Below are 115,343 nucleotides of genomic sequence, written 5' to 3'. Positions count from 1 at the left end.
AGTGAAAGCTTGATGGCAGCATCTGCACACTCTTCGGCGAGTTGCACGTCGTGCTGAAACTGTCCCAGTATCGACGCAGCGGACAGGGTGAAGGCCAAGCTAAATGGGTGGGAAATCTTCTTGTCTAGAGCAAGGGCATCCCTGCTGCGCGTGCTTGCCTGATTGGGAAAACCCAAGTACCAAAGGCTCCAGGCCGAAAATGTCAGGGCATAACCCGGATCCATGCCGTACGTAATGGCATGTGTGCGATGACGGTCTGGGATGTAGAGGGCACGCGCCCGCTCCTGATGTTCATGGGCATTGCGCAGATCACCCTGGAAAAACAATGTCGCCCCGAGTGCAGCGTGAGCGTCCACGAGCAAGTCCGGATCTTGCGCAGATTGCGCAACACTGAGCAATCGTTCACCCAGTTCGCATGCAGTTGAGTATTGCGCACGCAACTCGTAATAAGTCCGCAGCCCCAGCAGAGCAGGGAAGAGCACTGAGTCGTCGCTGACTTGTGTGCACAGCTCCAATGCACGGGTGTAGGTAGTCGCCACCTCGGGCGCACTATAGCCTCGCACAGCCATCAAGGCCGGCCCCAAAGAGAGTAGTAACGTCAGTTCCTGATGAGTCCGCGCGGGCGTGTCGGGCAAATGCATGAGCAATTCAAGCGCGGTGTCGAGATGACGTATTGCATCGAGTTGGGCAGAGTGCTGGAGGGCCTGTTGCCCGGTACGTTGTAGGTATTCCACAGCCTTCGGGACATTGCCGCTCAGCCTGTAGTGGTGCGCCAGTTCGCTGCAGTAATCCGCAATGCGAGTGGGAAACAGCGCCTCGATGGCCTGCGCCGTGCGCTCGTGGAGCGCGCTACGCCGCTCCGTTAATAGCGAGCGTCCAGCGACCTCTTGGGTCAGCGCATGCTTGAACGAATACTCCACCTCCGGAAATGCGGGCCGTTGGTAAATGAAGTCTGCGGCCTCCAGTCGGGCGAGCAGATTGCACAAATCGTTGTCTATCCGAACGTCCTGACCATCCCAGATGCACTGGATGAGACTGGACGGAAACTCCTTGCCGATAACGGCGAGGGTCTGCAGCAATTCCTTCTCCGCAACGGGAAGCCGGTCGATACGGGCGGCGAGTACCCCCTGCACGGTGGTGGGAATATGCAGCGCAGCCGGAGTTTGCTCGATCCGATATTGACCGGGCTCACCAAGAAGCAGTTTCTCCTCGACCAGCGTTTGCACCACTTCCTCCATGAAGAACGGGTTGCCCTCCGTCTTATCCATGACAAGCTGTTTGAGGGGAACAAGGGAGGGATCGTCCCCAAGCAGGGTCGCCAGCAGCGCCTGTGCTTCCACCGGGCCCAGCGGTTCGAGCCGCAGTTGGCTGCAATGGCCCGCGCGCATCCAAACAGGCTGATACTCGGGCCGGTAGTTCACGAGGAGCAGGATCGGGGTGCTCGCCAAGTGGTCGATCACGTACGCGAGGAATGCTTCGGTCTCGCAGTCCAGCCATTGCAAATCCTCGAACAGCAGCTCGATCGGTTGATCGCGGCTCTCGCGCGCCAGCAGTTGAGTGATCGCATCGAAGGTGCGATCGCGCCGGATCTGAGGATCCATTTCCGCGAGCACTGAACTGCGTTCCCCGATACCCAGCAGATAGAGCAGGTAGGGCACGAGATCCTCGAAGCTTCGCTCGAGCGTAAGCGTCTTGCCCATAACCTTTTCCCGGCACCGGCGCTCGTCGTCCTGGGCGGTAATCTGAAAATAGTTGTTCAGCAGCTCGATGAGCGGGAAATAGGCAAAGGCCTTGCCGTGCGACACCGAGAACGTCTCCAGCACCAAACAGCCACGCCGCGAGAGCACCTTGAACTCATGAAACAGCCGTGACTTCCCGACTCCGGCCTCGCCTACCACCGCGACGACCTTACTGTGGCCCGCTTTGGACTGTTCGAGCGCCTGATGCAGGTGGTCGAGCTCGATCTGGCGACCGACGAACCTAGCCAGCCCGCGATGTGCCGAAAGTTGCAGGCGCGTGCGCAACGCGCCGAGCCCCTGCAGCTCGTACACAACGAGGGGCTGGGGAATGCCTTTGACCTGGGCGGCCCCCAGGGCCTTGAATTCGAAATAACCCTCCGCCAGTTTGTAGGTGGGCTCGCTCACCAGGATTGACGAGGGTGCGGCGATTCCCTCCATTCGGGATGCAATGTGGATCGTGTTCCCAACCGGATCGTAATCAGTGTGCAAATTGTCCTTGCGGATCGAATGTACGACGACCTCTCCGGTATGGATGCCGACGCGGATTTGCAGCGAAATACCTTTCTCCAGCCGAATGCGATCGCTATGTCGGCGCATCGCCTGCTGCATGCGCAGTGCCGCAAACAGTGCCCGCTGCGGATGATCTTCATGTGCGATGGGGGCTCCGAACAGCGCGAGTATGCCATCGCCCAGCGTTTTGGCTACGTAGCCTTCGTAGTGGTGGACGGCTTCCATCATCAGCGCGACGATTGGCTCGATTAGGCGGTGTGCCTCTTCCGGATCAAGGTCGTGAATCAATGCCGTGGAGCCGGCCATGTCGGCAAACAGTGCTGTGACGGTCTTACGCTCACCGGCAGTCTCGCCCCGGGCTTCCATGGCTGCCTGCTCGGCGCGGATGCGCTCGGCAAGATGGTGGGGCGTGTAATGAATGGGGGCTGGAGATGGCCCTGGAACGGGCCAGGGGGGCAGTGATGGTACAGCAGGCGCATCGGTCATCGGCGCGCCGCATTCACTGCAGAATTTGGCGCTAAGGCCCGCCTCATGACCACAGCGCGGACAGCTGCGAGACAGCCTGGCGTTGCACGCTTCACAGAAGTTGGCCCCGGAGGGATTCTCGAATCCGCAGTTTATGCAGCGCATACGATCTCTTCCCATTTGCACGCGTTCAAGAAGACCGCTCAAAAGACGGGAAAGCGTGACATCAATCTTACGAAAGACAGACTGAAGCCACTGAACCCGCAGATTCAGAGAGTCTTTAACTCTCCGTTTCAAAGATACGTTTGTATCGTTGTATCGAGAAGTAAAATTCGCTTACTGATGTAGACAACCCGATAGGTCTGGAGGACTGGAAAACTCTGGGCGTGCCATGGGAGAGCAATCGCAATTAAGGCAAAGACAAACCCCGGAGGTTGGCCCTGCCGGGGTTTATGTTCTCCCTGTCTCCCTGTCTCCCTGTCTCCCTGTCTCCCTGTCTCCCTGCTGGGAAGAGAACATCATGAAATGGTATCAGAGCGGTGCTCCTAGTTCATGTCGATGCACGACACTTTAGCGGGCACCGGGACGGTGCCACGACATCAAAGGTTGAGGGTTATGGGCATCGCCGCCACCCATTTTGATGATTGTGCTGATCACTTTACTGATCAACAGACGGCATATTGTGATGGGCGCCGCACTGGCTCCCTACCTACAACATCTGCCAAAACGAAAAATCATACCCGCGCTGTTTTTCATGGCTGATGAGGGATGGGCCATCAGCTACGCCGACACATTGCGGTGCTCCTTGAACAAACATCAGCCCGCATTCAGTTGGCACTACTACTGTGGAGCCTGTTTTTTCTTCTACCCGGTCTGGGTGGGCTTTGCGATGGCATTTCCGGTGGTCTTCATCGTGTTGCTTAGGGGGATGTGGAAGAGTGTTCGTTTCGCTCGCCCATGGCTGGTCAGTCTCATCGTCGCGGCGGCGGTATACCTATTTATGCCAGGCGCCTGGTTCGTCCTGGCTGGCACGCTGGCCGGGATGATTGCCTCGTACCTGTGGGCGGTGGCCGAATGAACATTACGGCATCATTACTCACGATCCTTGGTATGGCTCTGGCGACATACGTAACGCGGGTGTCGACATACGTAACGCGGGTGTCCGGTTTTTTATTACTGAGAAATCGCAAGTTGAGTGCACGGGCCAGGGCCGTGATGGACGCGGTACCCGGTTGCGTATTCATTTCCGCCATTGCACCGCACTTCGTTTCACCTCATCCCGAGGAGCTGATCGCGCTGTTTCTCACGATTCTGGCTTCATGGAAGTTGCCCATGCTGTTAACAGTCGCGGTGGGGTGTCTTCGTTGGCCACACTCAAGTATCTATTTACCGCCTAGCCTCAAAATGCGCTGCTGTGCTACATGGCAAATACCAGCGGTTCGAGCCGGCCCAGGAGGTGCAAAGCGTTGAGAGTTTCAGGATGGTTGGGTGCACTGCATCAAGTCAGAGCGACGGGGCATCACTCACCATCGAAATTATTCTGATTCTTAAAAGTCCTTGCCTGCGAATATCGTAGGTAACCCCGAAGCGGCATCAATGCAGACGACTGTGAGTAGGTCGATTAGCATTTTTAACGACCTGGCCGATAGCTGCCTTCTCTGATGGACAGCTATCGACCCAGGCTGTGTGAAAACGTTTTTGAGCAGGTTTGACAGCCTTTTTGATATTGGCTGTCAAATCATGGGGCTTGATGGTTTAGGCCTGTTGACGCAGATCTGCATCTCGAGGGGCAGCTTTAAGTCTGGCAAGGAATTTCCGATACGCCTCGAGAGCTTCAGATTTTCACTTTTCGGTACATAGCACCCTTTACGCTTTGCCTACGATAGATAATTTCCGTCTGCTTCCGTCAGATCGGAGGAATGTTGCCAAGCTCGCTAAGTGTCTTGATTCAATCCGCTGGAAAGCCTGCGTTGGTCATCTTATGGATGTCAAAGTCTGAAGCGTAAATGGAGATATTGAGAAACTCGAGATTTGCCAGTTGAGCGAATTCCTGCGCCGCCTGGAAGACATCACGCCGTACAAGAATGCCGGCGGTGCGCATCTGAATCTGAAGATTGCCAGTACGTGACGCGATGTCTGGTGTCGCGATCTAGTTGACGATCCGCCGAATCAGCTCAGGTGTGGAATTGACCGCGTATTTGCGAAGCAGGCTGGCGCGGTGGATGTCTACGGTCCTGGGGCTGATGCCCAGGCTTTTCGCAGCTTCCTTGCTGGTCAAGCCGTCTACCAGAAGCGCGGCCACTTCCCGCTCGCGTGAGGTAAGGCTCACTTTCTCCCTCAATCCCTCGTGTTCCGAGGTATCCACTTCGGTGAACACCCAGGCGGCCAGTTCATACGGATTACTTTGGTTGAAGCCGTAACCGCGAACGGTCACCCAGAAATGCGTGCCGTCCAAGCGGCGCATCAAGCGGTCCTCATGAAAATCGGCATGTCGCGAGAGCAGGGGGCCGAAGTGTTCCGCTGCGGTTTCGAAGTCTTTTTGTTTGGGGTACAGCATCGCGAACGACGCCCCAGTGAGTTGTACATCGCTGGCGCGGAACATTGTCAGCGCCAGGGCATTGCAGTTCAGGATCACTCGATTGCGGGCAATGATCACGGCGACCGGTAAATGATGAAGAAGATATTCGGGATTCAGGCAATCTTCTTCGCGCATAACGACCGTTTCTCTCGCAACTTGATGAATGCAATAACGCCGATTACCTAGGTGATCAGGAAGTCTGGTCGCTCAGGGGCCGCGTGCATATGATTGCATCAAGCTTATCACCACGAGCACTCGTCTGCAGGTCGGTGATGGCTGTTTGCAGTAGCGCAACAAGTAACACCACAACAAGAACGCTGCACATATTGGTTCCAAATTCTTGGCTGCCCATCTTATTTAATTAGAATAATCAAGGAGAGCACCACAATGAGCGAAACAGTCAATGTGTCGCCGGCTACTCTGCGCAAGGTCATCGCTGCCGCCGCAGTGGGTAACTTCGTCGAGTGGTTCGATTTCGCGGTTTACGGATTTCTCGCCACCACCATCGCCAAACAGTTCTTTTCCAGCGCAGACCCCAACGCCGCCTTGCTGCAGACCTTCGCCGTTTTCGCGGTTGCCTTTGCCTTGCGGCCACTGGGTGGCATCGTGTTCGGTACGCTCGGTGATCGTGTGGGACGCAAACGCGTACTGTCGGCCACTGTACTGATGATGGCCGGTGCCACCACGGTGATCGGCCTGTTGCCGACTTACGCGAGCATCGGTCTGATGGCGCCCGTGCTGCTTACGCTCACACGCTGTGTCCAGGGTTTTTCCGCTGGTGGCGAGTACGCCGGTGCCTGCGCTTATCTGATGGAGCATGCGCCGAATCACAAACGTGCCTGGTATGGCAGCTTTATTCCCGTCTCGACCTTTTCGGCCTTCGCTTGTGCGGCAGTGCTGTCCTATCTGTTGGAGGCCAGTCTGTCGGCCGAAGCGATGGACACATGGGGCTGGCGCGTGCCGTTTCTGGTGGCTGCACCGCTGGGTTTGGTGGGCCTATACCTGCGTTGGAAAATGGAGGAAACCCCGGCTTTCCGCCACGCCATGGCCGAAGACAAACCTCACGCCCATTCGCCGCTTCGCGAAACATTGCGCCAGCAGAAGGGCTCGATCCTGCGGCTTGGTGCGTTCATTTCGCTGACTGCGTTATCTTTCTACATGTTCACCACCTACTTCGCCACATACCTGCAGGTGGTGGGGCATCTGAGCCGTGCGCAGTCACTGATGGTCTCTACGGTGGCGCTGCTGTTCGCTGCCGGTGTGTGCCCGGCGGCGGGGGCTTTCTCGGATCGCTTCGGCCGGCGCTGGACAGTCGCCACGACCTGCCTGTGGGTGATCCTGACGGTGTTCCCGGCTTACTGGCTGGCCAGTTCCGGACAAGTGCCGGCCGCAATTTTCGGAGTGATGTTACTCGCGGTGGGCGCGGTGCTATCGGGCGTGGTCACCGCCGCGCTGCTTTCCGAAACCTTCCCCACCCGGTCCCGTTACACCGCTTCGGCGATCACCTACAACCTGGCCTACACGCTGTTCGGCGGTACCGCACCGCTGGTGGCCACATGGCTGATCAACCAGACCGGCAGTAGCCTGGCACCGGCCTTCTATCTCGTGGTCATCGCCTTGCTGGCACTTGCGGGAGGGCTAGCGTTGCCAGAAACCTCGCGTATTTCCCTGCACGACGAGCCAGGTGCGCAGACGTCGGGTGGTTTAAACGATGCCCGCTATCCGGGTTGATGCTTGATAAGCGATGCGTGGGGTTGGCCCACGCATTCATTGAAAAGGGAGACGTGGCATGAATGCGCGCGAAATACACGACGACAGCATTGTGATCGATGGTCTGGTCATCGCTAAATGGAACCGTGAGTTGTTTGAGGATATGCGTAAGGGCGGTCTGACCACCGCCAATTGCACCGTTTCGGTTTGGGAAGGCTTCCAGAAGACAATGGACACTATTGCGGCCAGCCAGAAGCTGATCCGCGAAAACAGTGACCTGGTCATGCAGGTGCGTACCACTGCCGACATTCGCAAGGCCAAGGAACTCGGCAAAACCGGCATCCTCTTCGGCTTCCAGAACGCCCATGCCTTTGAGGATCAGATTGCTTACGTGGAGCTCTTCAAGCAGTTGGGCGTGGGCATCGTGCAACTTTGCTACAACACGCAGAACCTGGTCGGTACGGGTAGCTACGAGCGTGATGGCGGATTGTCGGGTTTCGGCCGAGAGATCGTGGCTGAGATGAACCGCGTCGGCGTCATGTGCGATTTGTCCCACGTCGGCTCGCGTACCAGTGAGGAGGTGATCCTGGCTTCGACCAAGCCGGTGACCTATTCGCACTGCCTACCCATGGGACTTAAGGAGCATCCGCGCAACAAAACTGACGCTGAGTTGAAGTTCATCGCCGACCATGGCGGATTCGTCGGCGTGACCATGTTCACTCCGTTCCTGGCCAAGGGCGTGGATGCAACCATCGACGATTTCGCAGAAGCCATCGAATACATCATGAACATCGTCGGTGAGGATGCCATTGGTATCGGTACCGACTTCACTCAAGGGCACGGCCAGGAGTTCTTCGAGTATTTGACCCACGACAAGGGTTACGCACGACGCTTGACTCGCTTCGGCGAGATCATCAATCCACTAGGCATCCGTACTGTCGGCGAGTTCCCCAACCTCACCGAGACCTTGCTCAGGCGCGGCCATCCCGAGCGGATGGTGCGCAAGATCATGGGGGAGAACTGGGTGCGGGTTTTTAAGGACGTGTGGGATGAATGATTGCGCCTGGAGCTTGCCATCATGAGTACAGTGGTGCAGCCAATGAGTGAAGCAGGGCGGGCGAAGGGAACACGTATTGGCATCATGCTGTGCCTGCTGTCGATGTTCATCTTCGCGGCGCAGGACGGGATCACCAAAATATTGGTCAAGGACCTGCCGGTAGCGCAACTGGTCATGGTGCGCTACTTGGTGTTCCTCGTGTTCGCGGTGTGTTTTGTGCGGATGAAGGGCGGAGTGGGCAATGCTCGGAAAGCCGCCCATCCCTGGCTGCAGCTAGCCCGCTCGCTGTTCGGGGTGTTCGAGATTTTCGTGTTCGGCATGGCGCTGCGCTATTTGGGATTGGCCGAGACCCATGCGATCTACGCCGTCTTTCCTCTGCTGACCATGGCCATGGCTACCTTGGCATTGCGTGAACAGCTCAGCCTCCGACAGTGCCTGGCGGCGGTGATCGGTTTTGCCGGCACGCTAATCATCCTCAAGCCCGGCATGGGCGTGTTCAGCCCCGCGTCGCTGATTCCCTTGGTCGCGGCCTTGATGTTTGCCTGCTTCAACGTGCTCACACGCAAGATCAGCAGCGCCGATAGCTTCGGCACCAACATGTTGTATATGGGCTTCTGGGGTGCGGTCGCTTCGACAGTGATCGGTCTGCCGCAGTGGGTGATGCCTACGCCGCTGGAAGCGGTGCTGATGCTGGTGCTGTCGATTACCGGCGTGATGGCCCAGTTATTGCTGTTGCAGGCATTGAAATACACGGCAGCGGTAACTCTGCAGCCGTTCAATTATTCCCTCCTGGTGTTCGCTTCGGTGTTGGGCGTAGTGTGGTTCGGCGAAGCGCTGGAGACCACTCTGGTGGTGGGAGCGCTGCTGGTGGTGCTGGGGGGGCTGTATTCGCTCAGGCGCTGAGGCGGCTAAGTCCGGCGTGTTTTCATGCCGGCCTTGGATCCTGGTATTAAACCCAGATGTCGCCGATGGTGAAGCCTTCGGTAAACGGATCATCGTTACTGACTTGATCCGTCGCGATGTCGCGCAGATCATTTTTCCGAACTCCCTAGCTCACTTGAACTGAGCGATCAGCCAATCCTTAAAGCGGCGACACGCCGGATCCTCGGCCTTTTTTTCATTGATCATCAAATACTGAACCGCCTCACTGACCGTCATTTCCTCCGTTACAGGTCGAACCAGGCGCCCCTCCTGCACCAGATGTCTTACCAGATGATCCCAGCCCAAAGCGAGGCCTTGATCATCCAGTGCCATTTGCACAAGAAGGCTGTAGTCATTGCTGCTGAAGTACTGCGGGCTTTCTGAGGCCGGGATCTGTAGATCAAGGGACTGGAAAGCGAACCACACATTCCAGTCGAGCTGCTCTGACAGCTGGGAACGGCCATACGGGTTCAGGTCCAGCAATACGCTGTTGCGCATGCCCTCCAAGGTGCTCAGCTCTGGGTGAGCCTCCAGATAGCGAGGAGTGCAGACGGGATAGACGACCTCATGGAACAAGGGGATTCGCAGGTAGCCGGGGCGTAGATCACTCGTCTGGGTTATGAAAATGTCGGGATTAATCCCAGGCTCGATGACCAGAAAATGCTGAGTGGTGATGACATTCAGGTCGATATCAGGATTGGCGCTGAAAAAGTCTTTCAATCTGTGGGATAGCCAAAGTGCCGATAGGGCGGGTGAGCAGCATAGGGTCAGGGTTCGTTTATCGCTTTTCTCCCGCCGGATTCTCTCAGTCGCTTGAAATATGTTGAGCATGGACAGTCGTGCAGCATCGAAGAGTGCTGTGCCCGAGGCTGTCAGCCTGACCTCCCGCCCTGTACGTTTGAACAACTCGCTCCCCAAATAGAGTTCAAGTTCGCGGATCTGACGGCTGATAGCCGCCTGGGTGACGCACAGAGCTTCGGCAGCCCGGGTGAAGTTCTGATACTTGGCGGCGGCAACAAAGGATCTCATAGCCTTGAATGACGGCATTGAGAGCAGGGCCTGATCAGGTTGGGAGTTTTTAGCCATAACAAAAAGTACCTGTTTGCTCGAAAAAAAAGTCGGTTATACCCATCGGGTTCTGGGCCCACACTCTACAGCACGATGCTTTGCGGACCACTGGCAAGCCAAAGGGTGGTGAACGTCTGCGCAGGTGCGTGGAATAGCCCTAGCTTATCCGGAATCAAGTATCAGACAGGCCGAAGATCCCGATCGAACGAACCGGTTCGCGAACAAAACAGCAAGGAGTCGAAATGCCTTACCGAACAGGAAGGGAAGCGTTCATGCAAGGTGTGCGGGCGCTCATTCCATTGAGTCCCGGTGTTGTTCCATTCGGCATGCTGACGGGGGTCATGGCGATCAATTTGGGCATGTCGCCTGGCACGACCATTGGTATGACGCTGCTGTTCTACTCAGGATCCGCTCAGATGGTCGCACTGCAATTGCTCCATACGGGTGTGGTGCCGTTGGCGATTGCTGTCACGGCGCTGGTCATCAACTTGCGCTTCATCATGTACAGCGCGTCACTGGCCCCCCATCTGCACCATTTACCCCGGCGCTGGACGTGGCCGGTGTGCTACTTGCTTTCTGACCAGTCCTACGCGCTGTGCAGTCTCAAACTGTCCTCTGGCGAGCTTGGACAATTCGCACACCACTACTATGCCGGCACCGCCATTGCTATGTGGGTGTCATGGCAATTGTCGGTATTGGCGGGCGTCTATCTGGGCGCAAGTATCCCCGAGACCTGGTCTTTAAGCTTTGCCATACCACTTTCATTTCTGGCGCTTCTGGTTCCCGGCATACGGAACGCGGCGAGTCTGGGCGCCGCAATGGTCGGCGGCCTACTTGCCGTGTTCGCAGTCGATATGCCCTACAACCTTGGGCTGATAACAGCTTCCATTGGCGGTGTCATGGCGGGTCTGCTGATCGAGAGTGTTCGCAAAAGCCCATCGAGTGATGAGCTGAACCATGACGTCGAGAGGGAAACGCGATGAGCGATTTAGCCTTGTGGGGGCTTTTTCTGGCGGTCGGTCTGGGAACGTTCGCCATGCGTCTCTCATTTGTCGAACTGTATGGCCGGTTGCGAATCCCGGCGCTGCTGAGTCGGGCCTTGCTTTACGTACCGGCGAGTGTGCTGGCCGCCCTCGTTCTGCCCACTGTGGTGTACCCCAATGGACAGGATGAGTTCGTGTTGAATAACCCCCAGATACCCGCCGCCATTATTGCTGCCTGGGTCGCTTGGAAGACTCGAAATACGGTTCTGACGTTGGGAGTTGGGATGGGGGCGCTGTTGCTATTCAAGTTTCTGGCTTTGTAGCGCGTCTGTGTGCAGTCACTACAAACGGCCCAACATTGTTCTGTGATGCAGTGGCGTCGCTGGATGGCTTTTAAGGGAAACTTTGTTACGCCGAAAAAAGGCCGACACTCTCGTCTGCCTGATTGACACCTTCGAAGAGGCTTCGACCGATGGACAATAAAACGCTGGGAATAATTGGAGGAACGGGCTGGTTGGGGGGCGCGATCGCGCAGGCCGTACTGGCGAAGGCGTTGGTGCCGATTGGCAACCTTCTCATCTCAAACCGTTCCGGCATCCATCCGCTGGCACAACAAGGCGCTTGCTTGATCTCGGATAACCAAGCATTGGTGAATCGCAGCGACGTAGTCATCATCGCGGTTAGACCCGAGCATTTTGCCAACCTGAATATCAATGCGACTGGAAAAACCGTTGTTTCTCTGATGGCCGGTATTACAGCGCAGGCGATTGCTGTGCAGACATCTGCTGCCGAGGTCGTGCGTGCGATGCCAAATGCCGCGGTAGAAATCCAGCAGTCTTTTACTCCCTGGTATTGCCTGGGAGAAATGGAAACCGCGACGAAGAACCTGGTGCAGCGTCTTTTCGAATGCGTGGGCACTGCTGCGCAGGTTCAGCAAGAGGATTTTATCGATTATCTCTCGGTACTCTCGGGAACCGGACCGGCCTTTCCAGCATTATTGATGACGGCGCTGGCCAATCAGGCGATGGTCGCAGGCTTGCCTGCGGAAATTGCACAGCTTGCAGCGAAAAATGTTGTAGTCAACAGCAGCCAGATGCTCGCCAGCCACGACGCGCAGCAAATGATCGACGCACTAGTTGCCTATCGAGGGGTGACAGCCGCCGCATTGCAAGAGATGGCGCAGGGACACTTCGAGGAGCTGATCGGCAGGGCGTTGCAAGCCGGTGCCGCCGTAGCGCGAAGAGGGCTTCACGCCTGAAAACCGAAACTCTGTCGCGGGGCTCCGGTCAGGGTCGTTCACGGCGTCTGGAAGTTTGTTCCGTAGCGCGCTGCGGATGCGCAGCTCCTGACGGGTTACAGCCTTACTCCGGACGGTGGACAAAACATCGACAGCGCACGGTGACGGTCACGTCCTGCGAGCGTATCGTCCACCGAAACCGCAAGACATGCCTTGGCGTGTCTTTTTGCGGTGATTTCAAGCAATGCTTACCGATGCAACAGGCTCCCGCGATGCTGCACGTGCAGCCAGGAAGGCAAGAACGGCCGCCACGCCTAGCAACGTGGCGCTCAATTCGAAGGTCGCTCGATAGCCACTCAAGTCGAAGACCAGCCCGCCAACGGTTGCGCCAGACGCAATAGCGAGTTGGATAATCGCCACCATTAAACCGCCTCCCGCTTCAGCAGAGTCTGGCAACGTTCTCGCTAGCCATGTCCACCATCCCACGGGCGCTGCAGTCGCAACCAGTCCCCATGCGCCAAGCAGGACGGTCGTGGTGGCAGCAGAGCTACCGAATGAAACAAGCGCCAGTGCAATCATCGCCATAATGATCGGGATGACGATGAGGGTTCGATACAGGCCATTTTTCAAAAATGTTTCAATCAGGAAGGTTCCTGCGAGGCCCGCGAGGCCCACGACGAGCAACATCAACGACAGCATGGAAACACTGACGTGCGTGACCGTTTCAAGAAACGGGCGCAGATATGTAAACAGCATGAACTGGCCCATGAAAAACACACTGACCGCCACCATGCCTAACGCGACCGGTACGCTTTTCATCAACCTGAAGACGTTTCCAGTGCCTGAACCGCTCTGCGATTTCATCGGTGGAAGGCTTACGGACAGCCATATACAAGCGACTATCGCGACTGGGATGACGCACAAGAATGCACCGCGCCAGCCAATCAAGGCGCCGAGGAAACTGCCCAGTGGTGCTGCAATCACAGTCGCCAAAGCGTTGCCGCCGTTGACGATTGCCATGGCGCGTGTGACCTGGTCATCCGGCACAAGGCGCATGGCGGTTGCCGCCGACAGTGACCAGAAGCCACCAATCGCAACACCAATCAGTGCGCGCCCGATCATGAATACCCCGTAGTTCGGTGCGAACGCGACCACTGTTCCGGAAAGGATCATCAACAGCGTCAGTGAAAGAAGTAGCGGTTTACGTTCAACCCGCGCCGCCACCAGCGGGATAAGAAGGCTGGTGAATAAGGCAAACAGCCCCGAAACGGAAATGCCCTGACCGGCTTGTCCTTCGGTGATATGCAGATCGGCGGCGATGGGTGTCAGCAGGCTGACGGGCATGAACTCCGATGCCACCAGCACGAAGGCTGCGAGCGACATGGCGAATACGGCACCCCATGATTTATAGGGCGCTGGGATGATGTGTTCAGTCATTGTTTGAATCCTGTATTGCGCGAAGCGTCGTAGCCCCGAGGACGAGGCTACGAGAGAAACGATGCCCGGCCAGGGCACCGAACGGGCTACTTCAGGTTGCTTTTGAAGAACGTGGCCAACTTGGCGAATGGAATGAGGCTGAATCCCGGACGCTCAACCCACCAAGGTGGCGTTGTCGATCACGAAGCGATACTTGACGTCACCCTTGAGCATTCGCTCGTAGGATTCATTTATCTGATCTGCTCGAACCAGTTCGATGTCGGCGACGATGCTGTGCTTGGCACAGAAATCCAGCATCTCCTGTGTTTCCGGGATGCCACCGATCATCGAGCCGGCAATCGTTCGGCGTTTCATGATCAGGTTGAAGACGTTGGGTGACGGATGCGGCGAGGCCGGTGCCCCGACCAGCGTCAGCGCACCATCACGCTTGAGCAGCACAAGAAAAGCATCAAGATCGTGGGGGGCTGCGACGGTGTTGAGAATGAAGTCGAAACTCTTGGTATGTGCAGCCATTTCTTCAGCGTTGCGCGATACGACGACCTCATCGGCGCCTAACGCCTTTGCCGCCTCGCGCTTGGATTCAGAGGTGGTGAAAGCCACGACGTGGGCGCCCATCGCGTGAGCCAACTTGATACCCATGTGACCCAGACCACCGATGCCGACCACACCTATTTTCTTGCCAGGGCCGGCGTTCCAGTGACGCAGAGGCGAGTAGGTAGTTATGCCCGCGCACAGCAGCGGGGCGACGGCAGCTAGTTGCGCCTCGGGATGGCGGATGCGTAACACGTAGCGCTCATGCACGACGATGTTTTGCGAGTAGCCGCCCAACGTCCAGCCAGGGGCATCCGGTGTCGGGAAGTTGTAGGTGCCGACCATCTCGTCGCAGTAGTTTTCCAGACCTGTGTCACAGTCGTCGCAGTGTTTGCAGCTGTCGACGACGCAGCCGACACCGACCAGATCGCCGACTTTGAAATCCGCTACATGTGCGCCCACCGCCGATACACGACCGACAATTTCGTGCCCAGGTACACAAGGAAATTGCGTGCCTGCCCATTCGGCGCGCACTTGATGCAAATCTGAATGGCAGATGCCACAGAAGGCGATATCGATCAGAACATCATGGGCTGCCGGCTCGCGACGATTGATCTGCATCGGCTCAAGGGGTTTATCGCCAGCGTGAGCGCCATAGGCTTGTACAAGCATGGGAGAGACCTCAAAGGATTTGTCGGATGGACATTTTCCCGGTCTGCCTAGGCTCTCTGTAGTGCATTCCTCTGGATTGCTTGCCTGATTCTATGAGTCTCTGTTTTTTTGCAGGACGGTCGGGAGCTGACGAGTTAGAGTTCGGTGAAGAGGTACAAGACCGCATATGACGAACAAAACCAGCACCGACTCTCAACAGACATTGCCACAAGAAAAGCTTGCGCAGATCATCGGCGGGCAGATCTTGAAACCAGGTGATTATGCAACGTCGATTACAGGCCTCGGCTTCTTCAGGCGCGAACATCCAGCACCGCCCATTGTCTGCATGGTTGAGCCAAGCATCATCCTCGTTGCCCGAGGTGAGAAACAGCTCTGGGTAGGTGGCGAGGGCTACCCTTATGACACGTCGCGATTTCTGATCACTTCATTGGACTTGCCTGCCAATTCAGAAGTGCTAGCGGCAAGCCCGGAACAACCATGCCTGGGGCTAACGTTGAAACTCGATCTGCGCATGCTGGCTGAATTGATAGCGCAAAGTGACCTGCCGCCAACCCGTGATCGATCAGTTGCGAAGGGGGTGGGGATTGGTTTAGTGACCCCTGCGATGCTGGCGTCATTCGAGCGTTTATTGGCACTGCTCGATGAGCCGGAGTCCATCGCGGTTCTTGCACCCTTGATCCAGCGCGAGATTCACTACCGTCTCTTGCAGAGTGATCAGGCGAGCCGGCTGCGACAAATTACGTCTGTCGATGGCCAAGGTTATCGGATTGCGAAAGCCATCGATTGGCTGAAGTTGAATTACACCTCGGCGCTTCGCGTCGATGACCTTGCGGCCCGTGTGCAGATGAGCACGCCGACCTTTCACCACCACTTCCGCCAACTCACCGCAATGAGCCCCTTGCAGTACCAAAAATGGCTGCGACTGAATGAAGCAAGACGGTTGATGCTCAATGAACACAAAGACGTTTCCAGTGCAGCTTTCAAGGTGGGATATGAAAGCCCGTCTCAGTTCAGCCGTGAATACAGCCGTCTTTTCGGCGTACCCCCCAAGCGGGATATTTTGGTGTTGAGAGGGCAGAGTTAGCAAATTCAATGCGTACATGAGATGCCGTTAATGATGGGTTTGCTTGTCGTTGCCTCCAGGTCTGGATTCGGTAGCGGCTTGTGCCAGACCCAGTCGTATGCACAGGCAAACAGCGTTTCGAGCACGGTCATCTGACCACTCAACGGACCATTCGACGCGAACAGTAATTCCGCAGTCCATTGACAACCCACGAACCACCGAGTGCCAGGAACAGGCAAACCCACAGCAAAGCTATCCAGCGGCTGTTTTCAATCTGAGCGGGTACCAGGTTCGGGAACAGTATCAAGACAGCGATGCCAAACGCGATCGTCATGATGCCCGACAGCGTCGACCATTCCCGCAAAATGCGATAAAAAAGTCGGCCACCCATTCCCATTCGAATGTAGTGTGGCAGTCACCTGCTCAGGAGAATCCTCATTAACCGTTACCTGCGCACCTTGCCCCCATTGGAAACCCTGATCACATTTGAGGCGGTGGGGCGGCACGCCAGTTTCACGGGTGCTGCAGGCGAGCTGTTTCTTACCCAGAGCGCCGTGAGCAAACAGATGCGCCAACTGGAGGACTACATGGGCGTCCCGCTCTTCGAGCGCAAACCGAGGGGTGTCAAGTTGACCGGCGCAGGCGATGAGCTGCTGATGACGGTCAACGTGCTCCTCACCACGATATACCAAAGCGTCACGCGAATTCGCAATGTCCATCAGTCCAACGCCGTCTCGGTGCTGGCGACTCACGCCCTCGCTCAGTACTGGCTGTTCCCGAAGCTGATCGAATTCAACAAGACATACCCGGATATCGCCGTGCACGTTCGCGCGATCAACGAGTTCGATGAGGCCAGCCTCAATGATTTCGACGTGGGCATTCTGTATGGTTCTGGCGAATGGCCCTCGCTGGACAGCGATTTCCTGCTGCCGGAAATCGTCTATGCCGTGGCCCATCCTTCACTGGAGGTTTCGCGGATCAAGACCCTGGAACAACTGGCGCAGGCCAACCTGGTGCAGATCGACACGTGCGCCTGGCAATGCCTGGACTGGCATCAATGGTTCGGCCACTTTGGCATCGACTACATACCGCCGGACCAAGCCCCGGTCTTCAACCAGCTGACGTTGGCGTATCGGGCTGTTCAGCAAGGCATGGGCATCGGCCTGGCCTGGACGTTCATGGCTGATGAGGCGCTGGCCCGGGGAGAATTGCAGCGGGTTACGACTTTCGAGTGCGTGACGGGTAATGGCGAATTCCTGGTATCCCTCAAGCATCGCAAGCGTTCTGCCACTGCCGAGATATTTCGACAGTGGCTCCTGGGATCAATGGGCGACTGACCAGCCCACCGTATCCAACCAATGCGACATCAACCGGGCGAGCTTTTCAGGCTGCTCCAAGAATCATGAGGCCTGATTCGGCTCCTGGGATTGCGTCACGCAGCTCATGTGCCTCTTCAGGCAGTCTCAGTTTGTCCTGTGCACCGACAATGATCAGGGTCGAGCACTGGATATCGCATGGCGCAATGTCGTCCCTGACCAACAGGGATCGTCTGGCAAATACTTCGTGGCCAATTTGCTCAAAAATTTCACGAATACGGCCGATCAACACTTTGTCGTTTGCCCGTTGTGGGCGCACCGATTGGGTAATCGAGACCGAACTCAATCCACGATTCTCAGTGGCTACGATCGCTGCCCATTCGAAGGACTGGATCAAACCTTGTTAGTCAGCGTGAGAATGAAATTCAACACAACAGCGCGAATCTTAGCGCTTCGGAGGCCGATAGGCCCTCGGTTTAAGTCCCGCGGGCCAGTCTTTCCGGTCATTCATCCCGCTCGCGGAGATCTGACGCTATCGTTAAAGTGATACGTCTGTATTCCTGTCTCAGATATCTTTCCGATCAAGGCGGCGAGGAGGGCGTTTTCACCGTTGGCCCAGGTATCCGGTCGGAGTCTATTGAGTCTGACCCTTGCTCCATCTTGTTACCCCCCTCGCTTCGCAGACCAACTTGAATATCGGTGGGCGCGAGTGGCAAGAGTGCGCTCCAACTCGCACGGTTGGTACCTTTATCAATGATTAATATTGAGCCATCCCTGGCTGATCGACCTTGCGACGCTAGTATTTAAAGCGTCCGACCAGTTCCTTGAGCTGAGCGGAAATATCCGTCAGGTGACCGGACCCCATCTGAGCAGTGTGCGCGAACTTCACTACCAACTGAGCATCGGCGTGGATCTGTGTAATGTGGCGGTTTATATCTTCGGCAACCTGATGCTGTTCCTCCGCTGCCGTGGCGATTTGAGCGTTCTGATCGCGAATCGAATCCACCGAAGTGCGGATCTTGTCGAAACTGTCGCGCGCCTGCTGAATTCTCTCAACGCTAGTATGTGAAATCTGCAAACTGCCCCGCATCTGTTGGGTCACCTCCTGAGTGCGGCGCGCAAGGTTACCCAGCAGGTTGTCGATTTCGCCCGTAGAGTCTGCGGTGCGTCGTGCCAGGGCGCGAACTTCGTCAGCCACCACCGCAAAACCTCGGCCCTGGTCGCCGGCACGAGCGGCTTCGATGGCGGCGTTCAGTGCAAGCAAGTTAGTCTGCTCGGCGATCGAACGAATGGTATCCAGGATGGTGTTGATGTTTTGGCTGTCTTGTTCCAACGCCAGCATTGTCTGTGTTGACTGTTCCAGGTCTGCGCTCAGTTTGAGCACGCTCCCCGTGGCTTCGCCTATGTGTAGTTGCCCGTTATGCACATCGCGGTAACCCGCATCTGCACTGTACGCGGCCTCACTGCAGGAGCGTGCGACTTCGTTGGCCGTGGCAACCATCTCATTGAATGCGGTGCTCACCAACTCAACGGCTTCGCGTTGACGCCCGGCAGCCTGGTTCATATTTTTGGCAACCTCGCTGGTGTCAGCGGCCGCAGCTTGCAGGTCAGACGAGGCGCTGCCGATGCGTTGTACCAACTGGGCAATCACAGCGAGAAATTGGTTGAACCAGCCCGCTAAACTAGCGGTTTCATCCTTACCCTGCACTTTGAGTTGGCGAGTGAGGTCGCCTTCACCTTCTGCAATCTCTTGCAAACCATCCGCTACGCCGCGAATCGGTCGCACCATCACACTGGCGAAGCTTGCCCCGACGACGGCGAAGATGACGGCAAGCGCAGCTGCGATGGCGACGATCAGCCAAGTGAGACTCGAGGCCTCGGCCATAACTTCGTCGCGTTTGATCAAGCCAATAAAACGCCAACCCAGGCCTTGGGAGCTGACAACATTGGCCATGTAAGGCACGCCATCGATCTCGATCTGCGCCGCGCCGTCGCCATGCTTGGCCAGTTCTGCGTAATTGGGACCGAGGTCGACCAGCGGCTTGAAGTTGTGCTTAGCATCGCTGGCGTCCACCAATACGTTTCCATTGGCTTCAACCAGCAACAAGTAGCCGCTATCACCCAGCTTGATGTTCTTGACCAGCTCGGTTAGTTGCTTGAGCGATACGTCCAGGCCGATGACTCCTACTGGAGTGCCATTGGTATCTGAAACAGTGCGCACGGTGCCAATCAACGACACATCGTCCTGCGCCCAGTAATAGGCTTCTGTCCGTACTGTGGAGCCCGGCGCGGCCATGGCAGCCTTGTACCAGGGGCGAACACGAGGGTCGTACTTCGCCATTTTAGGGTCGTCAGGCCAGCTAGCATAACCTCCATCGTTCAGACCCAGTGAAAGATAGGCGGTGGTCGGATGGCTTATGGCAAATCTCTCGAAGATCCCCAACAGCTGTTGATTGATTTCGGGGAAGGGGATTTGTGCGGCTTCGACACCGGAGTAATTTTTCAATCCCGTGGCCGTGACAATCCGAGGGTCTTTGGCGAAGTATTCAACGCTCTGGCTGATGCTATCGAAGAATTGTCTTATTCCATTGTCGATCTGGCGAACTTCACGGCCGCTGCTATCCAGGAAATTGGCCAGCGCCGCGCTCCGTAGATTTAGCACGACGAGTACCGCCACCAAGATAACTGGGAGGCAGGCGATAGTCGCAAAAGCCAAAGTTAGTTTCTGTTTGATATTCATGACATCTTCCGTTGGTGTTTTTATAAATGGAAGTTTGGCCCAAGCAGGATTGACCCGTATGGGTAGGTTATTACGCTTACTTGACGCTCCCCCTCAATATATTCTAGGAAGCTGAATCGGAATCTTGTTGCATGGCGCTGATCAAGGTATCGACTAAGCACTTACGGGTGAAACAGTGCTGATCACTCATCATTAACGAAGGGGGATTTTGGAGTGGTAATCTTTCCAATGAAAATGTCACGAGCAATTCGCTCAATAAGGCCATGCCAAATTCCCTCTTGGCTTTCAATTCATTGAGTTCAATGTATTTAAGTAGGCTTCAACCGGTTGCCATATGCCATCGACGATTATTCAGTGCTCACATGTTTTTTTGCCGCAGCGAACACCTCGCAGCAGCCATTTCACGCGCTACAGACGCACCTCTCCCATATTCGATAGCAAATGCCGAGGAGCCATCCACAGGTTCGACAACGCTAACAGCATCTCCATCTGCGCGGTGTTCTTGACCAAGCCCCGGAACCGCACCTTGGTATAACCAAACTGGCGCTTGATCACCCGCAAGGGATGCTCGACCTTGGACCGCATCTATGCTTTGGCTTTTTCGATCTTGCGCATCGCTTTGTAAAAAGCGCTTTTCGGTGTTTCTTGTAGCTGCTGCGCCGTGTAGCGGATGTCGACCTGGTGGGTGACGCCTGCGACATGGGTCGCCGTGACCAAGCGGCGCAAAGCGTACGTTTCATCATGTGTTTGCCAAATATTTCACATGCTCGATCAAAAAAATAGTGTTTTTTTTTTGCTCAGGGATAATGATGGCCGAAATTTTTCGCACAAATATGCTTGAAGGCCAGAGGGAAAGTAAATGCCAACTGATAATGCTGAGTTTGGTAGTGGCGATATTGATTCCACTAGGGATCGCGTTGCGTTGGGCGAAGAAATTCGCAAGTTGCGCAAAGCTCGCTCAAAGACCTTGGCCGAAATTTCCTTGGCTACTGGCCGGTCGATCAGCTTCATTAGTCAGCTTGAACGTGGTCGCGCTGAAATTCCAATTTCCGATCTGAAGCGCATTGCACTTACTCTGGGGGTGCCACTGGATTGGTTCTTTATGGTCAATGAGCAGCCGGCGGCAGAGGCCGGGAGAGTGGTTCGTGCAGGTGGTCGTCGACGATTGGGCTCGATGGCCGGCGGGTTGACGGAAGAATCGTTATCACCCTCTATCGGAGGTGCTTTCGAAATGTTCCTCAGCACGATTGGTTCCGGTGCCACCTTCGAAGCCAAGACTACCCGCGGGACTGAAGAAGAGGGCTTTCTAGTTTCTGGGCAGCTCAATCTGTGGATCGGCGAGCATCCTTTCAGTCTGAGTGCAGGAGATAGTTTCCGCATTGCCGATGAACCGTATCGCTGGGAAAATCCCGGTGAGGTCGATGCCGTTGTCATTTGGGTTATCGCGCCACCAGCTTTCTAACTGGTTGCGTGAGGCAACGCATTTGACAGTATCGCTGCGACATCCTGGTGTTGAAGGGCAGTAATGACGTCAGGCTGCAGCTGTCCAGCGCGTTGATCAACCTCTCCATCCTGCTCTCAGCTCTTCAAGATCCGTCTCAGCGCTCAGCTGTGTCGAGGCAGTACGTTTAAAAACAGCTACCGACAGGTCCCCAAATTGTTCGCCAAAGGGGCTTGGCAATCTCCCGATCCATGTTTGTCACTGATAATGGGCATCTCACGTAGGCGGTTCCGTGGCCCAATCAGCCTGCGTCGGCAACAAAACCCTATCTCCTACATGCCCATTGAACGGCGCTATCGATCAACGTTAGGCGCTAAGAAAAAATTTAGTGCAATAATTTTTTCACAGTGCATAATCGGTATAGAAAATTTTTAAACAGAAAAAATTGTTAAGATTGTTGCGTGGTTGGAGTGAGGATCTGATAGTGAATGACGTCGCTGACATAGGGAGAATGGAGCTCGGGATGGAAATGCCTGGGAACCGCATCGCCTGGGGCAATGAAATTCGCAAGCTCCGCAAAGCGCGGGGCAAGACACTTGTCGAGCTTGCATTGGCAACAGGTCGATCGCCGAGCTTCCTTAGTCAGTTGGAGCGCGGAAACACCGAGATTTCCATTACCGATCTCAAAAAACTTGCAACGGTATTGGGTGTGACCCTTGGTTGGTTTTTTACCGCTGATAGCATGCCGACTGCCGAGATGGGGCGTGTTGTACGTGCCGATAGCCGTCGACGCCTCGGGGGATTTCTCGATGGTATTACTGAAGAACTGCTGTCGCCAGATATAGGTGGGATGTTCGAGATGTTTCTCAGCACCTTTGCGATAGGTGCAACTCGACCGCCAGCTACGCCCCGTAACACAGAGGAAGAACTCTACGTTATCAGTGGGCAATTCGATATCTGGCTGGGCAAGGATAAGTACAGCCTGAAAGCGGGTGATAGTTTCCGAATTGTTCGTGAGTCGTACCGCTGGGTTAATACCGGCGATACGGAAGTTAGGATTCTCTGGGTGATTGCTCCGCCGACCTATTGATCATTCGTCGTGTCAATAAGCTCCCGAGAGAACCATCAATGTTTGAAACGCCCTTTATCAGGGTTGTGAGTTTCTGCATCCAAAATTTGTCAGGCGCAGCCTGAAGCTTAAAACAAAAACAAGAACGGCGCTGAAGTTCTAAGCCTGAAGTAAGGCGCTTATGTGTAAGTGTGTAAAAAGAAAGGCTCTGTGCAGAGTGGGTCTCAATAAAGTCGCCTGCTCGAATCGATAGTTAGATTAAACAGATGCCGATACGACGGTTTTCTTATTTCAGGAGATACATAAGTGGCTTCTTCATCTGATAAACGCATCGAAGTGACACCGCCTCAGGTTGAACCGACCGATTCAGGTTGGTACCTGGCCAGCGGAGTGGAACTGCCGCTCAATCCGCTCACCGCGAATGTGACATGTGACTGCCTCGTGATTGGAGCAGGCTGGATGGGGTTGCATGCCGCTCGACGCTACGCTGAACTTAACCCCAATGCCCAAGTACTATTGGTTGATGCAGGTCGCATTGGTAATAACGCGTCCGGTCGGTGCATGGGCTTTGCCATTGACCTGGCGCACAACCCCCGCAAGCGTGACTTTGTCGAGGATTTGCAAGGCAACCGGGAAGAGCTTCACGTCAACCTCGAAGGCACCGCATACATGAAGAGTGCGGTTGAAGCAGGAGTGGATTGCGACTGGGACCCTCAGGGCAAATATCACAGTGCGGCAACCGAGCAAGGCGTGGCTGACCTCGTGCACTTCTCCAAGGCCCTTGACGTTATGAACCAGAAATACAGTTGGATCGACGCCGAGGGAATGCGCGAGCTGACGGGCAGCAAGCATTACATCAAAGGGCTTCATCACCCTGGTACTGTGCTTCTTCAACCGGCTAAATACCTGATGAATGCGGCGCGCGCGCTTCCAAAAAATATCAAGATTCACGAAAACACCGTTATTACCTCTGCCAAATTTGGCAAACCGCACCATGTGTTCGAAACCCGCAATGCCGTGATCAAAGCGCGGAAAGTGATCATTTGCGCATCGGGCTACCTGACAAACTTCGGTTTTTATAAGAACTCGGCGATCCCGGTCTACACATTCGCCAGTATGACGCGCCAGCTGACCGAGAAGGAACTTGCGGGCTGCGGAGCCGGTGCGTTCGGGCTGATTCCCGCGAATAGCTTTGGCACTACGGTGCGCCGGACGAACGATAACCGGCTGATTTTCCGCAACGTTTATTCGTACGCCAAGAAGTTCAAGACCACGACCGATGATGTGCATCAGGCGAGCCTGCAACAACAAATTTCGTTCGACAGGCGCTATCCAGAACTCGCCTCCATGGGGTTCGAGTCCAGTTGGGGGGGGCTGCTGACCCTGTCCCAAAATGGCGGAATGATCTGGGGTGAGCTGGCGGAAAATGTTTACGGTACGGGTATCTGCAACGGAACGGGAGTGTCCCGCGGCACTGCATTCGGGAAAGCTCTGGCCGAACTGGCCTCAGGCTTGAACTCCACCACCATCGAAATCCTCAAGCGCCGTAAGGCTCCCTCACGAGCCTATCCGGAAATCATTACGTCGTTGGGTGTGAAGTTCGTCACCGGACGTCGATTCAAAGAAGCTGGACAAGAAATCTAAAAACAGGAGAACTTGCAATGGCAAATCTGGCCGGCATCAACCTTGCGATGCAAACCACTTTCAACGACCGCGGCGAAATCGATTACACCGCGTTCGAGAATCTCATCGACCAATATATCGAGGCGGGTGTACATGGTCTTGTACTCGGTGCGGGTACGGGTCAACACCCTTACTTGACCGAAGCCGAATGCAACAAACTGTATGAAGTGGGCATCCAGCGCATCAACGGTCGTGTCAACGTCATCTGCCAGACTTCGGCATTGAACATCGATGAAGTCGTGCGCCGATCCAAACACGCCGAGAGCATAGGCGCGGATGCGCTCATGGTTCTGCCGCCCTACCTGGAAGGTCCAACCGATGAGGATGGTCTGTTCGAGTTTTATCGCGAGATCGACGCAGCCGTAAATATCGACATTATCGGCTACAACATTCCATACGCTACTCAGATTTCGATTTCTCCGCAGCTCCTCAGCCGCCTGCAGCAGTTGAAAAACTTTAACTATATTAAAGATAGCGGCGGCGATTTCACCGTTCAGCAACAGTACCTTCAAAGTGGCGGCGGGGTATTGAACGGCGCCGACACCCTCACTTTGTACGCTTTCCTGGCGGGTACCAAGGGTGCTATCTGGGGCGCTGCCAACTATATGCCGCGTGAATCAGTGGATCTGTACAACCTGGTTCAGGAAAAGCGCTACGACGACGCGTTCGCTCTATGGAACCGCATGTTGCCTTCGTTGCTGCTGGTTCAGACCACAAATTACATTCCGGCTGTCCTGCACGCAGCTCATCTGCGCGGCTTCGGCACTGGTAATTTGCGCAAGCCGCTACGACGCATTACCGAGCAGGAAGCTACGGTTCTCAAAGCCGCTCTTCAGCCGCTGCTCCAAGGCTGATTCGAAGGCTGGAAAACTAGAGATCGGCTCCTTGCAGTCATTCAGATTTCGCTTTTTTGAGTTTTCTAAGGATTGTTTGCAGTACAGATTTTCTACGGTTATTCAGCCTCGTGAGCGCCGATGAGAAGTCAGTAACTTAAGTCGACGCGATGGTCTGGGACGACACCCCAGGCCCTCTCGTTTTCAACAAAGAAACGGGTGATTGATACCTGGTGGAAGGATAAACGGGGAGCTCGCCGGAAAGTGGGCGCAGATGTCAGGCAATAGACTATGCCCGGTTGGCGCAACTGAAGGCGCTCGGCCGAAAAACAATAATCAGCTTCCGGATAGGCCTATGAACATGATTACTCAACCTACTCAAGCAGTCGCAGCCCCAATCGTGGAGTGTCGCGGCGTTTGGAAAATATTCGGCAATCAGAGCCCCGTGGCCATAGACGCCGCGAAGCGCTTTACCGAAGGCAAGGATGCGTTACTGAAGCAACACGGTTCAGTCGTGGCGGTGGCGGATGCGACCTTTACCGTGCAGCAGGGAGAGACTTTTTGCATTATCGGCTTGTCCGGTAGCGGAAAATCGACATTGATTCGGCATTTCAACCGACTGATCGCTCCTACGTGTGGCGAGGTACTGATTCACGGCCAGGACATCTGCAAGATGGCATCTGGCGACCTGAGAGACCTGCGTTCCAGGAAAATGGGAATGGTTTTTCAGAACGTTGCTCTGTTGCCTTATCGCACGGTGCTGGAGAACGTGATGCTGCCACTTGAAGTACAAGGCATCAAAAAGGCCGATGGCGTGCGCAAAAGTCAGGAGGCACTGGACAAGGTTGGCCTGGGCAATTGGGCCAATCGATACCCTCAAGAGCTTTCCGGAGGCATGCAACAGCGTGTAGGCATCGCGCGGGCATTGGTCGCCGATCCTGATGTCTTGCTGATGGATGAGCCGTTCAGTGCGCTCGATCCGTTAATCCGCAAGCAACTGCAGATCGAATTCAAAAAGCTCTCCACTGAGCTTCGCAAGACCACCATTTTCATTACTCATGATATCGACGAAGCCATTCGTATCGGTGATCGCATCGCAATCATGAAAGAGGGCCGGATGATCCAGATCGGTACCCCGGAAGAAGTGGTGCTCAACCCGGCCGACGAGTACGTCGCCAACTTCATGGAAGGTATTTCTCGGCTGAAGCTTCTTAAGGCGCGCTCAATGCTCAAGCGTATCGACAGCCAGGACCTCACTCAGTTTGGTGGGCGTTCGCTGGATGCTCTGGCCAGTGTCGACATTGATGCCGACCTCGAAACCCTGATCGATGTAGCCGTGGATAAATGCGAAGACGTGGTTGCCATCAAGCAGGATGGCCGGATCGTCGGCACGGTGTGCCGTGAAACATTGCTCAGGGCCGTTCGCGGCCTAGATCTGGCTTGAGTCATGAAGCCAGGAACGGGTTATAGGAGGAGAGTATGAATACAATCATCGAGGCATTCGACGCCGTCGTCGATACGTCTCTGGCGTGGCTGATCGACGAGGCGTCTGGGTTTTTCGCAGTGATAAGCACGGGCATGGAAGCTGCCTATGGTGCGTCTAATACGGTGATGATGTTCGCCCCCTGGTGGGTGGTGGTCCTGATCGTGGCTCTGGTCGGCTGGCGAGTGAATGGTGTGTTGTTCGCCATTGCCGCCGCAGCTGGACTTTGGTTGTGCCAAGCCATGGGCTTGTGGACTGAAACCATCGCCACGCTCACGTTGGTGTTCAGCTCAACCTTGCTTGCACTGTTGATCGCTATTCCACTTGGTGTGCTGGTGGGGTTGTCGGCAAAGTGGAAGCACGGTGCCGAGCTTGTACTGGATTTCATCCAAACAATGCCGCCGTACATCTTCTTGTTGCCGGGTATCGCCTTACTTGGATACGGATCCGCGACAGCAATCTGGGCGACTTGCCTGGTGGCGATTCCACCCGCTTTACGTCTTACCGCACATGGCATTTTCATGACGCCGGCGCAGTATTGTGAATTGGGCTCGGCCGTGGGTATGACACCCGTGTCGCAGGTTTTGAAGATTCGTCTGCCATTCGCTATTCCTTCGATCCTGGCGGGGATCAACCAGAGTCTGATGTTGAGCTTTGGCATGGTCGTGATCGCCGGCATCGCGGGGTCTGGCGGGTTGGGGCAGACCATTTATGAGGCTGTGCGAACCCTGAAGATCGATCTGGCTGTCAATGCCGGTATCGCTATCGTGGTGCTGACGATCATTCTCGACCGAATCTCCCAAGCCGTATGCACCACCGAAAAAGGAGCAGTGTGATGGATTTCAGCATCTCTCCCGGTTCCAAGGTCGCGCCATTTCTCAGCTATCTGAACAGCAATTTCCATGACAATTTCATGGCCATTGCGCAGTTCTTTGATGTATTGATTGGTGGCATTGTCACTCTGCTCTCCCTGGGCTCGCCGGAAGTAGTCATTGGCTGCCTTTCCTTAGTCTGCGTGCTGGTCGCGGGGTGGCGGGTAGGGCTGATGACGCTTATTGGTCTTGCCTGTTGCTTTGCGCTGGGGATGTGGGCTCCAGCAGTGCATACGATTGCGCTGATCATTATCGCTGTGGCGTTTTCGCTATCGATCGGCGTCGTTTTGGGTGTGCTGTTGTCACGCAGCGAGCGACTGAAGATTTTCGCGCGACCGATTCTGGACGTCATGCAGACCATGCCGCCGTGGGTCTACCTGGTGCCAGCGGTGGTGCTGTTCGGACTGGGCGCGGTACCAGCCTTGCTGGCCACCATCATCTTCGGTATCCCGCCAATGATTCGCCTGACCATTTTAGCGATGAGCCAGATCCCCGCGAATCGACTTGAGCTTGGTGCCGCGATCGGCGCAAGCCCACGGGAAATCCTGTGGAAGATCGAACTGCCTTCGGCGTTGCCGACCCTGCTGGTCGGAGTCAACCAATGCGTTCTGTTGTCCTTGGGGATGGTTGTGCTGGCGGGACTGGTCGGGGCTGGCGGGCTCGGTTCTGAGGTGACTCGAGGGTTGAGCCGCATGGAGTTTGGCTTGGGCGTGCGCGCAAGTCTCGCCATCGTGATCCTGGCGTTGATCATTGACCGGGTGTGCCGCGGGACAATTCCGACACGTTTTCTCAAACACTGATCAATGCTGGCCCGAAAAACTGTAGCGGTTGTTCATAGACAAGAAAGAGTTGGAGAGAGCATGCGTACTCAATTGTACATCGACGGTCAATGGACCGATCCGGTCAATAAAGGCAGCCTGGACGTCATTAACCCGGCCACCGAGCAAGTCATTCATGCCATCCCCAAAGGCACTGCTGAAGACGTCGACCTGGCCGTCAGTGCAGCTCGTCGAGCATTTGACAAGGACGGCTGGCCGAACACTACAGGCGCCCAGCGTGGCGCCTATTTGCGACGCATCGCTGAACTTATCCGCGAGCGATCCGAAGCGCTGGCGCGTCTTGAGGTTCTGGACAACGGAAAGCCGTTGCCTGAGGCGCGCTGGGACATCGGTGACGCCGCTGGTTGCTTTGAGTATTACGCAGGCCTTGCCGAGCAACTCGACGACACTAGTGTTGCAGATCTTGCTATTTCCGATGACCGCTTCCGGACGAAGGTCCGCAGGGAGGCGGTCGGCGTAGTAGGTGGGATCATCCCGTGGAATTACCCGCTACTGATGGCGTCCTGGAAGGTCGCTCCGGCTTTGGCAGCTGGTTGTACCATCGTGCTCAAACCCGCCGAAAACACCTCACTGACCGCGTTGGAACTGGCTGCAATCGTACAGGAAGCGGAGCTGCCGGCAGGCGTGCTGAACATCGTGACTGGCCTCGGCGGTGAAGCCGGTCAGGCGTTGGTTAGCCATCCACAGGTGGATAAGTTGGCGTTCACGGGGTCAGGCCGCGTCGGGTCTCACATCATGGCCGAGGCTGCGAAGGACATCAAACGTATAAGCCTTGAACTGGGGGGCAAGTCACCTCTGATTGTATTTGACGATGCCGATATTGAGGGTGCCGTCGAATGGATCATGTTCGGCATTTTCTGGAACCAGGGTCAGGTCTGCTCAGCTACTTCGAGAGTGTTGGTGCAGGATGGCGTTTACGACAAGCTGCTGGCGCGCCTGATCGAAGAAGCCAACAAGATCACGATAGGTGATGGCCTAGAGGACGGCATCCTTCTCGGCCCGTTGGTGTCCAAGCAGCAGCATGAACAGGTCATTGCCGCTGTGGCGCGTGCCCAGGAGGATGGGGCGCAACTGGTTGCTGGCGGCCATAGGCCTGAGGAACTACGCCGGGGTTATTTCTTCCAACCGACCATCCTCACCGAGGTACCGCTGGATAGCCATGCCTGGAAGGAAGAGATCTTCGGCCCAGTGGTCTGCGTCCGTCGCTTCTCCACCGAAAGTGAAGCGTTGAGTCTGGCCAACGATAGCCGTTACGGCCTGGCTGCTGCGGTAATGACCATAGATGACGCTCGCGCTGATCGGGTTTCAGCGGCGCTGCGTGCCGGTATCGTCTGGATCAACTGCTCTCAGCCGACCTTCACCGAAGCGCCATGGGGAGGTTACAAGCAATCCGGCATCGGCCGTGAGCTCGGCAAGTGGGGTCTGGATAATTACCTCGAAACCAAGCAGGTCACCTCCTATGTAAGTCGGGATCCTTGGGGTTGGTATATCAAGTAAGTTTTAGCACGCGGTGGTCCTCACGCGGCCATCGCCATTATCCAGGTTGAAAAGCTCGGCGACCGTTGAGCATTAGGAGGTCAGTTTTGGCGAACACATTGGTAGTCGTGGCGCACCCGGACTTGTCCAACTCACGAATCAACGCCACCTGGTGCAATGCCATCAAAAGCCTCACGGGTGTGACCGTGATTGATCTGTATGAGCGATACCCCAGTGGCAAGATCGACATCGTTGCCGAGCAGCGATTGATTGAGGCGCATGATCGCATCGTCTTGCAATTTCCGATGCAATGGTACAACTGCACGCCATTGCTCAAGCAGTGGATCGACGATGTTTTCGCCGCTGGCTGGGCCTATGGCGGCGGCAGGGCTGTTGCGGGCAAGACCTTGTGCATTGCCGTCTCCACTTACTCCAAGGCTTCGGATTATCAAAAAGGCGGCCGCTATGGTCGCACGCTTGATGAGTTGACTAGTCCATTTGAGGTGTTGGCCTTGCGCGTCGAGATGCTCTATCAACCTGGTTTCTTTCTGAGTGGGCTGGAGAGTCTGAGCGATGAAACGCTAGCCGCAAGTACCAAACAATATCGGAATTTCGTCGCTTCCAGCGAATATAAGTACAGCGTCAAACATGCTTAATTCTCCACTTTAAGAAGTGATGTAATCGACACCAATCGGATCTTCGTCACAAATTACGTCTATCTGATCAGTGTTCAACGTGTGGCCTAACTCAAATAATAAAAAGAGCGTGCCCAATGACGATAATGACAAGCTTCATCCTTCCTTTACGTGTGCTTTGCGCAGCCTTGCACGAAACATTTGTCAGGCGCCTGTATTTCGAATTCAGCCAACTCTGGCCTGAACCAAGAAGTGCAGAGACCGAGGGCTGTGGCTTTTCACATTCCTTGCCGATGACCGCGCATGCCCAGCTCGCCTTGGGTGGATTGAATCTTTCTCAGAGAGCGAAATCAGACAGCATCTGAGTCTATTCCATGCGCAAACCGTGATTCTGGCAAGATCGGTTCGACTTGCCAGCTGCCCCGAGTTGTAGGACGGGCAACTACACAGGGACGTGACCCGACCTGGAGCAGGTAGGGACAGCAACGCCGTATCGAAACCAATAGCTGCAGAAGAATCTGCGCTTATATTTCACGCACTAAAGAAGGGTCAAGCTATGCATAAGTTGTTGAAGGTCCTGGCCGTTTCACTGATGTGTCTGTTCGCCGCCTTTAGCCATTCGGCGGAAAAAACAACTATTAAGATTGGTACACTTCCTTGGGAAGATGTTTTGCCAATCTCTGAGATCACCCAAAAATTTTTAGAGAAACAAGGGTTTACTGTCGAGATGACGACCTTTCCGGATTGGGGGATTGGCTTCGCTGCGCTCGCGAGGGGGGATGTCGACTTGATGGTTTCGCACATCAATAACATTACCGCCGACTATTGGAAGAAAAACTACCAGCGTCTCGAAAAGGTCTCGGTTGCTTCCCACGGCTTGCACCAGGGGTTGGTGGTACCCGACTACATGCCGATCAAGTCGATTGAGGAGCTGAACTCCATCAAAGATCAGGTTGGTGGAAAGATCATTGGTATCGAATCGGGTACCGGCATCATGCAGCAAACCGCTGATGCCATTAAACAGTACAACTTGCAATACACCCTGGTCGACGGCAGCACCGCTGCAATGATCGCCCAATTGCAATCAGCCATTGAACGCAAGGCACCCATTGTCACTATGTTGTGGCAGCCGTCTTGGATGGACATGAAATTCAAGGTCCGTTACTTGGAAGATCCAAAAGGTGTGTTCCCTGCGCCGCAAAGCTATTACTGGATCGCCAAGAAAGGCTTTTCCAACGACAATTCTCGCGCCCGGGAGGCTATCGCAAGCGTGTTTGTACCACTCGATGACATCACGGCCATCAACGTGTCAGTTAATGGTGGGATGAACATGGAGCAAGCAGTACAGAAATGGTGGGATGCCAACACCAAGCTGATCAATCAATGGGCCGTCATGTCCGGGAAGTGATAGCGTCTGGCCGTAACCCTGCTTGATGTAGATAATCTGTTCGTGGTTTGTCTTAGCATCGATAGCGGCCTGCGGAGTTCATGCTCAGCTGTGTGATTACCGGCAAGACGAGGTCGTGCGGCCTCGTCTCGGCTCATCGTACGAGAATAGTAAGGTTTGGTGTCCACCTCCCCCGTTCATAATCTGACACCCATCATTTCGTGATCACGCGAATTCAGCGCGCGTGGTTGATGGGCACTTGGCCGGTTCACTCGCCGGAAAAAATTCCTGCCCGCAAATGTGAAATGCCGCGGGACAGCCTCGCCGGGTTGACCCTCATTCATTCAATAACTATGGGTTTTTTATGCCGCAGCAACTTTCGATTGATGATATCGAACCCAATCGGTTCCATCGGCTATTAACTGTTCGTTCCAGCGGTGGCGCTTTTGTCGATGGCTATGTGCTAAGCATCATCGGCATTGCCATGCCTTCCTTCGTGCCAACACTTGGTTTAACGCAATTTTGGGAGGGAATGATCGCTGTTGCAGCGCTCATTGGAATTTTTTTTGGAGGGTTGCTAGGGGGGGCGCTGACTGACAAATACGGTCGAAAGCTGGCTTACTTCATTGGTCCGGCAATTTTTACTGTCTGTTCATTACTGCATTTTTTCGCGGACTCTGCTTATCTGATCTTCCTGTTACGGTTCCTCATTGGTCTCGGTGTAGGCATCGAGTATCCGGTTGCGACCGCGTTTCTGGTGGAGTTTCTTCCCAAGAAAATACGTGGCCCACGACTGGCTGGGCTTACCATCTACTGGTTCATGGGGGCCGCCGCCGCGTATGTAGTGGGGCAACTCATTTTGTCGAGTTTGGGTCCTGATGGATGGAAAGGAGTGCTGGCCAGTACCGCTGTCTTCAGCGCCATACTACTGCTGATCCGCATGGGGACGCCCGAATCGCCCCGCTGGCTGATTAGCAAAGGGCGCGATCAAGAAGCACTGTCAGTTGTACGCTCCGTATTCGGCAATGATTGCACGCTCAAAAATCTTTCCGAACATCGGCATCAGGGCGAACGCCTGTCGCTGCTTACTGCGTTACGTTTGGGTTATGCCAAGCGCATGATTTTCGTCTACACCTTCACTACCTGCACGATCATTCCCGTCTACGCAGTTTATGCGTTTGCCCCCAAGGTCCTTGAAGCCCTTAATTTGCGTGGCAGTTGGAACGCTTACGGTTCGATCAGTATTACCTTGCTGTTCGTACTGGGTAGTATTGGCGCTACCGCTCTTGTCAATGTCATGGGCCGTCGTAAATTGCTGATTTGGAGCCTATTCCTGTCAGGCTGTGCGCTCCTGCTTTTGGGCTATTATGCCTCAGGGGCGGCAGGCCTAATTCTGTTCCTATTTGGCGCTTATGCTTTCCTCAGCGGTGGTGCGCAGGTACTGCAGTGGGTGTACCCCAACGAAATATTTCCAACCGAAATTCGCACCTCTGTGGTAGGGCTGGGGACCTCCATTTCTCGAGTGGGTGCGATCATTGGCACTTACTTGGTGCCCATGGCAATCCAATCTATCGGAATCGGAAACGTGATGACTGTAGCGGCGTGCATTACCTTCATCGGATTTATCGTTTCCTGGCGCTTGGCACCGGAGACGGTCGGCATCAGTTTGAGTGAGGCGGCATCGTTGGAAGGTGATCTCAAGCCCACGGCATCCGATATACGCCGAGTCTCGAACTGATCTGGGCTTTACCTTTCGGGAGGCACCTTTAAGATGCCCACATTACCGACGCTGGCTGATTGCAGGCGTCGGTTTTGTAGAGTATCAGTGGGAGTCAAAATGAATCAGCCGTTGAAAACTCGACAACATAAGGGATATCGCCGGATTATCCCGTCGATGAACGCGCTTGTGGCATTTGAGGCGGTCGCTCGAAACGGCAGTTTCACGATTGCGGCACAGGAGCTGGGCGTAACCCAAGCGGCGGTTAGCAAACACGTAAAGTTTCTTGAAGATTCTTTCGGCGCTCAGCTTTTCTATCGCCTGCACCGTTCCAATCAATTGACAACAGAAGGCATTGCTCTCTACGACGCGATGTCCGAGTCAATGCAGCGTATTGCCGGCGTGTTCGACAAGTATGCGGAAGGGCAAGGTGAAGAGGCTATCGCACTGGCCAGCACCGCTGATTTCTCAAATCTGCGAATCATGCCGCGTTTACATCTTCTGAGAGAGCAATTGCCGAAACTCCGTTTGCGACTCACGACACCCTCGGATCGTGATGCCGACCTATCGGTCCGCTTCGGTCACGGCAAATGGGATGATGGCACAGCAGTTTTGCTGTTCGATGAGGAGATTTTCCCGGTGTGTTCTCCATCGTGGCTGGCTCGGCATCGTCCACAGACCTCACTGGAAGAACTTGCCCACAACCAGCTCATTGACACGGATGCAACGCTGGAGGGTTGGATGACATGGAATACCTGGTTTCGGGCTCTGGGGTATACACCGCCCAAGCTGGAATTCACCCTGCGTTGTGCGATGTACGGCGACGCAATTCTTGCTGCGGTTCAGGGGCACGGTATTGCATTGGGTTGGGGGCGGCTGTTGGAAAACCACCTGGCGTCCGGTCGGCTCGTTCGTGTATCCAGTCATGTCATTGTACCTAGTGATGCTTACTACATTTTTCTCGCTGCTGGACGGCCTAAGACCCCGGTTATTGACCAGTTAATGGATTGCCTGCGCGCCGACGATATCGAGCCTCGCTAGGGGAACCGATGAGTTATAACTTTGACTCATGTTAAGTTGAAAATAAACCGCATTGACCAATGTTTATAGGTGTTTAGATACTGTCACGCATCGTTGGCAATAAAGCCTGCTCGTGAGGTGTCTATGAATAACTTAAAACAAAAAAGCCATCTTGAAGTTGTAAAGGAGCGTGCCCCATGGACCGCTCTGGATGGCGCGGTATTTGGGCGCGAAGACATATTCGAAAATGACCTGGATATATTTTTTCACAAGCACTGGATAGTTGTTGGTGTTACCACCGAAATCCCTGAGCCAGGTGATGTATCCACCGTAGACATTGGAAAGTCATCGATTATTCTTGTTAGAGATGATGACGAGCAGGTCAGGGCATTTCGTAATGTTTGCCGTCATCGCGGCGCTCGCCTCAAGGAGGCTGGGCTTTCTACCGTTGGTATGCTGGTATGCCCTTATCACCAATGGACTTACGACCTCGATGGTTCTCTCAAGCACACGCGTGACATGGGTAAAGACTTTGACCCCGAATGTCGCAGTCTCATCCCGGTAGCCTGCCGTGTCGTGGGTGCACATATCCTGGCCTGCCTCAGCGATGAACCGCCTGCCGACATCGATTATCTGGTCGAGAATATGGCGCCGCGTTTTGCCCCCTACGATTTGAGCAATACGAAAATCGCCTACGAAACGGAGATCATCGAGGAGGGCAATTGGAAGTTGGTGATCGAAAACAACCGTGAGTGCTATCACTGCGCGGCAGGTCATCCAGAGCTCAATGTTTCATTCCTGCCTGAAGACTTTGCCGGCAGCACTGAAGGCATGACCGAGGAATCACTTCGTGTGTTGGAAGCTCACCAGGCGAAAAGCGTAATCGCCAAAGAGAGCTGGGAAAGCGAGGGGCTGGTTTGCGACGCCATCGAGTACCTGGATGAAGACGCTGTCACTCAATTCCGTTCGCAACGTCTGGTGATCTCGGGTCATGGCGAATCACAGACCTTGGACACCCGCGTCGCCTGCAAGAAGCTATTCGGCGAGCTGAACCGTCCCGACCTCGGCGACACGCACTTCTGGACGCATAACTCGTGGACCCACGTAATGAGCGACCATGCCGTCATTTCGTGGCTGATCCCGCTGTCTCCAGGCAAGACTCTGGTGCGATCCAAGTGGTTGGTTCACAAAGACGCAGTCGAGGGCAAGGATTACGACCTGCAACGTTTGACCGAAGTGTGGATCGCGACCAACCAGCAGGATGCCAGTCTGGTCAAAATTACCTACAGTGGTACTCAGGATCCAGCGTACGTGCCGGGCCCGTTTTCACACCTCGTCGAAGCCTACGTTCACCAGTTCACTCGCTGGTACACCGCACGGCTCATTGCGCATAGCGCTTGAATGGGAGATGGTTCGATGAGTACTTATCAGACAGTCCCTGGGCCGACGAAAAAGCGGCGCTTCAACGATGTTGAAGTGTGGTCTGCGTTCGATACCGGTTGGAGCAGTGGTGAGCCGAAAACCCTGACGGTTTGTGATGTAAGGGATGAAACCCATGATGTGAAGACATTCACATTCCAGTGCGGCGACTTCCAGGCACTGGCTTTCGAACCTGGGCAGTTCATCACGATCATGCCCAATATCAACGGGCAAGTAATTTCACGCTGCTACACGCTTTCATCTTCTCCAGCTCGGCCGTTCACCTTTTCGATTACGGTGAAGCGGGTACCTGGTGGATCAGTATCGAACTGGTTGCACGATAACTTGCATTCGGGTGGCCAACTTACGGCGTACGGTCCTGCCGGGGCCTTTACTTCGACCTGCAGCGACGCCCGCAAGCTGCTGTATCTCTCGGCAGGGTCGGGGGTCACACCCTTGATGTCGATGACGCGTGCAAGTCATGATCTTGCGGCGGATGTCGACATTGCCTTCGTCCACAGTGCGCGGTCTCCGGTTGACATCGTCTTCAGGAAAGAGCTGCAGTTACTCGAGTCGCTCAAACCCAACCTTCAGGTGTTTGCTGTCTGCGAAACTACCGAGACCGAACGCGAGTGGAGTGGCCCTGTTGGGCGCCTCACTCTGGAGATCTTGCGACAATCTGTTCCTGACTTTCTGGAGCGCGAGGTCTTCACTTGTGGACCTAAAGGCTACATGGACGCGGTGCAAGCGCTTCTCTCCGGGGCAGGGTTCGATATGGACCATTACCACCAGGAAAGCTTCGATCTGGGTGAGCCATCGAGTCCGGTTGTGGCGCCCATAGATCCTCCGCTGGCAGCGTCAGTAGATGCGTTTACCATCACGCTGGCGAAATCAGGGAAAACCTTTCAGATGAGCGGTGACGACACAATCCTCTCGGCGGCCAAGCGCGCCGGAGCGGTCGTCCCCAGCTCCTGCAGCCAAGGTATTTGTGGTACCTGCAAAACCGCAGTTCTGGAAGGTTCTGTAGATATGAAAGCGAACGGAGGCATTCGACAACGGGAAATTGACAAAGGATTTCGGTTGCTTTGCTGCAGCAGACCCACATCTGACCTTGTTATTGATCTCTGATCACCAAAGCGGTTATCCGCTTACTCAAGGCATTGAGAATGGAGGTCCCCATGGTTTTAGTTGAATCCCGACGGCAAGACGCGTTGCATTTGGATAATGCTAATCAGCTTATGGCCCGCGTAGCCGAAAATCTTGGGTCTTATCGCGGACAAGACTGGGCGCACGAAATTTCCACAAGTCGGCAATCTGTTCAGTCCGCGCAATTATCAATCAGTGCAGATTTCCAGACGCGCATCGAAGATGACAGTTGTATTCGCGGCTGGTTGAAGGAAAGCCTGGCGAAGGCAAAAGAGTCTTTGCTCGTTGATGGCGCACTGCTGGAATGCATCGAGCGGCTGTTACCTGGTGCGGTATGGATCAAGCGACATGCGGCCTCGAATGAAGACGATCACTTCGTGGATATGCACCGGCACGCATTGCTCATTGGCAAAGGAAGCCTTGTTCATTGTGACTCTTTTACGCTGGGACTGATGGTCATGGCACCTGATGTCAGTTATCCCTTTCACAATCATCCTCCCAGAGAGTTTTACCTCGTGCTTTCGGAGGGGGAGTGGTATCAGGAGGGCGCCGGTTGGTTTAGGCCGGGGCTTGGCGGCGTGGTTTACAACCCGCCGTCGATCAGACATGCGGTGAAAGCGGACACGGGACCGCTCCTGGCTTTATGGGGATTGATGCACACCTGAAGCGGACATGATCATTCCGCTTGGCATGTTGCGTAGTCGGTACGCGGGGCCGCAATCCTGACAACTTTCCCAACTCGCTTTCCGCTCTCGAAGCGACCGAATCGATCTGGACGGTGGTGGCTATATGGCCAAGCGCACCGCACCACACCGCACGAGCAATCAAATGCACGTAACAAAGGCCTTAATTGGCGAGTGAGATAAAAACAGCTCACAGGTACCTGTGAGCATAATTTGACGCGGAGTAAAAACATGACTGCGAATAACAGAGGGGTAGTTTACCTGGGCGCTGGCAAGGTCGAGGTGCGAAATATCGACTACCCCAAAATGCAGGACCCACGCGGCAAGAAGATCGAACACGGCGTCATTCTCAAGGTGGTCTCGACCAATATCTGTGGATCTGATCAGCACATGGTCCGTGGGCGAACCACCGCACAGGTCGGTCTGGTTCTCGGTCATGAAATCACCGGTGAAGTGATCGAGAAGGGCAGTGACGTCGAGAACCTGAAAATCGGTGATCTGGTGTCCGTGCCGTTCAACGTCGCTTGCGGACGCTGCCGCTCCTGCAAGGAAATGCACACGGGCGTGTGCTTGAGCGTCAACCCGTCCCGTCCAGGCGGTGCTTATGGTTACGTCGACATGGGCGACTGGACCGGTGGCCAAGCAGAATACGCGATGGTGCCGTACGCGGATTTCAACCTGCTGAAGTTGCCAGATCGCGACCGCGCCATGGAAAAAATCCGTGATCTGACCTGCCTCTCCGATATTCTACCAACCGGTTACCACGGCGCGGTGACGGCCGGCGTTGGTCCAGGCAGCACGGTTTACATCGCGGGTGCCGGCCCTGTCGGTCTGGCTGCCGCCGCTTCTGCGCGCCTTTTGGGGGCGGCGGTGGTTATCATCGGCGACGTCAACACCGTGCGCCTGGCCCACGCCAAGGCTCAGGGTTTCGAAATCGCCGACCTGTCCCTGGACACACCGCTGCACGAGCAAATCGCTGCGTTGCTCGGTGAGCCAGAAGTGGATTGCGCCGTTGACGCAGTAGGCTTCGAAGCCCGCGGTCACGGTCATGACGGCGTGAAGCACGAGGCTCCGGCCACTGTGCTCAACTCGTTGATGGGCGTGGTTCGAGTGGCTGGCAAAATTGGTATTCCAGGGCTTTACGTCACCGAAGATCCAGGTGCGGTTGATGCGGCTGCGAAGATCGGCGCTCTGAGCGTACGCTTTGGCCTCGGCTGGGCTAAGTCCCATAGTTTCCACACCGGCCAGACTCCGGTAATGAAGTACAACCGTGCGCTGATGCAGGCCATCATGTGGGACCGTATCAATATCGCTGAGGTTGTAGGCGTGCAGGTGATCAGTCTGGATCAGGCGCCGGCAGGGTACGGTGAATTTGACGCCGGAGTGCCGAAAAAATTCGTCATCGACCCACATCGCACTTTCAGCTAAGGGATGACTGTCCGGTGCGATGGCGGTTCTGAGAACGGGATCTCGATCGTATCGGGCAACACTGGCTTATCACCAGGGTCTTGTTCGTTGCTTCATGATTGTCACTGATGAAGGGCGCGACTGTCTGCCGTTCAACTCATACCCCTGTTTTTACTAGCCAAGTCGCGATGAGCATCTGCCATCGGCTGTGAACAGAGTGCCAGCGATTTTTTTGGCTATGCCTATTGCAATAGATTTGAATACGCAAGGATGTGCCATTCCTTGCCAAGCCGAAAAAGAAGGCCGCCAGTGTGCAAGCGGCCAGGTCTCTAGCCCGACCAAGACTATCGACGAAAGCTCAGTAATGACGAACTCGAGCCCCTTTCCCAGGGGGGCGAGTCAACCGTAAACCCTCCACGGTGCAAGCAGCGTTTCCATCTTCTTTCCCGACAGAAGAGTTGATGGCACGCTGCTCAAACGCATTACCCCTAGCTGTTGCTAGGGAAAGCAAACTGTGCGGCTTCATGACTGGTGCGCTTTGGCCAGCGTTGAGTGATGGCTTTCTTGCGCGTGTAGAAGCGAACACCATCGGGACCGTAGGCATGCAAGTCGCCAAACAGCGAGCGCTTCCAGCCACCGAAGCTGTGATAGCTGACGGGCACCGGCAGTGGTACGTTGACGCCCACCATGCCCACTTCAATTTCATCGCAGAACAGACGAGCAGCTTCACCATCGCGGGTGAAAATGCAGGTACCGTTTCCATACTCGTGGCTGTTGATCAGCTGCATCGCCGCTTCCAGGCTGCTGACTCGTACGACGCACAGTACCGGGCCGAAGATTTCTTCTTTGTAGATACGCATTTCCGGGGTCACATTATCGAACAGCGTACCACCGAGAAAATACCCATCTTCGTGGCCGGCGACACGATAGCCGCGTCCATCGACCACTAGCTTCGCACCCGAAGTCAAACCATCGTCAATGTAGCTGACCACCTTGTCTCGAGCGGCAGCGGTTACCAGAGGGCCCATGTCAAGTCCACAGGAGGAACCCGCGCCGATCTTCAATGCCTTTATTTGTGGCTCAAGCTTGGCAATAAGCGCATCGGCCACTTGGTCCCCGACGCACACGGCAACAGAGATTGCCATGCAGCGTTCACCACACGAGCCATAGGCTGCACCCATCAGCGCGTTTACCGCGTTATTCAGATCTGCATCGGGCATCAACACGGCGTGGTTTTTTGCGCCACCCAACGCTTGCACGCGTTTGCCACGTTTGGTGCCTTCGGCGTAAATATATTCCGCGATCGGAGTCGAGCCGACGAAGCTCAATGCCTTCACCTCCGGAGCTTCGATAAGTGCATCGACCGCTTCTTTGTCGCCATGGACCACATTGAGTACGCCTTTGGGCAAACCGGCCTCATGCAGTAACTGAGCAATCAATAGCGTAGAACTCGGGTCGCGTTCGGACGGCTTGAGAATGAAGGTATTGCCGCAGGCGATCGCCAGTGGATACATCCATAGTGGCACCATGGCCGGGAAATTGAATGGAGTAATACCGGCGACCACTCCTATGGGTTGCAGATCGCTCCAAGCGTCAATGTTGGGACCGACATTACGGCTGTATTCGCCCTTTAAGATCACCGGCGCCGCCGCGGCAAACTCAACGTTTTCGATACCACGTTTCAGTTCACCCACGGCGTCTTCAATTGTCTTGCCATGCTCCTCGCTGATCAGCAAGGCAATACGTTGCTCGTTGGCTTCGAGCAATTGCTTGAATCGAAACATGACTTGGGCGCGCTTGGCTGGTGGTGTGTTGCGCCAAGCTGGGAATGCAGCCTGAGCCGCATCTATCGCCTGTTGAACCGTGGCGCGGGAAGCCAAGCCAAGTTTGTGAATCGCCTGACCTGTAGCAGGATTGAAAACGTCACTGGTGCGGGCGTTATCGGCGAAAGATTCGCCATTGATGAAATGTTCGATAGTCGTCATCGTCGTTCCTAGAATCAAGTTCAAAGCTGCTTAAAGAGAGAGGCCGAGGCCACTGCACTGCGGGGCAACCGGTCATAAAGTTTTGTTAAACGCTTCGATGCCTGTGCAGTCGTCACATGCCATGCTCTTCAATAGCGGTCGGCCCTTTCGCTTTCGATGGCTTCAGCCGCTACCAGCGTGTTACGCATCAGACATGCCACTGTCATTGGGCCGACGCCACCAGGTACAGGCGTAATGGCCGCTGCGACAGAGCTGACCGACTCGAAATCGACGTCGCCAACAAGTACCGAGCGCCCATCTTTGTCAACACGGTTGATACCCACATCGATCACGATGGCACCCGGCTTAATGGCCTCGGCATTGATAAACTCCGCCTTACCCATGGCAACGATCAAAATATCAGCCTGACGGCATTCGCTATTCAGATCTCGGGTCTTGGAGTGCACGATCGTCACGGTGCAGTTTTCCTGGAGAAGCAAATTGGCCATTGGCTTGCCGACAATGTTCGACCTGCCCACGATGACTGCTTTTTTTCCGCTCAAATCACCCAGTTGGTCCCTTAACATCATCAAACAACCCAGCGGTGTGCATGGAATGAGGGAAGCCTTGCCCTGGCCTAGCAGCCCAACGTTAATCGGGTGAAAACCGTCAACGTCCTTAGCTGGATCGATCGCGGTAATGACTTTGGATTCATCGATATGGGCGGGTAATGGCAACTGCACCAGGATCCCGTGGACGTAGCGATCATTGTTCAATTTGTCTATCAGTTGCAGTAGCTCAGCTTGCGATGTAGTGCTGTCAAGCAAGTGTGGAAATGAGTCGATACCGGACTCCAACGCTTTTTTCATTTTCGTTTTGACATAGACCTGGCTGGCAGGATCATGACCGACCAGCACCACAGCAAGACCCGGCGCTCTGCCGCGTTTTTCACGAAACGCCCGCGCACCTATGGCAACTGATTTGCGCAGCGTTTCGGCGAATCCCTTGCCGTCAATGATGTCGGCCTGGGTGCTTAGGGTTTGATCCAATAGTTGAGTCATCTTCATCTTGTCCTATCCTGTCAGCGGTCAGAAAAAACGGCATTCAAGCCTTCAAGTGTCGCCCTTTGAGTCATACAGGCAGCCACGAATCATCTTTGCCGGATATGGTTCTCTTGATATCTGCACGGCAAGTTCCCTTTCCAGAGCCGCTAGCTCCTCCGTAGAGGCAACCCAATGCCATCCTTCGAGAGGGTGGTTGAAAAACAACTTCGCTGGCGTTCAGGCCGGGTGCGCTGAATGCTAAGGTGGTTGAGTAGTCGCTACAAACGATGTATACGGCCTATATTTATAAGTAGGGCTAATGGGAGATTGTCCATGTCGTTGACCAACCTTCAGTTGAACTGGCTGCGAACATTCGAGTCGGTAGGTCGTCATTTGAGCTTTTCCGCGGCGGCGATCGAGTTGAACATGAGTCAGTCGGCAGTCAGCCAACAGATCAAGTTGCTGGAGCACAAGCTCGGCAAGCCTCTCTTTCAGCGTCAGACCCGTTCGATTCAACTGACCGTATCGGGCCGAGCGTACCTGGCGGTGGTGAGAGAGGGCCTCTGGCACATGCATCAGGGCATGAACAATATCTTCAGCTCGGTGGCGCAGGGCGTTCTTGAGATCAGCGTGAACAACTCCTTCGCGCAGCTCTGGCTGGCACCGCGAATGGAGAGATTTGCCGAGTTATATCCGCAAATCTCGCTGCGCATGTATGGCGTGAACTGGGAAGCCGATGCGCCGCCGAGCAGCGCAGAGCTTGAGATACGCTACGGCTCCGGAAACTGGCAGCAATATGATGTCCAGCAACTGCTTTCCACCGAATTGCGGCCCTACTGTTCACTGGATGTTGCGGCCAAGCTGCGCAGCGCCGGCGGACTGCTAAGCCTGGCGCTTATCGATGTTCTGGGTACGCCCAACGGTTGGAGCGATTGGCTGGCCTCGCATCCACAGGGCGAGGCTGAGAACTATCAGAGGTTCTATGTGGACAGCTATGCCATTGCCGCCAGCATGGCGATCGAGAACGCAGGTGTGTGCCTGCTCAATGAGGAACTGGTCGAGAAGTCCAGGCTTCGCGGGCAACTCGTCTCTCCGCTGGAACAGAGCATCGAGAGCCTGGCGGGGTTCTATTTGCTCAAGCCACTTAGTAAACCGCTGTCGGGAGCAGCACAGGCATTTTGTAACTGGTTGGAGTCTGAACTTCGGTAACGAATTAGCTCCGCTTATTAATCAGCAATGGATACATCGTTTGTTGTGACGTGAGAAGCGCTCGTAGCATGGGCTCCAGAGGCACGATTCAATGCCTGGAGGCTGTGATGCAACGCGATGCAATGGAATTCGATGTAGTCGTAGTGGGTGGCGGACCCGCTGGATTGTCCACCGCGATTCGCCTGCGACAACTGGCGCTGGAAGCAGGGCGTGAGCTATCTGTGTGCCTGGTGGAAAAGGGCGCGGAGATCGGTGCGCACATTTTGTCCGGCGCGGTGTTCGAGCCTTCAGCTCTCAACGAGTTGCTTCCGGAATGGCGCGAGATGGGTGCACCGCTGCAAACGCCAGTGAGTTCGGACGAGATTTATTATCTGTCGTCGTCACGCTTGTCGATCAGGGTGCCGGGTGTCTTGGCTCCCGAGACGATGCACAACGAAGGCAATTACATAGTCAGCTTGGGGAACGTCTGCCGTTGGCTCGGTCAGCAGGCTGAAGCACTGGGAGTGGATGTTTTTGCCGGCTTTCCTGCCTCTGATGTTCTGTATGACGAGCAGGGACGAGTCAAGGGCGTGGTCACTGCTGACATGGGCGTCGATCGATCCGGTAATCCCAAAGGTAGTTTCACCCCAGGTATCGAGTTGATTGGCAAGCAGACGGTGTTTGCCGAAGGTTGCCGAGGTCACTTGGGAAAACAATTGATCCATCAGTACCGGCTGGACGCTGACTCTGATCCTCAGCATTACGGTTTGGGTATCAAGGAGGTCTGGGAGATCCCGGCCGAGCAGCATGTTCCGGGCTTGGTGATTCATAGTACCGGGTGGCCCTTGACCGTGAGTGGTGCCCAAGGCGGAGCCTTCATGTATCACCTGGAGAACTGCCAGGTCGTGATCGGCCAGGTCGTTGACCTCAACTACCGCAATCCCTTCCTCTCTCCTTTCGATGAGCTGCAGCAACTCAAACACCATCCGCTCTATGAGCAATTCCTGCGGGGTGGATCGCGCATCAGCTACGGTGCCCGAGCGATTGCCAAAGGCGGGCTGCAGTCGCTGCCCAAGATGCATTTTCCGGGTGGCTTGCTGATCGGTTGTGACGCAGGCACTTTGAATTTCGCCAAAATCAAAGGTTCGCACACGGCGATGAAATCCGGAATCCTGGCCGCGGAAACAATCTTTGAAGCCCTCATCGTCAATGAGGCGGCTGGTCAGGATCTGGCAAACTATGCGATCCGATTCAAAAACTCCTCCATTCATGAGGAGTTGCACCAGCAACGTAATTTTGGCCCCGCATTGCATCGTTTCGGCAGCCTGATCGGCGCGGCTTATGCTTGGTTCGACTTGAACCTGCTCAAGGGAAAAACACCTTGGACCCTGCGTGACACGCGTGCCGATTATTCGACCATGGTGCGCGCTGATCAAGCGAAGGCCATTGAGTACCCCAAACCGGACAATGTGCTGAGTTTCGACAAGACCTCTTCAGTTTATCTGTCTAACACCAACCACGAAGAAGATCAGCCCTGCCATTTAGTACTCAGGGATGCGCAATTGCCGATCGCTTTTAATTTGACGACTTATGCCGAACCCGCGCAGCGTTATTGTCCGGCCGGAGTGTATGAGGTGGTTGAAGATACGGAGCAAAAGCGTTTCCAGATCAATGCGCAGAATTGCCTGCATTGTAAGACCTGTGACATCAAGGACCCGAGCCAAAATATTAACTGGCGCGTTCCTGAAGGTGGTGGTGGTCCAAATTACACCAGCATGTAAGGAAATCAGGAGCTTGACGACTGAGAAAGAAACACGGTGAGTGCGAGGCGCGAAAAACGAGACGAACATTAACCATTATTGAAAGCCATTTTTGATGTTTAAAGGAGGTGCATAGTGTCCAAATGAAGATGCCCAATTGCTCAAGACAACGAAGTTGGGCATGGAAAACCCGTTAGGGATGGTAAGACCACACCGCAATAATAAAACCTGCCAAAAGTACAACAAGCCAGTACTGAGGAACTTAAAGATGAGTGTGTACCAGAAAATAGTGGCAATCTTTGTAATGCTGTTTGCTTGCGCGATCGCACGGGCGGACGAACCGAAACAAATCAAACTGGGAACGATGGGCTGGGAAGATCTCAACACTATTACCCTCATCGGCAAGCGTATGCTGGAGAAGGAGGGGTATAAAGTAGAGATGACCCAGTTCTCGGAATGGGGTATCGCCTATAGTGCGTTGATTCGCGGTGACATCGACCTGCTGGTGTCAGAAGTCAACTATGTAACAGTTGACTACTGGAAGAAGAGTAAGGAGCGTCTGGAAAAAGTATCTGTGGTCTCGCATGGACTGAGTTCGGGCATCGTTGTGCCGAGTTACATGAAGATCAACTCAATTGAAGAGCTTAACGGCATAAAGGATCAAGTTGAAGGCACGATCGTCGGAATCGAGCCGGGCTCGGGCCTGATGCGTGAACTGCATGAGGCGGTCAAACAGTACGGGTTGGACTATAAGGTGATCGATTCCAGCACCGCAGCAATGACCGCAGAACTGCAATCGTCCCTTGAACTTAAGAAGCCTATCGTCACAGTGCTTTGGGAGCCTTCCTGGATGATGCAGAAGTTCGATGTCAAGTATCTGAAGGATCCGAAGCACGTTTTTGCTCCGCCGCAAAGCTACTACTGGATTGCCAGGAAAGGTTTCTCCGCCAAGAACTCTCACGCCCGCGAAGTACTTGCCAGCGTTTATGTGCCGATTGGCGATGTGACTGCCATGACTACGGATATCAAGAACGGCGCCACGTTCGAGCAGGCCGCGGACAATTGGTGGAACAAAAATACCGATCTTGTCAGTCGCTGGTCTGAGTTATCCAAAGCTGACTGACCCTGCTCAGCAGGCAAGCATATCGCGCTTCCTGCGCGTTCCTGATTACACCAGCACGTTGTTTTTAACCCGGCTTATGCCGGGTTTTTTTTCGATTGGCATCCTTCCTACTTATAAGGTCATCTTATGTATGAGTGCTGGATAGATCGTTTGTAAGAGGTTATTGAGGCTTATAGCATCCCTCTGAAGCAGTCATGGACTTATTCGGAGGTAGATATGAAGGTGCTGGTGGCGGTGAAGCGGGTCCTGGACGCTAACGTCAAGGTCCGGGTCAAGACGGATGAGTCTGACGTGGAGTTGAGCAACGTAAAAATGTCGATCAACCCCTTTTGTGAAATCGCGGTCGAGGCAGCGTTGCAGTTGAAGGAAAGCGGGCAAGCCAGTGAGGTTATAGCAGTATCCGTGGGGCCAGATGTTTGTCAGGAACAGTTACGTACAGCGCTGGCCATGGGGGCGGACCGCGCCGTGCTGATCAAATCGGCGAGCGATCTTGAACCGCTGGCCATCGCCAAGTTGCTCAACGAAGTGGTCAAGCGCGAAGCCCCCAGCCTCGTGCTGTTGGGTAAACAGTCCATCGATGGAGACAACAACCAGACCGGCCAGATGTTGTCCGCTTTAATGGGCAGTTCTCAAGGCGCGTTCGCCTCGGACATCAAGGTGGTCGGGGAATGGGTCAACGTGACCCGTGAGGTCGACGGCGGCCTGGAAACCCGAAGCCTTCGTCTGCCTGCCGTGGTAACTGCTGACCTGCGCTTGAACGAGCCGCGCTACGCATCGCTGCCCAACATCATGAAGGCCAAGAAAAAGCCTCTGGAAGTTATCGAGGCCAATGACCTTGGAATCGACATTGCTCCACGGCTGAAAGTCATCAGGGTGAGTGCACCTCAAGAGCGCCAAGCAGGTGTTCGCGTGAGCAGCGTGGAAGAACTGGTTCAAAAGTTGAAGAACGAAGCGGGGGTGATCTGATGGCTGTTTTGTTGATTGCTGAGCACCAGGATGGAGTGCTCAAGCTGGCAACCTTGAATGCATTGACCGCCGCTGCACGCCTTGACGCGTCGGTTGAAGTGCTGGTCGCCGGGAAGCATGCAGGGCGCGTTGCCGAAGAAATCGCAACCTTCACCGGAGTCAATCAGGTGTTGATCGCTGATGCACCGGCCTACGCTGACCAAGGTGTCGAAAATGTGGCCGCGCTGGTTACTGAGCTGGTGACAACTTCGACCTACAGCCATGTACTGGCCGCTTCTACAGCCTTTGGTAAAAACCTGTTGCCACGCGTAGCGGCGTTGCTCGACGTGGCCCAGATCAGCGACGTGGTGGAAATCATCTCCATCAGTCGTTTTGTGCGCCCGTTTTATGCCGGCAATGCCTTAGCCACCGTTGAAAGTGTTGATCCGGTGAAAGTTCTGACGGTACGCACCACTGCATTTGCGGCAGCAGAAAAATCCGCATCCAGCGCTGCGGTCACGGCGCTCACACTTGCACACGAAACTGGCCTCTCCAGGTTCGTCAGTGCCGACTTCAGCGTGTCGGAGCGGGTCGAGCTGACCTCGGCCAAGATCATCATTGCCGGTGGTCGTGGAATGGGCAGTGGGGCGAATTTCGCCCTGTTGGAAAAAGTTGCCGACAAGCTCGGCGCGGCGGTCGGAGCATCGCGGGCGGCAGTCGATGCCGGGTTTGTTTCCAACGACATGCAGGTCGGCCAGACCGGCAAGATCGTCGCGCCGCAACTGTATATCGCTGTGGGTATCTCGGGTGCCATCCAACATTTGGCGGGCATGAAAGATTCAAAAATCATCGTTGCGATCAACAAGGATGAAGAAGCCCCGATTTTCCGGATCGCCGACTACGGCCTGGTAGCTGATCTGTTTGAAGCCGTCCCCGCGCTTGAAGCTGTACTGTCTTGAGGAGCCTGAAATGAATACAAAGCGTACCTACACCTTCGCATTCGATTGTCCTGACCGTGTAGGGATCATCACCCGCACAGCTGGGCTTTTTGCCAGCCACGGCGGTTGGGTCGAAGAGGCCTCTCAGTTCTCGGATGAAGAAAGTAACCGCTTCTTCAGCCGTATGGTGGTTCGAGCCGATTCGCTGCCCTTTGACATGGAGGTGTTACGCGGCAAGGTTGAACCAGTCGCCCAGGAAATGAACATGAACTGGCGGCTGGTGGACAGTGATCAGCGTAAACGTGTGGTTTTGATGTGCAGCAAGGGCTCGCACTGCATGACTGACTTGTTGGACCGATGGAAGACTGGAGATTTGGTCTGTGACATTGCTTGCGTGATTTCAAACCATGAAGACCTGCGCAGCCTGGTGGAGTGGTACGGCATTCCTTTCGAGTACGTACCGGTGGACAAGGACAACAAGTCAGCAGGTTTTGTCCGGACTGAACGTTTGATCGATGAATACCGTGCCGACTGCATCGTATTAGCGCGGTACATGCAAATTCTTCCTCAAAATCTGTGCGAGAAATACCGGCACAAGGTCATCAACATCCACCACAGCTTTCTGCCGTCATTCATTGGTGCCAAGCCTTATCACCAAGCCTCTCGACGCGGTGTGAAGCTTATCGGTGCTACCTGTCACTACGTCACCGAGGAGCTTGATGAAGGGCCGATTATTGAGCAGGACGTTGCACGGGTCAGTCATGAGCAAACAGTCGATGACCTGGTCAGGCTTGGCAAGGACGTCGAGAAGACAGTACTGGCGCGGGGGCTTCGCAACCATCTTGAAGACCGCGTGCTGGTGTATGGCAATAAAACCGTCGTTTTATAACCCAATCATCGAGTCAGTTGCCCCTTTGGCAACCGGCCTTGGAGTTTCACATGAGCAATAGCATTCCGAGCTCAGCTCGCGTAGTCATCGTCGGTGGTGGGGTCATCGGTTGTAGCGTTGCCTATCACCTGACCAAACTGGGCATCAAAGATGTGGTGTTGCTGGAGCGCAAGACGCTGACCTGCGGCACCACCTGGCATGCGGCTGGCCTGGTGCCGACTTTGCGTGCGACCTACAACATGAGCATGCTGGCCAAATACAGTGCCGGGTTGTACGAGGGTCTTGAGGCAGAAACCGGGCAAGCGACTGGCTTTGTTCGCAATGGTTCGCTGAGCATCGCCACTCATCAGGAGCGTTTCACCGAGCTTAAGCGTGGCGCCTCGATGGCAAAGTTGTGCGGCTTCCCTTGCGAGGTGGTGAATCCGGAGCAAGCGCTGGATCTTTGGCCGCTGCTGAACATCGATGACATCGTCGGTGGTGTTTATTTGCCTCTGGACGGCGTCGTGAACCCGGTGGACGTGACCCAGGCGTTGGCCAAGGGGGCGCGCATGGGCGGTGCGCGGATCATCGAGAACACCCAGGTTCTGGACATCAAGATCAAGGACGGGAAAGCCGCAGGCGTGGTGACCGCTCAAGGCGATATCGACGCCGAGTTCGTCGTCAACTGTGCGGGGATGTGGGCGCGCAATTTTGGCAAGAAGGCCGGGGTCAATATTCCGCTGCACGCGGCGGAGCACTACTATGTAGTGACCGAGCCGATGCCGGAAATCAACGGCATCATGCTGCCCACCTTGCGCGACTTGGACAACTACAACTACTTCAAGACCGATGCCGGCAAACTGTTGGTGGGTACGTTCGAGCCCAACGCCAAACCTTGGGGCCACGAGGGGATTCCCGACAGCTTTTGCTTCGATGAGTTACCTCCTGATCTTGACCACCTTGAACCCTATCTTGAAGCGGCCATCCGCCGTATTCCGGCGATGGAAAAGACTGGCTTGCAAGTCTTCTTCAATGGACCAGAAAGCTTTACCCCGGACGATCGCTACCACTTGGGCGAAGCGCCGGAGCTGCGCAATTACTTTGTTGCCGCCGGTTTCAACTCGGTTGGCATCCAGTCGGCAGGTGGCGCGGGCAAAGTGCTGGCCGAGTGGATCGCCAAAGGCCATGCGCCGATGGATTTGTGGGACGTGGATATCAAGCGCAACCTGCCGTTCCAAGGCAATTCGCAATACTTGTACGACCGCACAACCGAAGGCCTCGGTTTGCTCTATGCGATGCATTGGCCATTCCGTCAGTTTGAAACCGCTCGGAACGCCCGTAAAAGCATTCTCCACGATCGCCTTGTCGCGGCTAATGCCTGCTATGGCGAAGTGGTTGGCTGGGAGCGCGCAAACTTCTTCGCTCCTGAAGGCGTGAAGCCTGAATACGGCTACAGCTGGGGCAAGCAGAACTGGTTCGACTGGTCGGCTGCCGAACACCTGGCAGTGCGCAAGACCGTGGGGTTGTTCGATCAGAGTTCCTTCGCCAAAATTCTGGTGCAAGGACGTGATGCAATGTCGGTGATGAACCGCATCTGCAGTAACAATATCGATGTCGAACCCGGCAAGATCGTTTACACCCAGTGGCTCAATGAGCGCGGTGGCATCGAAGCGGACCTGACCGTAACACGGCTGGAGAAAGATTCTTTCCTGATCGTCACCGGTCCATGGACACAGACCCGTGAATTGAACTGGTTGCGCCGCAATACGCCGGCGGAGGCTAACGTGGTGATCACCGATGTCACTTCGTCCATGGCTGTAATCAGCATCATGGGTCCCAATGCCCGCAACCTGTTGCAACCCCTTACTACCGATGACCTTTCCAATGAAGGCTTCCCGTTCGCCACCTCGCGGGAGATCGAATTGGGATACGCCCGCGTACGCGCCTCGCGGATCACTTACGTCGGTGAACTGGGATGGGAGCTTTACATCCCTACCGAGTTTGCCCCTGATGTGTTCGACCGAATCGTTGCCGCCGGCGAACCTCATGGTCTGAAACTCTGTGGCTACCATGCGTTGAATTCCTTGCGCATCGAGAAGGGCTATCGCCACTTCGGGCATGACGTGATGGAAGAAGACACCCCTCTGGAAGCCGGCCTGTCCTTCGCTTCTGATTTCAACAAGGCGGGCGGTTTTATCGGCAAGGAAGCATTGCTCAAACAGAAAGCCGAGGGCGTTAAAAAACGTATGGTGTTGTTCAAGTTCCTGGACCCTGAGGCCACCAGTTACCACGAGGAGCCGATCTTCCGAAATGGGGAAATCGTTGGCCGCACCACGTCCGGAATGTACGGTCATTTCATCGGCGGCAACGTGGCGATGGGATATGTATGCAGTGATGCAGGCGTAACTGCTGATTGGGTCAAGGAGGGCAAGTACGAAATTGAGATTGCGGCGCAAAAATACGAGGTCGAAGCGAGCCTGCGCGCTTTTTATGATCCAGAGATGACAAACATCAAGTGCTGATGAGCTAGTGCTCACCTGTCCCGGTGAATGGGACAGGTGAGTGTGCCTAGTAGAAAAAACTGGTCGATAAAATCGCAACAGCTGTTTTATGGCCGCTGCGTATCGATGGGCTTAGCCACTGTATAAATGCCTAGGCACGTAAGAGCCGAACCCTCACAGCTACAAGGAAATTCAGTGCCATGTCGACGCTGGTGTATCTGGGGGTGGGCAGTAATTGCGAACGGGAATTGAACCTGCAATGCGCTCTGAATTTTCTATTTGCATTATTGAGTGACGGGCGATGTTCTCCGGTGTATTCCTCCGCGCCGATAGGTGCACGCGGTTGTGATTTTTTCAATCTGGTGATGTGCGGGAAAACCGATCTATCGCTGGAAGAACTCTCTCGAGTGATCAAGCGCTTCGAGTCGAAGTACGTTCGTCGATTTGAGCCATCCCTGGTAATGCCTATTGATATTGACGTGCTTCTTTACGGTAGTTACGTCGGTGAATTCAAGGGAGGCGTTTTGCCGAGGCGTGATCTTGTCGAAAGTCCCTACGTGATGCTGCCGATTTCTATGCTTGCTCCGCACGATACTCACCCCGTTTCTGGGATGACGTTCAGCGGCATCTGGCGGGAGTTTGAGCGTCAGGTAACCAGGAGAAACCGACCAGTGAGGGTGAAGGCATCGAGGCACATCAGGATGGCCTTTCGCGCTGCGAGGGCCACATGCGGGATCATCATTTAAGTCTGGAATTGGAGGTCCTGGCCGCTTTGCTAAGTAGATGTTCAGTACTCACCCGTATATTCCTCCGTGGCTGCCGGCTGCGTGGACGACGTTTTTTTAACGTTGTTCAGCCCAGGTACTGGCGCGAACCCCGTATCCGTTTAAGGTGAATTATGAGACTTAATAACAAAGTCGCAGTAGTGACCGGCGGTGGCCGTGGCATTGGGAAGGGCATCTCGGAAAAGTTGCTTGAGTGCGGCGCGCGCTTGCTAATTGCACAACGCCAGCCGCTTGAAGGTGACTTGTTCGACGACCCTCGCGTTATATGGTTCGGCGTGGATTTGGCCGAACCGGGTGCGCCTGTCGCTATTGCCGAAGCAGTAGAACAGCACCTGGGAGGCGCAGATATTCTGGTCAATAACGCTGGCATCATGTTTGAGCGCTCCCTCGACGAAATGTCAGAGGAAGAATGGGACAAGATGATGGCGATCAACATGCGCGCGCCGGTGTTTCTCGCTAAGGCCCTGCTTGGTCAGATGCGCCGTCGCGGCGGGGGCAGCATTATCAATATTAGCTCCATCGAAGGGATTGGCTCTAATCCGTGGCATGCAGCCTATTGCGCCTCGAAGGCAGGAGTACATGGTTTCACCCGCGCACTGGCGGTCGATCTGGGGCGAGACGGTATTCGCTGCAACGCGATTGCACCGGGCTGGATTAACTCCGATCTCAGCGATTCTTACATCAACAAACAAGCCAATCCGGAACAGGCCCGACGAGGGCTGCTCGGCCTACACCCGGTCGGCCGTACGGGCGAGTCGCAGGATATCGGTGGAGCGGTTGCCTTTCTCGCTAGCGATGATGCGGCGTTCATAACGGGCCAGGTTTTGATAGTCGACGGCGGTCGTACGGCAAAGTTGCCGCTGCCGTTCTGACGTTGCCACTACCAACACCCGGCCTTAGACAGTAAGACGGCCTTAAGAATGAGTGGCATAAAATTGATGTGTTCGCCTAAAAGAAATGCACTCCCTTTAGGCGAGTGAGCCTTCAGCCAACCGTGCAGAACAGTTCCGGAATTTGCGAATCCTGTGCTCAGCTCTTGATCTCTCAAATCGATAGTAATGTGCAGATCAAGGGCGCGTGGCGATGTGGTCGAGAGTCTACGGAGACAGCGTGCAGGGCCGCCACTGTTGAGTGTAGTTGATCGATCTAAGGGCCATTAGATCTCGTCGCGCAGGAAGGAGGTCAAGTTGTCAAGAAGACAGGGCCAATAGTTTCCATTAACTAAAAGACCATAAGAAAGCAAAACTCAAATACTCACCGCAATTAGAGCGAGAGGGAAAGATGCAGATCAGAGGTGAACGTGCAGCCACTGCGTGTGGATTAGTGGCGATAGCTTTGTGGAGCACCGCCGCCGGACTTATCAGGAGCATTAGCGAAATTTTTGGCCCATTGGGCGGTGCGGCGATGATCTTTTCGTTAGGCGCATTCATGCTACTTGGGTTTTTGGGACGACCGCAATTGCATTCGACATCCAGGTTTTATCTCCTGGTGGGAAGCGCCCTTTTTGTTGCGAACGAGATATGCCTTTCACTCGCTCTAGGCTTTGCCAGCAATCGAATACAAGCAATCGAACTGGGTGTGGTGAATTACCTGTGGCCTTGTCTGACCGTCCTGCTTGCCATCATCATGAACGGACAAAAAACACGCTGGATTATCGTTCCTGGTACGCTGCTGGCGCTTTTCGGCATCGTGTGGGTTGTGAGTGGCGATGGGGCATCACTACCTCGCCTCGTTTCCAACGTTGAGTCCAACCCACTCAGTTACAGCCTCGCATTAGCGTGTGCAACTACATTTGCTTTGTACTGCAATGTCACACGAAAGTATGGGGGAGGGCAGAATCTTGTCGTTTTGTTTTTCATTCTGACAGCGGGCGTACTTTGGCTGAAATACGCATTTAGCAGTGAGATGATTTCCGGCTTCTCCCCGGGCAGTGTTTTGCAATTGATCGCCGCTGGCATTGCCATGGCGGGAGGTTATGCTCTGTGGAACGTCGGTATTTTGCGGGGTAATCTCACGTTGCTGGCTACCTCGTCATACTCCGCACCAGTCTTGTCGTCGGCATTCGCGGGTGTTTGGCTGGGGGTCGATTTGAAAGCGCAGTTTTGGCAGGGCGCGCTGCTAGTAACTGCCGGTTCGCTCATATGCTGGCAGGCGACACGGCAACGTACAAATTCAGCTGATTGCTGAAAACTCATACCCTCGGTAGCGGATTCGTTGCATTGCTTCGCGCGTGAAACTCTACCTCTATGGCTAATGCTAGATGCCCGCGAACGCAGGTCTGAGCATTGCATCAATTACGTTTTACGCGCAGCCAACGCAGAGCATAAGTTTGGTATGAGCAAGCGTGTACCTACCATCAGCGTCCTGGACACTGCTGGACAAGTCGCTCACTCCCCGATCACCTATACCGGGCGATGTTCTAAGTAATCATCCCTGCCTGGTGGAGAATATCGCCGGCATCTGTAGGTGTTTGTAAATGGCGAAAAATCTGAGGCCGAAGGTGAAGATCAAAGCGATCCAACCGGCAATCCAGATCGATGGCAACAGATCGCGCAACAGCACATAGAGGCTGCATCCCAGCAAAAGTGGTGTGGCATAAATATCACGGGACATCAGCAGTGAAACTCTCCCGGCTAATACATCACGTGCGATGCCTCCGCCAATACTGGTCAGCACCCCCATCATTACTGCCAAAGGCGCGGCGAGGTGCAATGCCATTACTTTCTCGGTAGCGGACAAGGCGAACAGTGCAGCCGCCAGACCATCGAGATAGAGCAACAGGCGATAACGTCGTTGCAGTCCTTGGGTCAGAAAAAATGCCAGTAGCGCGGCAAACAACGCCACCCAAATGTAATTGAAGTCGGCAATCCAAAAGATCGGCAGATCCAGCAGCAGGTCTCGCAGGGTGCCTCCACCAATAGCGGTGATAATACCGAGCACCATGGCACCGAAGAAATCGACTTCGGCTTTTTTGATAGCCAATACACCGGTGATGGAAAACACCGCAATGCCCAACATTTCCTGGAAATAAAGCATCCAGTATTCCTTTTTAAGCTTGTTCGTCAGTTGAACGATGGCGATGAAAGCATCCTGCGTTATGCCGATCTGCAGGGCATTGTTGTGACGCCACCATAACTGAACTCTTATGGGCAGTCCTTGTTAAATGCTCGGTGTCGTTCACTTTGGCCTGCACACTCTCACTGTGTGGTAATCGGTAACGTTGCTCCTTTGGCGAGGGAAGGGCATTGATAGGGTCGTTTATGAGCGCGTTTGGATCATCGATTGGGCTGCTTGAAAGAGTATCGAGTTGACCATAGGGCGGAAGGCACCATTGGCCCAAATCCATTCCTCGGTGGGTTCTGGGTTCGCGTCTGTTTAAGTTTGAATGAGCTGTGGTTTCAGACGTTATTGCCGACGTACTTTTCGTTGATCAGTACTTGGTGCACGGTACCTCTAGACCATCTTCGGGAGCGGTCATTGAGTACGCCTTGAGCATTCAACCAATCGGCAATCTCGCGCTCGCTTCTGCCTTCCTACACGAACAATCGGTAGATATGCAGCACGATTTCGACCTCGCCCGGTGGACCAGGTACTAAAATCATGCGGTCTGTTTGAATGCTTTTATGTTCACCCAGGTTCAGTTCGTTTTTGATTGAACCGGTGCTGTCTGTCAATTGCCACCAGTCCAAATCCTGCTGGCCCACCCTGACGATAACCGAGTTCGATGAGCCGAGGCGAGCCATTGTTGGTGAACTGCTGCGCACAGTATTGAACGGAGACACCTGCTTGTCGGCACCGCACCTCATAGCTGGCGCTGACGTCTGGGTCCTGGAATCGACCCCAGCGACTGACGTCGTAGACAAGAACTGTTGAGTAATCGGCACGACCGCTTTCTACGTCGAAGAACAATTGCTTCAGTGCATTTCGGCCCGCCAGGCGAAGGCCACTTTTGCGCATGTCCGTGTAGATCTTAACGATCTCAAGTGTGTGGGTAGCCGCATAAATGCGAATGACGTCGAGCTGATTTTCGGTCGAGTACTGCTGGTGCTCAGTGGGCATGCGGACATACGCGGCTGCCAAGGCCGTGCTTGATTCATTGTGAACATCACCCGAGCCAATGAGCGTGTGCATTGACAGCATCCTCAATCTGACCCACAGCCGCTAGGGCGACCTCCAAGCTGTGATCAGTCACTGCGTTTTTCGAAATGGTTTTATAGAAGGTAGAAGACCGGAGAGAGAAAAATGTGCACGAAAACGGGCAACTCTTTTCTGGCTCAGAAACAGTATGCAGCCTAGATCGCTAAAGCTCTTCACACGGAGCTTGGTGAAACTCACCAAGCGACGAAAACACTTATGCATTGGACGAACGCGAATGAGCGGACAGTGAAAAATTTGCTGGCCGGAAGTAATGGCCCACAAGGTGAGCATTTAGTGGCCCTGATCAAGCACTCCGACTTTGCCCTAGCTGCATTTCTCGGTATGGCAGACAGGCCTTATGCATTGACTGCCTCGGAGCTACCGCCGCTCAGGAAGAAACTTCAAGCCGTAATCGAGGGGATTGATTCGTGTCTAAGGCTTAGAGATTGAGCTTTTCACCGCACAGAAGAAAGAAAATTCTCATTACGGAGAACGTCCGCTTTTGGCCGTTCTCTGCCTATCGCGAAGGGCAGTTACCGACCCTAAGCGGACATCCACTAATGTCTGCTAGCCTCCTTATGATCGAAGAGCTTTTACTCGATTGCCACGTGCCTTGACTTCCATTCCATCTGTTTCAACGGTAGATAACTGCCATCATCTATGCCCACTTCCTGGCTGATAAGTGAATTGAGCTTGCCATTCATGGCCATCACCAGTTCGCCGTTGCTTTTCATATCGAGTGCCAAGTTGTGCATTTCCCCTGGATCGTTCTTCAAGTCGAACAGTTCCACATCGTTGTGTTTGAACAGCTCTACCTGTGTTGTGGGGGTGTTGTGCCGGTTCAGTGGGAAGTAGCGCGCGAACTTGTAGCGGCCATCGTTGATGGCGCGAATCGCGGAGCGTTTATTCAGGTCGATGTGCAGTTTGGCCAACGCCGCTTCCTTGTCTTGAGCGGAGAGGTCGCTTCGCGTCCTCACGTTCTGAACCTGTGCCAGATAGTTCGCGTCGGTGTAGAGCATCATGCTGAAGCAATACAAGCTGGACTCCCGCAAGGCATGAGGTGATGCACTTTGTGGTGCGGCCAATAGCACCGACGCATCCTTGCCTTTGCGCTTGCCGAGGATGGGTTCAATGCGCGTTTCGGGCAGTCCGGTCAGACCTAGCAAGGTCGGAACCAGATCAATGTGGCAGGTCATGGCCGAGCACTGCTGTCCACCCGGGTAAGCTGGGTGTTTGATGATCAGCGGCACATGCATTTGCTCGCGGTAAACCGACGAACCTTTGCCGTGCATCTGATGGCTGCCACCGAGCTCCCCATGATCGGAGGTGAATACGATGATGGTCTTATCAGTCAGCCCAAGGTTGTCCAGTTCATCCAGCACGCTGACCAGGTGTGAATCGCAATCGCGGATGCAGTTGAAGTAGTAGTCCTGCAACTTGCGCCAGCGTCGGTCTTCGTCAGTGAATTGCCCCTCCAACGCCGCGCGAGCTTTCTGGTACTCCAAATGCGCGGCGGGCCGACCGGGTTCGTCAAAGGGCTGGTGGCGGCTGACGGGCAGAGGCACGTCGTTCCAAGTCGAGCGATACAGCGTATTTTGTGGCGGTTGCGCCGGGTTCATGCTGATCCCGCCATTGTTGAGCTGACCTTGCCATTGTTGATGTTCGCCTGGCTCATCGGTGTCGATGAACATCACGTCATGGGGATTGACCAGATTGAACGCCAGGAACCACGGTTTTCCGGCTTCGTTCAGTTCCTGCCCAGTGCCGCGTAGCCAGTTGATCGCTTGGCTGGTAGTGATTGCGTCGTATAGATAGCCGCCCTGGGACAGGCCAATGGCATCGCCGATGCCGTGATAATCCTTGAAACCGTAGCTTTCCATGATCTTGTGCAGTTCGGTGGTTGGCTGCAGGCCAATGTCCTGCGGGTTGACCACGTGATCGACCTTGTCGTTGAGGTGCCACTTACCTTTGTAGGCCGAGTAGTAACCGGCTTGGCTGAGCAATGTGCCGAGGGTGCCGAGTGCGGGGTCGAGGCTCAGGCCTTCAGTCCATGGAAGGCCTAGGTTGTCGAACATACGTGTTTGGGGCATGTGCCAGCCGGTGTACATGACCGAGCGCGACGAAGTGCAAACGTTCGAGTTGTTTTCGTGATGGGTAAAGGTTATGCCCTCACGCATCAATCTTTCCCGCCCGGGCACCGGGAACGGGTAGCCTCCCTCGAAAAAACGTTCCTGATCGACGGTGACCAACAGAATGTTGTAGCCCTCGGGCAGCTTTTCAGGTGCAGTAACCTTTGGTCTTTGTGGTGCTGCTAGAGTTTCGCCTGCCGTGCTGGTAGCCAAAGGAGCCAGGGCTCCAGCGCCAGCGGCTACGCCGGCGCTAATCAAAAAACGTCGCCGTGACGTGTTGACTTGCGTATCTACATTCCTGGATTTTGAATGGTCACTATCTTTCATGTTGCTTCCTTGCTGTGATGAGGACGCAACGATAGCTCAAGTTCGATATGTGGCAGGGGGGAAATCTTTGGGGGACTGCTTTTGGCCGATTGTGGCCTATCGCGAAGGGCCTCAGTCGACCGATTGTGTTGAAAAAGTCGGTCCTTCCAGATTGCCCGCATACTGGCTGCTGAAAACGCCTTTTTTGCGCGTCGCTACGCGAAATCTGAGCTCGGAATCCTCTGCACAAAGTAAAGATTTCAATCTCAAGCTCTTACTTTTCTGCCGTGGAAACCATGGCCGACTTTTTCAACAGAATCGACCCATAGCAGACATTCGCGGTCATTTTTCGCAAAAAAACTGCGATGTGATCATAAGGTGCCGAGAATTTCGTGTCCTTTTTTGCACAATAATCGTAGTTATTTAGTCAGAAATGATTGATAAACAGCATTTTTTATTGCTAATTTCAACACGCTTGATGAGCCCTGTTAGACTCCCAGGCGGCCTGTAATCGTGTCATATGATTACTATTGTGAGTTGTACTTACCAGGGACAGGACTCATGAGCAGACATCTTCTTTCGCGAGCTATACTGTTATCAACTTTGGCTCCGCTAGCGGTGTGCGTGCAAGCGGATAGCGCGGATACGGCCAACAAAAGTAACAACCCGCTGAACCTGGCGCCCGGCGTCAACCTTCAGGATTACTACACACCCAAGCTGTTCGATACCAATGTTCACACCAACGATGCGCTGTTGCGTGGCGCACTGCCGATGGCTCCGAATGACTTTATCGGTGTCCCGCAATTACTGCGCGTCACTCTCCCCGTCAGCACCCGTCCTGATCCGCACAACGGCTACAGCACGGGTATCGGCGACCTGAACCTGTTCGATATTTTCCTGCTCAAAACCGAAGGCGTGCAGTTGGGCATCGGCCCGCAAATCACCGCACCGACCGCCGAGCAGAATGAGCTGGGGACAGGCAAGTGGCAGGCAGGCATTTCTGCCATCGCCATCGACACCTCGCCTCGCGGACTACTCGGTGCGTTGGTTCAGTACCAAAGTTCGTTTGCCGGTGATCATGATCGTCCCCACGTGGAGTCTGCAACTTTCCAGCCGTTCATCATCCATAACCTGGACAAAGGCTGGTACCTGCGTTCGACGGGTACTTGGACCTTCGACTTGAAAAACGATACCCACTACATCCCCATCGGGTTAGGTGTGGGCAAGGCGTGGAAATCTGGCAGCAATATTCTTAACGCCTTCGTTGAACCACAATGGACTGTAGAGCGTAAAGGCGATGGTGTACCGCAGTTCACCCTATTCGCCGGGATCAACGTTACCTTCGGAAAATAAGGAAATTTTTATCTTCGCGACAGGACCTGAAGAAAAACGACGATGGTTCGGTAGACTTGTACTTCGGCCCACCGCGCCAACAGTTTTTGAGAGCAGCTGGGTGCAATCCCTGTCGGACAAGCATTAGTTCAGCTACTTCCGCCTGTATGTGTCGACCGAGGCATATTTCGACAAAAGCTGGAAATTGGATGACATCACGGCTGTGCAGTAACGCTTAAGACGCAGTCGGCTCACCGTCACAAGGAGCTACACAATGGGTTCACTTTCAAGACTGGGCAGTTTCAGCGCTGCCACCCTAGCGCTGACACCCATGCTCGGTTTCGCCGACAACGCTCGAGACTGGCAAAACCTGCCAACCGATCTGAACATGGTGTTCGGATATTACAACCGGATTGACACTAACACTCCAATTGACACTTCGCTGCCGCTCGATGGCTTGTCGCTCAATGCCGATCTGTACATCGCCCGTTACGCCCGCTCGTTTGCAGTCGATGGGCGCAATAGTGCGATCCAGATTCTGCAACCCTATGCTGACATCTCCGCCTCTTTCGACAACGCCGAGTTCTTTAAAGGCACCAAGCACAATGGCGGCATGGCCGACACCCAAGTAGTGCTGGTGCATAACATCTTCGGTGGCCCAGCGCTGACCAATGAAGAGTTTGCCAATTGGACTCCGGAAACCTTCCTGACGGGAGCTCTGTGGATTACTGCACCCACGGGCGACTACGATAAAAACCGAGTCATCAATATCGGTTCCAATCGTTGGGCGTTCAAGCCGGAACTGGCCTTCGGTACCCCGATAGGTCCGACCTGGTTGGAGTTCAACTCCTGGGTCTCGCTGTATGGTGACAACGACGATTACCAAGGTAACGGTAAAATCGAACAGAAGCCGCTCTACGCTCTCGAAGGCCACTACAGCTACACCTTTAATCGCGCGTTATGGGCTTCCTTGGATGCGACTTATAATCGAGGCGGTGAGACTAGAGTCAATGGTGACTGGCAAGATAATAAACAGGAAAATGGCCTGCTCGGGGCCAGTCTGGGGTTCATGCTGTCGCCCCAGTTTGGTGGACTGATCGCCTACTCGGATACCGTCTCGGAACGCACCGGCTCTCCGGACGTGAACACTTGGACCCTGCGCCTTCAGTACGCTTGGTAAAGTTGAGTACAGATCGATGCAATCAGCAAGGATGCGATGAAGCTTGACACTCTGCGGTGCGATGCTCAGTGATCTTCTGGCCGATTGCTGTCTCTTACGAGGGATAGCTACCGACCGATTCTGTTGAAAAAGTCCAGCTTGGTTTTCCACGGCAGAAAAGTGCGCGCCTGAGATTGAAATCCTTGCTTTCAGCAGAGGCTTTCGGACTCGGATTTTACGTAGCAGCGTGTAGAAGAGGTGTTTTCACCCGTCAATATTCGAGCATTTTGGGCAAACCGACTTTTTCAACAGAATCGACCCAAACCGGTCAGTCGTGACAGGCAGAAAACGCCCCTGGCTGTGAAAAAACGCGGGCACAGTCTTGAAGACTGCGTTGCTACGTAAAATCTGTCGGCGTTGGTTGATCAGCAGACCAAAAATTTGCGTAGAAACGCGATTTTCGTCCCAAAGCGGACATCATTCAGCCCTTGGGCGAAAGTTACTGGTTCAGGCTCAAGAACCCTTAAAAGGCGGTGCGTGTTGGTGCACCGCTTCCACGGCTCAAGTACTCACTGCTTCTGCATATCGCTGGGTTTCCACGCCTTGTCGAAAAACGCCTTGGTCGGTCCGTAAAGGCGCAGGATCACGAAGAAACCTTTGTCCGGCAGGGTGCGCATCCAGTTCTTGCCTTCACCCGGTGAATTCGGCCCGAAGTGCACGTCTATCGAGCCGTCGGCATTCACCAGTGGCTTGTCCATGGCATTCAACGACGGGAACGGTTGGCCATTGTCCACGCCCGAAGCGGTGATCGAGTCATACACCGTCACCGACCAGAACAACGCCGCCGGTATGCCTTTGGGCAGGTTCAGCGTGTAGGCGTTGCTGCCCGACAGGAACTCGCCCTTGGCGTCGACGAAGGTGGCCGGGTACTTGGCGCCGACGTTCTCCATGTTTACCGCCATACCCGGGCTGGCCGAGTAGGCATTGGTGAAGAAGCCGGTGCGCGGGTCGATGTAGTTGAAGGTGTCGGCGGTGAATGTGGCATTGCCCGGGAAGACGTTCAGCCACTTGCGGTCCGGATACCAGGTGCCATTGGTGACGATGGTTTGTGGTGTGTAAGAAGTGGCATGCCCCATTTTACTCGCGGTTTTCGCAGCCTTGTCGAGCAGGTTGCGGGTCGCTGCATCCGGTTGGAACGGCTTGCCCTTGATGATGCCGAGGGCGGCCAGCATGCCGCGCATCTCCATGTCCTGTGAGTCGACGTACTCGTGGTCGATAAACCGAGACAGCATATTGAAGGCGCTGCCGTCGGTGGGGTAGAGCATGTTGATCGGCGTTTGCGACGCGTTCGGGAACTCCATCTTCTTCGCCGAGGCTTCTTTGCCCAGCGGATAGATACGTGTCTGCTCCATGACCTTGACCGGCGCTTCAAGCTGTTTCGGGTCTTTGAAGAAACCGCGCCAGAACACGAACACGTTGTAGGTGCGCGAACGATAGGTCAGGTACCCGGGCGGTACATCACCTTTGTAATCCGGTGGCAGCACCAGGTATTTTGCGCCCTTGCCTTTGTCCGGGCCGGGCAGGCCGACGTCGCCACACCATTGGCGACCTTCGATCTGGCCTTCGGAGCAGATCGGACGCTGGAAGAAGTCGTCGAGAATGCCCTGCATCCCCGGCGGCACTTCGATCACCATTGGACCGTCCTGCTTCAGGTCCAGGTAGCCCATGGCGTAGATCACGTCGGAGTTGGGCGTGGTCACCAGGGTCTTGGCGTTGAGCCGGTCCTTCCAGATCGGCAGCACGTTGTAGCCGGCGCCGAAGGCTTTCTCCGAGGCCTCTTTCATCGCATACATGTTCAACGCAGGCAGTGCCCAGATATAGGTCTGCACGCCGCGCTGGAACATGAGTTCGTTCTTGAGTTGGGCCACGCCTTCCAGGGTTGGATAACCCCCGGCAAAGGGCAGGTCCGCCAATTGCTCGTAATGCGTAGCAGCCTGGGCGCCGAGGCTGATCGAGACGCCGAGAGCCAGCGCAGTCAGCGTTTTACCCACTGAGTTCATGGTAGAAGTCCTTTTCAATTAGTTTTCACTACAGGTGGAGGTGTCCATTGGCCGTTCAGCGCTGCCTGCTCAGGCCAGTAGGCGCGAAGGTACAGTGAGAACTGCGCGTCTTTCGGCGATGGCAGCCAGTTGCTTTCCTTGTCCTTGCCCGGCGACTCGCTCTGCACATAGATGGTCAGCGAGCCGTCAGGGTTGGTTTGCAGCGATTTGTTCTTGGTGCCGATGGAGTAACGCTTGAGCTCGTTCGGCGAGAAGAAGTGCTGTTCGTTGTACAACGTCAGCGACCAGAAGCCCTTGACCGGAGGCAGCTTGTTCTTGGCGAAAGTCACGGTGTAACCGTTATTGCCTTCGAGGCGAACGCCGTTTTCATCCAGGTCCTGATAGAAGTACTTGGTCTCTTTTTGCGGGTTGACGAAGATGTTCGAGCGGGCCACGGCGGTACGGGTGAAATAGTCAGTGCCGAAGGCCGCGCCGTTGCTGATGGTGCTCCAGTTATTGGGCAGTTGCAGGCCGTAGTTGCGGAACTGCAACAGCGGGTCAATCACTTCACTGTCAGCCTTTTTCGCTTCGTCGATCATCGCTGCTCGCAGCTGCGGGTCAGACTTAGCGATGGCGGCGAGGGCGGCCAACTGCGCGTAGCGGGCTTCTTCACCCGGCAAGGGCTTGGCGTCCTTGAGCAGTGCCGGCAATTCGTCGAAGAATTTCTCCGGGATCACCCACTTGGTTTCGCCCTTGCTGTCCGAGACCTGGGACGGGAATTTTGGCAGCTTGGACCAGTCACGCTTCTTGACCTTGCCGTCGAACTGGGACAGCGGGTACATGTCGATGCCAGCGAGGGTCGACTGAATCGCCTGGCGGTCGGCAGAGGTATCATCCTGGAATACGCGGGGAACCACGAAACCAGTGTTGGTACGCGCACGGAACACCTTGGTGATGCCGGCTGGCACCTTGCCGTTCCAGTCCGGACCGACCAGCATGTAGAAGCCTGGCTGGGTGTTATACATTTTGCCCAGCTCGGCGAAGCTGTCCGAGCGTAGGTCGACCACTTGATAGACCCAGAAGCGACCATTGAAGTCCGGGACTTGCAGCACCACCGGTTCAAGGTCCAGAGCAATACTGCCGTCGCCGTACACCACGTCCTGGTTCGGGCAGGCCACCAGTCGTTCGGCCGGGTCGATGTAGTCGCTGAGCATCGCCAGTCGATTGATCGGTGCGACCGGTACGATGCCGCCCATCAACCCAGGCTCCGGCAAATCCTTGAACGTCTGGCGACGGTTGAAGATGTTGGCCATCGGCCAACCCCAGAAATACGCCTCGCGCGCCATCATGCGTACGTACGGTTCGGTTACTTTGGTGCCGGCTACAGGGCCTGAGACTGGGCTGGCGGTCGGAGCGACAATGGCTTGTGCTGCGTTAACCGGAGTACCCAACAGGGCTGCGGCTGTGAGGGTGCTGGCGAAGGTCAGGGCGAAGAGGGCGTGGCGATGGGGTAGTCGATTCATACAGTATCCTTACTTGATGGCCTTCACCTGATGCAGGTGAGTCGGCTGACAAGATAACCCATCTCCTTCGCGTAATCATGACTCTCTGAAACGACTGTTGTTAGCTGTTAACCACCTCCTGCGAAGGACCGCTTTTGGCCGATTCTGTTGAAAAAGTCGGTTCTTCCAGACTGCCCGCAGACTGACCGCTAAAAACGCCTTTTTTGCGCGTCGCTACGCGAAATCTGAACCCGGAATCCTCTGATCAAAGTAAAGATTTCAATCTCGAGCGCGTACTTTTCTGTCGTGCAAACCATGGCCGACTTTTTCAACAGAATCGGCCGATTTCCGCCCGTCGCGAAGGGCAGTAATCGACCCGTGCGGTCTTTGGCGGGCCTCTAGAGTGAGTCTCTGACTATCCGCTTTTTGGCTGCAGATCACGATTGGCTGTTCTCGAAGCCAAATGGTCCGTAACGGCGACGCGTAAATACTACGGAACTGAATCTGAGCTGCTCAGCTGCGCAAGGGGATGCTGGCTTATTGTGATCTACACTCCCTGAGCGCGTGACTAGGCGCTTCGCCACAAGAAGTATTCAAATTATTTCACCGTGGCCATGAACGCCCACGGTGCCAGCTTGTTCAAAATAACGAGGTAGAAATGAACAGGAAGTTTAACCGGGGCTGGACAATGGCGGCGGCACTCGTCGTAGTGGGTTCAACGCTTTTTGCGGGGTGTGCGAGCAAGAACGATCCGATCACGCAGGCAGATAAGGAGGATGAGGCCAAGGGCGTGCCCGCGCCGAGTCTGGAGCAAACCAAGGCGATCGCCGAGGAAGGCTTTATCTACGGCTTGCCGTTGGTTATGAACTACGCCGTGATGAACGAATTCGCGGTGGACTCCAAGTCCAGCCAGTTTAAGGCCCCCTTCAACCAACTGCACAACGATCATCGGGTCGCGACACCGGCTGACACCGCCATCATTACACCCAACAGCGACACGCCGTACTCGATACTCTGGGCCGACCTGCGTGCAGAGCCGCTCGTGATTACCGTGCCGGCCGTCTCCAAAAAGCGCTACTACTCGGTGCAACTGATCGACGGCAACACCTACAACTACGGCTACATCGGGAGCCGGGCAACTGCCAGCGCGCCCGGGAGCTACATGATTGCAGGCCCCTACTGGAAGGGAGCGACACCTCCAGGCATCGAGAAGGTGTTCAGCTCCACGACTCCCTTTGCACTGACCCTGATCCGGACCCAGTTGTTCAATCCGGCCGACATGCCAAATGTAGAGAAGTTGCAGGCGGGCTACAAGATCCAGTCGCTGTCAGCCTTCCTCCATCAACCTGCGCCGCTCGCTGCGTCGAAGATTGATTTCGTGCCGGCCACCACGGATGGCATCAAGGCCAACTTCTTCGAGTACCTGTCGGCGGCGCTGCAGTATGTGCCAGTATCGGATGACGACAAGGAGATTCGGGCCAGGCTGGCCAGCATCGGCGTAGGCCCTGGGCGGAACTTCGAATTCAAGGACCTCTCGCTCGAGCACAAGGCCGTGGTCCTGCTCGGGATGAAGGCCGGCGACGAGAAGGTCGACAAATTCCTCTCGAGCGGAATGAAGAATATCAACGGCTGGAGTGTTGGCGCGTTCTTCGGCGACCAGGCGTTCTACAAAGGCGACTGGCTGATGCGAGCTGGCGCCGCGAAGGCTGGTCTGTACGGTAATGACGCCGCCGAGGCGATGTACCCCATTACGCGTACCGATGGCAATGGCCAGACGTTGAATACCGGCAAGCACAGCTACACGCTCACCTTCCCCGCCGGCAAATTGCCGCCAGTCAATGCCTTCTGGTCAGTGACCATGTACGACGGCAAAAGCCAACTGCTGATCAAGAATCCGATCAACCGCTACCTGATCAATTCGCCGATGCTGTCGGCCATGAAAAAGAACGCGGATGGTTCACTGACGCTGTACATCCAGAAGGATTCGCCGGGCAAGACCAAGGAGTCCAATTGGTTGCCCGCGCCTGACGACACGGCCTATCTGGTGATGCGCCTCTATTGGCCGAAGGCCACGCCACCTTCGATTCTTCCCGCTGGTGAGGGCAGTTGGCAGCCACCGGCGCTGGTGGTATCGAAGTAGTGCGACTCTTGCGATCCACTGCTGGCACTCGCCGTAGGTCGGTGTAGGCCAGTGCTACCTTTTGGCCAGTAGCAGCCGATCATGAAGGGCTGCTATTGGCCGTTCTCTGCCGGTCGTCACTACGGCGTGTGCTGGTCAAGTCGAATGCAAATGGGTGGTCAAGTCCATGCAATTACGCATATTGGAAAAGCATGTGGCCTACGGGGCGATGAAGCGCCTGTATCTGCGCGAAGGCACACCGGGCGGGCGGTTGTGCCTTGCGTATCCGAATGCGGACCTGATGACGACACCTGCGCGCGACTTCGTCGTATGGTTGCGTTCTTCCGTGCGCAATACCGGCACCAGCGATCATTTCACCTTGGCCGCAGGCTGAGCGCGCCGTTCACGCGCTCAACCCTGCTGGTTGCCAACCTCAGAAATACACCAACGCCTCCACCGTCCCGGTCAACTGATTACGCGCCTCACCCTGGCCAAAAGGACGCGCATCATCATGCCCATCGAACCAGTCGTAACGCAGCTCGGGGCGCAGGGACAGGTATTTGTTGAAGTCGTAGCGCAGCCCCGTGGTCACTGCATTGATGGCGCCGCGAGCGGTGGAAGAGGGGAACAGCACGTAGCCGTCCGGGTCGTCGAAATGCTCGGCCCGCACGGAGAACGACAGGTCCTTGCGTTGCTGGTAGGTCAGCACGACGTTGGCGCCCCACCAGTGCGCGCCGTCGAAGCCGGGGCCGGTGACGATGTCCACGGTCGAGGCTTTGCCGTCGCCCGATTGATGGCCGTAGACCAATTCGCCGCCCATCGACCAGCGTTCGTTGAATTTGTGCCAGCCGTTGAGCGAGTGTTGCTGCTTGAACTGGCCATCCGGGGAGATCACGCGGCCGCGAGGTGTCTGGATGTCGTTGCGGCTGTCGTTTTGTGAATCGCCGACGAGAAACTCATAGTCGATCCAGGTGTTCATGTCCGGGGTGCGCCAGCGCAGGGCGCCGAGCATGCCCTTGCTGTCGTTGTTGTCGCGCAGGTTGCCCTGGCCCTGGATCACGCCAAGTTCGGCACCGAACAACATGCTCGAGTTGTTGACCAGGCGCTTGCCCAGCATGAAGCCGGACACTGCGCCGGACTGGGTGATGAAGGCATAGGAACGGCTGGTAAACGGGTTGCGCGCGGCCCGTATGTTCGGCGGGATTTCATAGCCGAGTGCCGGGCCGAAGATGCCGGCGATGGCGGTAAAGCCACCGGCGTATGGCACATAGGCCGTGGCGGCGATGTTGGGCACGGCGAGGAAGTTCTGTTTGTCGCGGCGGGCCTTGTCCGGGTCGTCGTCGCCGGGCGAGTTGATGCCCCAGTGCATGTCCCAGCCGTAGGTGCGGGCTTGCTGCGCATTGCGCCCGTAGACGGTTTCGAAGGTGAAACCGAACGAGGCTTCCGTAGGGGCCGGGCCGGGCAATGGCGTGACCCGCGGGACGAAATTGGCCTTCAGCGCTTTGTCGGCAAACAGGTGCAGGGAGGCGAGTTCAAAGCCCTCGTCGCCGAAGCCGGCCACCGGGGTATTGGTTTGCCCTGACTCGCGATCGTCATGGGAGGAGTTGTTGTTCAGCGAATACCCGGCATCCAGCAGGCCGGAGACCTTGACGCCGTAGTTGCGCTCCAGGGTATCGCCGAAAATGCTGCGAAACACTGTGCCTTCGCCGACGTCGGCCGGTTGCGCGGCGAGGCAATGACCTGTCGCGAGGGCGAGCAGAACCGCACCAAACGATTTGACGTTGATGTTTTTCATGGACGTTCTCTTGTTCTTGTTTTTCTAGGGGTGGCAGGGGCGGCCATCCGTTGGCCGCAGTGCGGGTTGCTCAGTTGGTCACAGGTATGGCGGTGGTTCGATTCAGGCGCCAGAAACCGATGATGCCGAGGGCGGCGATGCCGGCAGGTATGGCGGCGGCCACCAGCAGGTCACTCGTCGACCACTGCAGGGACAGGAGCAGGGCGCCGATGAAGGGGCCGCAGATGCCGCCCAGGCGACCGACGCCCAGGGTCCAGCCGGTGCCGGTGGCGCGCAGTGCCGTCGGATAGAAGGTAGAGGTCATGGCGTTGAGTGCCGCCTGGCCGCCGAGGATGCCGAAGCCGGCGACGGCGATGCTCAGGTAGGCCAGGTTGATCGAGGTGTAGTAGTGGCTGAACAGGACGATGGCCACCGCCGAGACGATGAAGGTCGGCACCAGCACGGCACCGAAGCCGCGACGGTCTACGAACCAGCCCAGCAACCAGCCGCCTGCCAGGCCGCCCAGCCACATGGACGTACCGGCTAGCACCGCTTGCGACGGTGAGTGACCCGCGCCGCTCATCAGCACTGGGGTCCACGAGGCGAGGAAGTACACGCAAAGCATGTTCATGAAGTTGATCAGCCACAGCAGCAGGGTGCCGCGCAGCCGGCCATCGGCAAACAGGTGCGCGAGGGACAGGCCGTTCTTGCGCGGCTCACCGATCACCAGGGTGGTCTGTTCGCTGATCTGCAGGCCAGGTTCGATGCGCGCAAGAATGGCGCGGACGCGGTCAAGCTGGCGGTTGCGCAACACGCACCATTGCAGGGATTCCGGCAGTGCGAAGAACATCAGCACACCCAGGCACAACGGGGCGATGGCCCCCAGGTAAAACACCGCCTGCCAGCCGTACAGCGGAATCAGCGCGGCCGCAATGGCGCCGCCGACCAGGCCGCCGACAACCATGCCGGACGAGACCAGGGTCAAGAGCATCACGCGGTTGTGCCGGGGGGCGTACTCGGTGACCAGAGTCGCGACGTTGGGCACGATGGCGCCCATGGCGATGCCGGTAAAAAAGCGCAGGGCCAGCAGGCTGTCCACCGTGGTGGCCTTGGCGGCGAAGTACATCAGCACGGCCATGACCAGGGAGGCGATCACCAGTACCGGGCGGCGACCGACGCGGTCAGCCACCGAACCCAAGGCAAGGGAGCCGATCAGCATGCCCAGCATGCTGATGCTGAACACCGGGCCGAGGTTGGCTTTGGCGATGCCCCAATCGGCGATCAGGCTGGGGGCGGCGTAGGCCATGGCCTGGATGTCGAAGCCGTCGACGACCATGCACAGGAAGCATTGGACGAGCACAAGGATCTGAAAGGCGCCCAAGCGACTCCTTTCGACAATCGCAGTGATGTCGAGTTGATTGTTCAAAAGCGTATACCTCTGTTGTAGTTATTTTCGGTAAGGGTGTTGCGCTGCAAGCAAGAACAAAGCGTTGGCCGGGTGCTGGAAATTTCTGTGGTGAAGGTGGGCGAGGGGGGTGATCAGGCGGCGAGCCAGGCACTGGCCTCGGTGCGCATGGCCTGCTCCAGTTCGCTACCGCGGGTGGCGAAAACCCGGTCCAGCGGGAAGCCGCTTTTATCCAGCAGGTAGGCCAGCGGTGCGTATTCGCGCGGGTAGCGCGCCACGGTGTCACGGTCGATTTCGACCAGGCCTTGCGGGAAGGTGAAGCTGCCCATGTCGTAGATGCTCTGGCGCTTAACCAGCTTCCACACGTCCTGGCGTTTCTCGACCAGGTCATAGAAACGGTTGTGCACGCTGCAACCCAGGTTCAGCCGGACGTTATCGGCGACGATCACGGCGTTGGTTTCGACCACTGCTTTGTTGCCGTTGAAAGTGACTACCGGGGTGCCGATCAGGTGCTTGGTGCGCAGGTCGGATTTTCCCATGCGCTTGGAGCCTTCGACGAATTCGGCGAACGGGCCTTCAAACCAGGTGATTTCGATGATCCCGTCCGGATGCGCAAGATTGGCCAGTTGCTCCCATTGACCGAGATCGCGGTGAATCCAGCCATTGATCAGGTCGGTGATTTGAAGACGGTCTTCCAGGTAAGTCTGCATGGGTTCTCCTCGGCAGGTGGGGTGTTGCTGGTTCCAGCATCTGCTGCTGGACAGATAACTTCAAATAGATTGATATGAACGATTGATCATTAAATCTGATGGAGTGCTGCGCCCATGGATCTGCGTCATTTGCGTTATTTCCTCGCCGTGGCCGAGGAGGGTCATTTCGGCCGGGCAGCCCAGCGTTTGCACATTGTTCAGTCGGCGCTGAGCATGCAGATCCGCGCCCTCGAAGAGGAGCTCGGCGGCCCGTTGTTCCTGCGCACCAGCCGTCGCGTGGAGCTCACCGAAGCCGGAATCCTCCTGTGTGCAGAGGCGCAACGTACCCTCGACCAGGCCGCCCATGCCCAGCGCGTGGTGCAGCGTTCCCTGCGTGGCGAGATGGGCACCGTGCGCATCGGCTTCGCCGGTAATGCGGTGTTCAGTGGGCGCCTGATGGCCGACGTGCGGGCCTTTCGCGCGGCTTATCCGGACGCGGAAGTCATCCTTCGCGAGCTGGCGCCGCAGTTGCAGGTCGAGGCCATCCAGAACGGCCAGCTGGACCTGGGATATGCGCCCAGTCATGGCGGTCAGGCCCATGACAGCGAGTTGTTGTTCGAGCGAATCGGCACCTGGCCGCTGGTGGTGGCCCTACCGGAAGATCACCCCCTGGCGAAGGAGAAAACCTTGCGCGTGCCGATGCTCGCCGCCGAATCGCTGATCATCTACGCCGCCCACGGCGCCGATGAATACATGCTGGCCGGGTTGCGCAAGGCGCTGGGGCGCGAGCCCAAGGTCCAGCGCACCACCAGCACCTTGAGCGTGCTGGCGCTGGTGGCGGCCGGCATGGGGGTGGCGATGGTGCCGGCGCCCTTGATGCAGGTGACCATTCCGGGCCTGACCTATCGCACCTTCGACGACGTCGAACCGCACACCGACCTGCTGCTCATCAGTCGCGTCAATGAAATCGGCGGAGCGGTGCGCGCGTTTCTGCGGGTGGCCCATCAAGGCGGTGTACCGGTTGCCGCTTCTCTTTAGTCGAGAAATGGCGAGCGGCTACAAGCCAGAACAGGGATTGCGTGTTTCGAGCAGCCTGGCCCAATTCTCCAGTGGAGCCGGCTCGCCGCAGGGCAACCTTTGTCACGCCGCATTCAGCTTTCCGTATTGGCCTGAGAAGAACAGCAGGGGGCGCGCCTGTTCCGCTTCCACCAGTTCGACCACTTCAGCGATATACAACTGGTGATCGCCGGCGGTATGGATCTGGACCACTCTGGCAACAATGTGCGCCAGGCTGCCCTCGATGATGGGAACGCCCCGGACTTTGTTCATGGCCACGTTCAGCCCCTCCACGGCACGGCCGGCGAAGTGGCCGCTGATATGCTCCTGTTGTTCGGTGAGAAAGTTCACGCCGTAACAATCGCCTTGCCTGATGTGCTTGCAAAAGCGGGATTCGTTCTTGATCGACACTAGGATCAGTTGCGGTTCCAGCGACACTGAAAGGAACGCATTGGCCGTCATCCCCGCGGGTTCATTTTCCCGTTCGTAGGTCACCACGGTGACCCCTGTGGCAAATCGGCCCATTACGCGACGAAACTTGGCTGTGTCGTTGTGTGCATCGTTCATTTTTATTCTCCATTCGTATGCCTGGCGGCCAGTACGCCTGGCCGCGCGAGTGTCGTGCGTTTACACCAGAGGTGTGTTCGCCTCTTTGCCACACAGGATTCGACCGAACAGCTCCAGGTTGGTGGAGGTGCACACCACACCATGCAGATTGGCCACCCTGGCGTCGCGCCACAGGCGGTTGAATGGATTGGCGCTGCCGGCCAGGGAGCCGCCGCTGGCTGTGGCCAGCAGGTCGACACCTTCCCAGATCAATTGGCTGGCATAACCTGTGTCGCGGCGGATGCGCGCCCGTGTTTGCCGGTCCATCGTCATGCCGGCAGCAGCGCAGGCATCGATTTCGTCGACGCAGCGCTCCACCACCAGACGCGCGGCATCGAGTTTGGCCGAGGCTTCTCCGACCTGTAGGTGCGTGACGGCCGCCTCGTCCTGCTGGTTGTACCAGGTGTACTGGATGCCCCGGCCGGGCAGCTTGGCGAGGAAGGTTTCCAGTGCCGCTCTGGCGATGCCCAGGGCGGGGAATACCAGAATGATTGCCAGCAACGGAATGAACGCGCCGCGATACAGCGCTTCACCTTGCAAGTGGGTGGAGGCGTATTCGCCGGCAATGGCCTTGGACACTGACGCAATGCGCTCATCGGGTACGAACAGGTTTTTCACCGACACCGAGGTACTGCCGCTACCCCGCAGGGCCATGGTGTCCCAATCATGCAGCAGCGTGATGTCTTCGATCGCAATGAGCGCCAGGCCCTGGTCCACGGTTTCACCCGCTTCATTGACGATGGGGATCCCCAGCAGGTCCCACTGTGCGTGGTACACGCCGCTGTTGAAACCCCACAGGCCTTCTTCGATCAGGATTCCGCCTGCCACACGCTTGACCTTGGCTTTGCGTGGAGACAGCACGCCACTGCTGCGCACCTTGCCACCGCTGGCGAAGATCGGGTCACTGACCGCCTTGGGATACAGGGTGGCGAGCATCCAGTTGCAGATATTTATCAGGGCGCAGGCCCAGCCAGCCGAACCATCTCCACGGCCTATTTCGCTGACCACTTCCATGTAGGTTCTGACGCTGGTTTGCAGACCGCCGTGCTGGCGTGGAATCATCAGGTCAAAGGCGCCGATGGCGTCCAGGTCGGTCACAGTATTCTCCGGCAAACGGGCCAGTTCATCGACGGCCCGGGTACGAGAGCGCAAGGTGTCGACCAGACCGCTGGCGCGAGCAATCAAATCGCTATCATCGACGTGGGCGTTGACCTTTGCGCTTTGGAGGATGGAGTTCATGGCTTTTCCTGTTATTGAGATTATTGGATGAGCTTCTGACACAGCAATGACGAATTCGTCACGGTGACGAATTCGATACTAATGGAAATATATTTTTTTGATAAATATATAATTCATCTATCCGCCCCGGCGATTCGATGGGAAAAGGCATAACGCAAATGGACAGTACGGCAGCACAGAACAACGAACCGGACGCACCGCTGGATCACCGCAGCGTGACCGCCCAGCGCAAACGCGATGCGATGCGCGCGCGGATACTGGCGGCGACCATGGACTTGCTCGAAGATCCTTCGCGGGTTTCTGTCACCATCGAGGACGTGGCGCGGGTGGCGAAAATTTCCAGGGGGGCGTTTTACAAACATTTCGCTTCGCTGGAGGAAGCAGTGGCCGCTATCGGCCAGGAGGCCACTGACGGCATGACGCTGCACATCCTGCCGGTGTATGACGTGCTGACCCAACCGCTGGAACGCATCAGCACGGCGATGCGCCTGTTTTTGCTGCGCGCGCATACCGACCGTCGTTGGGCGGCGTTTTTCCTCCGGGCGGATCTGGTGCAGAATCAGTCGATTTTGCTGAAGTACGTGATGGCCGACCTGCAGGCGGGGCGTGACGCCAGCCTGCTTGACCTGCCCTCGATGCAGGCAGGTGTCGATGCGTTGATTGGCGCGACCCTGGAAGGGGTTCGGAGCATGAACCAGCGCAAGGTCGACGACCCGCAGGCTTACATAGACGCAGTCATTCTGATGGTGCTGCGCGGTTTTGGCGTGGAGAACGTGCAGGCCCATGAGGCCGTGGCGTTCTCCAGGTCTTACCTGCTGGCGCGAGCTTGATCCAGCGAGCGCTGATGCTCAAGTTTCAATCATGCCAGCAGCGGTACCAGCCGTTTTTCTCGCTGATGTGCAGCGGTGTTTGATAAAGGTCCGACAACCTGTCGCTGGTCAGCAGCTCGGACTTGGGACCGTCAGCAACAATCTGCCCCTGCTTGATCAACACCACGCGGTCGATTTCCGGAATGATCTCGTCCACGTGGTGGGTGGTGATGAGCAAGGCCCGGCCCTCGCTGCAGAAGCTGCGCAGCAGCGTCAGCATGGCCAGGCTCGCGCCCACTTCCAGGCCATTGGCCGGCTCATCGAAAATCAGCGCTTCGGGATGATGCACCAATGCCCGGGCCAGCAGCAGGCGCCTTTTCTGGCCCGTGGAAAGACGCTGGAACATGCAGGATTCTTCCTGCTCCATCCCCAGCCTGACCAACATTTCGCGCGCCTGATCGACCTGAGCTGGCGTGGGTTGCAGGTGTTCGTGGCAGCCAATGGAACCAAAAAACCCTGAAATAACGACGTCCAGCGCGCGGGTGTAGGGCGTGTAATCGTCTTGCAGATCCTGGGAGACGAAACCGATCCTGTCGCGCAGTTGCCACAGGTTCAGGGTTTCGCTGCCAAACAGCTTCAGGTAGCTGCCCTCTTGGGCGACTGGGTAGAGCTCTCTGTTGATCAGTTTCAGCAGGGTGCTTTTGCCTGCGCCGTTGGGGCCGAGAATGGCCACGCGTTCCTGCGTTCCAATCGTTAGCGAAAGCTGGTTCAGCACTCGGGTCTGTTGCTGATAGGCGGTGACTTGGTGGAGTTCGATCATTGAGAAAAACCTGGTAAATGCTGAATGCTCGCGCTAGATGCGAAACCTGTCGATGTGCCCGCGCAGCCCGGAAGCCAGCAGCGAAAGCTCTTCGCTGGTGGAGTGTATCTCTACTGCACTGGCCGAGGTCTGTACCGACAGATCACGAATACTGACCAGGCCGCGGTCGATTTCCCGGGATGCTATGGCCTGCTGTTCCGAGGCGCTGGCGATGACCACGTTCATCTGACTGATCGTCTCCACCGCCACGGTCACCTCCTGTAAGGCAGAGTCCGCTTCCCGGGCAATGTCCAGGGTCGAATGGACACGTTCGGTACTCGTTTGCATGGACGACAATGTGTGTGTCGCCACGCTGCGCAGATCGCTGACCATGTGCTCGATTTCCTCCGTCGATTGCTGCGTCCTGAACGCCAGCGCCCGCACTTCCTCGGCGACGACGGCGAACCCGCGTCCCGCTTCGCCAGCCCGGGCGGCTTCAATGGCGGCGTTGAGGGCCAGCAGGTTGGTCTGCTCGGCGATCGAGCGTATCACCTCGAGCACCCGGTTGATGCCGGACACGCTGCCGGCCAGTTGCTGGACACGATCGGCGGTCACCGAGATGCCCTCGGCCAATATCGACAGCGATTCGAGAGTCTGCATGACCCGGGTTTTTCCGGTTTGCGCCGCAGCGTCGGTGGTGCGTGATGCCTGCGCAGTGGCGGTTGCGTTTCTCGACACTTCATCGACGGCGGCGGTCATTTCATTCACGGCTGTTGCAGCCTGTTCGATTTTCTTGTTTTGTTCCTGAAGCCCGCTCGTGGCGCTGGCGATAACCCCATGAAACTGCCGCGAAGAGAGCGCCAGCTGGGTGGACGAGCCGGTGATGCGCAGGACGGTGTCGTGAAGGTTGTCCTGCATCGCTTTCAACGCCTGGAGCAACAGCGCCGGTTCGTCGTTGCCCTGAACCGGGATGGTGGAGGTCAAATCACCGCGGGCAATAGTCTGCGCGACCTTGAGTGCATCGAGCAGGGGCTGGTTGATGCTGCGGGTGTAGAGCGTTGCCAGGATGATCGTCAACACGGCGGCGAGGACGACGGCGGCAATGACGCCTGTCACGACGTGCTGATGGGTTTGTTGTTCGATTTCGGCACTCTGTTGATATTGCTTGAGATAAAAGTCCTGCAATTGGCCGGAACGTTCTCCGAGTGCCATGGCAAATTTATCGATAGGACCGTCGAGAGTCCCGGTAGCCGCCTGGCGCTGACCTTCTGCTGCGAGCCGGATGACCTCGAGTTGCTCATGGCGGAACGCCGTTGAGGCGTCCAGGTAGCGTTGGAAAATCTCGCGCTCCGCCGGTTGCTGGAGGCGGCTGGCAAATACCTGCTGTTGCTGGTGCAGGCTGTTGAGTACCTGCATCAGCAGGCGCTGATTGTCCGCCAGGGCGGTTGGGTCCTGCAGGACGACCATGCGGAAGGTCATGATCCCGGCGCGGTCCTCGGTCTTGTTCAGCTCCGCCAGGCGGATGATGCCCGGTACCCAGACGTCCCTGATCGCGTCGGCCTGTACACTCATCTGCTTGACCATGGTCAACGAGAACAGGCCAAGCAGGAGCACGACCAGGCCAAACAGGCCAAAGCCGAGAATCGAGCGCGGAGCCAACTTCATTTTTCTGAAAAACAACGGAATTTTCCTCAAAGAAGGGATCTTGGCAGGCATCCCGCAGGCGCACTGTTATGCCGGGCATCAAACGAGTCGGCGCCGGCTTGTGGCCGGCGCCGTTGTTTCAATGAAACGCTTGAGGGAAAGTTCAGCGCCGGACGCTTGTGGCACCCCGCGCTGGCATGCACATCCTGTGCATGACGTGACGTGTTGCTGCAGGCAGGCACGTTGTTGCGATGTCCTGTCGGTGCTGGTCAAACGCTGTCGATGCCCTCGGCAGCGGGCGCAGCTGTTCTGGCCGGCGCGGTTTCGCGCAAGCAGGTCGCCACCAGCAGGCCGACGATCACGGCGCCGAGTGCCAGGTACAGGGTGTTTTCAATCCCGTGATGCTGGGCGATGTAACCCGCGATGGCCGGCGTTACGCCACCGCCAAAAATCTCGCCGATGCCGACTACCAGGCCGGTGGCGGTGGAGGTCAGCGCTGCGGGGACGGACTCGCTGGTGAGCGGGCCGACGGTCATGCAGATCATGCTGAAGTTGAAAAAAATCGTCAGGAACAGCAGGGCGAACAACTTCACCGGTTCGGCGCCGGTGCCCATCAGCAGCCACAGGAACACGCCGGTGGCGACGAACGAGATCAACACCACCGGTTTGCGACCGATGCGGTCGGACACCGCCGGCATGATCAGCTGCCCGAGAAACCCGCCCAGGCCAATGGCTGACATGATGAAGCCCATCTGCTGTACATCCAGGTGCAGATAGTCCATCAGGTAGTTGGGCATCATCACGCTGATCACGAACAGGCAGGTCAGCATGCAGAACATGCCGACGATGTTCAGCCAGACATTGCGAAAGCGCAGGGCGTCCAGCCAGCTCGGGTGGTCGGCGGCGGAGGGCGATGCGGCTTTCTGCGGCGCTGCGGCGCGGGTTTCCCGCAGGTGGCGGTACATCGCTACGGCCAGCAGGAAGCCGGGCAGCGACACGATCACGAACACCCAGCGCCACGAAGGCACCACCAGCAATAACTGGGTGGCGAGGATCGGAGCGAGGCCAAGGCCGAGGATCGGGAAAAACGCCTGCTGGATGCCGATGTTCATGCCGCGCCGGGTCGGGTGCGAAGACTCCGCCGTGGCCGCCAGGGCTGTCGGCGTGAACGCGCCTTCGGAAATGCCCATGATCGCGCGAATGAGCATCAGGCCGCCGATGCCGGTGGCCAGCCCGGAAAGCCCCGCCAGCAGCGAGAACACCAGCACGGCGGGGATCAGCACTTTGCGGCGGCCGATACGGTCGGACAGCCGCCCCATGAAAATCGAAGAAATGCCCCAGGCCAGGCCGAGGATGGCCGTCACATTGCCCAGGTCCTGATAGTTCAGGCCGAGGTCTTTCATCATCACCGGGAACAGCGGCAGGATGATGAAGCGGTCCAGGCCCACCAGGCCGAAGCCCAGGGCCAGCAAGGCCACCGCTTTGAACTCGTAGCGAACATCCCACGCGTGCTTATTGTTGTTCATGGTTGTTACTCGGATGGAGTGGAGGGAGGCAGCCGCATCGCAGCCCGGCTGCCACGGGCTTAGAAATAGATCAGCGCTTCGACCAGGCCACTGAGCTGCGAGCGGTCGCGGCCGTTGCCGAAGGGCTGGTCGTCGTTGTCGCCGTCGAACACGTCGTAACGCACTTCGGGGCGCAGCGAGATGTACTTGTTCAGGTCGTAGCGCAGGCCGGCGGTGAGCGCGTTGAAGTCGCCGCGGGCTGTGGAGACGGGCAGCAGGATGAAGCCGTCAGGGTCGGCAAAATGCTCGGCGCGTACCGACCAGGACAGGTCCGGCCGTTGCTGATAAGTGAGCACGGCGTTGGCGCCCCACCAATGCGCACCGTCGAAGCCGGGGCCGTTAATGATGTCGACGGTGCTGGCTTTGCCATCGCCGTCCTGATGGCCGTAGACCAGTTCCGCGCCCATCGACCACTTCGGGTCGAAGCGGTGCCAGCCGTTGAGCGAGTGCTGTTGCTTGAACTGGCCGTCGGGCGAGACCAGCCGTGAGGTCGGTGCCTGTACATCACTGAAACTGTCGTTCTGTTCATCGCCGACGATGAACTCGTAGTCGATCCAGCTCTGCATGTCGGCGGTGCGCCAGCGCACGGCGCCCATCAGCGACTTGCTGTCGTTGTTGTCGCGCAGGTTGTTCCAGCCCTGGACCACCCCCAGTTCGGTGCCGAGAATCCCTGACTCGCCGTTGTACAGGCGGGTGCCGAGCAACACGCCGCCGACGGTGCCGGGCTCGCTGACGAAGGCGTAGCTCTTGCTGCCAAAGGGATTGCGCGCGGCGCGGATGTTGGGCGGGATTTCGTAGCCCAGTGCCGGGCCGAATACCCCGGCCATGGCGGTGATGCCAGGACCGTAGGGTAAGTAGGCGGTCGCGGCGATGTTCGGCACGGCGAGGAACTTCTGTTTGTCCCGCTGGGCTTTGGCCAGGTCGTCATCGCCGGGGGAGTTGACGTCCCAATGCATGTCCCAGCCCTGGGTGCGAGCGAATTGGGCGTTACGGCCGTAGTTTGCTTCGAAGGTAAAACCGAAGGAGGCTTCAGTCGGTTTCGGGCCGGGCAGGGGTGTGATGCGCGGCACCATGTCGCCTTTGAGTGCCTTGTCGACGAACAGGTGCAGGCTGCCCCATTCCAGGCCTTCATCGGCGAAACCAACCTGGGGCAGATTGCTCAGGCCATCCTGGCGTTCGTCGTGGGTCGAGCGATTGTTGCGTGAGTAAGCCGTGTCGAATAACCCCGAGACCTGAATCCCGTAGTCCTTTTCCAGCGTGTCGCCAAACAGGCTGCGAAACAGCGTGCCTTCGCCTGTCTCGGGGCTTTCGGCGGCGTGGCTATTGAGCGTTGCGAAGGCGGCCAAAACCGCACCAAGCGTTTTCACCTTGATGTTGTGCATTGTCTGTCTCTTGTTTTTGTTGTCAGAGTGCTGAAAGCGGGGGCATCCATGCCCCCGAGAAACCGGTGTCAGACGTGACAGGCCCGGGCGCCACTGGCGACAGGGGCGTTCTGCTGCAATTGCCGGCGCAGGGAGTCGAGCAGTTTCGGCAGGACCGACAGTTGCGCTACTCCACCGAAGCAGTAGTAATCCGGGCGCACGACCAGGACCTTGAGCCCGGCTTCTGCCATGAACTGCAGGTACTTGCCGGAGACGTCGCGGTAGATGCCTTTGGCGCTGTTGGCCTGCGCTGCCAGTCGCACGACCTGCACGCCGTAGGCGCGAATGAAGTCCAGTTGCTGTGCATCGAGCAGTGTCAGCGGATCTTCGTCACCGCTGACCAGCAGGTGGAAACCGCGGTCGATGACGTCGTCGTAGCGGCTGACCTTGCCATCGATCTCGATCGAACCGTGTACCCCGAGAATGCCGCGCAATTGACCTTCCTCCTGCAACAGACCGTCGGTCAAACCCGGGAACGGTGGCAGTGGCGCCACGTTGCCGCTCAGGTACGCCGCGTCACGTTCGGCAGCCTTCACCGGATCGGACACACAGACCACTTTGCCCATGGCCATGGAGGCTTCGATCACGGCGCGGATCTGTGGCTTGCGTTCCAGGGTGTAGCTGTCCAGCAAACTGTTGTCCGCCAGGCCGCGCAGCAGCAGGTCGAGGCGCCAGGACAGGTTCCACGCATCGCGGATCCCCGAGCACATGCCCTGGCCCATGAACGGAGGCATCACGTGGGCGGCATCGCCGGCGAGCATCACCCGGCCGCTGTGCCAGTTCGAGGCAATGCGCGAACGGAACTGATAGACCGCATGGCGCACCAGGTCGGCGGTGTCCGGGGTGACCCAGCGCGACAGAAGCGACCAGACCTTGTCGGTGTCCTGCAGGTCTTCGAGGGTCTCGTGGGGCAGGCGCATGAACTCCCAGCGGCGATAACCGGGACCGCCGGGGACCATGGTGGTCGGACGCTCGGGGTTGCACCATTGGCCGATGTCCGGCACATCCAGTTCCACACCGGGCTTGGGTTTCAGGTCGACCACCAGCCAGTCTTCCTGGAAGCCCAGGTCTTGCCATTCGATGCCCAGGGACTGGCGCACGAAACTGTTGGCGCCGTCGGCACCGATCACATAACGGGCACGCACGCTTTGCTGTTCTTCACCCAGTGAAAACTTGCCGTCTTCACGGATCACGCGGTTGAGCACCATGTCGCAGCCACTGGCGTCCTGCTTGAGCGCGGTGGCTTCCCAGCCCTGATGGATCTGCACGTTGGCGATGCTTTTGGCCTTGCGGTCTAGGGCGGCTTCCAGCGACGGCTGGTTGAACAGGTAGCCGAACGGACCATCGCTGATGGACTCGGCAGACCAGTCGATCTCTACCAGCACTTTCCAGTCGGCGTTGAACCACTGATAGCGCGCCGAAGGCTGGGAGATTTTCGCCAGTTCCTCTTCAAGACCCATGGCGAGGAACACACGGCGGATTTCATGATCGTAGAAAACCGCGCGTGGCAATGGGTAAAGGGCTGGCCAGCGCTCGAAGACGGCGACGGTGTAGCCCATCTGGCCCAACAGAATGGCGAGGGTCTGGCCTACGGGACCGTAACCGGCAATGGCGACATCGACTGTGGTGTGCTGATTCATGACTGTGCCTCGTGTACTGCGCAATGATTTCCGGACATGGCCGGGCCCGTGGCGCGATCACAAGGATGCGCGCCATGCAGGCATGTGAGGTGTGCTGGAGCGGGGCAGGCAGACTCAGGCGGGGGCCGGAGTGTCCGCTTCAGTGTTGAAAATGAAGTTGTCCGGAACCTCCGGGCCCCATAGGTACAGGGAGTTTTCCGGGGGGAAGTCGCCGGCGGGCCATTCGACACCTTCGCCGATGTAGTCCATGTCTGCCGAGTATTCGCAGAAGGAACCCCAGGGGTCCTGCACGTAATGGAAGTAGTTCGAGCCCAGGCAATGTCTGCCGGTACCCCAGCCCTTGGCATGTCCGGCCGCGGCCATCTGCGAGGCGCCGGAGCCGACTTCGTCAATGCTGTCGACTTCCCACGCGGCATGGTGCCAACCCTTGGCACTGCTCTTGGCGAACGCCACCAGATGATGGTCGCAACCGTGCGCGGCGTGGCTGAAGGCGATGATGTCCATCGACTTGTCCGAAAGCTTCAGGCCCAGGGCGTGCTCGTAGAAGTGCAGGGCGCCGAGCACGTCAGGGGTAAACAGCAGCACATGGGACAGGCGGCGCGGTCGGACCCGAGCCATGCCATCGCGGGTGGTTGCGCCACGGCTGTTTGCGGGGGTATCGCTGCTGCGGGGAGCGGTCTTCTGGTCGGGCATGGTTTTTTCGCCGACCTTGACCTGCAACAGATTGCCGTCCGGATCACGGAACCAGATGCCGTCGCCCGGGCGGTCTTCAAAACGGCCGCCTGCGGTTTCGATCTGCTGGCGCAGGGCGGCGAAATCCGCTTCGTAGCAATTGAAACTCAGGTAGGCCAGGGACTTGGAAGCAGCCGGCAGGATTTTCGCCCACACATGCCCGTCCGCTGCGCGCAACAGGAGCTGGTCCGGGCCGCGCTCTACATCAAGGCCGAAGCTTGCGAAGAATTGGCAGGCTTCGTCCAGGGACGGAACGTTCAGCGCGTAATGATCAATTGAATGCACACCATGGGACACGCTCATGATTGCCTCCATTTTAATTATTGTAATTGTAGCGCGCAGGGCTGGGAGCTGGCCCTGCGCGGGCTCGAAGCGCTTTGATCAGGCCTCGTCGACCACCGGGTTGACCAGCTTGCCGATGCCCTCGATGGACACTTCGACCACATCGCCGACCTTGAGGTAGACCTTCGGGTTCATGCCGAAACCGACGCCGGCCGGGGTGCCGCTGACAATCACGTCGCCGGCTTCCAGGGTCACCGCTTCGCTCAGGGTGGAGATGATGGTCGCCACGTCGAAGAGCATGTCATCAGTGTTGGCCGACTGGACGACTTTGCCATTGACGCGGGTCTCGAGCAGCAAACCCTTGCCACCGGCCGGCAGTTCGTCGGCGGTCACCAGGACCGGGCCGAACGCGCCGGTGTCATCGAAATTCTTGCCAACGGTCCACTGCGGCGAGATGAACTGGTAGTCGCGCACCGAGCCCTCGTTGAACAGGGCGTAACCGGCAACGTGGTCCAGCGCATCTTCCTTGCTGATGTGACGGCCACCGCTTTTCAGCACCACCGCCATTTCACCTTCGTAATCGAGGGTATCGGAAATGCGTGGACGAATCAGCGGCTTGTTGTGGGCGGTCAGGCTGGAGTTCCAGCGCGGGAACAGGGTCGGGTAGGTGGGCTGGGCGTACGGCGACTCCTTGGTGTGGTCGGCATAGTTAAGACCCACACAGACGATCTTGGTCGGACGCGCCATCAGTGGCAGGTAGGCGTCTTCGGCGATGTCCACCAGTGCGCCGTTGGCTTCGGCGCCGTGGGTGGTCAGGTCGACGCCGCGGGCTAGCAATGACTCAAGCGACTCGGTACCCAGCACGCGTACGCCTTCGGCAGTGACGACACCCAGTACAGGTTGACCTTGATTGAGGAAGCGAACGTAGCGCATGACGGTTTCTCTTGTTGGATTTGAAAGGGGTCGGCGGTGACAGGCAGCTGACCGCTTAGTCGACCGCATAACCACTAAGCTAAAACCAATAAAATATATCGTCAACAAAAAATATATATTTTTATGGATGTGAGAAATTTTGCCGTCTGTGTATGATTCGTCAGAACAAGGCGTAATAGGACTCGACCGTGAATTCCCCTCTGATCAACTGGCAATCTTCGGAACCCGCCGAAAAGCGCACCATGGCCTCGCAGCTCGAAGCCAGGATTCGCCAGGACATCATCAAAGGGCAACTGGCCCCAGGCAGTCGCCTGCGCCTCAAGGAATTGGCCGAAGCCTACGATGTCGGGGTCATTCCGTTGCGCGAAGCCTTGTCGCGCCTGGCCAGCAGCGGCTTCGTCTCAGCGGCGGATCAGAAAGGCTTCAGTGTTGGGCGAATTTCCGCCGCGGAAATCGCCGATATCACTGCTGCCAGGCTGCATATCGAATGCAAAGCGCTGGCCGACTCCATTCGTCAGGGTGACGTGGAGTGGGAGAGTCGGGTTCTGGCCGCGCATCATCGGCTCGATCGCCTGACGATCGTCGAAGGCCCGGAGCGCCTACTCAAGCCGGAATGGGAAAACGCCCACGAACTGTTCCATCAGGCGCTGATTTCCGGCTGCAATTCGCCGACCCTGCTGCGCTTGTGTTCATCGTTGCGTGATCAGACGGCGCGTTATCGTTTCCTGTCGATGCACTACGCCGACAGCACGGCGCGGGATGTGCCCGACGAACATCGCCAGTTGATGAATGCGGCGTTGGCCAAGGACGTCGACAAGGCCTGCGAATTGTTGGCCAGGCATTATCAGACCACGACCGAATCGGTGCTAAGGCATGCACTACTTGCGTGACGGTCGCGACCGTAGATCTCCCAGGCCACTAAATTCGCGTAGTGTGGAGGCGGCGCACTAACAAAGCGGTCAAACAGACCTAAAAGCCCTGCAGGTTTGCACCCGCAGGGTTTTTTTTCGTTTTCGACGGCCACTCACCCGAGTTTTGATCATTGCACAGTTATCGGTGGCTGGATTTCTTCGCCTCGGGATGGTCGGCCCATCGCCGTTGATCTCAACCAGTGTTGATATAATTGTCGGGGGGACGTAGGCTCCTGAAAAGAGCAGACAAGCAGGCTCCAGACGCCAAAGCGGTCGCTATAACAATAATAAGGACCCAAGACATGAAACGTTGGTCAGTACTCCTAGGCTGCTTTCTGGGGATGAGCATCGCGCCGCCCGCCATTCTCCTGATTCCGCTGGGCCTGTTCATGAAGTCGGTGACCGGCGAGTTCGGTTGGTCGCGCACCGATTTTTCCATCATCATTTCGGTCGCAGCCCTCTGTAATGCCCTGGTGATGCCGCTGGCCGGCTGCCTCGTCGATCGTTTTGGCGCACGCCGGGTCGCGCTGGTGGGCACGGTGCTGGGGTGTGGCAGTTATATGTGCCTGTCGCTCACCCATTCTTTCGGCGCCTTTGTCGCGATCACGGCGTTGAGTGTGGCCTTGGGCAATCTGGCGAGTTACCCGGCTTTCCTGTTCCTGACCCAGCGCTGGTTCGACAAACACCTGGGGCTGGCCTTTGCCATTACCTCGTCGGGCCTTGCGGTGGGCACCGGCGGGTTCTCCTACCTCATTTCGCAAAACATCGTACTGCACGGCTGGCGGGAGGCTTTTGTGGCGGCCGGGGCGATTGCCCTGGTCATTGGCCTGGTCAATCTCGCCGTGTTTGTCCGGGACAACAAGGGGCCGATGCCCGAGGCAGAGCGACGCGGTGAAAAAACGCCCCTGGGCGAGGACGGTCTGAGCCTGCGCAGTGCCATGGCAACGCGGGATTTCTGGTTGTACTCGCTGGCCTTTGTGCTGGTGCTTTTCGGCGCGGTAGGCGCCAGTTTCCATCTGCCGGCGATGCTGTCCGATTGGGGCGTATCCGCCCCTCAGATCGCCGGCATCGTGGCGACGGGTTCTGTCGGGTCACTGGTCGGGCGACTGTTCGGTGGCGCCTTGCTGGATCACCTTCACACCCGCACCGTGGCCGGCATTTTTCTCGCCTGCCAATTCGTCGGCTTCCTGATGCTGATAGACGGACCGAACCGGGCGCTGATCGCCAGCTTTCTGATTGGTGCAAGCCAGGGTGCCGAGATCGATCTTCTGGGTTTTCTGATCGCCCGTCGTTTTGGCCGACTGGCATACGCGCGGATCTTTGGCAGCGCCTTTTCGGTCACTCTGCTCGGGGCCATTATCGGACCCATCGCGCTGGGTATGGTGTTCGATAAAAGCGGTTCCTACAGCCTTGGCTTGATGCTGTTCCCAGTACTGCCGGTTCTGGCGTTCGGCTTGTTGTGCATGTCCGCCAAGTCGCCACAACAGGCGTGGATTTCCACTGCCGCCAAGGTTACATAGACCCGTTCACTTCAGCTTCCAATACAACAAAAATAAAAGGTAATGGTATGCGGCCCAACTCAATCGGGATGAACCGAATCCGTAAGCGTGCGCCTGAATTTATACGGCTGACGCTGGCGGCATCCCTGGCAATATGGGCAGCTCATGGTTTGAATGCTCGTGCTGAAGCAACATCGAATGACCGGAATCTGGTCGTGCAGGTTGCCCCTGAACTGAAACTGCCGGCCGCGGCGCTTGAACCGGCGGCCGAGAAGAAATCGCTGCCCGACAGTCAACTGCTCGGCCATATCATCGAGCGTAAAAAACAGTTCGCGAAAATCGATGCGTTGGCTGAACACGGGCAACTGACCGAGTTGCCACCGCCGTCGGAAAGCATCATCGGTGATGCCGGTGGACTGCGCAGTGACTTGGCTGAGCACGGCATCGGCTTCAACATCCTGAATATGTCCAATTTTACCAATAACTACATGGATCACGATCGGCACAATCCGCAAGCCTACAGCGGCGAGCGTCCCACTTACTCATCGAACCTGGTGGCAGGGATTACCTACGATCTGGGGCAAGTTGGCCTGGAAAATGGGCAGTTTATCTTGGGGGTGGGCAGTTACTACTCCAGCTGGGACGAAGTGAATCCTTCGTCGAAGTTCAGTTACACGCGCATCGCTTACTACCAGAGCCTGTGGGATAAAACCGTCGAGTTCAAATTCGGCGTGTTGCCCAACGACCTGGAGTTCGTCGGCCCGTTCACCGGCGGCACGCTGGTGGGGGGCACCCAGGGTTTGCAGGCGCTTATCCCGTACCAGGTCGGCTTGAGTCACGCGCCTGTTTCCAGTCCTGCAGCCAACGTGACCCTGAACCTTGGCAACTTCTACAACAAGTTCGGCGTTCAGCGCAGTATTAGTCCCGACGGTATGGGGCCGGAAATCGACCGCCACCTGGGGGAGCTTGACCTGCACGTAGACCATGCCGGCGCACTGTACATCGATGAGCTCGGCTTCAAACGCAACCCTACGCCGGGCACGCCCTATGCGTGGCTGCGTGCCGGTTATATCTACAACACATCGGACTACAGCCAGTTCCTGAGCAACGAGCGCAGTGATGACAACTACGCGGGTTACGTTCTAGGCGACTACCAGTTTTACCAGTTCGACAGCGCCATCGCGTCCCGGGGCATTTATGCGGGTTTTACGTGGATGTCTGCGCCCGAAGATCGCAACCTGTTTGATCTGTACTACGGCTTGCGCGTGTTCACCAAAGGGCCTTTAGACTCGCGGCCGTTCGACATGTTGACGCTGGAGTACGGCTTCACCAGCTACAGCGACGACGCCAACACCAAGCTCGATAAAATCCACGTGTCGAATGCCGACGATTCAAAGTCCACGACTCTTGCCTACAACATGCGCCTGGCCGCCGGCACCTATTTGCGTACCGGGCTCAGTTATGTCGAGCATCCGGCATTCAGTCCCGATGTCAAAGATGCACTCAATCTGCAAGTCGGCGTCACTTTGTTCTTTTGATACGTGATTGGCGCCTTGCAAAAAACCAGGCATTGGTCCCCCTCACATCGGCTAAGGGCAACCGGCAAAGACACCCCTGATCAATCGAGCCGCTCGTGCAATGCGGCGGCTCGTTGGGGCAGTCCAGGGCTATCAGCAATTCAGCTAGCTCGCATCATTATTGGCCATTGGCCGAGCCGCAGGCATACGGGATAGGCTCCTAACGCAAGCGACGCACAGCGTCGGAATTCGAAGAACAACAAGAAGATCTCCTATGACCAGCGCACCATGGTGCTCCACGCCATATCCTCTTTGGTTCAGATTCGGCCGCCACGACCTCACTGCGACTTGCACTTGTGCTGCCTCAGGCGAAGGGTCTTTTCGATGATTGCGCGTGTGCTGGGCAACCTGTCAGTAGGCACCAAGTTATCGCTGGGTTTCGGCCTGGTGTTGTTGTCGACATTGGGCGTTGCAGCGACCGGCTTCTATGCCCTGAATGTACTCGAGGCACGGGCCGAGAAGATGAACGACGTCGCTTCCGTTGAGTCGCTGCTGTTGCAGGCGCAGGTCTCGGTCAAGGCGTTCGGCCTGGACCTGGCCGAGGAGGAGGCGAAAAAGGTGGCCAGCCTCACCGGTGAGCTGGTCTCGTTGCTGGAAAAGTCCCGGGCCGGGCAGGGCGATTCCATACAGGCCGCAAAAATCTATCTCGCCCAGTTCGAGCGTTACGCTCAGGCCCAACGCGATGCCCGCGAGGCTCGCCTGCGCATGCAGCAACTGGCCCAGGTGGTGGGCGAGCGGTTCACCGTGGTCATGCTCGATCAGCTGGACGCCGTCAACCTGCTGGCGTCGCGCACGCAGCCGGCTGACTCGGTGCGCATGCTGCAGCTTGAACAAGCCTCTACGCTGCGTGACAAGCTGGCCAACCTGCGTGACAGCGAACTCTACTTCACGCTGCAAGGCAGCACCGAGTTGCGCAACGCCTGGGAAGCGCGGGTGATCGAATTGCGCTCGTACATGGAAAACCTCGAGTTGCGTCTCGAAGGTTCGGAGCGGGAATCGCTGACTCAGGCACGCACGGCGCTGGATGAATACCGCACGGCGTTCAACGGTTATGCCGCGAGTCGTGATCAAGCCGCCGAAAGCCAGGCGGCGATGAATGTCGCCGCTGACAAGGTCAGTGCCTTGCTGGGCGCGGCCCGCGTCGCGCAAGTACAGGCCTCGCAGTCGATGAGCCAATGGGTATCGCGGCTGCTGGGGGGGATCGCGCTGTTGGCGGTCAGCTTCGGCATCGGCGCCAGCCTGTTGATTCGCCATTTGATCCTGCAACCGTTGCGTCAGGCGGTCGAGCTGACCCGGCGCGTGGCATCCGGCGATCTCAGCGCACAGATCGATGCATCCGGACGATGCGACGAGCTGGGCCAGTTGCTCGGCGGTGTCGGGGTCATGCTCGACAGCCTGCGTGGGCTGGTCGGCCGGATTGGCCAGGGCGTCGGGCAGTTGAATCAGGCCGCCGACAGCCTGGTGCAGGTCACCGAGCGTACGCGACAGGGCGTCGACTCGCAGCGCGAAGAAACTGAATTGGCGGCCACCGCCATGCAACAGATGGCCGCCACTGCACAGGATGTTGCGCGTAACACCGGTCTGAGCCGCAGTGCCGTCGAGCAGGCCAGTGGACAGGCGCGCAACGGTGAAGACCTGGTGCGCCAGGCAACGGCAAAGATCGGTCACCTGGCAGAGGAAATGAGCGGATGTTCCGAGGCCATGGGCTCGCTGCTCAACGAGAGTGCGGCCATCGGCAAGGTGCTGGATGTGATCAAGGCCCTGGCCGAACAGACCAATCTGCTGGCCCTGAATGCGGCGATCGAAGCGGCGAGAGCCGGCGAAAACGGTCGTGGCTTCGCGGTGGTGGCGGACGAGGTACGCAACCTGGCCCGGCGCACCCAGGCCTCTACCAATGACATTGCGGCCATCATCCTGCAACTGCGCACTGTCGCCGAACAGGCGGACAGTCGCCTGCAGGGAAGCCAGACGCTGACCCGCGAGAGCGTGGTGCTGGCCGCCCAGGCTTCCCAGGCGCTGCAGGACATCGCCGCAGCAGTATCGACCGTGGAACAGATGAGTCAGCAGATCGCGGCGGCGGCCGAACAGCAGAGTGCGGTGGCAGAACAGGTGGGCGAAAGCATGCAGCGGGTCCGCGCCGTCGCGGGGCAAAGCAGCGCTGCCAGCGAAATGCTCGAGGCGTCCGTGCGTGGGCTGGAACAGGTCGGCGGCGCACTGAATGCGGCGGTCGGCGATTTTCGCACCACCGCTTGAAGCGGGTCCCGAGTGTATGGGTGCAGGTTCGACATTTTTATCTCGATAAACCTGATTCAAGTCAGGTCATGAAGCTTAGTACGGCGGCACGTTCTGTCGGTTCATCTCTAAGCAAACAACAATAAGAGTGGAGGCAGACATGAGTTCGCTAAACGAAAACCCCGGGGCAATGGCGTCTTTGGATATTGACCGGGACGAAACCCGGGAGTGGCTGGAGTCGCTAGAAGCCGTCGTGCGCGATGGCGGTTCGGAGCGCGGCCAGTTCCTGCTCAAACAGTTAGAGCAACACGCAAGAGCACTTGGCATCACCTCGCATGTGCACCCGTACTCGGCCTATCGGAACACAATTCCGATTGAACGGCAGGGTCCCTATCCGGGCGACCTTGCTGTCGAGGAACGGATCACGTCGATCATTCGCTGGAATGCATTGGCCATGGTGGTGCGCGCAAACCAGGCCTACGGAGACTTGGGCGGGCATATCGCAAGTTACGCGTCGGCCGCCGAGATCTTCGAGGTCGGCTTCAACCACTTCTTCCGTGCCCGCGATGAACAGCACGGCGGCGACCTGGTGTTCTACCAGCCGCATTCGGCGCCTGGCGTTTACGCCCGTGCGTTCCTTGAGGGACGCCTGTCGGAAGAACAGTTGGCCAACTATCGCCAGGAAGTGGGCGGCAACGGATTGAGTTCCTATCCGCACCCCTGGTTGATGCCCAATTTCTGGCAATTCCCCACCGGCTCGATGGGCATTGGTCCGATCAGTGCGGTGTATCAGGCGCGTTATATGCGCTACCTGGAGAACCGTAATCTCGCTGACACCGGCGACCGCCATGTCTGGGGCGTATTCGGTGACGGTGAAATGGACGAGCCGGAATCCATTGCCGGCCTGACCCTCGCGGCACGGGAAAAGCTCGACAACCTGACCTTTATCGTCAACTGCAACCTGCAGCGCCTGGACGGGCCGGTGCGTGGCAACGGCCAGGTCATCCAGGAGCTCGAAGCGCTGTTTACCGGTGCCGGCTGGAATGTGGTCAAGGTCATCTGGGGATCGGACTGGGACCCGTTGTTCTCGCGGGACACCAACAACGCCCTGTTGCAACGCTTTGCCCAGACCGTCGATGGCCAGTACCAGACCCTCGGCTCGAAGGACGGCGCCTACAACTTGCTGCACTTCTTCCAGCAGGATCCAGAGGTCAAGGAACTGGTCTCGCACATGTCCGATGCCGAGATCGATGCCCTGAAACGCGGTGGCCACGACTTCCGCAAGCTGCATGCCGCGTTCGCCGCTGCCAAGGCGCACAAGGGCCGTCCGACCGTAATCCTCGCCAAAACCAAGAAAGGTTACGGCATGGGCGGTGCAGGGGAGTCGCGCATGACTTCGCACCAGGCCAAGAAGCTGGATATCGACGCCCTCAAGGCGTTCCGCGATCGCTTCGCGCTGCCCCTGTCAGACGACGATGTCGCACAACTGCGCTTCTATCGCCCGGCCGAAGACAGCCAGGAAATGCGTTACCTGCGTGAGCGCCGGGCGTCGTTGGGCGGCTACATGCCGGCGCGGCAGAAGGGTAACGAACACGTCGCCATTCCAGCCCTGGCTGACTACGCGCGTTTCGCCTTTGAGGCCGATGGCAAGGAAATGTCCACCACCATGGCGGTGGTGCGGATGCTCGGCGGTTTGCTCAAAGACAAGGAGCTGGGGCCACGCATCGTACCTATCGTCGCGGACGAAGCCCGCACCTTCGGCATGGCCAACCTGTTTCGCCAGATCGGTATCTACTCGCCGCTTGGCCAGCTTTACGAGCCGGAAGATGCCGGCTCCATGCTGTATTACCGCGAGGCCCGCGATGGCCAGCTATTGGAAGAGGGCATCACCGAAGCGGGAGCGCTGTCTTCCTGGGTCGCCGCGGCAACCTCTTACAGCGCCCACGGCAAACCGATGCTGCCGTTCTACATCTACTACTCGATGTTCGGTTTCCAGCGCGTCGGTGACTTGATCTGGGCAGCGGCTGACCAACGTGCCCGCGGCTTCTTGCTGGGCGCCACCGCAGGGCGCACGACCCTGGGTGGGGAAGGGCTGCAGCACCAGGATGGCAGCAGCCATGTGGTCGCTGCCACCGTGCCCAATTGCCGTGCCTATGACCCGGCTTTCGCCGGGGAGCTGGCGGTGATTGTCGACCACGGCATGCGCCAGATGATGGAGCGCGATGTCGACGAGTTCTACTACATCACGGTGATGAACGAGAACTACGCCCAGCCTTCGCTGCCGTCCGGCGTTGAAGATCAAATCATTCGCGGCATGTATCGCTACGCAGTGGCCGATGCACCGGCGTCACGGGGTGCGGTGCGGTTGCTGGGCAGCGGGACCATCCTGCGGGAAGTGATCGCGGCGTCCGAGTTGCTGCTGGCTGACTGGCAGGTATCGAGCGAGGTGTGGAGCGTCACCAGTTTCAGCGAGCTGGCTCGTGAAGCGCGTGAAGTCGAGCGACACAATCGCCTGAACCCCGCTGAAACCGAACAGGTCAGCCACCTGTGCGCCTCCCTCGCCGGCGATGCACCGGTCATTGTCGCCTCCGACTACGTTCGCGCCTGGCCGCAACTCATCGCCAGTTACGTCGATGCGCGCTTCATTGCCCTGGGTACCGATGGCTTTGGCCGCAGTGACACCCGTGCCGCCTTGCGCAGTTTCTTCGAGGTGGACCGTCACCAGGTCGTTCTGGCGGCTCTGGACGGACTGGTGCGCGAAGGCAAGCTGCCGCGTCAGGTGCTGGCCGAAGCCATCGAACGCTACGCCCTGGACGGTGATCGTCCAGCGCCCTGGACGCGTTAACGGTTTTCTCTTCGTATGCGCTCGATGAGCGCTCCATCCGTTGCGTGAACGCGCAACGGATCCCTTTCTTGGCGACGGTAAGTCATGAGTGAAATCAGAGAGATTCATGTCCCTGACATCGGGGACTTCAAAGACCTTCCGGTGATCGAAGTGTTGGTCAAACCGGGCGATACGGTAGCGTTCGACGACCCGTTGCTGACCCTCGAATCGGACAAGGCCTCGATGGATGTGCCAAGTCCTGGCGCAGGCATCGTTGTCGCGGTGACGATCAAGGAGGGTGATCGGGTTTCCAGGGGCAGCGCCATCCTTACATTGCAGATGGCGGCCGATGCAGTGCCTGCCGCTGCGCCTGCAGTGAATGGCAATGCGCTGGTTGATGCTGTAAAGGATGTACCTGCGCCGGCACCTGTCGTAGCGCTGCCGGTTGCACCTGTCGCATCTGCCCCTGCGCCAATGGTGATGACGTCCGGCCCGAAACCACATGCCAGTCCTTCGGTCCGCAGTTATGCGCGCAAACTGGGTGTAGACGTCTCGAAAGTGGCGGGCACCGGCAAGGGCGGGCGGATGCTTCGTGACGATATCGAGCGCTTCGTCAAGGACGCCCTGGTTCGCCTCGACAGTCCTGCACCACGTGGCGATCACTCCGGTGGCCTCAACCTGCTGCCCTGGCCGGACGTTGATTTCAGCAAGTTCGGCACCGTCGAGAAGGTCGCGCTCTCACGGATCAAGAAAATCTCCGGCGCAAACCTCTCGCGCAACTGGGTGATGATTCCCCACGTCACCAACAACGAAGAAGCGGATATCACCGGGCTTGAAGCGTTTCGTGTCCAGCTCAACACGGAAGGCGGCAAGGACGCGATCAAGTACACCATGCTCGCGTTCCTGATCAAGGCCGCGGTCGCTACCTTGAAAGTCTTCCCGCAGTTCAACAGTTCGTTGGGCAACGAAGACGGCGAGCCGATCCTGGTCCTCAAGCAGTACTACCACATCGGTTTTGCCGCCGACACGCCGAACGGGCTGGTGGTGCCGGTCATTCGCGACGCCGATCAAAAAGGCATCGGCCAGATCGCCACTGAGTGCGGTGAGTTGGCGAGAAAGGCACGGGATGGCAAGTTGGGCCCGGCGGACATGACCGGTGGAACCTTCACCGTTTCCAGCCTGGGTGGCATCGGCGGCACCGGTTTTACCCCCATCATCAATGCGCCGGAAGTGGCGATCCTCGGCGTTACCCGTGCGCAGACGCGACCGGTGTGGAACGGCAACGGGTTTGCCCCGCGGCTGATTCTACCCCTGGCCCTTTCATGGGATCACCGCGTCGTCGATGGCGCGGCGGCGGCACGTTTCCTCCAGCATCTGGCGGCTCTGTTGGCTGACTTCCGTCGAATTACACTGTGAGGGGGCAGCCCATGAGTCAGGTTATTGAAGTGAAGATGCCAGGCATCGGCGACGCTGCCGCCATGCCGGTGATCGAGGTGTTGGTCAAGGTCGGCGATGTGGTTGCCGTTGATCAAGCCATCTGCGTGCTGGAGTCCGACAAGGCGACCATGGATGTGCCGTCTTCGGGCGCCGGTGTGGTCAAGGAAGTGCTGGTCAAAATCGGCGACAAAGTGGCCGAAGGCGCGGTGTTGTTGACGCTGGAGTCGAATGACGTGGCAGCCCGGCCTGCACCACCTCCTGTCGTAGCGCCATCGCCGACACCCGCGCCCGCAACGGCTTCCAGCCACGCCGGCAGCGCTGATATGGAATGCGACGTGCTCGTCCTGGGTGGCGGCCCCGGCGGTTATTCCGCCGCCTTTCGCTCGGCGGATCTGGGCCGCAAGACCATTGTGGTGGAGCGTTACGCCTCGCTTGGCGGCGTGTGCCTGAACGTTGGCTGCATCCCCTCCAAGGCATTGCTGCACGTCGCCTCGGTGATGGAGGAGACACCGCATCTGGCAGCCCTGGGTATCGACTTCGGTGCGGCCAAGGTGGATATCGACAAATTGCGCACCCACAAGGAGTCGGTGGTCAGCAAGCTGACGGTTGGGCTTGCCGGCATGGCCAAGGGCCGAAAAGTCGACGTGGTGCGTGGCGTCGGGCGCTTCCTCGATCCGCATCATATCGAGGTGGCAGTTTCCTCCGGTTCCGGCCGGACACAGACCGGCGAAACGAAGGTCATTCGCTTCAAACAGTGCGTGATTGCCGCCGGCAGTCAGGCCGTCAAGCTGCCGTTCATGCCGAAGGATCCGCGCATCGTCGACTCCACCGGCGCCCTGGAACTCAAGGCAGTGCCCAAGCGCATGCTGGTGGTCGGCGGCGGGATTATCGGCCTGGAAATGGCCACCGTCTATTCAGCCCTTGGCGCGCGCATCGATGTGGTGGAGATGCTGGACGGCTTGATGCAGGGGCCTGATCGCGACCTGGTCAAGGTCTGGGAGAAGCACAACAGCCACCGTTTCGATCAGGTGATGTTGAAAACCCGCACGGTGAAAGCCGAGGCCGGCGAGCAGGGCATCTGGGTGACCTTCGAAGGTGAAAAAGCCCCCACGGAGCCGCAATGCTATGACCTGGTCCTGGTGGCGGTCGGCCGCAAACCCAATGGCGACCAGATCGGTGCCGACAAGGCGGGTATCAATGTCGGTGAGCGCGGATTCATTGCCGTGGACCAGCAGATGCGCACCAACGTGCCGCACATCTTCGCGATCGGGGACATTGTTGGCCAGCCGATGCTGGCCCACAAGGCCGTCCACGAGGGCCACGTCGCCGCTGAAGTGGCGGCAGGCGAGGCCTCGGACAATCCAGAACAGGCCCGCAGCCGCTTCGATGCATTGCAGATTCCCGGCGTTGCCTACACCAATCCGGAGGTGGCCTGGGCCGGCCTGACTCAGCAGGAAGCCAAGGACAAGGGCGTCAAGGTCGAGGTCGCAGTGTTCCCATGGGCTGCGTCGGGACGGGCGATTGCCAACGGTCGTGATGAAGGCTTCACCAAACTACTCTTTGATGCCGAGACCCGGCGCGTGGTGGGCGGCGGCATTGTTGGCACCGGTGCCGGGGATCTGATCAGTGAGGTTTGCCTGGCCATCGAAATGGGCGCCGACGCCGTGGATATCGGCAAGACCATCCACCCGCATCCGACATTGGGTGAAACGGTAGGAATGGCGGCGGAAGTCGCCCATGGCAGTTGCACCGACCTGCCGCCGGCACGTCGCTGAGACGCCTGATGGGGATGCACTCGAAGTAAACAATAAAAATACATGGGCAGGACGCGTCTTCAGCGCCTCGCCTTGCTATCGACCAGAGTGGGATTAACCTCTATGACCAGTGTTCCAGCCACGATTCTCGTCACATCGGCCAACGGCAATCAGGGTAAGCGGCTGCTGCCCCGTTTGCTCGCCGCAGGACATCACGTACGTGCCTGCGTGCGCAGCAATGCCTCGGCCGAGACCCTGAAAAAACTGGGTGTGCAGGAGGTGCTGGTGGGCGATCTGGCAGATCCGGCGTTCATTCGTGACGCGGTGCGCGGCGTCGCCAGTATCTACCACATCGGCCCGACGCTGCACCCGGCGGAACGGGCGATCGGCTTCGACATCGTCGATGCGGCACGGGAAGCAGGGGTAGGGCACTTCGTCTTCAGCTCGGTGCTGCATGCCATCACCACTGACCTGGTCCAGCATGAAATCAAGCGGGACATCGAGGAGCACCTGCTGTCCTCCAGACTGGAGTTCACCATTCTGCAACCGGCCAACTACATGCTGGCGACACGCATGAAGCCGGTGTTCGAAGAGGGCGTGTTCCGTTTGTCCTGGGCGCTGGATCGTTTCCAATCGATGGTCGATCTGGACGATGTGACCGAGGTCGCTGCCATGGTGCTCGCACAGCCGGCACTCCATGGCGCAGCCACCTATGAGCTGGTGGGGCCAGGCCGGTTCACCGCACACGATATCGGGCAGGTGCTCTCGGATGTGCTCGAGCGCCCGATCCAGGTCGAACGCATTGATATGGCGGCATTCGTCCGTGCCCGGTTCGGCAGTGGCGATCCCGTGACCTTTGCCCATCAGGCCCGGGTCAGCGAGTCGATCGAGAAACGCTACAGCCACCACGATTTCCTCGGTAATCCCAATGTCCTGTCGTGGCTGTTGGGTCGCGCACCGGCCAGCTTCGAGGACTTCGTGCGCAAGGAATATTCAGCCTTCAAGGCGCAGCAATAGTCATGACCAGAGACGGAGAATTCAGATGATCGAAAGAGCGGGTACATTCTCTCTTGGCGGCCGCATCATCAAGCGGCTCGGTTACGGCGCCATGCAACTCGCGGGGCCCGGCGCGTTCGGGCCGTCGCGGGACACGGCCAGCGCGCTCGCCACCTTGCGCGCGGCGGTGGCGGCAGGCGTCAACCACATTGACACCAGCGACTACTATGGCCCTGAGGTCGTCAATCAACTCATTCGCGAAGCGCTGGCACCCTATCCCGAGGACCTGCTGATCGTCACCAAGATCGGCGCACGCCGTGGCACGGACGGGTCATGGATTCGAGCCTGCGAGCCGGATGATCTCGTGCGGGCGGTCGAGGGCAATCTGCGCAACCTCGGCCTGGAAGCCCTCGATGTCGTGAACTTTCGCGTCATGCTCAGCCCCCAGGGGCCGGCGGAAGGCTCCATCGCCGCGCCGCTCCAGGCACTCGCCGAGCTGCAGCGACAAGGGCTCGTGCGCCACATCGGCCTCAGCAACGTGACGGCCACGCAGGTGCAGGAAGGTCGCGACATCGTCGAGATTGCCTGCGTGCAGAACCACTACAACCTGGTGCATCGCGTTGATGACTTGCTCATCGACGCCCTGGCCAAAGACGGCATCGCCTACGTCCCGTTCTTTCCACTGGGCGGATTCAACTCGCTGCAGTCAGCGACGCTGTCCGAAGTCGCCAATGGCCTGGGTGCCACGCCGCTGCAGGTCGCGCTGGCGTGGCTGCTGCAACGCTCACCGAACATCCTGCTGATCCCCGGCACTTCTTCGGTCGCTCATCTGCATGAAAACCTCGCGATCGCATCGCTGGTTCTGCCGGCCGATGCGGTCGCTGCGCTGGACGCTATCTCGGTTCCTCAGGCTGCGGGTCAATAGCCTCGGGATCGACGCCGAGAGACCGACGCCACGGGACATAAAACAAAAACAGGTGACGCAGGAGATAACAATGAACGACTGCAAAGAGGCAACCACGGTTGACTTGAGCCAATGGGTGGGCCGGGGGGAACTGCGTACCGACCGCATCGATCAACGGGTTGCCCAGGCGTTGGCCGCCACGCTCGATCGTGATCCCGAAACCCTGGAAGTGGGTGCCGAACTGCCGCCCTTGTGGCACTGGGTGTATTTCACGCCCAACGCCCGGGCCAGCGAAATCGGCACCGACGGCCATCCCAAACGCGGCGGATTCCTGCCGCCGGTGGACCTGCCCAACCGTATGTGGGCGGGCGGTCGCCTGACGTTCGAGCAGCCGCTGCGGGTCGGCGAGGCCGTCACGCGGATTTCCCGCATTGCGCGCTGCGAGCGCAAGACCGGACGCAATGGCGAGCTGGTGTTCGTGACCGTGGAGCACACGGTTTCAAGCGAGCGTGGCGTGTGTCTGGTGGAGGAGCAGGACATCGTCTACCGCCAGCCAGCCGCGCCGGGTGCGAGCCTCGCCGGTGAACAGGCCCGTGGCAGCGCAGCATTGCGTCAGCGTATTCACCCCGACCCGGTGTTGCTGTTCCGTTACTCGGCGCTGACGTTCAACAGCCACCGCATCCACTACGACCAGGCCTACGCGACGCGCGAAGAGGGCTATCCCGGTCTCGTCGTGCAGGGTCCACTGGCCGCCACGCTGTTGCTCGAAACCTTTCGCGCTGCGCACCCGGCCAAACGCATTCGACGCTTCGTGTTCCGTGCAGTCGGCCCGCTTTTCGATACGGCGGACTTTGATCTGTGCGGCCAGTTCACCGGCCCGGACAGCGCCGACTTGTGGACCGACTGCGACGGGCGCCTAGCGATGAAGGCTGAAGTCACCTTCGACTGATCAGCCAGCCCACTTACCGATTCAAAAGGTGCCTCCGTGAGGGAGCGCCAAGGGCACTGCCGTGCCGCAATTGCCTAATACAGGACAGGAAAATCGCTATGACCATGCTCTATACCCCTGACGAACACCAGGAAATCCGCGACGCCGTACGTGCTCTGTGCAGCGAGTTTCCGGACGAATATTTCCGCAAGATTGACGAGCAGCGTGCCTACCCCGAGGCGTTTGTCGACGCCTTGATAGGTGCCGGCTGGCTCTCGGCGATGATCCCCGAAGAGTACGGCGGCTCGGGCCTGGGCCTGACCGAAGCGTCGGTGATCATGGAAGAGATCAACCGTTCGGGCGGCAACTCCGGCGCCGTTCACGGCCAGATGTACAACATGAGCACGCTGCTGCGTAACGGGAGCCGGGCGCAGAAGGAAAAGTACCTGCCGAAGATCGCTTCGGGCGAATTGCGCATCCAGTCGATGGCGGTCACCGAGCCGACGACCGGCACCGACACCACCAAGATCAAGACCAATGCGGTGAAGAAAGACGGCCGCTATGTAGTGAACGGTCAGAAGGTCTGGATCTCGCGGGTGCAGCACTCCGACCTGATGATTCTGCTGGCGCGCACCACACCGTTGACCGAAGTGAAGCGCAAGTCCGAGGGCATGTCGATCTTCATCGTCGACCTCAAGGACTCGATCGGCAAGGGCCTCACCGTGCAGCCGATCCCCAACATGGTCAACCACGAGACCAACGAACTGTTCTTCGACAGCCTGGAGATTCCCGAGGAGAACTTGATCGGCGAGGAGGGCAAGGGTTTCAAATACATCCTCGACGGGCTCAACGCCGAGCGCACCTTGATTGCCGCCGAATGCATCGGCGACGGCTACTGGTTCATGGAACGCGCCGTGAAATACGCCAATGAGCGCGTGGTGTTCGACCGTCCGATCGGCCAGAACCAGGGCGTGCAATTCCCGATCGCCGACGCCTTCATCGAGATCGAAGCGGCCAACCTGATGCGCTTCAAGGCGTGCCAGCTGTTCGACGCCAACCAACCCTGTGGTGCCCAGGCCAACATGGCCAAGTACCTGGCGGCCAAGGCCTCGTGGGAAGCGGCCAACGTCTGCCTGCAAACCCACGGCGGTTTCGGCTTCGCCAACGAATACGACATCGAGCGCAAGTTCCGCGAGACCCGCCTGTACCAGGTCGCGCCGATCTCCACCAACTTGATCTTCTCCTACGTCGCCGAGCACTTGCTCGGGCTGCCGCGCTCTTTCTGAGGAACCTGACATGGTGACTGGCAAACCGGTACTTCCACTCGAAGGCATCACAGTGGTCTCCCTCGAGCACGCGATTGCCGCGCCCCTGGCGACGCGTCATCTCGCCGACCAGGGGGCCCGTGTGATCAAGGTCGAACGCCCTGGCAGCGGCGACTTTGCCCGCGCCTATGACGATCGCGTCGACGGCCTTGCCTCGCACTTCGTCTGGGTCAACCGCTCGAAAGAAAGCCTCACCCTGGACCTCAAGCAACACGAGGCCCAGGAAATTCTCATGCAGTTGCTGGCCGAGGCCGACGTGCTGGTGCAGAACCTGGCGCCAGGCGCAGCCGCACGCATGGGGCTGTCGTACGAAGCGCTCTCGGAGAAAAATCCACGGCTGATCGTATGTGACATCTCGGGTTATGGAGAGGGCGGTCCGTATACCGAGAAGAAGGCCTATGACTTGTTGATCCAGAGCGAGTCGGGCTTCCTGTCGATCACTGGTACGCCGGAGGATCAGGTCAAGGCCGGTATTTCGATCGCCGACATCTCGGCGGGCATGTACGCCTACACCAACATCCTCGGCGCCCTGATCGAGCGGGGCAAAACCGGGCGTGGCCGGCGCATCGAGATCGCCATGATCGATGCGATGGTCGAGTGGATGGGCTTCCCGATGTACTACGCCTACAAGGATCAGGCGCCACCGCGGCGCACCGGCGCGTCCCACGCGACCATTTATCCTTACGGGCCATTCCGCGCAGGCGACGGCCGCACGGTCATGCTCGGCCTGCAGAACGAGCGTGAGTGGGCGGTGTTCTGCGAAAAACTGTTGGGCGATGCAGCCCTTGCCACCGATGAGCGGTTCGCCACTAACGCACTACGCACCACCAACCGTGATGCCGTCAGCGCACTGATCGAGCAGAGCTTCGCCGGGTTCTCCGCCGAAGAGGTCATGGCTCGCCTCGATGCTGCCGACATTGCCAACGCGAACGTCAGCACCATGAGCGACATCTGGAAGCATCCGCAACTCGAGGCGCGCAAGCGCTGGACCAGCGTAGATACGCCCGCCGGGCCCGTGCCCGCGCTGCAACCGCCGGGCATGGGCGGTGATCATCCCGCCCGCATGGGGCCGGTACCGGCACTGGGTGAGCATACCGCCGCGATCCTGCGCGAACTCGGCTACACAGACCGCGCCGATGATCTGCGCGAAAGGAAGGTGGTGTGATGGCGATCCGACAATTGAACCTGGGTCGTGCGCGAACCTTTCTCTTCGTACCCGCGAACCGTCCGGAACGCATTGCCAAGGCGCTGGCCAGCGGCACCGACGTGGTCGTGGTCGATCTCGAGGATGCGGTGGCGCCAGCCGAAAAGCCGGCCGCGCTACTGGCCTTGCTGACCTGGCTGGAGGCCCACCCTGAAGAGCGGGTCACCGTGCGCATCAATGCCGCGGACACGGTGTGGCATGAGGATGACCTGGCGGCCTGTCGCCACTCCGGCATCGCCGGTGTGATGTTGCCAAAGGCCGACAGCGCTGCGCAGGTCGAACACGCCCATGGCATCAGCGGCAAACCGGTGTTGTGCATTATCGAAACCGGGCAGGGCCTCGAAGCGCTAGCGCAGATCGCCGCGGCGCGGGGCTGCGCGCGCTTGATGTTCGGCAAGCTGGACCTGGCGGTCGAGCTCGACCTGATACCTGACGAGTCAGACCCCGATGAACTGGTGTTCCTGCCCTGGCGCGCCATGCTGGTGCTCGCCAGCCAGCGGGCCCGCTTGCCGGCCCCGGTGGACGGGGTGTACACGGCGATCGGCGACCAGACGGGCCTGGCCAGGTACGCCGCGCGTGCCCGTCGGCACGGCTTCAGTGGCCAGTTGCTGATCCATCCTAGCCAGGTGATCGAGGCCGCTGCCGCCTTCACGCCGTCGGCTCAGGACATCGAATGGGCCAAGGCCGTGTCCCGACTGGCCGAGGCTGCCGGCGGCGGCGTGGTGGTGCTCGATGGTCGCATGATCGATGCGCCGGTCATGGCGCGGGCGGCACGCATTCTTGCATTGGCGGCAGAGTTCGGGCTCTGACGCCGGTTGCTCTTTTCCAATCTGGAACAGCTGTTGGTCCAAATGACAAATTCTTAAAACCTGCGCCTCTCAATACTATCGAGGGGTGGAAACAACAGCTGAATTTTACTTGCGGCGGTCATCCCGCCTCAGGCCAAACGTTACAAATGCAGGAGCAGTACCCATGGAAAATAACGCAAACAAAAAATCAACTGCCATGAGTGGAGCCCGGGTCGGAGTACGCAGCGGGGCTGATTACATCGACTCTCTCAAAGACGGTCGTTCCGTCTGGATCGATGGCGAGCGCATCAAGGATGTGACGGTGGATCGCCGTTTCCGTGGCGCGGTTCAATCCATCGCCGACCTCTATGACATCCAGTGCGAGCCAGCCCTGCAGGACAAAATGACCTTTGTCTCGCCAACCTCCGGCGCCCGTGTCGGTCGCTCGTTCATGCTGCCGCGCTCTGCCGAAGACCTGCGTCTGCGCCGGGAAATGATGAAGACCTGGATGGATGCAGTAGGCGGCATGATGGGGCGCACCCCTGATTTCCTGAACGTCATGGTCAGCGCCCATGCCTCGGCGCACGAACTGTTCGCAGCGGGTGGCGAGCGATTCAGCCAGAACATCCTGAAGTACCACGAATTCATTCGCGAAAACGACCTGGCACTGACCCACTCACTGGTTTCGCCGGACATCGACAAACGCCTGCAGATGTTCGAACAGCCAGGCGACATGGTGATGCGCGTCGTGCGCGAATCCGATGCCGGCATCTACGTGTCCGGCGCGCGTTCGGTGGCCACCCTGGGCCCATTGGCCAACGAAGTGCTGATCATGCCGGCGGCGGCAAAATTCCCCCTGGTGGAAGATGCCGAGGCTTACGCGGTCGGCTTTGCCTGCCCCATCGACACCCCCGGGATGAAGATGATCTGCCGTCCCGCGTTCCCCACCACGGGCCGGTTTGCCAACGACCCGCTCTCGGCGCGGATGGATGAGATGGACGCGGTGCTGTGGTTTGACGAAGCGTTCATTCCGTGGGAACGCGTGTTCATGTACCGCAGCATCAAGGCCGTTGAGTCGGCCATGAAATCGCCTTCCGGCCCCCACGGTTCGCACCAGTCGGCCACGCGCTCGCTGGCCAAGATGGAGTTTCTGCTGGGCATTGCCTACAACCTGACGGAAGTGAACCACAGTCGTTTCCCCAACGTGATGGTGCAACTGTCCGAGCTGGTGGCCTATGTCGAGACCCTGCGCGCCCTGATTCGCGTGGCGGAAATCGACTGCATTCCAGGACCTGGCGGCACCGTGGTGCCTTATGAGCAACCGCTCAATGTGGTGCGCGCGCAGTACCCGGCGATGCATGCCCGCGCCCTGGAAATCCTGCAACTGCTCGGCGCCGGCAACGTGGTCGTGGCGCCGACGGTCGAGGATCTCTACAGCGAAAACGGTCCGGCCATCGAGCGTTATTGCGCCGGTGCCGACATCCCGGCCGAACGCAAGATGCAGCTGTTGCGCCTGGCCTGGGATGCCTCCTGCTCGTCCTTTGCCGGTCGTCAGAACCTGTACGAGAAGTTCTTCTCCGGTGATCCATGGCGCAACGCCCAGATGCGCGGCGAGCGTTACCCGGGCGCCCGCGAGGCGCAAGACCGTGTGTGGGCGTTCCTGGATCGCAATGGCGAATGGGACCGGCGCATCAACGGCCGCTGATCGCAGGGGCCGTAGCCACGCTGCGGCCGCTGACAGACAACAATAATGTGTGGAGTTCTGTATGCCTCGTATTCACCTGCCCACGCCGGACGAAGAGCCGGAAGCCTTCGCGCTGCTGGCGGCCAAGCGTGGTCACGCACCGAACGCGCAGATCTTTCGGACCCTGGCCATCTGCCCGGAGATCCTCGAGGTCTTCATCCCCATGGCCGACGCGGTCCGCGAAGGCTACGATATCGATCCGAAATTGCGCGAGATGGCCATCGTGATGGCGTGCCAGACCATGGGCACCCAATACGAACACGACCCCCACTGGAATCGGGCCATCAAGGAAGGCGTCGCGAAGGAGCAAATGCTCGCGCTGTGGGATTTTGAAAAGAGCCCGCTGTTCTCCGACCTCGAGAAGGCGGTACTGCGCTTGTCCCGCGATGCCACCCGTGCGCCAGCCCAGGTCAGCACCGGGGTCTGGGAAGACGTTTACCACCGTCTCGGCCCGAAGCAGAGCATGGCGCTGCTGTTCAATATTGGTTGGTACAACATGACCGGTCGCTTGACTGGCCCCCTCGAGTTGAGCAACGAGGCCGATTTCACTCGGCTCTGAAAAGACATCAGGAGACTTACCATGCCACTGCCAAAACCGGTCTATTACCCACCATTCAATGTCACCCGTTCGAGCCACGCCGTCATTACCTCCCGCGACCTTGAAGCCAGCCGCGATTTTTACGAGCAGGTCATTGGCCTGGTGCTGACCGAGCGGGATGCCGACACCCTGTATTTCCGCGGTCTGGAAGAGGTGTGCCACCACAGCCTGGTGATTAAGCGCAAGAGCGGCGACCATGAAGCCGAAGCGATCGGCTTCCGGGTCTACACCGAAGAGGAACTGGACAAGGCCGAGCACTTTTACCGCTCCAAAGGCCTGCCGGCACGCTGGATCGAAGTGCCGCACCAGGGCCGCACGCTGCTGGTCAACGACCCGGCCGGCACCCCGGTGCAACTGTGCGCCACCATGTCGACGACGCCCCGTGTGTACACGCAGTTCCAGGACTTCAAGGGCGGCGCCGCCATGCGCTTCGACCACTACCAGATCCAGGTGCCGAATGTGCAGGAACAGACCGATTTCTATGCAGAAATGGGCTTCCGCATTTCCGAATACATGGCCTTGGACGAGAAGCTGATAGCGACCTTCATGTTCCGCAAACCCGGGACCCAGGACATTGTTTTCCTGGAGAATCCGGGCCCGCGCCTGCATCACTTCGCCTACACCGTTTCCGATTCCAGCAGCATCCTGCGCGCCTGCGATATCGCCGGCAACCTGGGCATGGGCGACATCGTGGAGCGCGGGCCCGGCCGACATGGTCCGGCCGGTGTGTTGTTCGTTTACCTGCGCGATCCTGATGGCCATCGGGTGGAGTTGTTCTGCGATCACTATTTGCTGATCGATATCGAAGTTGAGCCTGTTGCGTGGGATGTGCGCAAGCCCGGCCTGTCGCTGCGCTGGGGCCTGCCGCCGCAGGAATGTTGGTTCAACGAAACGACCGCGTTCAGCGGCATTGCGACCAAAGAACTGGACCACGAGCGAGGCCCGTTGGTGACGCTTGAGACCTACCTGGCCGACAAAGCACGCGCCAGAGCCGCCAATAAGTAACGTTGCCGGGGGCCGTTGCGGTGGCCCCCGATGCAGCAGGGCGGTATCGATCTAAAGATTGGAGGCATTGAGAATGACTACGCAGACAACAATCCAGGTAGAACCCGTCAAGGCGAGCTCACGCTTCGACGGCCGCGCCTTGCGCGACGCTTTCGGCTCGTTCGCCACCGGTGTGACCATTGTGACCACGGCCGGGCCGGGCGGTGTGGATATCGGCTTGACCGCCAACAGCTTCTCCTCGGTGTCGCTGGACCCGCCCATGGTGCTCTGGAGCCTGGCGCGGACCTCCTTGAACATGGACGCGTTTCGCAACAGCGGGCATTTCGCCGTGCATATCCTGTCTGCCGATCAGGAGGCGCTGTCTTCGCGCTTTGCCAGCAAGGGCATTGACCGCTTCGAGGGGCTCACGCTTGAGCGCGGGCCCGATGGCGTTCCGTTGCTGGCGGACTGCATGGCTCGTTTCACCTGCAAGCTGGCCTATCAGTACGAGGGCGGGGATCACGTGATCTTCGTCGGCGAGATTGTCGATTTCGGCCACTCGGCGCGCAAGCCCCTGGTGTTCCACGGCGGCCGATACGGCATGCTGCTGCCCAAGCAAACCGTTGCCTCAGTCGAGTCGGCGGACGAGTTCAGCAACCTGTCCTCCGATGATTTGCTGTACCAGGTCTCCAATGCCTACTTGCGCACCCGCCAGAGCGTGATTGAAAAGCTCGAATCCCGGCAGTGGACGGCCGAGGAGTACGCCGTGCTGAGCATCATTGGTCGTGAGGACGGCCTGTGCATGCCCGAGATCGTGGCGCGTAGCGAAAAGGTGCGCGGCCAGGGCATTTCCGCCGCCATCGTGCAGAACCTCATCGAGCGCGGGTTGCTGGAGGAGGTTGACCCAGGCGACGGTCGAGTCGCTGTCAGGTTGACCGCCGCAGGTCGCCTCGCGGTCCTGGAGCTCATCGCCATCCGCAAGTCGAGCGAGGCCGATGTTCAAGGCAAGCTGGACCCGAGCGAAGTGCAACTGCTCAAACACCTGCTGGCAAGGCTCGACCCATGAAAATCGCACGCTACCAATCTGCTGCGGGCCCGGAGCGGCTCGGCATCGTCACCTCTGTATCGGGGCGGGAACTGCTGGTTGATCTCGCCAAGGCGGCCGCTGTCCGGGGTGGCCCGGTCACGCCAGCGTCGGTCATGGCACTGATCGAGGGTGGCGCAGCGGCGATGGACGCCACGCGCGAGTTACTTGCCTGGGCAGCGGAGCGCCAGGACCCGCTATGGATGGATGACCCGAAGACCGTCGAGTGGCTGACGCCGGTGCCGGAAAAATCCATGTTCTGCGCCGGCCGCAACTTTGGCCGGCACAAGCTGGAGTCAATGAAGGGCGATACCGCCAACGCCAGCAAGCTGCACAGTGATTTTCCGACGGGCTTCATCAAACTTGGGCGCACGCTGGTCCCGCACAAGAGTCAGGTGAAGCGGCCCGATGACGTGCTCGCTTTCGACTACGAAGTCGAGATCGCACTGGTGTTGGGCAAGGCGATTGATGCCCGCAGCGACGTCGACCCTGCCAGCGCCATCTTCGGCTACACCATTTTCAATGACCTGTCGGCGCGCGAATGGCAGCTTCGCGAGATGCAGAACGGCATGATCATGCTGGGCAAGAACTTCCCCGGCTTCGGCCCGATCGGCCCTTACATTCTCACTGCCGACGACGTGCCGGACCCCAACGGTCTGGTGCTGTGGCTCAAGGTCAATGGCGAACTGCGCCAGCACTCAGACTGCCGTGATCTGATCTTCGGTTTTGCCGAGATGGTCGCGTTCTGGTCGCGTTTCGGTCTGGTGCCCGGCGACCTGATCAGCACCGGTACGCCCGAAGGCGTGGCCTTGCACCACAAGCCCGATCCGCACCCGTGGTACCTCAAGCCTGGCGACCGGGTGGAAGCGGGCGTGGACGGTATCGGCGTCCTCGAAACCTTCATCGTGTAGCCCCGTGGCGTCGTCATTTCCCCTCATTTATGGAGCGTTTCATGAAACTGTATTTCCTGCCCGGTGCCTGCCAGATCGGCATTCATGCCTTGCTCGCTGAAATCGGCAAACCGTTCGAGATCGAGAAGGCGGCTCGTCCGGGGACGCCGGAGTTCGAGGCGTACACGCAGATCAATCCCAAGGGCAAAGTCCCCGCGCTGATTCGCGATGACGGATCGCTGCTCACGGAGTTCCCGGTGATCGCGCTTTATCTGGCGCGCATGAACCCTGAAAGAGAGCTGATCCCGACCGATGTCGAAGGCGAGATTCGTGTGCTGGAAATGCTCGAATATTTGGTATCTACCGTGCACATGCAAGGCTACACTCGCGCTCGCCGGCCGGAGAAATTCGCGCCGAGCGAATCAGAGCACGCGGCTGTAAAGGCCCATGGCCTGAAAATATTCCAGGCCGGCCTCGACCGGGCAGAACGACAGATCAACGGCAAAGACTGGCTATTCGAAAAAATGACCATCGCGGATTTTGCGCTCTTCTACCTTGAGCACTGGTGTGTGCTCAACAAGATCGGGGCGTTGGGTCCAGGTTGTCAGGCACACCACGACCGCCTCTGGTCGAAGGTCGAAATCCGTCGCGCCGTCGAGTCTGAACTTATCACTTGATCTTGAGCGCTCCACCATGGACATGCTGTTGAAGCTGAAGGCTTTCGTCGTGACCGCCGACACCGGTAACTTCTCATCCGCCGCACGCACCTTGCACACCTCGCCCTCGGTCATCATGAAGCGGGTCGACGAGCTCGAATGGGACTTCAAAACCACCTTCTTCGACCGCTCGACCCGACGCTTGACGCTGACCGACACCGGGCAAAGCTACCTGACCCATGCCCGGCAACTGCTGCGGTCCTACAGCGATATGGTCAGCGGCGCAATCCTCAACCCCGGCAGCATCGAAGGTCCGATCAGGATCAAGGCACCGGCCGTACTCATCCGCCAGGGCCTGGGTGACCTGTTCATCCGCTACCGTGCCGAGCATCCGCTCGTGCAGCTGGAGATCATCGCCTCGGACAGGGGCGGAAACCCGGCGGAGGAGGGCTTTGATATCTCGGTCGGGATGGATCAGATGGCCTATTCAGACGTCATTGAGCAGGTCATCCGGCCCTTTCCGCGATTGCTCTGCGCCGCGCCTGCCTATCTCGCCCGCTGTGATTCGTTGCTGCATCCACGTGACTTGATCCACCACCCGTGCCTGACGTTTTCCCTGGCCGGTTCCATCTGGAGCTTCAACTCGCCAGAGGGCCGCATCGAGGTGGACGTGCGCCCCGTGCTCATTACCAATGACGAAGGCTATCTGTGCGCTGCGGCTCGCGATGGTCACGGCATCGTGCAACTGGCACTGCCGATCGTTGCCGATGCCCTGCAGGCCGGGGAACTGGTTCCGGTGCTGGAGGAGTTTTCCCTGGTCGAGCGCTGGGTAAAAATCATGGTGCCGACGGCCCGACTGGAGTTGACGCGGGTCAAGCTGCTGTTCGACAAAATGGCGATGCATCTGACGGCATGATTCTACGCAGGATCCTGTGGCGAGGGCGCAAGCTCCCTTGCCACAATGCATTCAAATCCCCATCAAATTCCCGGCGCTTTTTTGCCCGTCTGCACGCCTTTACGGCGGGTGCAGCCGTGGGCGTTTGCGCCTTCCCCTGACGAATCGGCAGCCCGGCTTGACCATCAGAAATCTGGCTGCGGTGTAGCCAGTTTTATCATTGTTCATGCCGAAAAGGGCCTGCATATACTCGGTCCAACACAGAAACACAGTCAGGGCTGAGGATAAGAAATCAATCTCAAACCGCGACTCTGTGTTGCCTGCACAACGATTCGTCCGTGCATGAACTCAAGCCGGTGCCACACAACATGGGAGGTATTTCTTGTGGGTCGCTGTGACTGGCCGATGTTCATGCAACGGGCCGATCAGCAACCGGAGTTCATGCGTCACACAATCTCTCTAGGTAGCAATAATGCAAATAATAAAAATAAAATTTGCAGCACCGCACGACGTCTCTTACCACCAAAGCCTTCGGTCCGTGGTGGTTGCGACCAGTCTGCTGGCTGCTGGCTCCTCACTGGCGGCGCCTATTGATCTGGGCAACCCCGACTTCAAGCTGCGCTGGGATAACACGGTCAAGTACTCCGCCGGCATGCGCGTCGAGGGCCAGTCTGACAGGCTCACCCAGTTCGCTCCCCCTCCTGCAGATCGCAGCGGTGGCCCCTCGGCGCTGAACGGCGACGACGGCGACCGTAACTTCAAGAGTGGCCGGCTCATCTCCAACCGCCTCGATCTGCTGTCGGAAATGGACCTGGTCTTCCGCGAAGATTACGGCCTGAGGGTCAGTGGTGCAGCATGGTATGACGACGTCTACAACCACAAGAATGACAACGACTCCCCGGCGACCAACAACTCGTTGTCTGTTCCGTACAACGAATTCACCGATGACACCCGCGACCTGCACGGCCGCAAGGCCGAGATTCTGGATGCGTTCGTGTTTGGCGGCGCGGATGTTGGTACAGCCCGCGTAAGCGGACGCCTGGGTCAGCACACGGTGCTGTGGGGCGAGAGCCTTTTCTTCGGTTCCAACGCCATTGCCGGCACCCAGTCTCCGGTGGATGCGGTCAAGGCATCCTCGGTGCCAGGATCGACCACCAAGGAAATCATCCGCCCGGTGGGCCAGTTCTCGGGCCAGATCCAGTTTTCCCCGGCGCTGACCGTGATGGGTTACTACCAGTACGATTGGGAGGCTACCCGTCTGCCTGCGGCCGGCAGTTACTTCTCGGTGAACGACTTCATCGGCGACGGTGGCGAGCGTATTCGCTTCGCACCCGGTGTGCCAGGCATTGGCTTGTCCCGGGGCGCAGACATCAAGGCCAGCGACGATGGTCAATATGGTCTTGGCTTGCGCAGCCAGTTGGGCGATTGGGAATTTGGTGTCTATGCGATCCGCTACCATGCCAAGACGCCTGTACTGTACTCCCATGCCGGGCGGACCCCGGTCACCGGTGCCGGTTTCGGCACGTACCAGTGGGTGTATCCGGAAGACATCAAAACCTACGGTATCAGTGCCACCACCACCGTGGACACGGTCAACTTCGCCGGTGAGCTGTCGGTGCGTCGAGACACGCCACTGACCAGCCTGCCGCAGGAAGTTGGAACCCAGGAAGCGGACAACAACAACCACGCGTTTTATGCCATCGGCAACACGGCCCACGCCAACGTCTCGATGATCTGGACGATGCCGCGCAACTTCCTCTCCGACGAGCCCTCTTTCAGCATGGAAGTGGCCGTCAACCAGTTGACCAGTTGCACCAGCAACTGCAATGCCCGGGACCCGGAACTGGATAAACGCGCAGCCGCGGTGCGTGGCTTGATCGCGCTGCCGCAACGCAACGTGCTCGATGGTCTGGACCTGACGCCTTCTTTCACGGTCGGCTACAACCATGGCAAGTCGCCCGTGACGATCATGGGGCCTGACGATGGCGGCGACATGACCTTCACCCTGGCAGGCAACTACCTGACTGTCTGGGACTTCTCGATGGCGTACACCCACTACTACGGCGCTGAAAACACCGCCGTGTATTCGTCCACCGATCCCACCGTCAACGGCACGTACACCTTCCAGCAAAGCTTGAAAGATCGTGATTTCGTCTCAGTGTCGCTGCGTCGCACCTTCTAAGGGAAAACAACATGACCATTTTCACTCGCATGACTGTGCTTGCGCTTGCCTGCGCCACGCTGGCGGCGCCGACTGTCCAGGCCGGCGTTTCGGCTGATGAAGCGGCCAAGCTGAAAACTACCCTGACTCCGCTGGGCGCAGAGCGTGCCGGCAACAAGGATGGCAGCATTCCGGCGTGGGACGGCGGCTATCCGGTCGATGCGTCGTACACCTCGCCGGCGATCCCGGACTTGTTCGCCAAGGACAAGGCGCTGCTGACCATCACGCCGCAGAACGCTGCGCAGTATGCCGACAAGCTGACTGAAGGCACCTTGGGCCTGTTGAAAAAGTTCCCGAACTTCAAGGTCGAGGTATTTCCGACCCGCCGTACCGCGGCGGCTCCGCAATGGGTCTATGACAACACCTTCGCGAACGCGACCCGGGCGACCATGGACCCCAGTGGCGAACTGGGTCCTTTCCCCAAGGGCGCCTACGGCGGCATCCCGTTCCCGATCCCGAAAAATGGTGAAGAAGCAATCTGGAACCACCTGCTGAGATGGACCACGCCCAGCTACCAGACGACCCCCAGCCTTGCCCGGGTAACCCCGGAGGGCAAAGTGATTCCGGTGTCGCAGAACGTGGCGAAGAGCTCGTTCCCTTACTACGACCCCAACAGCAACCTGGAAAAATGGCAAGCCGCCGGTTCCAACATCGTGGTACGCCGTGTCGACACCTTCGGCCCGCCGATCCGCGCCGGCGAGATCCTGCTGCAGCGTAACAACATCGATGACATCGAGTCGAAAACCTGGGTGTACCTGACCGGCCAGCGCCGTGTGCGTCGTCTGCCACTGACCTGCTGCGACGTACCGAGCCCGGTGGCCGGCGGCATTCTCAACTTCGACGAGACCGAGGTGTATTCCTCTTCCATCGGCCGCTACGACTGGAAGCTGGTGGGCAAGAAAGAAATGTACGTGCCGTACAACTCCAATAGCTACCACCAGGCGCCGTCGCTCGACCAGCTCATGACCGCACAAACCATCAACCCTGATTTCGTGCGCTTCGAGCAGCATCGGGTCTGGGTGGTCGAAGGCACCCTCAAGGCCGGCCAGCGCCATGTGATTCCGCGCCTGCGGGTTTATCTGGATGAAGACACCTGGATCGCTGTCGCCGGCGAACGCTGGGACGCCCAGGGACAACTGTGGAAGGTGACGTACAACCTGCCGACCGTGTTCCCGGCAGGCCCAGGCACCATCGTCGCGGGCTACATGTCCTACGACCTGATTGGCGGTGGCTACTTCGCGTCTGCCTATTTCCCTCGTGAAAAACAGGTCGACCTCAAGGCTGCGTTGCCGGACCGGATCTTCACCCCCGAGTCGCTCGCTGGAGAAGGCGTCCGTTAGGAAACTGTATCTCGCTTGAACAATGAAACTGATGAGATAACCGGTATGAATAACAATAACAACAACAATGAAGGCGTCGACGGGTCGCGTCGCGGGCTGTTACTGCTCGGGATGGGCCTGGGTCTGCAGGTGCTGCTGGCGCCGTCCATGGCGTCCACAGTCGCAGCGTTCGCCTCGGCAGCCATGTCCGGCCCGCTGAGCGAACCGGCCACCATGACCCCGCGGGCCGCACACGCTGTGCTGACCCGTGTGGTACTGGCCGGTGAGCGGCTGGTGGCGATCGGCGAGCGCGGCATGGTCGTGCTGTCCGACGACGGTGGACGGCAGTGGCGGCAGGCCCACGTGCCGGTCAGCGTGACCCTGACATCGGCGAGTTTCGTCGATGCCCGTCAGGGCTGGATCGCTGGCCACAGTGGTGTTGTGTTGCATACCTCTGACGGAGGCGAAAGCTGGTCGCTGCAGACCGACGGGGTGGCGCTTGCCAAGGCTGCCCTGGAACAGGCCCGGGGCTTGCCTTCCGCCAATGCCGACCGCGATCACCGCATCCAGGACGCCCAGCGTCTGGTGGAGGACGGTGCAGACAAACCATTGCTGTCGATTTGCTTCGCCGACGCCCGGCGCGGAATGGTAGTGGGCGCGTTTGGCCTGGCAGCCGCCACTGACGATGGCGGCAAGACCTGGACGCCTTGCCGCGAGCGCCTGCCCAATCCCATGAGCATGCATCTGTACGCCGTTGCCCGCCATGACAAGACCTGGGTGGTGGCCGGAGAGCAGGGCGTGCTGATGCGCAGCCGCGACGATGGCGCCAGCTTCGAATCACTGGCAGCGCCTTCCGAGCGCACCTTGTTCACCGCGACGGCCACACGCAACGGTGGTTTTGTCTGCGCCGGGTTGTTGGGCGCAGCGTGCCGCATCGATCCCGGCAGCTCGGCCGTCAGTCCGATCGGGTTGTCGGCGCCATTGACGATCCTGTCCAGCGTGGAACTTCGCGATGGCCGGGTGATGCTGCTGGCACAGGGTGGGCGAGTCCTTGCCAGTAGCGACGGTGGTGCCCACTTCACCGAGCAGCCGCTGGCGCGGCGCGATCCTCTGACCTCGCTGGTCGAAGCCGCAGACGGTGGCCTCGTTGCCACCAGCCTGGGCGGAGTCGCCCGGCTTGGCTGACGACCTGCAACTCCCCGATCACGCGATGCGCTATAGAACGAGTCCTACGATATGACCACAGTGAAACCACCCTCGACCGCGGCTTGCCGGCTCGAAGACTTTGATTCGCGATCGGGCTCGCCGCTCGAACGCGCCGTTTTCAACCACCGCATCCTGGTGCTGTTGCTGTGCGTGCTGGCGACGGTTCTGCTGGGCGTCAGCGCCTTGGGCCTGAAGCTCAATGCCAGTTTTGAGAAGACCATTCCGACGGGTCACCCGTACATCACCAACTACCTGGCGCACAAGAAAGAGCTGACCGGCCTGGGCAACTCGGTGCGCATCGCGGTGGAAGCCCGCAAGGGCAACATCTACAACGCGGGCTATCTGGAAACCCTGCGCCAGATCAACGACGCCGTTTTCATGCTGCCGGGTGTGGACCGGGCGTTCATGAAGTCGTTGTGGACACCCAATGTGCGCTGGACCGCAGTGACCGAGGATGGCCTGGATGGCGGTCAGGTGATCCCTGCGCATTATGACGGCTCGCCGGCCAAGCTCGAGGAGTTGCGCATGAACGTGCAGCGCTCCGGCGAAATCGGCCAGTTGGTCGCGGCCAATGGCGGTTCCACCGTTATTCAGATACCGCTGCTGGAGCATGATGCCGCCGGCACGCCACTGGACTACGCGGCCCTGTCCGAACAGCTGGAACAACTGCGTGCCAAGTACAGCAGTGACGAGGTGGCGATTCACATCACCGGCTTTGCAAAGCTGTCCGGCGACCTCATGGATGGCATGCAGGAGGTGATCGGGTTCTTCTTTATTGCCCTGGTGATCTGTGCCGCCATGGTGTTCCTGTACAACCGCGACGTGATCAGCACGGCGCTGGTGGTGATTACCTCGGTGACCGGTGTGCTGTGGCAACTGGGCCTGCTGCCCCTGTTGGGTTACTCGCTGAACCCTTATTCCATGCTGGTGCCGTTCCTGATTTTCGCCATTGGTATCAGCCATGGCGCGCAGAAAATGAACGGCATCCTCCAGGACATCGGGCGTGGCACGCACCGCTATGTCGCGGCGCGCTTCACCTTCAGGCGCCTGTTCCTGGCCGGCCTGACCGCTCTGTTGGCTGACGCCGTGGGCTTTGCGGTGCTGCTGATGGTCGACATCCCGGTCATCCGCGAACTTGCCATCGCCGCGAGCCTGGGTGTGCTGGTGCTGGTGATTTCCAACCTGATTCTGCTGCCCGTGCTCCTGAGCTACGTGGGTGTCAGTCGTAAAGCAGCCGAGCGGGCCGTGCGCCGGGAATCGGCCAACGCAGCGGGGCAGAGCAGTGCTTTCTTTAACTGGCTGATCAGCTTCACCGAGGGACGACGAGCCACGTCGGCAGTAGTGGTGGCGGCTGTTCTGGCGGTGGTGGGGGTTGCCGTCGGCACCCAGCTGAAAGTCGGCGACCTCGACCCCGGGGCTCCGGAGCTGCAAGCCGATTCGCGCTACAACCGCGACGTGAACTACCTGACGAAAAACTACGGTGCGAGCAATGACCTGTTTGCCGTCATGGTCAAGACCTCCGAGGGCAATTGCAGTCAGTCCAATGTGCTGCGCCGGATCGACCAGCTTGAATGGGAATTGATGGATCTTCCCGGCGTGGAGTCCACCCAGTCGATTGCGCGCCTGCAACGGCGCCTGATGGTGGGCATGAACGAGGGCAGCCCGTTGTGGTACGACTTGCCGGGCAACCAGAACATGCTCAACACCATCACCGCACGGGCACCCCGTGAACTGTACAACGAAGAATGCAACCTGCTGACGGTGTACGCCTACCTGCGTGACCACCGCGCTGAAACGC

89 protein-coding genes and 7 pseudogenes (2 of these 96 only partly in view) are annotated in these 115,343 nt (G+C 57.7%); 67 read left to right on the top strand and 29 right to left on the bottom strand.

The annotated features are described in order from the left end of the window. Positions 1-2,735: the 5' portion of an adenylate/guanylate cyclase domain-containing protein gene (locus tag AC3ITY_RS16815; protein ID WP_489310901.1), read on the bottom strand. Its footprint begins 574 nt before the window's first position; only the first 2,735 of its 3,309 coding nucleotides appear in the window; the start codon lies at positions 2,733-2,735; its stop codon lies beyond the left edge, outside the window. A gap of 18 nt (positions 2,736-2,753) precedes the next feature. Beyond that, a pseudogene (locus AC3ITY_RS16810) lies at positions 2,754-2,879 on the bottom strand (double zinc ribbon domain-containing protein); the annotation flags it as partial. A gap of 499 nt (positions 2,880-3,378) precedes the next feature. On the opposite strand from AC3ITY_RS16810, the pseudogene AC3ITY_RS16805 reads away from it, so the two are divergent. Continuing rightward, positions 3,379-3,792 (top strand): annotated as a pseudogene (locus AC3ITY_RS16805) (AzlC family ABC transporter permease); the annotation flags it as partial. Further along, positions 3,789-4,184, top strand: coding sequence for an AzlD family protein (locus AC3ITY_RS16800; RefSeq protein ID WP_489303765.1), 396 nt, complete (start codon positions 3,789-3,791; stop codon positions 4,182-4,184). The pseudogene AC3ITY_RS16805 and the gene AC3ITY_RS16800, both read left to right, overlap by 4 nt. A gap of 679 nt (positions 4,185-4,863) precedes the next feature. Here the strand turns inward: AC3ITY_RS16800 and AC3ITY_RS16795 are convergent. Next, the gene (locus AC3ITY_RS16795; RefSeq protein WP_489303763.1) at positions 4,864-5,427 is read right to left on the bottom strand and encodes a helix-turn-helix transcriptional regulator; all 564 of its coding nucleotides are present in this window, start codon (positions 5,425-5,427) and stop codon (positions 4,864-4,866) included. 252 nt (positions 5,428-5,679) lie between these two features. Here AC3ITY_RS16795 and AC3ITY_RS16790 point away from each other — a divergent pair, with 252 nt between their 5' ends. The 3 genes from AC3ITY_RS16790 to AC3ITY_RS16780 are packed head-to-tail and all read left to right on the top strand — an operon-like array spanning position 5,680 to position 8,962. Next, positions 5,680-7,023, top strand: coding sequence for an MFS transporter (locus AC3ITY_RS16790; protein WP_489303761.1), 1,344 nt, complete (start codon positions 5,680-5,682; stop codon positions 7,021-7,023). Between the two features lie 58 nt (positions 7,024-7,081). Further along, positions 7,082-8,059: a dipeptidase gene (locus AC3ITY_RS16785; protein ID WP_489303759.1), complete on the top strand. Its 978-nt coding sequence runs from the start codon at positions 7,082-7,084 to the stop codon at positions 8,057-8,059. 42 nt (positions 8,060-8,101) lie between these two features. Next, positions 8,102-8,962: a DMT family transporter gene (locus tag AC3ITY_RS16780; RefSeq protein WP_489303757.1), complete on the top strand. Its 861-nt coding sequence runs from the start codon at positions 8,102-8,104 to the stop codon at positions 8,960-8,962. 150 nt (positions 8,963-9,112) lie between these two features. On the opposite strand, the gene AC3ITY_RS16775 is transcribed toward AC3ITY_RS16780, so the two are convergent. Next, the gene (locus AC3ITY_RS16775; RefSeq protein WP_489303755.1) at positions 9,113-10,066 is read right to left on the bottom strand and encodes a LysR family transcriptional regulator; all 954 of its coding nucleotides are present in this window, start codon (positions 10,064-10,066) and stop codon (positions 9,113-9,115) included. Positions 10,067-10,290: 224 nt separating this feature from the next. Between AC3ITY_RS16775 and AC3ITY_RS16770 the strand changes: the two genes are divergently transcribed. The 3 genes from AC3ITY_RS16770 to AC3ITY_RS16760 all read left to right on the top strand — a co-directional run bounded on the left by AC3ITY_RS16770 (position 10,291) and on the right by AC3ITY_RS16760 (position 12,289). Continuing rightward, positions 10,291-11,031 (top strand): AzlC family ABC transporter permease, encoded by a 741-nt coding sequence (locus AC3ITY_RS16770; protein ID WP_489303753.1) that lies wholly within the window; start codon positions 10,291-10,293, stop codon positions 11,029-11,031. Then, complete coding sequence (locus tag AC3ITY_RS16765) at positions 11,028-11,354, top strand: AzlD domain-containing protein (protein ID WP_489303751.1); 327 nt, start codon at positions 11,028-11,030, stop codon at positions 11,352-11,354. The genes AC3ITY_RS16770 and AC3ITY_RS16765 overlap by 4 nt, the downstream gene beginning before the upstream one ends. Positions 11,355-11,503: 149 nt before the next feature. Then, positions 11,504-12,289 carry a pyrroline-5-carboxylate reductase family protein gene (locus AC3ITY_RS16760; RefSeq protein WP_489303749.1) on the top strand — a complete coding sequence of 262 codons (786 nt, stop codon included), beginning with the start codon at positions 11,504-11,506 and terminating at the stop codon, positions 12,287-12,289. Positions 12,290-12,505: 216 nt separating this feature from the next. On the opposite strand, the gene AC3ITY_RS16755 is transcribed toward AC3ITY_RS16760, so the two are convergent. Both AC3ITY_RS16755 and AC3ITY_RS16750 read right to left on the bottom strand, forming a co-directional pair. After that, positions 12,506-13,705: an MFS transporter gene (locus AC3ITY_RS16755; RefSeq protein WP_489303747.1), complete on the bottom strand. Its 1,200-nt coding sequence runs from the start codon at positions 13,703-13,705 to the stop codon at positions 12,506-12,508. Between the two features lie 153 nt (positions 13,706-13,858). Further along, positions 13,859-14,908: an NAD(P)-dependent alcohol dehydrogenase gene (locus tag AC3ITY_RS16750; protein ID WP_489303746.1), complete on the bottom strand. Its 1,050-nt coding sequence runs from the start codon at positions 14,906-14,908 to the stop codon at positions 13,859-13,861. 166 nt (positions 14,909-15,074) lie between these two features. On the opposite strand from AC3ITY_RS16750, the gene AC3ITY_RS16745 reads away from it, so the two are divergent. Both AC3ITY_RS16745 and AC3ITY_RS16740 read left to right on the top strand, forming a co-directional pair. Then, positions 15,075-15,992 (top strand): AraC family transcriptional regulator, encoded by a 918-nt coding sequence (locus AC3ITY_RS16745; RefSeq protein ID WP_489303744.1) that lies wholly within the window; start codon positions 15,075-15,077, stop codon positions 15,990-15,992. A 416-nt stretch (positions 15,993-16,408) separates the two neighbouring features. After that, positions 16,409-17,308 carry a LysR substrate-binding domain-containing protein gene (locus tag AC3ITY_RS16740; protein ID WP_489310899.1) on the top strand — a complete coding sequence of 300 codons (900 nt, stop codon included), beginning with the start codon at positions 16,409-16,411 and terminating at the stop codon, positions 17,306-17,308. Positions 17,309-17,354: 46 nt separating this feature from the next. Here AC3ITY_RS16740 and AC3ITY_RS16735 read toward each other — a convergent pair whose 3' ends face one another. From AC3ITY_RS16735 to AC3ITY_RS16725, 3 genes and pseudogenes are all read right to left on the bottom strand, one after another. Then, positions 17,355-17,684, bottom strand: coding sequence for an alpha/beta fold hydrolase (locus AC3ITY_RS16735; RefSeq protein WP_489303742.1), 330 nt, complete (start codon positions 17,682-17,684; stop codon positions 17,355-17,357). Positions 17,685-18,083: 399 nt separating this feature from the next. Continuing rightward, complete coding sequence (locus tag AC3ITY_RS16730; protein WP_489303740.1) at positions 18,084-20,027, bottom strand: methyl-accepting chemotaxis protein; 1,944 nt, start codon at positions 20,025-20,027, stop codon at positions 18,084-18,086. Between the two features lie 408 nt (positions 20,028-20,435). Beyond that, positions 20,436-20,695, bottom strand: a pseudogene (locus AC3ITY_RS16725) (transposase); the annotation flags it as partial. Positions 20,696-20,886: 191 nt separating this feature from the next. Here AC3ITY_RS16725 and AC3ITY_RS16720 point away from each other — a divergent pair. The 16 genes from AC3ITY_RS16720 (at position 20,887) to fdhA (ending at position 39,158) form a co-directional block, all read left to right on the top strand. Continuing rightward, complete coding sequence (locus AC3ITY_RS16720; RefSeq protein WP_489303738.1) at positions 20,887-21,489, top strand: helix-turn-helix domain-containing protein; 603 nt, start codon at positions 20,887-20,889, stop codon at positions 21,487-21,489. 463 nt (positions 21,490-21,952) lie between these two features. After that, positions 21,953-22,558: a helix-turn-helix domain-containing protein gene (locus AC3ITY_RS16715; RefSeq protein ID WP_489303736.1), complete on the top strand. Its 606-nt coding sequence runs from the start codon at positions 21,953-21,955 to the stop codon at positions 22,556-22,558. 285 nt (positions 22,559-22,843) lie between these two features. Then, complete coding sequence (locus tag AC3ITY_RS16710; protein WP_489303734.1) at positions 22,844-24,181, top strand: NAD(P)/FAD-dependent oxidoreductase; 1,338 nt, start codon at positions 22,844-22,846, stop codon at positions 24,179-24,181. Between the two features lie 17 nt (positions 24,182-24,198). Next, complete coding sequence (locus AC3ITY_RS16705; protein WP_489303732.1) at positions 24,199-25,074, top strand: dihydrodipicolinate synthase family protein; 876 nt, start codon at positions 24,199-24,201, stop codon at positions 25,072-25,074. 334 nt (positions 25,075-25,408) lie between these two features. Next, on the top strand, positions 25,409-26,497 hold the full coding sequence (locus tag AC3ITY_RS16700; protein ID WP_489303730.1) for a quaternary amine ABC transporter ATP-binding protein: 1,089 nt from the start codon (positions 25,409-25,411) through the stop codon (positions 26,495-26,497). A 35-nt stretch (positions 26,498-26,532) separates the two neighbouring features. Next, on the top strand, positions 26,533-27,372 hold the full coding sequence (locus tag AC3ITY_RS16695; RefSeq protein ID WP_489303728.1) for an ABC transporter permease: 840 nt from the start codon (positions 26,533-26,535) through the stop codon (positions 27,370-27,372). Beyond that, on the top strand, positions 27,372-28,208 hold the full coding sequence (locus tag AC3ITY_RS16690) for an ABC transporter permease (RefSeq protein ID WP_489303726.1): 837 nt from the start codon (positions 27,372-27,374) through the stop codon (positions 28,206-28,208). Before AC3ITY_RS16695 ends, AC3ITY_RS16690 begins: the two co-directional genes overlap by 1 nt. 60 nt (positions 28,209-28,268) lie before the next feature. Then, positions 28,269-29,744, top strand: coding sequence for an aldehyde dehydrogenase family protein (locus AC3ITY_RS16685; protein WP_489303724.1), 1,476 nt, complete (start codon positions 28,269-28,271; stop codon positions 29,742-29,744). Between the two features lie 86 nt (positions 29,745-29,830). Next, complete coding sequence (locus AC3ITY_RS16680) at positions 29,831-30,379, top strand: NAD(P)H-dependent oxidoreductase (protein ID WP_489303722.1); 549 nt, start codon at positions 29,831-29,833, stop codon at positions 30,377-30,379. A 535-nt stretch (positions 30,380-30,914) separates the two neighbouring features. Beyond that, a complete protein-coding gene (locus tag AC3ITY_RS16675) occupies positions 30,915-31,766 on the top strand; it encodes a glycine betaine ABC transporter substrate-binding protein (RefSeq protein ID WP_489303720.1) in 852 nt (283 codons plus the stop codon). A gap of 343 nt (positions 31,767-32,109) precedes the next feature. Beyond that, positions 32,110-33,483 carry an MFS transporter gene (locus AC3ITY_RS16670; RefSeq protein WP_489303718.1) on the top strand — a complete coding sequence of 458 codons (1,374 nt, stop codon included), beginning with the start codon at positions 32,110-32,112 and terminating at the stop codon, positions 33,481-33,483. 99 nt (positions 33,484-33,582) lie between these two features. After that, positions 33,583-34,503 (top strand): LysR substrate-binding domain-containing protein, encoded by a 921-nt coding sequence (locus tag AC3ITY_RS16665; RefSeq protein WP_489303716.1) that lies wholly within the window; start codon positions 33,583-33,585, stop codon positions 34,501-34,503. Positions 34,504-34,626: 123 nt separating this feature from the next. After that, positions 34,627-35,883, top strand: a complete 1,257-nt coding sequence (locus AC3ITY_RS16660; protein ID WP_489303714.1) for an aromatic ring-hydroxylating oxygenase subunit alpha — start codon at positions 34,627-34,629, stop codon at positions 35,881-35,883. 15 nt (positions 35,884-35,898) lie between these two features. After that, the gene (locus tag AC3ITY_RS16655) at positions 35,899-37,029 is read left to right on the top strand and encodes an FAD-binding oxidoreductase (protein ID WP_489303712.1); all 1,131 of its coding nucleotides are present in this window, start codon (positions 35,899-35,901) and stop codon (positions 37,027-37,029) included. Between the two features lie 50 nt (positions 37,030-37,079). Next, a complete protein-coding gene (locus AC3ITY_RS16650; RefSeq protein WP_489303710.1) occupies positions 37,080-37,712 on the top strand; it encodes a dimethylsulfonioproprionate lyase family protein in 633 nt (210 codons plus the stop codon). Between the two features lie 249 nt (positions 37,713-37,961). Beyond that, positions 37,962-39,158, top strand: coding sequence for a formaldehyde dehydrogenase, glutathione-independent (gene fdhA, locus AC3ITY_RS16645; protein ID WP_489303708.1), 1,197 nt, complete (start codon positions 37,962-37,964; stop codon positions 39,156-39,158). A gap of 467 nt (positions 39,159-39,625) precedes the next feature. Here fdhA and AC3ITY_RS16640 read toward each other — a convergent pair whose 3' ends face one another. Together AC3ITY_RS16640 and folD are read right to left on the bottom strand one after the other, a co-directional pair. Next, a complete protein-coding gene (locus tag AC3ITY_RS16640) occupies positions 39,626-41,122 on the bottom strand; it encodes a CoA-acylating methylmalonate-semialdehyde dehydrogenase (protein ID WP_489303706.1) in 1,497 nt (498 codons plus the stop codon). Between the two features lie 128 nt (positions 41,123-41,250). After that, a complete protein-coding gene (gene folD, locus AC3ITY_RS16635; protein ID WP_489303704.1) occupies positions 41,251-42,168 on the bottom strand; it encodes a bifunctional methylenetetrahydrofolate dehydrogenase/methenyltetrahydrofolate cyclohydrolase FolD in 918 nt (305 codons plus the stop codon). A 309-nt stretch (positions 42,169-42,477) separates the two neighbouring features. Between folD and AC3ITY_RS16630 the strand changes: the two genes are divergently transcribed. The 10 genes from AC3ITY_RS16630 (at position 42,478) to yddG (ending at position 54,439) form a co-directional block, all read left to right on the top strand. Continuing rightward, on the top strand, positions 42,478-43,353 hold the full coding sequence (locus AC3ITY_RS16630) for a LysR family transcriptional regulator (RefSeq protein WP_489303702.1): 876 nt from the start codon (positions 42,478-42,480) through the stop codon (positions 43,351-43,353). Between the two features lie 107 nt (positions 43,354-43,460). Continuing rightward, complete coding sequence (locus AC3ITY_RS16625) at positions 43,461-45,113, top strand: electron transfer flavoprotein-ubiquinone oxidoreductase (protein ID WP_489303700.1); 1,653 nt, start codon at positions 43,461-43,463, stop codon at positions 45,111-45,113. A 247-nt stretch (positions 45,114-45,360) separates the two neighbouring features. Continuing rightward, a complete protein-coding gene (locus tag AC3ITY_RS16620; RefSeq protein ID WP_489303698.1) occupies positions 45,361-46,215 on the top strand; it encodes a glycine betaine ABC transporter substrate-binding protein in 855 nt (284 codons plus the stop codon). A 216-nt stretch (positions 46,216-46,431) separates the two neighbouring features. Next, positions 46,432-47,181 carry an electron transfer flavoprotein subunit beta/FixA family protein gene (locus AC3ITY_RS16615; protein ID WP_489303696.1) on the top strand — a complete coding sequence of 250 codons (750 nt, stop codon included), beginning with the start codon at positions 46,432-46,434 and terminating at the stop codon, positions 47,179-47,181. Next, the gene (locus AC3ITY_RS16610) at positions 47,181-48,119 is read left to right on the top strand and encodes an electron transfer flavoprotein subunit alpha/FixB family protein (protein ID WP_489303694.1); all 939 of its coding nucleotides are present in this window, start codon (positions 47,181-47,183) and stop codon (positions 48,117-48,119) included. The genes AC3ITY_RS16615 and AC3ITY_RS16610 overlap by 1 nt, the downstream gene beginning before the upstream one ends. Before the next feature lie 10 nt (positions 48,120-48,129). Beyond that, positions 48,130-48,987: a formyltetrahydrofolate deformylase gene (gene purU / locus AC3ITY_RS16605; RefSeq protein WP_489303692.1), complete on the top strand. Its 858-nt coding sequence runs from the start codon at positions 48,130-48,132 to the stop codon at positions 48,985-48,987. Positions 48,988-49,037: 50 nt separating this feature from the next. After that, positions 49,038-51,488, top strand: a complete 2,451-nt coding sequence (locus AC3ITY_RS16600; protein ID WP_489303690.1) for a GcvT family protein — start codon at positions 49,038-49,040, stop codon at positions 51,486-51,488. A 179-nt stretch (positions 51,489-51,667) separates the two neighbouring features. Further along, positions 51,668-52,213, top strand: coding sequence for a 2-amino-4-hydroxy-6-hydroxymethyldihydropteridine diphosphokinase (folK, locus tag AC3ITY_RS16595; protein ID WP_489303688.1), 546 nt, complete (start codon positions 51,668-51,670; stop codon positions 52,211-52,213). A gap of 152 nt (positions 52,214-52,365) precedes the next feature. Further along, a complete protein-coding gene (locus AC3ITY_RS16590; RefSeq protein ID WP_489303686.1) occupies positions 52,366-53,124 on the top strand; it encodes an SDR family NAD(P)-dependent oxidoreductase in 759 nt (252 codons plus the stop codon). Between the two features lie 409 nt (positions 53,125-53,533). After that, positions 53,534-54,439, top strand: a complete 906-nt coding sequence (gene yddG, locus AC3ITY_RS16585; protein WP_489303684.1) for an aromatic amino acid DMT transporter YddG — start codon at positions 53,534-53,536, stop codon at positions 54,437-54,439. Between the two features lie 240 nt (positions 54,440-54,679). Here yddG and AC3ITY_RS16580 read toward each other — a convergent pair whose 3' ends face one another. From AC3ITY_RS16580 to AC3ITY_RS16570, 3 genes and pseudogenes are all read right to left on the bottom strand, one after another. After that, complete coding sequence (locus AC3ITY_RS16580; protein WP_489303682.1) at positions 54,680-55,288, bottom strand: trimeric intracellular cation channel family protein; 609 nt, start codon at positions 55,286-55,288, stop codon at positions 54,680-54,682. Between the two features lie 225 nt (positions 55,289-55,513). Next, positions 55,514-56,383: pseudogene (locus AC3ITY_RS16575) on the bottom strand (recombinase family protein); the annotation flags it as partial. Between the two features lie 599 nt (positions 56,384-56,982). After that, complete coding sequence (locus AC3ITY_RS16570; RefSeq protein WP_489303680.1) at positions 56,983-58,845, bottom strand: sulfatase family protein; 1,863 nt, start codon at positions 58,843-58,845, stop codon at positions 56,983-56,985. 540 nt (positions 58,846-59,385) lie between these two features. Between AC3ITY_RS16570 and AC3ITY_RS16565 the strand changes: the two genes are divergently transcribed. After that, complete coding sequence (locus tag AC3ITY_RS16565; protein WP_489303678.1) at positions 59,386-60,177, top strand: hypothetical protein; 792 nt, start codon at positions 59,386-59,388, stop codon at positions 60,175-60,177. 253 nt (positions 60,178-60,430) lie between these two features. After that, the gene (locus AC3ITY_RS16560; protein WP_489303675.1) at positions 60,431-61,336 is read left to right on the top strand and encodes a transporter; all 906 of its coding nucleotides are present in this window, start codon (positions 60,431-60,433) and stop codon (positions 61,334-61,336) included. A gap of 548 nt (positions 61,337-61,884) precedes the next feature. Here the strand turns inward: AC3ITY_RS16560 and AC3ITY_RS16555 are convergent. Beyond that, on the bottom strand, positions 61,885-63,375 hold the full coding sequence (locus tag AC3ITY_RS16555; protein WP_489303673.1) for a DUF1254 domain-containing protein: 1,491 nt from the start codon (positions 63,373-63,375) through the stop codon (positions 61,885-61,887). Positions 63,376-63,389: 14 nt separating this feature from the next. Next, entirely contained in the window at positions 63,390-64,877 is a 1,488-nt protein-coding gene (locus tag AC3ITY_RS16550) for a DUF1254 domain-containing protein (RefSeq protein WP_489303671.1), read from the bottom strand. A 667-nt stretch (positions 64,878-65,544) separates the two neighbouring features. Here AC3ITY_RS16550 and AC3ITY_RS16545 point away from each other — a divergent pair. After that, entirely contained in the window at positions 65,545-66,996 is a 1,452-nt protein-coding gene (locus tag AC3ITY_RS16545; RefSeq protein ID WP_489310897.1) for a DUF1254 domain-containing protein, read from the top strand. 166 nt (positions 66,997-67,162) lie between these two features. Further along, a complete protein-coding gene (locus AC3ITY_RS16540; RefSeq protein ID WP_489303669.1) occupies positions 67,163-67,369 on the top strand; it encodes a hypothetical protein in 207 nt (68 codons plus the stop codon). Between the two features lie 39 nt (positions 67,370-67,408). Here AC3ITY_RS16540 and AC3ITY_RS16535 read toward each other — a convergent pair whose 3' ends face one another. The 3 genes from AC3ITY_RS16535 to AC3ITY_RS16525 all read right to left on the bottom strand — a co-directional run bounded on the left by AC3ITY_RS16535 (position 67,409) and on the right by AC3ITY_RS16525 (position 70,864). Beyond that, a complete protein-coding gene (locus AC3ITY_RS16535; protein WP_489303667.1) occupies positions 67,409-68,770 on the bottom strand; it encodes an outer membrane beta-barrel protein in 1,362 nt (453 codons plus the stop codon). Positions 68,771-68,840: 70 nt separating this feature from the next. Beyond that, positions 68,841-70,175: an MFS transporter gene (locus AC3ITY_RS16530; protein ID WP_489303665.1), complete on the bottom strand. Its 1,335-nt coding sequence runs from the start codon at positions 70,173-70,175 to the stop codon at positions 68,841-68,843. A 113-nt stretch (positions 70,176-70,288) separates the two neighbouring features. Next, complete coding sequence (locus AC3ITY_RS16525; protein WP_489303663.1) at positions 70,289-70,864, bottom strand: nuclear transport factor 2 family protein; 576 nt, start codon at positions 70,862-70,864, stop codon at positions 70,289-70,291. A gap of 114 nt (positions 70,865-70,978) precedes the next feature. On the opposite strand from AC3ITY_RS16525, the gene AC3ITY_RS16520 reads away from it, so the two are divergent. Then, positions 70,979-71,881: a LysR substrate-binding domain-containing protein gene (locus AC3ITY_RS16520; RefSeq protein ID WP_489303661.1), complete on the top strand. Its 903-nt coding sequence runs from the start codon at positions 70,979-70,981 to the stop codon at positions 71,879-71,881. A gap of 102 nt (positions 71,882-71,983) precedes the next feature. On the opposite strand, the gene AC3ITY_RS16515 is transcribed toward AC3ITY_RS16520, so the two are convergent. Both AC3ITY_RS16515 and AC3ITY_RS16510 read right to left on the bottom strand, forming a co-directional pair. Then, the gene (locus AC3ITY_RS16515) at positions 71,984-72,466 is read right to left on the bottom strand and encodes a flavin reductase family protein (RefSeq protein ID WP_489303659.1); all 483 of its coding nucleotides are present in this window, start codon (positions 72,464-72,466) and stop codon (positions 71,984-71,986) included. A gap of 60 nt (positions 72,467-72,526) precedes the next feature. Then, positions 72,527-73,744, bottom strand: a complete 1,218-nt coding sequence (locus AC3ITY_RS16510) for an acyl-CoA dehydrogenase family protein (protein ID WP_489303657.1) — start codon at positions 73,742-73,744, stop codon at positions 72,527-72,529. A gap of 158 nt (positions 73,745-73,902) precedes the next feature. Here AC3ITY_RS16510 and AC3ITY_RS16505 point away from each other — a divergent pair, with 158 nt between their 5' ends. Next, positions 73,903-74,574: a TetR/AcrR family transcriptional regulator gene (locus AC3ITY_RS16505; RefSeq protein WP_489303655.1), complete on the top strand. Its 672-nt coding sequence runs from the start codon at positions 73,903-73,905 to the stop codon at positions 74,572-74,574. 25 nt (positions 74,575-74,599) lie between these two features. On the opposite strand, the gene AC3ITY_RS16500 is transcribed toward AC3ITY_RS16505, so the two are convergent. The 8 genes and pseudogenes from AC3ITY_RS16500 to AC3ITY_RS16465 form a co-directional block, all read right to left on the bottom strand. After that, on the bottom strand, positions 74,600-75,373 hold the full coding sequence (locus tag AC3ITY_RS16500; protein ID WP_489303653.1) for an ABC transporter ATP-binding protein: 774 nt from the start codon (positions 75,371-75,373) through the stop codon (positions 74,600-74,602). 33 nt (positions 75,374-75,406) lie between these two features. Continuing rightward, positions 75,407-75,922, bottom strand: a pseudogene (locus AC3ITY_RS16495) (methyl-accepting chemotaxis protein); the annotation flags it as partial. Positions 75,923-76,261: 339 nt separating this feature from the next. Next, positions 76,262-77,017 (bottom strand): annotated as a pseudogene (locus tag AC3ITY_RS16490) (MCP four helix bundle domain-containing protein); the annotation flags it as partial. Between the two features lie 248 nt (positions 77,018-77,265). Further along, positions 77,266-78,522, bottom strand: a complete 1,257-nt coding sequence (locus AC3ITY_RS16485; RefSeq protein WP_489303651.1) for an MFS transporter — start codon at positions 78,520-78,522, stop codon at positions 77,266-77,268. A gap of 59 nt (positions 78,523-78,581) precedes the next feature. Next, positions 78,582-79,943, bottom strand: coding sequence for an outer membrane beta-barrel protein (locus AC3ITY_RS16480; RefSeq protein ID WP_489303649.1), 1,362 nt, complete (start codon positions 79,941-79,943; stop codon positions 78,582-78,584). Positions 79,944-80,011: 68 nt separating this feature from the next. Then, positions 80,012-81,622 (bottom strand): bifunctional 3-(3-hydroxy-phenyl)propionate/3-hydroxycinnamic acid hydroxylase MhpA, encoded by a 1,611-nt coding sequence (mhpA, locus tag AC3ITY_RS16475; RefSeq protein ID WP_489303647.1) that lies wholly within the window; start codon positions 81,620-81,622, stop codon positions 80,012-80,014. Positions 81,623-81,736: 114 nt separating this feature from the next. Beyond that, the gene (locus AC3ITY_RS16470) at positions 81,737-82,657 is read right to left on the bottom strand and encodes a VOC family protein (RefSeq protein WP_489303645.1); all 921 of its coding nucleotides are present in this window, start codon (positions 82,655-82,657) and stop codon (positions 81,737-81,739) included. Positions 82,658-82,735: 78 nt separating this feature from the next. After that, positions 82,736-83,569, bottom strand: coding sequence for a fumarylacetoacetate hydrolase family protein (locus AC3ITY_RS16465; RefSeq protein ID WP_489303643.1), 834 nt, complete (start codon positions 83,567-83,569; stop codon positions 82,736-82,738). Between the two features lie 188 nt (positions 83,570-83,757). On the opposite strand from AC3ITY_RS16465, the gene AC3ITY_RS16460 reads away from it, so the two are divergent. From AC3ITY_RS16460 to AC3ITY_RS16340, 25 genes and pseudogenes are all read left to right on the top strand, one after another. Next, a complete protein-coding gene (locus tag AC3ITY_RS16460; RefSeq protein WP_489303641.1) occupies positions 83,758-84,459 on the top strand; it encodes a GntR family transcriptional regulator in 702 nt (233 codons plus the stop codon). A gap of 323 nt (positions 84,460-84,782) precedes the next feature. After that, the gene (locus AC3ITY_RS16455) at positions 84,783-86,000 is read left to right on the top strand and encodes an MFS transporter (protein ID WP_489303639.1); all 1,218 of its coding nucleotides are present in this window, start codon (positions 84,783-84,785) and stop codon (positions 85,998-86,000) included. 194 nt (positions 86,001-86,194) lie between these two features. Then, complete coding sequence (locus AC3ITY_RS16450; protein WP_489303637.1) at positions 86,195-87,517, top strand: carbohydrate porin; 1,323 nt, start codon at positions 86,195-86,197, stop codon at positions 87,515-87,517. A gap of 267 nt (positions 87,518-87,784) precedes the next feature. After that, positions 87,785-88,945: pseudogene (locus tag AC3ITY_RS16445) on the top strand (HAMP domain-containing protein); the annotation flags it as partial. Next, entirely contained in the window at positions 88,940-89,809 is an 870-nt protein-coding gene (locus tag AC3ITY_RS16440) for a methyl-accepting chemotaxis protein (protein WP_489310895.1), read from the top strand. The pseudogene AC3ITY_RS16445 and the gene AC3ITY_RS16440, both read left to right, overlap by 6 nt. 139 nt (positions 89,810-89,948) lie before the next feature. Continuing rightward, on the top strand, positions 89,949-92,633 hold the full coding sequence (gene mdeB, locus AC3ITY_RS16435; RefSeq protein ID WP_489303635.1) for an alpha-ketoglutarate dehydrogenase: 2,685 nt from the start codon (positions 89,949-89,951) through the stop codon (positions 92,631-92,633). An 84-nt stretch (positions 92,634-92,717) separates the two neighbouring features. Then, positions 92,718-94,028 carry a dihydrolipoyllysine-residue acetyltransferase gene (aceF, locus tag AC3ITY_RS16430; RefSeq protein ID WP_489303633.1) on the top strand — a complete coding sequence of 437 codons (1,311 nt, stop codon included), beginning with the start codon at positions 92,718-92,720 and terminating at the stop codon, positions 94,026-94,028. 11 nt (positions 94,029-94,039) lie between these two features. Beyond that, on the top strand, positions 94,040-95,824 hold the full coding sequence (lpdA, locus tag AC3ITY_RS16425) for a dihydrolipoyl dehydrogenase (protein ID WP_489303631.1): 1,785 nt from the start codon (positions 94,040-94,042) through the stop codon (positions 95,822-95,824). 102 nt (positions 95,825-95,926) lie between these two features. Next, positions 95,927-96,820, top strand: a complete 894-nt coding sequence (locus AC3ITY_RS16420; protein ID WP_320394960.1) for an SDR family oxidoreductase — start codon at positions 95,927-95,929, stop codon at positions 96,818-96,820. Positions 96,821-96,845: 25 nt separating this feature from the next. After that, positions 96,846-97,724 (top strand): aldo/keto reductase family oxidoreductase, encoded by an 879-nt coding sequence (locus AC3ITY_RS16415; protein WP_489303629.1) that lies wholly within the window; start codon positions 96,846-96,848, stop codon positions 97,722-97,724. A gap of 70 nt (positions 97,725-97,794) precedes the next feature. Next, positions 97,795-98,652 (top strand): HTD2 family dehydratase, encoded by an 858-nt coding sequence (locus AC3ITY_RS16410; protein ID WP_489303627.1) that lies wholly within the window; start codon positions 97,795-97,797, stop codon positions 98,650-98,652. A 104-nt stretch (positions 98,653-98,756) separates the two neighbouring features. Beyond that, positions 98,757-99,917 (top strand): acyl-CoA dehydrogenase family protein, encoded by a 1,161-nt coding sequence (locus AC3ITY_RS16405; RefSeq protein ID WP_489310893.1) that lies wholly within the window; start codon positions 98,757-98,759, stop codon positions 99,915-99,917. Between the two features lie 10 nt (positions 99,918-99,927). Beyond that, entirely contained in the window at positions 99,928-101,121 is a 1,194-nt protein-coding gene (locus AC3ITY_RS16400) for a CaiB/BaiF CoA transferase family protein (protein WP_489303625.1), read from the top strand. Beyond that, entirely contained in the window at positions 101,121-101,969 is an 849-nt protein-coding gene (locus tag AC3ITY_RS16395; protein WP_489303623.1) for an HpcH/HpaI aldolase/citrate lyase family protein, read from the top strand. Before AC3ITY_RS16400 ends, AC3ITY_RS16395 begins: the two co-directional genes overlap by 1 nt. Before the next feature lie 163 nt (positions 101,970-102,132). Further along, a complete protein-coding gene (locus AC3ITY_RS16390) occupies positions 102,133-103,653 on the top strand; it encodes a 4-hydroxyphenylacetate 3-hydroxylase family protein (RefSeq protein WP_320394965.1) in 1,521 nt (506 codons plus the stop codon). Positions 103,654-103,714: 61 nt separating this feature from the next. Continuing rightward, a complete protein-coding gene (locus AC3ITY_RS16385; protein ID WP_489303621.1) occupies positions 103,715-104,251 on the top strand; it encodes a carboxymuconolactone decarboxylase family protein in 537 nt (178 codons plus the stop codon). A 21-nt stretch (positions 104,252-104,272) separates the two neighbouring features. Then, entirely contained in the window at positions 104,273-105,295 is a 1,023-nt protein-coding gene (locus tag AC3ITY_RS16380) for a VOC family protein (protein WP_489303619.1), read from the top strand. Positions 105,296-105,368: 73 nt separating this feature from the next. Beyond that, complete coding sequence (locus AC3ITY_RS16375; RefSeq protein WP_489303617.1) at positions 105,369-106,340, top strand: flavin reductase; 972 nt, start codon at positions 105,369-105,371, stop codon at positions 106,338-106,340. Next, complete coding sequence (locus AC3ITY_RS16370) at positions 106,337-107,269, top strand: fumarylacetoacetate hydrolase family protein (protein WP_489303615.1); 933 nt, start codon at positions 106,337-106,339, stop codon at positions 107,267-107,269. Before AC3ITY_RS16375 ends, AC3ITY_RS16370 begins: the two co-directional genes overlap by 4 nt. 41 nt (positions 107,270-107,310) lie before the next feature. After that, positions 107,311-107,925, top strand: a complete 615-nt coding sequence (locus AC3ITY_RS16365; RefSeq protein WP_489303613.1) for a glutathione S-transferase family protein — start codon at positions 107,311-107,313, stop codon at positions 107,923-107,925. A gap of 16 nt (positions 107,926-107,941) precedes the next feature. Next, positions 107,942-108,820 (top strand): LysR family transcriptional regulator, encoded by an 879-nt coding sequence (locus AC3ITY_RS16360; RefSeq protein WP_489303611.1) that lies wholly within the window; start codon positions 107,942-107,944, stop codon positions 108,818-108,820. Positions 108,821-109,337: 517 nt separating this feature from the next. Next, positions 109,338-110,981, top strand: a complete 1,644-nt coding sequence (locus AC3ITY_RS16355) for a DUF1302 domain-containing protein (protein WP_489303609.1) — start codon at positions 109,338-109,340, stop codon at positions 110,979-110,981. A gap of 11 nt (positions 110,982-110,992) precedes the next feature. Continuing rightward, the gene (locus AC3ITY_RS16350) at positions 110,993-112,360 is read left to right on the top strand and encodes a DUF1329 domain-containing protein (RefSeq protein WP_489303607.1); all 1,368 of its coding nucleotides are present in this window, start codon (positions 110,993-110,995) and stop codon (positions 112,358-112,360) included. A gap of 45 nt (positions 112,361-112,405) precedes the next feature. Next, positions 112,406-113,524 (top strand): WD40/YVTN/BNR-like repeat-containing protein, encoded by a 1,119-nt coding sequence (locus tag AC3ITY_RS16345; protein ID WP_320394974.1) that lies wholly within the window; start codon positions 112,406-112,408, stop codon positions 113,522-113,524. A 51-nt stretch (positions 113,525-113,575) separates the two neighbouring features. Continuing rightward, positions 113,576-115,343: the 5' portion of an efflux RND transporter permease subunit gene (locus tag AC3ITY_RS16340; protein WP_489303604.1), read on the top strand. The gene runs 707 nt beyond the window's last position; 1,768 of the gene's 2,475 nt are visible here — the first part of the coding sequence; the start codon lies at positions 113,576-113,578; the stop codon falls past the right edge of the window.

Source organism: Pseudomonas sp. GL_091 (genome assembly GCF_057837725.1).
Note: the sequence above shows the minus strand (reverse complement) of the source record. Positions and strands in the feature narration are given on the sequence as shown.

Coding starts and splice junctions, on each gene's coding strand:
- AC3ITY_RS16800 (WP_489303765.1), top strand. CDS start 3,789: ATGAACATTACGGCATCATTACTCACGATCCTTGGTATGGCTCTGGCG.
- AC3ITY_RS16795 (WP_489303763.1), bottom strand. CDS start 5,427: ATGCGCGAAGAAGATTGCCTGAATCCCGAATATCTTCTTCATCATTTA.
- AC3ITY_RS16790 (WP_489303761.1), top strand. CDS start 5,680: ATGAGCGAAACAGTCAATGTGTCGCCGGCTACTCTGCGCAAGGTCATC.
- AC3ITY_RS16785 (WP_489303759.1), top strand. CDS start 7,082: ATGAATGCGCGCGAAATACACGACGACAGCATTGTGATCGATGGTCTG.
- AC3ITY_RS16780 (WP_489303757.1), top strand. CDS start 8,102: ATGAGTGAAGCAGGGCGGGCGAAGGGAACACGTATTGGCATCATGCTG.
- AC3ITY_RS16775 (WP_489303755.1), bottom strand. CDS start 10,066: ATGGCTAAAAACTCCCAACCTGATCAGGCCCTGCTCTCAATGCCGTCA.
- AC3ITY_RS16770 (WP_489303753.1), top strand. CDS start 10,291: ATGCCTTACCGAACAGGAAGGGAAGCGTTCATGCAAGGTGTGCGGGCG.
- AC3ITY_RS16765 (WP_489303751.1), top strand. CDS start 11,028: ATGAGCGATTTAGCCTTGTGGGGGCTTTTTCTGGCGGTCGGTCTGGGA.
- AC3ITY_RS16760 (WP_489303749.1), top strand. CDS start 11,504: ATGGACAATAAAACGCTGGGAATAATTGGAGGAACGGGCTGGTTGGGG.
- AC3ITY_RS16755 (WP_489303747.1), bottom strand. CDS start 13,705: ATGACTGAACACATCATCCCAGCGCCCTATAAATCATGGGGTGCCGTA.
- AC3ITY_RS16750 (WP_489303746.1), bottom strand. CDS start 14,908: ATGCTTGTACAAGCCTATGGCGCTCACGCTGGCGATAAACCCCTTGAG.
- AC3ITY_RS16745 (WP_489303744.1), top strand. CDS start 15,075: ATGACGAACAAAACCAGCACCGACTCTCAACAGACATTGCCACAAGAA.
- AC3ITY_RS16730 (WP_489303740.1), bottom strand. CDS start 20,027: ATGAATATCAAACAGAAACTAACTTTGGCTTTTGCGACTATCGCCTGC.
- AC3ITY_RS16720 (WP_489303738.1), top strand. CDS start 20,887: ATGCCAACTGATAATGCTGAGTTTGGTAGTGGCGATATTGATTCCACT.
- AC3ITY_RS16705 (WP_489303732.1), top strand. CDS start 24,199: ATGGCAAATCTGGCCGGCATCAACCTTGCGATGCAAACCACTTTCAAC.
- AC3ITY_RS16700 (WP_489303730.1), top strand. CDS start 25,409: ATGAACATGATTACTCAACCTACTCAAGCAGTCGCAGCCCCAATCGTG.
- AC3ITY_RS16695 (WP_489303728.1), top strand. CDS start 26,533: ATGAATACAATCATCGAGGCATTCGACGCCGTCGTCGATACGTCTCTG.
- AC3ITY_RS16690 (WP_489303726.1), top strand. CDS start 27,372: ATGGATTTCAGCATCTCTCCCGGTTCCAAGGTCGCGCCATTTCTCAGC.
- AC3ITY_RS16685 (WP_489303724.1), top strand. CDS start 28,269: ATGCGTACTCAATTGTACATCGACGGTCAATGGACCGATCCGGTCAAT.
- AC3ITY_RS16675 (WP_489303720.1), top strand. CDS start 30,915: ATGCATAAGTTGTTGAAGGTCCTGGCCGTTTCACTGATGTGTCTGTTC.
- AC3ITY_RS16670 (WP_489303718.1), top strand. CDS start 32,110: ATGCCGCAGCAACTTTCGATTGATGATATCGAACCCAATCGGTTCCAT.
- AC3ITY_RS16665 (WP_489303716.1), top strand. CDS start 33,583: ATGAATCAGCCGTTGAAAACTCGACAACATAAGGGATATCGCCGGATT.
- AC3ITY_RS16660 (WP_489303714.1), top strand. CDS start 34,627: ATGAATAACTTAAAACAAAAAAGCCATCTTGAAGTTGTAAAGGAGCGT.
- AC3ITY_RS16655 (WP_489303712.1), top strand. CDS start 35,899: ATGAGTACTTATCAGACAGTCCCTGGGCCGACGAAAAAGCGGCGCTTC.
- AC3ITY_RS16650 (WP_489303710.1), top strand. CDS start 37,080: ATGGTTTTAGTTGAATCCCGACGGCAAGACGCGTTGCATTTGGATAAT.
- fdhA (WP_489303708.1), top strand. CDS start 37,962: ATGACTGCGAATAACAGAGGGGTAGTTTACCTGGGCGCTGGCAAGGTC.
- AC3ITY_RS16640 (WP_489303706.1), bottom strand. CDS start 41,122: ATGACGACTATCGAACATTTCATCAATGGCGAATCTTTCGCCGATAAC.
- folD (WP_489303704.1), bottom strand. CDS start 42,168: ATGAAGATGACTCAACTATTGGATCAAACCCTAAGCACCCAGGCCGAC.
- AC3ITY_RS16630 (WP_489303702.1), top strand. CDS start 42,478: ATGTCGTTGACCAACCTTCAGTTGAACTGGCTGCGAACATTCGAGTCG.
- AC3ITY_RS16625 (WP_489303700.1), top strand. CDS start 43,461: ATGCAACGCGATGCAATGGAATTCGATGTAGTCGTAGTGGGTGGCGGA.
- AC3ITY_RS16620 (WP_489303698.1), top strand. CDS start 45,361: ATGAGTGTGTACCAGAAAATAGTGGCAATCTTTGTAATGCTGTTTGCT.
- AC3ITY_RS16615 (WP_489303696.1), top strand. CDS start 46,432: ATGAAGGTGCTGGTGGCGGTGAAGCGGGTCCTGGACGCTAACGTCAAG.
- AC3ITY_RS16610 (WP_489303694.1), top strand. CDS start 47,181: ATGGCTGTTTTGTTGATTGCTGAGCACCAGGATGGAGTGCTCAAGCTG.
- purU (WP_489303692.1), top strand. CDS start 48,130: ATGAATACAAAGCGTACCTACACCTTCGCATTCGATTGTCCTGACCGT.
- AC3ITY_RS16600 (WP_489303690.1), top strand. CDS start 49,038: ATGAGCAATAGCATTCCGAGCTCAGCTCGCGTAGTCATCGTCGGTGGT.
- folK (WP_489303688.1), top strand. CDS start 51,668: ATGTCGACGCTGGTGTATCTGGGGGTGGGCAGTAATTGCGAACGGGAA.
- AC3ITY_RS16590 (WP_489303686.1), top strand. CDS start 52,366: ATGAGACTTAATAACAAAGTCGCAGTAGTGACCGGCGGTGGCCGTGGC.
- yddG (WP_489303684.1), top strand. CDS start 53,534: ATGCAGATCAGAGGTGAACGTGCAGCCACTGCGTGTGGATTAGTGGCG.
- AC3ITY_RS16580 (WP_489303682.1), bottom strand. CDS start 55,288: ATGCTTTATTTCCAGGAAATGTTGGGCATTGCGGTGTTTTCCATCACC.
- AC3ITY_RS16570 (WP_489303680.1), bottom strand. CDS start 58,845: ATGAAAGATAGTGACCATTCAAAATCCAGGAATGTAGATACGCAAGTC.
- AC3ITY_RS16565 (WP_489303678.1), top strand. CDS start 59,386: ATGAGCAGACATCTTCTTTCGCGAGCTATACTGTTATCAACTTTGGCT.
- AC3ITY_RS16560 (WP_489303675.1), top strand. CDS start 60,431: ATGGGTTCACTTTCAAGACTGGGCAGTTTCAGCGCTGCCACCCTAGCG.
- AC3ITY_RS16555 (WP_489303673.1), bottom strand. CDS start 63,375: ATGAACTCAGTGGGTAAAACGCTGACTGCGCTGGCTCTCGGCGTCTCG.
- AC3ITY_RS16550 (WP_489303671.1), bottom strand. CDS start 64,877: ATGAATCGACTACCCCATCGCCACGCCCTCTTCGCCCTGACCTTCGCC.
- AC3ITY_RS16545 (WP_489310897.1), top strand. CDS start 65,545: ATGGCGGCGGCACTCGTCGTAGTGGGTTCAACGCTTTTTGCGGGGTGT.
- AC3ITY_RS16540 (WP_489303669.1), top strand. CDS start 67,163: ATGCAATTACGCATATTGGAAAAGCATGTGGCCTACGGGGCGATGAAG.
- AC3ITY_RS16535 (WP_489303667.1), bottom strand. CDS start 68,770: ATGAAAAACATCAACGTCAAATCGTTTGGTGCGGTTCTGCTCGCCCTC.
- AC3ITY_RS16525 (WP_489303663.1), bottom strand. CDS start 70,864: ATGCAGACTTACCTGGAAGACCGTCTTCAAATCACCGACCTGATCAAT.
- AC3ITY_RS16520 (WP_489303661.1), top strand. CDS start 70,979: ATGGATCTGCGTCATTTGCGTTATTTCCTCGCCGTGGCCGAGGAGGGT.
- AC3ITY_RS16515 (WP_489303659.1), bottom strand. CDS start 72,466: ATGAACGATGCACACAACGACACAGCCAAGTTTCGTCGCGTAATGGGC.
- AC3ITY_RS16510 (WP_489303657.1), bottom strand. CDS start 73,744: ATGAACTCCATCCTCCAAAGCGCAAAGGTCAACGCCCACGTCGATGAT.
- AC3ITY_RS16505 (WP_489303655.1), top strand. CDS start 73,903: ATGGACAGTACGGCAGCACAGAACAACGAACCGGACGCACCGCTGGAT.
- AC3ITY_RS16500 (WP_489303653.1), bottom strand. CDS start 75,373: ATGATCGAACTCCACCAAGTCACCGCCTATCAGCAACAGACCCGAGTG.
- AC3ITY_RS16485 (WP_489303651.1), bottom strand. CDS start 78,522: ATGAACAACAATAAGCACGCGTGGGATGTTCGCTACGAGTTCAAAGCG.
- AC3ITY_RS16480 (WP_489303649.1), bottom strand. CDS start 79,943: ATGCACAACATCAAGGTGAAAACGCTTGGTGCGGTTTTGGCCGCCTTC.
- mhpA (WP_489303647.1), bottom strand. CDS start 81,622: ATGAATCAGCACACCACAGTCGATGTCGCCATTGCCGGTTACGGTCCC.
- AC3ITY_RS16470 (WP_489303645.1), bottom strand. CDS start 82,657: ATGAGCGTGTCCCATGGTGTGCATTCAATTGATCATTACGCGCTGAAC.
- AC3ITY_RS16465 (WP_489303643.1), bottom strand. CDS start 83,569: ATGCGCTACGTTCGCTTCCTCAATCAAGGTCAACCTGTACTGGGTGTC.
- AC3ITY_RS16455 (WP_489303639.1), top strand. CDS start 84,783: ATGAAACGTTGGTCAGTACTCCTAGGCTGCTTTCTGGGGATGAGCATC.
- AC3ITY_RS16440 (WP_489310895.1), top strand. CDS start 88,940: ATGCTCGACAGCCTGCGTGGGCTGGTCGGCCGGATTGGCCAGGGCGTC.
- mdeB (WP_489303635.1), top strand. CDS start 89,949: ATGAGTTCGCTAAACGAAAACCCCGGGGCAATGGCGTCTTTGGATATT.
- aceF (WP_489303633.1), top strand. CDS start 92,718: ATGAGTGAAATCAGAGAGATTCATGTCCCTGACATCGGGGACTTCAAA.
- lpdA (WP_489303631.1), top strand. CDS start 94,040: ATGAGTCAGGTTATTGAAGTGAAGATGCCAGGCATCGGCGACGCTGCC.
- AC3ITY_RS16420 (WP_320394960.1), top strand. CDS start 95,927: ATGACCAGTGTTCCAGCCACGATTCTCGTCACATCGGCCAACGGCAAT.
- AC3ITY_RS16415 (WP_489303629.1), top strand. CDS start 96,846: ATGATCGAAAGAGCGGGTACATTCTCTCTTGGCGGCCGCATCATCAAG.
- AC3ITY_RS16410 (WP_489303627.1), top strand. CDS start 97,795: ATGAACGACTGCAAAGAGGCAACCACGGTTGACTTGAGCCAATGGGTG.
- AC3ITY_RS16405 (WP_489310893.1), top strand. CDS start 98,757: ATGCTCTATACCCCTGACGAACACCAGGAAATCCGCGACGCCGTACGT.
- AC3ITY_RS16400 (WP_489303625.1), top strand. CDS start 99,928: ATGGTGACTGGCAAACCGGTACTTCCACTCGAAGGCATCACAGTGGTC.
- AC3ITY_RS16395 (WP_489303623.1), top strand. CDS start 101,121: ATGGCGATCCGACAATTGAACCTGGGTCGTGCGCGAACCTTTCTCTTC.
- AC3ITY_RS16390 (WP_320394965.1), top strand. CDS start 102,133: ATGGAAAATAACGCAAACAAAAAATCAACTGCCATGAGTGGAGCCCGG.
- AC3ITY_RS16385 (WP_489303621.1), top strand. CDS start 103,715: ATGCCTCGTATTCACCTGCCCACGCCGGACGAAGAGCCGGAAGCCTTC.
- AC3ITY_RS16380 (WP_489303619.1), top strand. CDS start 104,273: ATGCCACTGCCAAAACCGGTCTATTACCCACCATTCAATGTCACCCGT.
- AC3ITY_RS16375 (WP_489303617.1), top strand. CDS start 105,369: ATGACTACGCAGACAACAATCCAGGTAGAACCCGTCAAGGCGAGCTCA.
- AC3ITY_RS16370 (WP_489303615.1), top strand. CDS start 106,337: ATGAAAATCGCACGCTACCAATCTGCTGCGGGCCCGGAGCGGCTCGGC.
- AC3ITY_RS16365 (WP_489303613.1), top strand. CDS start 107,311: ATGAAACTGTATTTCCTGCCCGGTGCCTGCCAGATCGGCATTCATGCC.
- AC3ITY_RS16360 (WP_489303611.1), top strand. CDS start 107,942: ATGGACATGCTGTTGAAGCTGAAGGCTTTCGTCGTGACCGCCGACACC.
- AC3ITY_RS16350 (WP_489303607.1), top strand. CDS start 110,993: ATGACCATTTTCACTCGCATGACTGTGCTTGCGCTTGCCTGCGCCACG.
- AC3ITY_RS16345 (WP_320394974.1), top strand. CDS start 112,406: ATGAATAACAATAACAACAACAATGAAGGCGTCGACGGGTCGCGTCGC.